Below are 115,343 nucleotides of genomic sequence, written 5' to 3'. Positions count from 1 at the left end.
AGATCGCTTCCAGTTCCGCCGGATCAATACCGGTACCACGGTCCATGACGCTCAGCACTACATACGGCGCGCTGGTGTCCCCGGATACATACGCCGCCACCTCCACACCGCTGCCGGCATGATGCAGCGCGTTACCGATCAGGTTGTTCAGCAATCGTTTCATCGACACACGACGCAACGGAAACGGCTGAATCGGCTCCAGGCGCAGCCGCACTTTTTCTTCATTCTGGTTGTAGGGCGCAGCGACTTCGCGGACCAGGTCGCTCAGGTCAACTTCTTCCACCGACTCGTCGCGCCCGTCGCGAATGAACGCCAGGAACTGATCGAGAATCGCATCCATGTCTTCGATGTCACGCACCATGTCGTCGGTCAGATCGGTGCGATCACCCATCAATTCCAGGGACAGGCGCAAGCGGGTCAACGGCGTGCGCAAATCATGGGAAACACCGGCCAGCATCAGCTCACGCTCGCGACCGGCCTGTTCGACGTCTTCGGCCATCTGGTTGAAGGCGCGGTAAACCTCAGTCATCTCACTCGGCGTATCGCTGATTGGCAGGCGCACGCTACGGCCCTGGCCGAGTTGCCGTGCGGCATACACCAGACGCTTCAAAGGTTGATTGAGCTGGCTGACGAAGATCCAGGCCGAAGCGGTGGAAAGCAGACCGATAGCGAGGAACCAGCCCAGCACGTTCCAGATTTTCTGGCCGCGCAACGGATGGGGATATAGCGGTACTTTCAGCCAGCCATCACCCAGGCTTGGCGCCCGAACCCACAGCGCCGGTGGCGAATGCATGCGCAGCCGGACTTCGGTGTCGCCCCCCAGCTCCGCCTGCATCTGCCGCTGGTAGATCTCGCTGTAAGGCCAGTGTTGTTCGCCTTCCGGCACGCCGGCACCCACCACCCGGATCAGGGTCGCGGCCTCGGCGATCTTGCCGCGGTTTTCTTCATCGGCAGCCCAATAGGCGCGCAGCGTCAGGGCGACACCGTGGCTGTACTGGCGGTCCACCAGCACATCTTCGTTCATCAGCAGATAAACCAGGGTCAGTGCCTTGGAGAAGAGTACGACGATCAGCACCAGCCAAAGGGTGCGGGAGAAGAAGCTCTGGGGGAACCAAACGGGGGTTTTCATGGATAACCGTTAAACACTTGCAGGAGCGAGCGATGCTCGCATATTGCGGATCGCGAGTCTGCGGACGGGATCGATTGATCCGTTGTCCGCATGACCCGCTCCTACAAATCGCCCATCACTTGGTGGCGGTTCCATCCGGAACAAACACGTAACCCACGCCCCAGACAGTCTGGATGTAACGCGGTTTGGAAGGATCAGGTTCGATCATCCGGCGCAGACGGGAAATCTGCACATCGATGGAACGCTCCAGGGCATCCCACTCGCGGCCACGGGCCAGGTTCATCAACTTGTCGCGGGTCAGCGGTTGACGCGCGTTCATCACCAGGGCCTTGAGCACAGCGAATTCACCGGTGGTGAGCATGTGCACTTCTTCGCCGCGCTTGAGCTCGCGAGTGGCCAGGGACAACTCGTAGTCACCAAAGGTCACGCTTTCGTCTTCGCTGCCCGGGGCGCCCGGCACCGGCGCCGACTGGCGACGCAATACCGCCTTGACGCGAGCCATCAGCTCATCCGGGTTGAACGGCTTGGCCAGGTAATCGTCGGCGCCCAGTTCCAGGCCCTTGATGCGGCTCAGCTCGTCACCCTTGGCAGTGAGCATGATGATCGGAATCTGGTTGTTCGCGTTGCGCAGGCGGCGGCAAGCGGTCAGGCCATCTTCGCCGGGCAACATCAGATCGAGGACAACCAGGTTGAACACTTCGCGCGCCAACAGGCGATCCATTTGCTCAGTGTTCGGTACGGCGCGGGCGCGATAGCCCTTGCTGACGAAAAAACGTTCCAGCAGGCTGCTCAGCCCCGGATCGTCGTCAACGATAAGAATTTTTTCGCCTTCAGCAGTTTGTGCAGTGCTGCTCATTGGATGCTCCTTTGATCTCGGCGCGCATTATGGCGTAGCTGCCGTTATACGCACCGTGTGCATTGTTAGCAGATTTTTCCTCAAGCGCCAGAAAACCGGCCATTGCACCAGCAACCTGCGATGCCCCGAATGCCGTAACGCTGGTTATAATGCGCGGCCTTTTGTGTCAGGCAACATCAGACAGGTACTACAGACGGACGCGATTTATTTTCATGGCGTCAGCAGTAATTGTTCGATTTCACGGGTCAACGCAATGCCTGTTGACCCAGGCAGCGGCGCTGGCCAGGCCGCTCAACCAGACTCGCGAAGGCCCTGTTTCAACGCCTGCGAGCCTGCTTTCACAATTTGTCAGGTGGTTTTATGGACAGCATCAACAGCCGCATCGCCGAGGAACTCGGTGTACGCCCACAACAGGTCGAAGCGGCCGTCGCGCTACTCGATGAAGGCTCTACCGTTCCCTTCATCGCCCGTTACCGGAAAGAAGTGACCGGCAGCCTCGACGATACGCAATTGCGTCATCTGGAAGAGCGCCTGCGCTACCTGCGAGAACTCGACGAACGGCGCATCAGCATCCTTGCCAGCATCGAAGAGCAAGGCAAGCTGACTGCGCAACTGGAGCGCGACATCAAGCTCGCCGACACCAAGACCCGTCTCGAAGACTTGTACCTGCCGTACAAGCAGAAACGCCGCACCAAGGGTCAGATCGCCCTGGAAGCCGGCCTCGGCGAACTGGCCGACGGTCTGTTCAACGACCCGTCCCTGAGCCCGGAAACCGAAGCCGCACGTTTCATCGACGCGGAAAAAGGCGTGGCCGATGTGAAGGCGGCCCTCGAAGGCGCCAAGTACATCCTCATGGAGCGCTTCGCCGAAGACGCAGGCCTCTTGGACAAGCTGCGCAACTACCTCAAGCAGGAAGCCACCCTCAGTGCCCGCGTGATTGCCGGCAAGGAAGAGGAAGGCGCCAAGTTCCGCGACTACTTCGAACACGACGAACCGCTCAAGAGCATGCCGTCGCACCGCGCACTGGCGATTTTCCGTGGTCGCAACGAAGGCATTCTCAGCTCCTCGCTGAAAGTCGGCGACGAGTTGCCGGGCACCATGCACCCGTGCGAAGGCATGATCGGCCAGCATGTCGGCATCCAGAACCAGAACCGCGCCGCCGACAAATGGCTGGGCGAGGTGGTGCGCTGGACCTGGAAGGTCAAGCTCTACACCCATCTGGAAACCGACCTGTTGGGCGAGTTGCGCGATGGCGCGGAAACCGAAGCGATCAACGTCTTCGCCCACAACCTGCACGACCTGTTGCTGTCGGCCCCGGCCGGCCCGCGCGCCACCCTGGGCCTCGACCCGGGCCTGCGTACCGGTTGCAAGGTCGCCGTGGTCGATTCCACCGGCAAATTGCTGGATCACGCCACGGTTTACCCGCACGTGCCACACAACAAGTGGGACCAGACCCTCGCCGTGCTCGCCGCGCTGTGCGCCAAGCACTCGGTGGACCTGATCGCCATTGGCAACGGCACCGCCAGCCGTGAAACCGACAAGCTCGCTGCCGACCTGATCAAAAAATACCCAGCGATGAAGATGACCAAGGTCATGGTCTCCGAGGCCGGCGCATCGGTTTACTCGGCATCGGAACTGGCTTCCAAGGAATTCCCGGACCTCGACGTGTCGATCCGTGGCGCGGTGTCGATTGCCCGTCGCCTGCAAGACCCGCTGGCTGAGCTGGTGAAGATCGATCCGAAATCCATCGGTGTCGGCCAGTACCAGCACGACGTGTCGCAGCTGAAACTGGCCCGTGGCCTGGATGCGGTGGTCGAGGACTGCGTGAACGCCGTTGGCGTGGACGTGAACACCGCTTCCGTAGCGCTGCTGGCACGGATCTCCGGCCTCAACGCGACCCTGGCGCAGAACATCGTCAGCCACCGCGACGAGCACGGTGCGTTCAAAACCCGTGCCGCGCTGAAGAAAGTCGCGCGCCTGGGTGAAAAAACCTTCGAACAGGCCGCCGGATTCCTGCGCGTCATGAACGGCGAAAACCCGCTGGACTCGTCGGCCGTTCACCCGGAAGCCTATCCGCTGGTTCAGCGCATAGCCGCCGAAACCGACCGTGACATCCGCTCGCTGATCGGCGACGCCGCATTCCTCAAGCGCCTCGATCCGAAAAAATTCACCGACGAAACCTTCGGCCTGCCGACTGTTACCGACATTCTGCAAGAGCTGGAAAAACCCGGCCGCGACCCGCGTCCAGAGTTCAAGACCGCCGAGTTCCAGGAAGGCGTCGAAGATCTCAAGGACCTTGAACTGGGCATGATCCTCGAAGGCGTGGTAACCAACGTGACCAACTTCGGAGCTTTCGTCGACATCGGCGTGCATCAGGACGGTTTGGTACACATCTCTGCACTTTCGGAGAAGTTCATCAAGGATCCTCGCGAAGCAGTGAAGGCCGGCGACGTGGTGAAGGTGAAGGTCATGGAAGTCGACATCCCGCGCAAACGCGTAGGCCTGTCGATGCGCATGAGCGACACCCCGGGCGAGAAAATCGACGGTGCTCGCGGCGCGCGTCCGGGGTCGGCTCCACGCCAGTCCCAGAACACTGCCCCGCGCAAGGAAACCACGGCAGCAGCGCCGGGCAACAATGCCATGGCTTCACTGTTCGCCAATGCCAAGCAGTTGAAAAAACGCTGATGGACATTCCCGCCGAACTGACCGAAAGCGCGTTTTTCAAGCTGCTGGGCTGCCGCCTGCACAGCCTGGAAACCGGGGTGGCGCAAGTCGCCCTGGCGCTGGAACCCGAGCTGCGCAATCGCGGCGGCAAGCTGCACGGCGGGGCCTTGTTCAGCCTGGTGGACATTGCCATGGGGCTGGCCTGTTCCAGCACCCACGGCTTTGACCAGCAGAGCGCGACCATCGAATGCAAGATCAACTACATCCGCGCCGTTTCCGATGGCGAGGTGATGTGCACGGCGCGGGTGATCCACCCGGGTCGTCGCACATTGGTGGTCGAAGCCGATGTGATGCAAGACGACAAACTGGTCGCAAAAGCACAAGGCACGTTCGCTGTCCTGTAGCTAGTCGTCATCGATTTGAGTTAATTTCGACGCAGTGATCGCAGCGTCGAGCTTTTCTACGGGATTGCGTTTCCTTCGCGTGCATCTGCCAGATTCAAGGATTGAAGTCGGCGGTTCAAAAGGGGCTTTGAGAGCCCGAAAAACCAGGCGAAAACGCCAGTTTTAACTTCACCCTTGTAGACCGTCTTGCCCACCCCCATATTGGGGCGACTGACGCGTGAAGGAATCCAACTTGAGCGAACTTCTCAACCGCCGCCTGGCCCTGCTCGGCGAGCGCGCTAACCTCTCTCTGCTCGAACAGTGCCTTCACGGCATCGAACGTGAATGCTTGCGCGTGACCGGCGAAGGTCGCCTGGCGCAAACGCCGCACCCGGAAGAATTGGGTTCCGCGCTGACCAACGAACAGATCACCACCGACTATTCCGAGTCGCTGCTGGAGTTCATCACTCCGGCCCTGCCCGACCCGGCGGACACGCTGGCGAGCCTGGACAGCATTCACCGTTTTGCCTATAGCAAGCTCGGCAACGAGTATCTATGGAGCCCGTCGATGCCGTGCCCGTTGCCGGCCGAAGAAGACATCCCGATCGCCTATTACGGCACGTCCAATATCGGGCAGCTCAAGTACGTGTACCGCAAGGGTCTGGCCCTGCGCTACGGCAAGACCATGCAATGCATTGCCGGTATCCACTACAACTTTTCCCTGCCGGAAAAACTCTGGCCGCTGCTCAGGCAGGCCGAAGGCTTTGTCGGCACCGACCGCGATTTTCAGTCGTCGTCCTACATCGCGCTGATCCGTAACTTCCGCCGCTACAGCTGGCTGCTGATGTACCTGTTCGGTGCTTCACCGGCACTGGACACCGGTTTCCTGCGCGGTCGCTCGCATCAGTTGGAGCAACTGGATCCGGACACCCTGTACTTGCCGTACGCCACCAGCCTGCGCATGAGCGACCTGGGTTACCAGAGCAACGCCCAGGCCGGCCTGACGCCGTGCTACAACGATCTGGCCAGTTACACCGACAGCCTGCGCAAAGCGGTGGCCACGCCGTACGCCCCCTACGTCGAAGTCGGCACCCACCAGGATGGCGAGTGGGTACAACTCAACACCAACATCCTGCAGATCGAAAACGAGTACTACTCCAACATCCGCCCGAAACGCGTGACCTACACCGGCGAGCGCCCTATCCAGGCGCTGATGGCCCGGGGCATCCAGTACGTTGAAGTGCGTTGCCTGGACATCAACCCGTTCCTGCCGATGGGCATCGACCTTACCGAATCACGCTTCCTCGATGCGTTCCTGTTGTACTGCGCGCTCAACGACAGCCCGCTGCTGACCAGCACCAGTTGCGGCAACGCGACTTCGAACTTCCTCAGCGTGGTCAAGGAGGGTCGTCGTCCGGGCCTGCAACTGCAACGGGATGGCCATCCGGTTGGCCTGAAGGAATGGGCCGGCGAGTTGCTGGAGAAAATTGCTCCACTGGCCGCGATGCTCGACCAGAGCCATGGTGGCGATGCCCACAGCAAGGCGCTGGACGCCCAGATGGCCAAGGTCCAGGACTCGTCCCTGACGCCGTCGGCACAGGTATTGGCGGCCATGGCCGAGCACAAGGAGAGCTTTGCCCAGTTCTCCCTGCGCCAGAGCCAGGCCCATGCCGAGTTCTTCCGCAGCGAGCCATTGGCGCCTGAGGAGCAAGCCCGGTTCGAAGAACTGGCGCGTTCATCGCTGGCTCAACAGGTTGAGCTGGAGCAGAACGAAGTCGGTGATTTCGACGTGTTTGTCGGGGCATATCAGGCGAGCATTCTGGCGATCAGCAACTAAGCAGCCAAAGCAGGCCCCCTGTGGCGAGGGGGCTTTCTCCCTCGCCACAAGTCCACAGCCCCCCTCAAGTCAGCGCTCGTCTCTGAATTCTTCCCCTCATAAGCTAATTCGAAAAAGTTATTTATTTTTGAATTCTTAGATCATTTAGTCTCTTTCTCACACCGACACTCGGTCGCCTGACAAGGAGCTTTCTGATGAAACTGACTTTCCCTCTACGCTTGCTGGCGGCCGCTTCTTTGGCGACAGCGAGTTTCCTGGCCCAAGCGGCCGACGTCACCGTCGCCTACCAGACCACCGTTGACCCGGCGAAAGTCGCCCAGGCTAATGGCGCCTACGAAAAAGCCACCAAGGCCGATATCAACTGGCGCAAATTCGACAACGGTGCCGATATCATCGCTGCCATCGCCTCCGGCGACGTGCAGATCGGCTACCTCGGTTCCAGCCCCCTGACCGCCGCCATCACTCGCAAAGTACCGGTTGAAACCTTCCTCATCGCCACCCAGATCGGCGCCGCCGAAGCCCTGGTCGCCCGCGACGGTTCCGGGATCAAGACCCCGCAAGATCTGATCGGCAAGAAGATCGCCGTTCCGTTCGTATCCACTGGCCACTACAGCCTGCTCGCCGCGCTGAAGCACTGGAATATCGATCCCTCGAAAGTCACCGTACTCAACCTGGCTCCGCCAGCGATCATTGCCGCCTGGAAACGCGGTGACATCGACGCCACTTACGTCTGGGATCCGGCCCTTGGCGTGGCCAAGGAAAACGGCAAGGTACTGATCACCTCTGGCGAGCTGGCCAAATCCGGCGCACCGACCTTCGATGCCTGGATCGTGCGCAAGGACTTCGCCGAGAAGCACCCGGAAATCGTCACCGCGTTCGCCAAAGTGACCCTGGACGCCTACGCCGATTACCGCAAGGACCCGCAAGCCTGGCTCGCCAACCAGGGCAACGTCGACAAGCTGGTAAAACTGTCTGGAGCCAAGGCCAGCGACATTCCGCTGCTGCTGCAAGGCAACGTCTACCCGCTGGCGGCTGACCAGGTGATCACCCTCGGCGCGCCGACCACCAAAGCCATCACCGACACCGCCGCGTTCCTCAAGGAACAAGGCAAGGTCGAGGCCGTGCTACCGGACTACGCGCCGTACGTCAGCGCCAAGTTCATCACCAACTGATCGGGAGTTCATTGCGATGGCCTTGCTACAGCTGGAGCGCATCAGCGCACAGTACCCCGGCAGCCCTACACCTGTGCTGGCGGATATCTCCCTGAGCCTGGGGCCCCAGCAGTTGCTGGTCGCCCTCGGCCCGTCCGGCAGTGGCAAGACTTCGCTGTTGAACCTGATTGCCGGTTTCGTCGAGCCCAGCGCCGGGCGCATCACCCTCGACGGCGTACCCGTCAAAGGCCCGAGTGCAGAGCGCGGCGTGGTGTTCCAGGACGACGCGCTGCTGCCGTGGCAAGACGTGCTGGCCAACGTTGGGTTCGGTCTTGAGCTGGCCGGCATCGCACGGGACAAGCGCGAGGCCCGCGCCCGGGAAATGCTCGCCCTGGTCGATCTTTCCGGTTTTGAACAACGCCGCATCTGGCAGCTTTCCGGCGGCCAGAAGCAGCGCGTCGGCCTGGCCCGTGCCCTCGCCGCCGACCCGCGCGTGTTGCTCATGGACGAACCTTTCGGCGCCCTCGACGCGTTCACCCGTGAACAGATGCAGGAGCTTTTGTTGCAAGTCTGGCGACGCACCGCCAAACCGGTGTTCCTGATTACCCACGACATCGAAGAAGCCGTGTTCCTCGCCACCGACCTGATTCTGTTGGCGCCAAACCCGGGACAAATTGTCGAGCGCCTGAGTCTCGACTTCGGCCAGCGTTATGCCGCCGGTGAGTCGGCACGGACGATCAAGTCCGATCCGCGTTTTATCGAAACCCGCGAACACGTACTCGCCAAAGTGTTCTCCCAACGCATCGCCGCCCAGCGGCAGGAGCGCGCATGAGCAGTTACGAAATTCCCGTCGCAGCGATAAAGCCAGGCACTCCCGTGACTGCGGCACGTCGCAGCTTGAGCACTCGCTGGATCAGTGTGCTGACACTGGTCGCTCTGATTGTTTTTTGGTGGGCCGTAACGGCAACCGGTTTGATCGAGCCGCTGTTCCTGCCACCACCTTGCGCCGTATTGCAAAAAGGCTGGCTGCTGGCGACCTCGGGTTATATGGATTCGACCCTGTGGCAGCACCTGGGCGCAAGCCTGGGGCGCATCGGCCTGGGTCTCGGTTTTGCGATTCTCACCGCCGTGCCGGTGGGGATCGCCATCGGCGCCAACCGTATCGCTCGCGGTGTACTCGACCCGCTGATCGAGTTCTACCGGCCAATTCCGCCGCTGGCCTACCTGCCGCTGATCGTGATCTGGTGCGGCATCGGTGAATTGTCGAAAGTGCTGCTGATCTACCTGGCGATCTTCGCCCCGATCGCCATCGCCACCGCGACCGGCGTGCGTACTGTCGACCCGGCGAAATTGCGCGCCGCGCAGTCCTTGGGCGCGACGCGGGCGCAGTTGATTCGCCACGTCATTTTGCCGAGTGCCTTGCCGGACATTCTTACCGGCGTGCGCATTGGCCTCGGTGTGGGTTGGTCGACGCTGGTTGCCGCCGAACTGATCGCCGCCACCAGCGGCTTGGGCTTCATGGTGCAGTCGGCCGCACAGTTCCTGGTCACCGATGTGGTGGTACTGGGGATTCTGGTGATCGCACTGATCGCCTTCGCCATGGAGATGGGACTGCGCGCCCTGCAACGCAAACTGGTGCCGTGGCATGGTCAGGCTCACTGATAACTGAACTCCTACAAGAAAGCTCGCCCCAGAATTTAAGAGAACCACCATGAGCCAACTGACCATCGTCCCTTTGAGTTCTGCCCTCGGTGCGCAAATCAGCGGCATCGACATCAGTCAGCCGCTAAACGTTGAACAGCGCGATACCATCGAGCAGGCACTGCTCAAGCATCAGGTGCTGTTCTTCCGCGCCCAGCCGATCACGCCACAGCAACAGGCGCGATTCGCCGCGAATTTTGGCGACCTGCACATTCACCCGATCTACCCTAATGTGCCGGAACAACCGGAAGTATTGATCCTCGACACAGCCGTCACTGATGTTCGCGATAACGCGATCTGGCACACCGACGTGACCTTCCTGCCGACCCCGGCCCTGGGCGCGGTGCTCAGCGCCAAACTGTTGCCGGAGTTTGGCGGCGACACGTTGTGGGCCAGCGGGATTGCGGCGTATGAAGCCCTGTCGGCGCCGATGAAAACCTTGCTCGAAGGTCTGACCGCCACCCACGACTTCACCCGCTCATTCCCGCTGGAGCGCTATGGCAACACGCCCGAGGCACTGGCCCAATGGGAAGAAGCACGGCGCAAGAATCCACCGCTGTCACACCCGGTGATCCGCACGCACCCGGTCAGCGGACGCCGCTCGCTGTTCGTCAATGAAGGCTTCACCTCGAAGATCAACGAACTGTCGGAAACCGAAAGCGAGGCGATTCTGAAGTTTCTGTTTGCCCACGCCACGCGGCCTGAATTCACCATTCGCTGGCGCTGGCAGCAGGATGACATTGCGTTCTGGGATAACCGCGTGACCCAGCATTACGCGGTGGATGATTACCGGCCGGCGCGGCGGGTGATGCAGCGGGCGACGGTGTTGGGGGATGTGCCGTTTTTTCGCTGAACCCCTGATTTCTTACTGAATTTCATGCCCCCTTCGCGAGCAGGCTCGCTCCCACATTGGAATGCGTTTCCCTGTGGGAGCGAGCCTGCTCGCGAAAGCAATTTCACAGGCGCCAAAGTACTTGGCGCCTGATGCTTATTCCGCAGTAGAAGGCTTCTCCCAAAGATTGATCCCGCCCTCCTGGGCAAACCGGTCAATCTCCGCCAGTTCCTGCGCACTGAAGCTCAGGTTCTTCAACGCCCCGACGTTCTCGATGATCTGCTCCGGCCGGCTCGCGCCAATCAATGCCGAAGTGACCCGTGGATCACGCAGGGTCCAGGCCAGCGCCAGCTGCGCCAGGCTCTGGCCACGACGCCGGGCAATTTCGTTGAGTGCCCGCACCTGGGCGATGTTGGCCTCGGACAAGTGCGACGCCTGCAACGAACCACCACCCGGACGATTGACCCGCGCATCCGTCGGCACGCCGTTGAGGTACTTGTCGGTCAGCAATCCCTGCGCCAGCGGCGTGAAGGCGATCACGCCCGTGCCGAGTTCGTCAGTGGTATCCAGCAAGTCTTTTTCAACCCAGCGATTGAGCAGGTTGTAGGCCGGTTGGTGGATCAGCAACGGCACTTTCCACTCCTTGAGCAACGCGGCCATTTCACGGGTTTTCACCCCGGAATAGGACGAGATGCCGATGTACAGCGCCTTGCCCTGTTGTACCGCTGTCGCGAGTGCGCTGGCGGTTTCTTCCAGCGGCGTGTCCGGGTCGAAACGGTGGGAGTAAAAGATATCGACGTAGTCCACGCCCAGGCGTTGCAGGCTCTGGTCGAGGCTGGCCAGTACGTACTTGCGCGAACCGCCGCCCTGTCCGTAAGGCCCCGGCCACATGTCCCAACCGGCCTTGCTGGAGATGATCAGTTCGTCCCGGTACTGCTTGAAGTCTTCGCGCAGTAAACGGCCGAAGTTGATCTCGGCGCTGCCATACGGCGGGCCGTAGTTGTTGGCCAGGTCGAAATGGTTGATGCCCAGGTCGAACGCCTTGCGCAGTAACGCACGCTGGGTATCGATCGGCGTGCTGTCGCCGAAGTTGTGCCACAGGCCCAGGGACAGCGCCGGCAACACCAGCCCACTACGGCCCACGCGGCGATAAGGGATGGAGTCGTAGCGGTTTTCGGCAGCGGTGTAAGTCATCGAATCCTCTCTTGTCTGTCTTGAATCTGGTATCGACTGCTTCACGAGTCGCCCAGCATACACTCGCACGAACGCCAGAAACCCGGGATAGGCTTGCGTGATCAGGGTCGACAGGAACAAAGTCGCCAAAGCAACGAAGAAGCGATAGCTATCGCAAGGAGGGAAGCCGCCATGCACACCACGATCATCATCACCTTTGGCCTGGCCTTGCTCGCCCTGATGCTGTTCATCGGTGAGAAAATCGGCTTCAGCCGCCAGACCCTGACCTACGCTTTTGTGGTGCTGTGGCTGGCACTGACAGTGATCAATGGTGCAATCGGTGTGGTGAACGCCGGCCAGTCGTTGAGTACGGAACTGGGGATCGGCACGGTGGTGTTCAGCATTCCGGTGGCGGCGCTGGTGTTGTTCATGGTGCTGAGCGCCGAGAACTGAAAAGCCCCGGCGCCCTGCCCACCATCAACGCACCAGATGCAGGAACTGCATGTGCCGCTCGTACTGGTCGAGGATGTCGTTAATGATCTGTTCCTTGGTGTAACCCACCAGATCATAGTCCTGGCTGCCCTCGCTCAAATGCACTTCGGCCCGGTAGTAACGGCGATTGTTGAGTTGCTTGGAGCCCATGCCGCCACGGGCGAACGACGGCGTGAAGTAGCCACGCATCTGCACTTGATAAACGAACGGATGCTGATCGCCATGGCCGATTTCCAGGCTGACGCTGTCATTGGTCGGGCCCGGGTGTGTCGCTACGTGCAAACCCTTTTCGATGAACACGGCAGACACTTCTTCAATCGCCGGGCGCACCGTCGTATCGAGAAAGCGATAAACCTCATCCCGCGAAGAGAAATGCACCGCCTGGCTCAAACGCTGGCGCCAGCTGCCCTTGCCACGCCGGGATCCCGAGACCGGTGCCAGTGAATGCATCTGGGCAATCCGCTTCTGCGATTCCAGATAAAACGCCTTGTGCAACCCCCACATCATCAACAGCAAGATCAACGAGAACGGCAGCGAGGTCAGGACCACCGCCGACTTCAATGCATCGATACTGCCCGAGAACAGCAATGCACTTGTCACCAACGCAGTCATTGCGCCCCAGAACACTCGCAGCCATTTCGGCCCGTCTTCATCAGAATTGCCGCCCTTGGCGGACAGCGTCGATAGCACCACGGTACCGGAGTCGGCGGAGGTGACGAAGAACACGAAGCTGATGAACACCGTCACCGCGATGACGGTTTTGCTCCACGGGTAGGTTTCCAGCAGCAGGTAGAGCGCCATCGACGGGTTGTCGATGGCCGACATGCCGAGCGCGCTCATGCCGTGGTTGAGCACTTGATCGATGGCGCTGTTACCGAAAATCGACATCCACGCCAGGGTGAAGCCGAGTGGAATCAGCAGCACGCCGAAGACGAATTCGCGGATGGTCCGGCCACGGGAAATGCGCGCGATGAACAACCCCACGAACGGCGACCAGGCAATCCACCAGGCCCAGTAGAACACGGTCCAGCCGCCCAGCCAGTCGCTGGGTTTGTCGTAGGCGTACAGGTCGAAACTCTTCATCGGCAATGCGCCGAGGTAATCGCCGAGGTTCTGGATCAGGGTGTTGAGCAAGTGCTGCGTGGGGCCGGCGAACAACACGAACAGCAACAGCGCACAGGCCAGCAGCATGTTGATGTCGGACATGACCCGCATGCCCTTGTCGACGCCGGATACGGCAACGATGATCGCCGCCCCCATCATCAAGGTGATCAGGCCGACCTGAATCCATTGGGTATGGGCGATGCCGAACAGGTAGTCCAGGCCCGAGTTGAGGTGCAACACGCCGAAGCCCATGTCGGCACCGAGGCCGAACACCGTGGCAATGATGCCGAAGCCATCCACGGCATAGCCGACAGGACCGTTGATACGCTTGCCGATCAGCGGATACAGCGCCGAACGCAGGGCCAGAGGGAGGTTATGCCGGTAGGCAAAGTAGGCCAGTGCCATGCCGACAAAGGCGAACACGCCCCAGCCATGCAGGCCCCAGTGCAGAAACAGAATCTGCATCGCCTGGCGCGCCGCATCCGCCGTACCAGCCTCGCCTTGCGGCGGTTGCAGCATGTGGGTCAGGGGCTCGGACACACAGAAGAAAAACAGGGTGATGCTGATCCCCGCGGCGAACAGCATGCCGGCCCAGGACAGGTAACTGAATTCGGGTTCGTCGTGGTCGGCACCGAGCTTGATCTTGCCGTAGCCGGACAAGGCGGTGACCACCACGAAGACCAGATACAGGGTCATCGCCAGCAGGTAATACCAGCCAACCGTGTTGGCCGCCCAATTTTGCGCCGCCAGCAACCAGGCACCGGCCTGCTCGGGCATGGCGATGACAACGACACCAAACAACAGAATGAAACTCGCCGAGAACCAGAACACCGGCGGATTCATGCGGATCAGACCGCCTGGAGGGATGGACGATGCACTCATGTACGGTGCACCTCGATGGGTAAAAACGTGGCTGTGGAAATCGGACTCAGCAAAGGCAAGCCTCCTGTTGTGAGCGGGCAGCGAACCGCCGGTTTAACTTGAATGAACGTTCAAGTTAAACATGGATAGGGGGCTAAGGACTAATCGCAGGGCTGGGCGGTACTGGATGTACGCTAGCTCCAGGAGGAAATATGGGGGATCTAAAAGCTTCGCGAGCAGGCTCGCTCCCACATTGGATTTGTGACCGACGCACATACCCTGTGGGAGCGAGCCTGCTCGCGAAAAGGCCGGATCATTCAGCGAAGATCCCGCCCCTTACTTCTGCGCCCCATCATCATGCTGCAGATTCGCCTGGGTCAGGTTGCTGCCCGCTGGCACGCTGCGGGTCAGCCAGACATTGCCGCCGATGGTCGAGCCCTGACCGATGGTGATCCGCCCCAGAATCGTCGCCCCGGCATAAATCACCACGTCATCCTCGACAATCGGATGCCGCGGCTGGCCCTTCTGCAGCTGACCGTCTTCGTCGGCCGGGAAGCGCTTGGCACCCAAGGTCACCGCCTGATAAATCCGTACGCGCTCGCCGATGATCGCGGTTTCGCCGATCACCACGCCAGTACCGTGGTCGATGAAGAAACTGCGGCCGATCTGCGCGCCGGGGTGAATGTCGATGCCGGTGGCCGAGTGGGCGATTTCCGCACTGATCCGCGCCAGCAACGGCAGCCCGGCACGGTACAAATGGTGGGCCAGGCGATGATGAATCACCGCCAGGATCCCCGGGTAGCACAACAGCACTTCATCGACACTGCGCGCCGCCGGGTCGCCGTGATAGGCCGCCAGTACGTCGGTGTCCAACAGGCTTCGCAACCCCGGCAGGGCAAGGGCGAAGTCCTGAATGATCTGGATGGTTTTGGCTTCGACTTCGGTATCGGCCTGGGCACTGTGGCGCGCGGCGTAGCGCAATTCGAGCCGCGCCTGGGCCAACAGCGCATTCAACGCCACATCCAGCGTGTGACCGACGTAGAAATCTTCGCTCTCTTCGCGCAGGTCAACCGGCCCCAGGCGCATCGGGAACAGCGCACCGCACAAGGCTTCGAGAATCTCTGCCATGGCCGCCCGGGAAGGCAGTTCACGACCGCCCTGCTCGCCGCTGGCCCGGCCGTTTTGTGCACGCCACTGTTCACGTGCCGTGCGCAGCTGGCTGACGATGGTCTGCAATTGCCAATGGCTGGAACGCTCACTCACGGTAAAAACTCCTCACGGGCGACCGGACTGTCTGGCCGCACTGACGGCAATTACTTTACGGCAAGGGTCGCAAGGCAAATTAAGAACCAATAGTGCTGTACTCAGTTCGATTGGCTATAAGCGATTGGCGGTTGCCCAGGCTTTGGGGCGTGCCTATAGTCCTGAGATCTTCAACGGCCAGTACGGACCCATGATCAAACAACAGCTCGCCCGCTTTAACCGCCTCGACCTGCTCGGTCAACCCACCGCCCTGGAAAAGCTCGAACGCCTGTCGACCTGGCTGGGTCGCGACGTGTACGTCAAGCGCGATGACCTGACGCCGCTGGCGATGGGCGGCAACAAGCTGCGCAAACTCGAGTACCTGGCCGCCGATGCGCTGGCCCAGGGTGCCGACACCTTGATCACCGCCGGCGCGCTGCAATCTAACCACGTGCGCCAGACAGCCGCCATTGCCGCCAAGCTGGGCCTGGGCTGCGTTGCCCTTCTGGAAAACCCCCTCGGCACCGATGACAGCAATTACACCGGCAATGGCAACCGACTGCTGCTCGATTTGTTCGATGCCAAGGTCGAACTGGTGGAAAACCTCGACAATGCCGACGAACAATTGCAAGCCCTGGCCGGTCGGCTGCGCAGCAACGGCAAGAAGCCGTACCTGGTGCCGATCGGTGGTTCCAATGCGCTGGGTGCTCTGGGTTACGTGCGTGCGGGGCTGGAACTGGCCGAGCAAATCAAGGACACCGGCCTGACCTTCGCCGCCGTGGTCCTGGCCTCGGGCAGCGCCGGTACCCATAGCGGCCTGGCACTGGCCTTGAGTGAAGTGCTGCCGGATCTGCCCGTGATCGGCGTGACGGTCTCGCGCAGCGATGAAGATCAACGGCCCAAGGTTCAAGGCCTGGCCGAACGTACCGCCGAACTGCTGGGCGTGAACCTGCCAGAGGCTTTCAAGGTCGAGCTATGGGATGAGTATTTCGCCCCGCGTTATGGCGAGCCGAATGCCGGAACACTGGCGGCGGTGAAGCTGCTGGCGGGTCAGGAAGGCTTGCTGCTGGACCCGGTCTACACTGGCAAGGCCATGGCGGGCTTGCTGGACGGGATCGGGCGTCAGCGTTTCGATGAGGGCCCGATTATCTTCCTGCACACCGGTGGAGCGCCGGCGCTGTTTGCCTACAAAGACTATCTGGCAGGCTGAACCATTTATTTTGGATTGGGATTGTCTGTGGCGATGGAGCTTGCGCCCTCGCCGCAGGCCTCCATTAATATTCCATTATGCAATAACAAATTTAATATTAATTATTTTCCAATCTAACGACACCATCATATAGTCATGCTGCAGGCGAATTTCGCGAGAGACGCATACGCTGCTTTAAGGCAGGATATCGCAGTCGTCAAAATCCCGAATTTGCCAACTTTCCTTAAGCGTCTTCCATAAGAAAACACAGGGGCTTGTCATGAATTTTTCCGCACTACGTCGCAATCTGCTGGTGGGCTCGCTGGGCCTGGCACTGAGCGCCGGCCTGATTGGCCATGCCGTTGCCGGTGAGCAACTGCAAAAAATCAAAGACGCCGGCGTGATCAACGTTGGCCTGGAAGGCACTTATCCACCGTTCAGTTTCGTCGACGCCGACGGCAAACTCACCGGTTTCGAAGTCGAGTTCTCCGAAGCCCTGGCCAAAGAGCTGGGCGTGAAGGTCAAGCTGCAGCCGACCAAATGGGATGGCATCCTCGCCGCCCTGGAGTCCAAGCGCCTGGACGCGGTAATCAACCAGGTAACCATCTCCGAAGAGCGCAAGAAGAAGTATGACTTCTCCGAGCCGTACACCGTTTCCGGGATTCAGGCGCTGGTGCTGACGAAGAAGGCTGCCGAGCTGAACATCAAGTCCGCCGCTGACCTGTCTGGCAAGAAAGTCGGCGTAGGCCTGGGCACCAACTACGAGCAGTGGGTGAAAGAAAATGTGCCCAAGGCTGACATCCGCACCTACGAAGATGATCCGACCAAGTTCCAGGACCTGCGTGTCGGCCGCATCGACGCCATTCTGATCGACCGCCTGGCCGCGCTGGAATACGCCAAGAAAGCCAAGGACACCACCGCCGCCGGTGATGCGTTCTCCCGTCAGGAAGCCGGCATTGCCCTGCGTAAAGGCGAGCCTGAGCTGTTGGCAGCAGTGAACAAAGCCATCGACAAGCTGCGCGCCGACGGTACGCTGAAAAAGCTTTCGGAAAAATACTTCAGCGCTGACGTCACTCAATAATGGAAGAAGCTTTTCAACTCGCACTGGACTCCGTGCCCTTTCTGCTCAAGGGCGCGTACTACACAGTGATCTTGAGCCTGGGCGGGATGTTCTTCGGCCTGGTGATGGGGTTCGGCCTGGCGTTGATGCGCCTGTCGCGCTTCAAACTGGTGAGCTGGATCGCCCGCATCTATGTGTCGTTCTTTCGCGGCACGCCGTTGCTGGTGCAACTGTTCGTGATCTATTACGGCTTGCCGCAATTGGGTCTGGAACTGGATCCACTGCCGGCGGCGCTGATCGGCTTCTCGCTGAACATGGCCGCCTACGCCTGTGAAATCCTGCGTGCCGCGATCAGCTCCATCGAGCGCGGCCAGTGGGAAGCTGCTGCCAGCATCGGCATGACCCGCGCGCAAACCCTGCGCCGGGCCATCCTGCCGCAGGCAATGCGCACCGCATTGCCGCCGCTGGGCAACAGCTTCATTTCGCTGGTCAAGGACACGGCGCTGGCCGCGACCATCCAGGTGCCGGAGCTGTTCCGCCAGGCGCAACTGATCACTGCCCGTACCTTCGAAATCTTCACCATGTATCTTGCCGCCGCACTGATCTACTGGGTCCTGGCCACGGTGCTGTCGCACCTGCAGAACCAGCTGGAAGCGCGGGTCAATCGGCACGACCAGGAGTCCTGACCCGATGATTGTCGTGGAAAAACTGACAAAGCAGTTCAAGGGTCAAGTCGTGCTCAATGGCATCGATCTTGAGGTCAAGGAAGGCGAGGTGGTGGCAATCATCGGCCCAAGCGGTTCGGGCAAGACCACCCTCCTGCGTTGCCTGAATTTTCTGGAAGAACCCACCAGCGGCCGGATCAAGGTCGGTGATATCGAGATCGATACCAGCCGTCCCCTGAACCAGCAGCAGAGCCTGGTGCGGCGCTTGCGCCAGCACGTAGGTTTCGTGTTCCAGAACTTCAACCTGTTCCCCCATCGCACCGCCCTGGAAAACGTTATCGAAGGCCCGATCGTGGTGAAAAAGACCCCGCGCGCCGACGCCGTTACCCTAGGTAAAAAGCTCTTGGCCAAGGTCGGCCTGGCGGGCAAGGAGGACGCTTACCCGCGTCGCCTTTCCGGTGGCCAGCAACAGCGCGTGGCGATTGCCCGGGCGCTGGCGATGGAGCCCGAAGTGATCCTGTTCGATGAGCCGACCTCGGCCCTCGACCCGGAGTTGGTGGGCGAGGTGTTGGCGACCATCCGCGGCCTGGCCGAAGAGAAACGCACCATGGTGATCGTCACCCACGAAATGGGTTTTGCCCGGGACGTTGCCAACCGGGTGGTGTTTTTCGACAAGGGCGTGATCGTCGAGCAAGGCGAAGCGAAGGCGTTGTTTGCCAACCCGAAAGAAGAGCGGACCAAACAGTTCCTGAGCAAGTTCCTGAATAACGCTCACAACTAACATCCCTTCGTAACAACGGTAAACTTCCATGGATGGAAGTACCCCTCGAAATACACCTCATAAATACCAAACTAAACTCATCTATTCGAAACGCACATCCTGTACGCGCACGCGATACATATATAGGTGCATCACAACAATTAAACAGTACTAATCCAGTCAGGTTTTCCGTGGCAGGGCTGTGCCAATGACTTGTACAAAACCGCCCGCATCTCGCCGCTTTCAGCAGATAAATTCGACACACCGACATGGTTTACTTACTTGGAAGCGTAGGAACTTTCTGAATAGCAGCACCCACCACTCACAACTAACAAATCTTATTGACACCTGATCTTCCCGGCTCTTATCTAGTCTCTTGCCAGCAACACTCATCGCGCTTGATTCATTATTTCAACTCGAAGTAATGAATAGCTTTTTTGCTTCGAGTTTTTGTTTTTTGATATTCCAGAAACGGACTTCGTTGCAAAATTTCAAGGAGACTTCATGAAAAGCACCTCGAACAAATCCACGCTTGCGGCCCCTACCCTGGCGCAATCCAACAAGACCGGCATCAACGTCACTTGCGCGGCGCACCTGCTGATCGATGTGGCGCCCTACCCCGCCATGGACGCAGGTGACCTGATCGAACTGTTCTGGGACAACTGCTACGTGGCATCCCGCGTGCTGACGGCCAGTGATGTCGGCCAGCCGGTGCAGCTGAGGGTGCCTGAAAGTTTTGTCGCCAACGGTACTTCGTGCATTCACTACAGGGTCATGCAAGTTGGCCATGGCCCGGCGATATCGGCCAGCCAAAACGTGCAGATCAAACTCGACTGCCCGGGCGGCCAACCCTCCGTGTTGTGCGGCGATGAAAACCAGTGCCTGGCACCGGTGATCATTCCCGAAGCAATTCGCCGTCAGGGGGTCAATACGAGTCAGGTCAAACGCGGTGTTCCCTTGACCATCGAGCCGTACCTGAACATGGCCGTCGACGACGAAATCACCCTGCGCTGGGGCGATGTGCGCATGGACCTGCCACGACTCGAGCCCGCCGATGTGGGCCAGCCGATCCAGGTCTGGATACCGCCGGCCATCATCCTCGAAGCCGGCGAAGATCTACGACTGGAAGTGACCTACTGCATTCTCGACAGGGTGGGCAACAACTCCCGCTGGGCACCGCCCCGCACGCTGAAGATCGGTTGCGCCAACCCTTATCTGAAAGCCCCCCCGAAAAAAGTGCTCAAGGCAGCCGAATCCCGCAAGCAATGAATACAGGGGTCGCTCACGGCAGCGGGATCATCCTTCTATCCATATTCCTAAAAGTTAGTTCATAAAATATTTATACACGTTTAGGGTATATAAACCGGACCACCGGACATTCTTGTTTTCATGCGCCGCCACAAGCGGCGCTTCCATGAGATGTGAGGTAGGTATGGTCCGGAACACAATCACCCCAGTGCAGATCGCCAGGGCATTGCGTGCAGCCAAGGAGCGGCACTGATGTCCAGTCTGGCAGATGCAATCGTCCAGAGTGACCTGGACGTCGCCCCCCTGTTGTTGCCCGCACAAATCTTGCGCAACGATGCCCAAGCCATCAAAGCAGCCCACGAGCTGGCGCAAGTCGCCCGCCTGCAAGCAGCCAAACGTGACCAGCAGCGCAAGCTCCCATGGTCTGAAATCGAACAGTTCACCCGCAGCGGCCTGGGCAGCATTTCCATCCCCCGCGAGTACGGTGGTCCTCAGGTTTCGTTCGTCACCCTGGCCGAGGTCTTCGCGATCATTTCCGCCGCCGACCCGGCGCTTGGGCAGATCCCGCAAAACCAGTTCGGCATTCTTAACCTGATCCTCGGCAGTGCCACCGAAACGCAGAAAAGACAACTGTTCAAAAGCGTCCTTGATGGCTGGCGCATCGGCAATGCCGGGCCGGAACGCGACACCAAAAACACCCTGGAACTGAAGGCACGTCTCACCGCTGACGGCGTCCTCAACGGCCAGAAGTTTTATTCCACCGGTGCACTGTTCGCCCATTGGATTGCGGTCAAGGCTTTGAATGACGACGGCAAGCAGGTGCTGGCGTTCATCCGTCGTGGCACACCTGGATTGCGCATCGTCGACGACTGGTCCGGCTTTGGCCAGCGTACCACCGCCAGCGGCACGATTTTGCTCAACAACGTGCGAGTCGACTCCGAACTGGTTGTTGATAACTGGAAGATCAACGACACGCCGAACATTCAGGGCGCTGTCTCCCAACTGATTCAAGCGGCCATCGACGCCGGTATCGCCCGGGGCGCCATCGACGACGCCATCGACTTCGTGAAAACCCGCGCCCGGCCATGGATCGACGCCAAGGTCGAGCGGGCCAGCGATGACCTGTACGTGATCGCCGAAATCGGCAAGTTGAAAATCGAATTGCACGCCGCCGAAGCGCTGCTGCGCAAGGCCGGACAGGTACTTGATCAGGTCAGCGCCGCGCCGCTCACCGCCGAGTCCGCCGCCCGCGCCTCGATTGCCGTGGCCGAAGCCAAAGTGCTGACCACCGAGATTTCGTTGCTGGCCAGTGAAAAGCTGTTCGAACTGGCCGGCAGCCGTGCGACCCTCGCCGAATTCAACCTCGACCGCCACTGGCGCAATGCCCGGGTGCACACCCTGCACGATCCGGTGCGCTGGAAGTATCACGCCATCGGCGCCTATCGCCTCAACGGCACGCTGCCTAATCGGCATTCCTGGATCTGACGACCAGACATCTGGAGAACAACATGACAAATTCTCAGCACGTCGCGGTCATCACCAGCGATGAACAAGCCCTGATCATTGCCAGCGACCTGGCCGAAGACTTCAAACGCGACAGCGCCCTGCGCGACCGCGAGCGCCGCTTGCCACACCCGGAGCTGGAAGTATTTTCCCGCTCGGGCCTGTGGGGCATCAGCGTGCCGAAAGAGTATGGCGGCGCCGGCGTTTCCAACGTCACCCTGGCCAAGGTAATCGCATTGATTGCCCAGGCCGACGGCTCGCTTGGGCAAATCCCGCAAAACCATTTCTATGCCCTTGAAGTGCTGCGGGTGAACGGCAACCACGCGCAGAAAAAACGTCTTTATGCCGAGGTATTGGCCGGCCAGCGCTTCGGCAATGCATTGGCCGAACTCGGCACCAAAACCGCACACGATCGCGTCACAAGCCTGACCCGCGACGGCAGCGGTTATCGCATCAATGGTCGCAAGTTCTACGCCACCGGCGCGATTTACGCCCAGCGCATTCCCACCTCGGTGGTGGATGAAAACGGCGTGCAGCAACTGGCGTTCGTCCCGCGAAACAGCAAGGGCCTGAGCGTGATCGACGACTGGAGCGGTTTTGGCCAGCGCACCACCGGCAGTGGCTCAGTGGTATTTGAAGATGTCTTTGTTGCCGCAGAAGATGTGATTCCCTTTCAAAGCGCCTTCGAGCGCCCGACCCCGGTCGGTCCGCTGGCGCAGATTCTCCATGCCGCCATCGACACCGGCATCGCTCGTGCTGCGTATGAAGATGCGCTGCACTTCGTGCGCACGAAAACCCGGCCATGGATCGACGCTACCCACGAAAAAGCCACGGACGATCCGCTGACCCTCAAGAGCTTCGGCCACCTGAGCATTCGCCTGCACGCCGCCGAGGCACTGCTGGTGCGTGCGGGTGAATACCTCGACAAGGCCCAGGCCGACACGCATGCCGAGACCGTCGCGGCCGCGTCGATCGCCGTCGCCGAAGCCCGCGCCCTGAGCACCGAAATCTCCCTGGCCGCCGGCAGCACGCTGTTCGAACTGGCCGGCAGCCAGGCGACCTTGATCGAACACAGCCTCGACCGCCACTGGCGCAACGCCCGGGTGCACACCCTGCACGATCCGGTGCGCTGGAAGTACCACGCCGTGGGTAATTACTACCTCAACGATGAAAACCCGCCACTGCGGGGGACCATCTAAATGACTAAAAAGAAGATCCTGCTCAACGCATTCAACATGAACTGCATTGGGCACATCAACCACGGCCTGTGGACCCATCCACGGGATAACTCGACGCAGTACAACACGATCGAATACTGGACCGAACTGGCGCAGTTGCTGGAGCGCGGGCTGTTCGACGGCCTGTTCATCGCCGACATCGTCGGGGTCTACGACGTCTATCAGAACTCGGTGGACGTGCCGTTGAAAGAGTCGATCCAGTTGCCGGTCAACGACCCGCTGCTGCTGGTGTCGGCCATGGCCGCAGTGACGAAAAACCTCGGTTTCGGCCTGACCGCCAACCTCACCTACGAAGCGCCCTATCTGTTCGCCCGACGCCTGTCGACCCTGGATCACCTGAGCCGTGGCCGGGTCGGCTGGAACATCGTCACCGGCTACCTCGACAGTGCGGCCAAAGCCATGGGCCTGAGCGAACAAGTCGAGCATGACCGTCGCTACGACCAGGCCGACGAGTACCTGGAGGTGCTCTACAAACTCTGGGAAGGCAGTTGGGAAAACGGCGCGGTGCTGAACGATCGGCAGCAGCGGATCTACGCGCAGCCCGAGAAAGTGCACAAGGTCGAGCACAAGGGCGAGTTCTATCAGGTCGAGGGTTATCACCTCTGTGAACCCTCTCCACAGCGCACGCCGGTGCTGTTCCAGGCTGGCAGCTCGGATCGCGGCTTGCTGTTCGCCGGGCGCCATGCCGAGTGCGTGTTCATCAGCGGCCAGACCAAGGCGTCGACCAAGGTGCAGGTGGACAAGGTGCGCGCCAGCGCCGTCGGCGCCGGACGCAACCCCGAGGACATCAAGGTGTTCATGGGCCTGAATGTGATCGTCGGCGCCACCGAAGATCTGGCCTGGGCCAAGCACGCCGAATACCTGAGTTACGCCAGTGCCGAAGCCGGCGTGGCGCATTTTTCGGCGTCCACCGGGATTGATTTTTCTCAGTATGAAATCGACGAACCGATCCAGTACGTGAAGAGCAACGCGATCCAGTCCGCCACCAAACACCTGCAAAACAACGACTGGACCCGGCGCAAACTGCTCGAACAACACGCCCTCGGCGGTCGTTACATCACCGTAGTGGGTTCCCCGGAGCAGGTGGCCGATGAGCTGGAATCGTGGATCGCCGAAACCGGGCTGGATGGCTTCAACCTGACCCGCATCGTCACGCCGGAAAGCTATGAGGATTTCATTGAGCTGGTGATCCCCGAGTTGCAACGACGGGGGTCGTACAAGACTGCTTATGACAATGGCAGCCTGCGGGAAAAGCTGTTTCAGCGGGAAGCGCATTTGCCTGAGCAACATAACGGCGCGGCGTTTCGCCGCTAGAAGCCTGCTCGCGAAGAGGCCCGACCAAACAATTCAAACCTTATGCACTGACTGGATAACTCATCATGAAAAAGCACTACCTCTCTCACCCAGTCAAAGCACTGGCCCTGGCCTTCGGCTTGTTCAGCTCAGTGACTTTCGCCGCCGACGCGCCGCTGAAAATCGGCACCACCGCCGCCTTCGCCATTCCCCTGGAAGCGGCCGTCGAAGAGGCCTCCAGACAAGGCCTGAAAGTCGAACTGGTGGAGTTCACCGACTGGATCGCGCCGAACGTCAGCCTCGCCGCCGGCGATATCGACGTGAACTACTTCCAGCACATCCCGTTCCTGGAAAACGCCAAGGCCGCTTCGGGCTTCGATCTGGTGCCTTTCGCGCCGGGGATCATCAACAACGTCGGCCTCTATTCGAAGAAATACAAAAGCTTCGACGAGCTGCCGCAAGGCGCCAGCGTGGCCATCGCCAACGACCCGATCAACAGTGGTCGTGGCTTGCAGTTGCTGGCCAAGGCCGGGCTGATCACCCTCAAGCCCGGCGTCGGCTACAAGGCCACCGAAGAAGACATCATCGCCAACCCGAAGCACATCAAGATCCTCCAGGTAGAGGCCGTGCAACTGGTACGTGCCTATGACGATGCCGATCTGGTGCAGGGCTACCCGGCCTACATTCGCTTGTCGAAAACCTTCGATGCGGGCTCCGCGCTGCTGTTCGACGGCCTCGATCACAAGGAGTACGTGATTCAGTTCGTGATCCAGCCGAAGAGCAAAACCGACCCGCGCCTGATCAAGTTCGTCGACATCTACCAGCACTCACCCGCTGTGCGCGCCGCGCTGGATAAAGCTCACGGCAAGCTCTATCAAGCCGGTTGGGAAAGCTGAGCATGACGGCCGCCATCCAACGGCGACTGGAGATTCCAGAGCCGCAACGTGCCGAACGCACTGAGCTGCATCCCGAACTGAACCATGCCCACGTCCGCTTCATCGGCCTGGGCAAAACCTACAACGGACAGCAAGGGCCGGTGGCTGCCCTGCACGGCATCGATCTGGCGATCCAGCGTGGCGAAGTGTTCGGCATCATCGGCCGTAGTGGCGCCGGCAAGTCGTCGCTGATCCGCACCATCAACCGCCTGGAACAACCGAGCAGCGGTCGGGTGCTGATCGATCAGGTGGACATCGGCGAGTTCGACGAAGATCGCCTGGTGGCGCTGCGTCGGCGCATCGGCATGATCTTCCAGCACTTCAACCTGATGTCGGCCAAGACCGTTTGGCAGAACGTCGAGCTGCCGCTGAAAGTCGCTGGCGTGCCCAAGGAACAACGCGAGCAGAAAGTCCGTGAACTGCTGGAACTGGTCGGTTTGCAGGCCAAACACAAGGCTTACCCGGCGCAGTTGTCCGGCGGGCAGAAACAGCGCGTGGGCATTGCCCGGGCGCTGGTGCATGACCCACAAATCCTGTTGTGTGACGAAGCCACCTCGGCACTCGACCCGGAGACCACGCAATCGATCCTCGGCCTGCTGCGCGAGATCAACCGGCGCCTGGGCCTGACCATCGTTTTGATCACCCACGAGATGGCGGTGATCCGCGAGATCTGTGATCGGGTGGTCGTGCTCGAACACGGCCACATCGTCGAGCAAGGCCCGGTGTGGGAAGTCTTCGGCAATCCACAGCATGAGGTCAGCAAGACGCTGCTGGCTCCGTTGCAACACGCATTGCCGCAAGAGCTGCAAAGCCGTCTGTTGGCGCAAGCGACATCCCCCGATGCCGCTGTGGTCCTGCGCTTGCAGTTCACCGGCAGCCAGCGCGACGAACCGGATCTGGCAGCACTGTTCAGCGCGCTCGGCGGCCGAGTGCGCTTGTTGCAAGGTGGTGTGGAACGGATTCAGGGCCATGCGCTTGGGCAACTGCTGCTGGCGGTGACGGGCTCACCCCTCGCTGCCGAAGAATTGCGTCAGCGCGCCAGCCATTGGGCGCAACAGGTGGAGGTGCTGGGTTATGTGGTTTGATCGCTTGCTGCAGGGCTTTATCGACACATTCCTGATGGTCGGCGTGTCGTCGTTGATCGCACTGTTGGCGGGTATTCCGCTGGCAGTGATACTGGTCACCAGTTCCAAAGGTGGCATCTACGAAGCCCCGGCGCTGAATCGCGCTTTGGGTGCATTCGTGAACTTGTTCCGCTCGGTTCCTTTCCTGATCTTGATGGTCGCTTTGATTCCGTTCACCCGGCTCGTCGTCGGCACCACTTACGGCGTGTGGGCCGCCGTGGTGCCGTTGACCATTGCCGCCACGCCTTTCTTTGCGCGTATTGCCGAGGTCAGTCTGCGGGAGGTTGACCACGGTTTGATCGAAGCGGCGCAAGCCATGGGCTGCCGACGCTGGCACATCGTCTGGCATGTGCTGTTGCCTGAAGCGCTGCCCGGGATTATCGGCGGGTTCACCATTACCCTGGTGACCATGATCAACTCGTCGGCCATGGCCGGGGCGATTGGCGCGGGTGGGTTAGGGGACATTGCGTATCGGTATGGGTATCAACGGTTTGATAGCCAGATCATGCTGACGGTGATTGTGCTGCTGGTGGCGTTGGTGGCGGTGATTCAGTTGGGTGGGGATCGGTTGGCGCGGGGCCTCAACAAGCGCTAACTCTGTAAGAGCGGGCTTGCTCGCGAATGGCTGCGAAGCAGCCCTCAACCTGATGGCGTATATTCGGCAAATCCCAATTGCCTGCGCAGCCGACATGAAACAGACGCCCATTGACCTCGAACAGATCACCTCCACGACTCTCGGACATTACAACGCGGTCGCCGAAGACTTCCGTGAAGGCACCCGCGATCACGATGTCAGCCAGAACATCGATGCGCTGTTGCGGCACATTCAGGGCGAGGCGCCGTTCGACATTCTCGATTTTGGCTGTGGGCCGGGCCGGGATTTGCAGACGTTCACCCGTATGGGCCACAAGGCAGTCGGCCTCGACGGTTCGGAAAAACTCGCGCAGATGGCCCGGGTGGACAGCGGTTGCGAGGTCTGGCAGCAGGACTTCCTGAAGCTCGATCTGCCGGCTGAGCGCTTCGACGGGATCTTTGCCAATGCAGCGCTGTTTCATGTTCCGCTTCAGGAATTACCACGGGTGTTGAAGCAGCTGTGGGGAGCGTTGAAACCGGGTGGGGTGTTGTTCAGTTCCAATCCTCGTGGCGAGAATCAGGAAGGCTGGAACGGGCCGCGTTATGGGTCGTACCACGACCTTCGGGCGTGGCAGCAATTGTTGATCGAGGCAGGGTTTGTGGAGCTTGAGCATTACTACCGACCGGCAGGGCTGCCGCGGGAGCAGCAGCCCTGGTTGGCGAGTGTCTGGCGTAAATCTGCGTAGTCAGTTCGGCCGCCTTCGCGAGCAGGCTCGCTCCCACAGTTAATCGCGTTCAACCTGTGGGAGCGAGCCTGCTCGTGAATAGAGCACATAGCGCTCGCCTTTACCGCACCTCTTTCTTCGGCTCGCGAATCTTGTACCAGGCCACGTACAGCGCCGGCAAAAACAGCAGCGTCAGCAAGGTGGCGATGACGATCCCGCCGATCATTGCATAGGCCATCGGCCCCCAGAACACTTCCCGGGCAATCGGGATCATCCCCATGCTCGCCGCCGCCGCAGTCAGCAGAATCGGTCGACGTCGATGCTCGGTGGCCTGCACCACTGCATCCCACGGCGTATAGCCCTTCTGCTCGTACTCGTCGATCTGGGTCACCAGGATCACCGAGTTACGGATGATGATACCGATCAGCGCCAGAATCCCGAGGATCGCCACGAAGCCCATGGGCGTACCTGTAGGCACCAGCGCAAGTACCACGCCGATCAGCCCCAGCGGCGCGACGCTGGCCACCAGGAACAGCTTCTGCACGCTGTGCAGCTGGATCATCAGGAAGGTCGCCATCAAAAACAGCATCAGCGGCACAACCTTGGCAATCGGCCCCTGGGCCTTGCCACTTTCCTCCACCGTACCACCGGTGGCGACCTTGTAGCCCGCCGGCAATCTGGCAGCGAAATCGTCGATGGACGGTTTGAGGATTCTCACCAGGTCGGTCGGCTGGATCTCGTCGCGTATCGCCGCCTTGATGGTGATGGTCGGCAGGCGATCGCGACGCCACACCAGCGGCTGCTCCAGTTCGTAGCGCACCGTGGCGAACGCCAGCAACGGAATCGACGTGCCACCAGGCGTAACGATTTGCAGGTTCTGCAGGGTTTCCGGCGTTCCGCGCTCGGAATCCACCGCACGCCCGACCACGTTGATCAGATAGATGTCGTCATCGACCTGGGTCACCGACTGGCCGCTGACGATGCTGTTCATCAGGTTGGCCACATCTTCGGAAGACAGCCCCAACTGCCGCGCCTTGTCCTGGGCGATGTCGATGCGCAGGACTTTGCCCGGTTCGTTCCAGTCGTAGATGATCTCGCCAATGTGCGGGTTCTTGTCCAGCTCGGTGGCCAGGTCGATGGCATGTCGGCGCACCTGATCGATGTCTTTGCCGCTGACCCGGTACTGGATCGGACGCCCTACCGGCGGGCCCATTTCCAGTGCCTGGACATAACTGCCGATGCCGACGAAGTCGTTGCGCAAACGCTCGCGAAGCTTCTGCATCATGGCTTCGCGGGTGTGGCCTTTGCTGACGATCACCAACTGCGCGTAGAACGGGTTTTGCAGTTGCTGGTCCAGTGGCAGGTAGAAGCGGATGGCGCCCTGACCGACGTAAGTGCTCCAACGCACGATGTCCGGATCGTCCTTGAGCGTGGCCTCGAGTCGGTCGACGGCCCGGCGGGTTTCGTCGATCGAGGCGTTTTGCGGCAGGTTCAGATCCACGAGGATTTCCGGTCGATCCGAAGACGGGAAGAACTGGTTCTGCACATAGCGCATGCCAAACACCGCCAGTACAAAGCACAGTACGGTGATGCCGATGGCCCACCAGCGATTGCGCATGCACCACAGCAGCCCGCTGTTGAACGCCTTGCCAATACGCCCGGGTTCGCCTTCATGGGGTTTCACGTTGGTGCTGAGGATGTGCACGCCGATCACCGGCGCAAACAGCACCGCCACCACCCATGAGACCAGCATGGCACAGGCAATCACCGCAAACAGGGTGTAGGTGTACTCGCCGGCGGAGCTGGCGTTCAAGCCGATCGGCACGAAGCCCGCCACCGTGACCAGCGTACCGGTGAGCATCGGGAACGCCGTGGAGGTGTAGGCGAAGGTCGCCGCCTGCTCCTTGGTCTCGCCCATTTCCAGGCGCGTCACCATCATCTCAACGGTGATCATCGCATCGTCCACCAGCAGGCCGAGGGCGATGATCAGTGCACCAAGGGAAATCCGCTGCATGGTGATGCCGCTGTACTCCATGAACACGAACACCATCGCCAGCACCAGCGGGATCGAGCACGCCACCACCAGCCCGGCGCGCACGCCAAGGCTGACGAAGCTGACCAGCAGCACGATCACCACGGCCTCGAACAACGCGCTGGTAAAGCCACCGACGGCCTCCTCCACGACCACGGCCTGGTCAGAGACGTTGTAAATGCCGACACCGACCGGCAGGTCGGCGGTCAACTGCTCGATACGAGTGTGCAAGGCCTTGCCGAACGCCTGGACGTTGCCACCCTTCTGCATGGCGATCGCCAGGCCGATGGCCGGCTTGCCGTTGAAGCGGAATTCCGGCGAGGCCGGATCGACATAGCCGCGGCTGATTTCGGCGATGTCGGCCAGACGATAGAAGCGGTCGTTGAGCTTGAGGTTGACCTCGGCCAGGTCTTTCTCCGAAGCGAACTGCCCCGAAGTACGCACCGAAATCCGCTCCGGCCCGGCCTCGATGACACCTGCCGGGGTCACGGCGTTCTGGGTTTGCAGGCTCTGCACCACCTGACGCTGATCAATGCCCAGCGCGGCGAGTTTGCGCGTGGAGAAGTTCAGGTACAGCACTTCGTCCTGCTGGCCGACCATCTCGATCTTGCCCAGCCCCGGCACACCGCGAATTTCCATGCGGGCCTGTTCCACGTAGTCGCGCAACTGACGCATGGTCAGGCCGTCGGCGGTAAAGGCGTAGATCGACCCGAAGACGTCACCGAACTCGTCGTTGAACGACGGCCCCTGTATGCCTTGTGGGAACTGGTATTTGATGTCGTTGATCTTCTTGCGCACCTGATACCAGATTTCCGGAATGTCCTTGGCACTGGTGGTGTCGCGCAGGTACACGTACACCGTGGATTCGCCGGGGCGCGTGTAACTTTTCACGTAGTCGAGGGAGTCGAGTTCTTCGAGCTTTTTCTCGATCCGGTCAGTGATCTGCTCGAGGGTTTCCTCCTGGGTCGCCCCCGGCCATTTGCTCTGGATCACCATGGTCTTGATGGTGAACGAAGGGTCTTCTTCACGCCCAAGGTTGAAGTACGAGAACACACCCATCAGCAACCCGACGAACATCAGATACCAGATGAACGATTGGTGCTTGAGGGCCCATTCCGAGAGGTTGAAAGGCCCTTTCATTGACTGTCCTCGTCGATTTTCACTGGTTGCCCCGGCTTGAGGCTGTTGACACCGGCACTGACCACTCGCTCGCCGTTCTTCACGCCGCCAGCCAGCACCACAGTGTTGTCGGTGCGGCTGATCACGGTGATGTCACGGGGGGAGACGGTTTTGCTCTGCGCATCGATCACCCAGATGCGCGGCTTGCCATCCACCTCCTGCAGCGCGGTGACAGGCAACTCGATGCGCGGCTTGATCGCCGAACTCAGGGTGACGCTGATTGCCGTGCCCAGGCGAAAGCCGGCTGGCGTTTCGGCCAGGGTCAGGCGGGCGCGACGGGTGCGTGTCGCGCTTTGAGCCTGTGGTTCGATTTCGCGGATGACGGCCGTGGTGTTGATGCTCGGTTCAAGTTGCGCCGCGACCAGGAACACCACATCTTTGGGCAGTTGATCGACCAGAGTATCGGGCAGGTCGATCACCGCTTCCTTGATGTCCGGTTGCGCCAGGGTCACCACTTGCTGACCGGCCGAGACCACTTGCCCGGCCTCGGCGCTCCACGCAGTGACCACGGCTTTATGATCGACGCGCAACTCGGTGTAGCCCAGTTGGTCCTTGCTCTGGTTGACGGCGGCCCGGGCCTGATCGAGGGAGGCCTGGGTGGTTTTCAGGTCGGTGTTGGCCGCGTCGAGTTGCGCTTGCGCGCCAACCCCGCGGTCAAACAAGGCTTGCTGACGCTGGGCAGTGGCCTTGGCGTTGATCAGTTGCGCCTGGATTTTCGACAGATCGCCTTGAGCCGAACGCAATTGGTTCTGCTGATCTGAAGGATCGAGGGTGGCCAGCAACGTGCCCTTCTCGACCTCGGTACCGACATCGACGTTACGGCTGGCGATTCGCCCTCCCACGCGGAACCCGGTATTGCTTTCATAACGTGCCTGGATACTGCCGGCGAAGCGGCCCAGGTCCTCTTCGTTCAAGGTCTGAACCTTGATCGACAGCACCGGCCGTACCGGTGCCGGCGGTGGTTCGCTTTTGGAACAGGCGCTCAGCACCAGCCCGATGGACAACGCCCATAAAGGCTTCATGGCTTGGCTCCCCAGGTCAGATCCTTGTAAGTGTTTTCAGCAATCTCGACGTCCATGTCCGGGTGCAACAGCTGCCCGCCCGCGACGATGACTTTGTCCCCTTCCTTCAACCCGTCGCTGATGATGACCTTGCCGGTCAGGTAGCGGCTGACTGTCACCGAATGCAACTGGGCCTTGCCCTTGTCGTCGACAATCCAGACCGCAGGTTTACTGATGTTTTTGGTCAGCGCCGACCACGGCAGCTCGATGGCCGCCTTGCCCGACCCCCTGGCCGTGGCACTCACCACCGAGCCCAATTGCATGCCGTCCGGCAGGCTGTCGAGGCCGACCTTGACCTGTACGGTGCCGGATTGCGCCGACACCGACGGGGTGACTTCACGTACGGTGCCAGTGGTTTTGATGGCGGGGTTGTCGACCAGACTCAGGACAATGGTCTGATCCTTAGGCTTATGTGCCAGCAGCGATTCATAGACGTTGAACACGGCATCCCGGTCGCCGTCCCGGGCCAGGCTGAAGACCGGCATCGTCGCCTGCACCACCTGGCCGACCTCCGCCTGGCGTGCGGTAATGATCCCCGGCGCATCGGCGATCAGCGCTGTATAGCTCAACTGATCCCTGGCATTGGCCAACTGTGCCTGGGCAGCGCTCAAGGCACTCTGGCTACTGTTCAAGGCAGCCTGGGCCGAGTCATATTCGCTCTGGCTGGTGTAACCCTTGGGCAGGAGTTTTTGCTGGCGCACGAACGCCGCCGCACTCTGCTTCACCCGCGCCTGCTCGGCGAGCACTTGCGCCTGGGCAGAGTCGACATTGGTCTGCAGATCCTTGGGGTCGAGCCGGGCGAGCACTTGCTTGGCGGTCACGCGATCACCGACGTCAACCGAACGCTGGATGATCTTGCCACCCACACGGAAAGACAGCTCCGTCTGTACCCGCGCCTGGATATCGCCGGTGAGGGTGACCGAGGCTGCGTAATCCGTTGGCTTGACGACTTGTACGAACACCCGTGGCAGGTATTCCTGCACGGGTTTTTTCTCCTCGCACGCCGTTAGCAGGGTGACGACACTCAAGGCCATTACTACTTTCAGTCCGGGAACCGCCATGCAAACTCCTTGGCCTTTTTTATGGACAACTCGACAGAGAGCTTAGAACAGGATTTCAACCTTGCACGTTCGTCTTATGAAGAAAAAATTCGCACTGCCTTGCCCCTGAAACACTTGCCATAGACGCCTGCGCATGACTGACAATGAGCCCCGGTCAACCCCCTCAACTCTCGTGGTGGCCAATTACCGCTCGATCAACAAACTGGCGATCCCGAGGCGTTGCGAGCTGCCATCAGCGACGCGTTTCCCGGCGCACGGCTGCACATCGAACCGCTGCCAGGTGGGCGCTTCGCCATCGAATTCTTTCAGGAAGGTTTGTTGCGGCCGCTGTCGGCCGCCGAGTTGTCGGACGGAACCTTGCGTTACCTGCTGTTGGTCACGGCGCTGATGGTGCTGAACGAGCCGGAAACCAGCCTGCATCCGGACCTGCTGCCGGCGCTGGCGAGCCTGATCATCCGCGCCTCCGCGCAGTGCCAGGTGTGGGTGGTGCCCCATGCCCGGCGCTTGATTCCGGCCTTGCAGCGGGACCCCGACTGCAACTGCATCGTGCTGGAGAAAAATCTTGGTCAGACCGTCATTGTCGGCCAACGCATGCTGGATGAACCCGCATGGTATTGGCCGGATTGAACGGCGCGTAATTTGACGGGAGATGGAAGAAGTCTATTTTCCCTTGCGTGCCGACTGGTACTCCCTCTTCGCGAGCAGGCTCGCTCCCACATGCAATATGCACACGAAAAAAAACGCCGACGCTATTGCTAGCCGTCGGCGTTTGAAACCTTGAAGGGGTTTACTTCGCGAATCAGAACGCCGGCAGTACCGCGCCGCTGTACTTCTTCTCGATGAAGGCTTTCACTTCCGGGCTGGTCAGGGCCTTGGCCAGTTTCTGGATGGCAACGCTGTCCTTGTTGTCCGGACGGGCCACCAGGAAGTTCACGTAAGGCGAATCGGCACCTTCGATCACCAGAGCGTCCTTAGCCGGGTTCAGACCCGCTTCCAGCGCGTAGTTGGTGTTGATCATGTCCAGGTCGACCTGATCCAGCACGCGCGGCAGCATGGCCGATTCAAGCTCCTTGAACTTGAAGTTGTGCGGGTTCCTGGCGATGTCTTTCGGCGTGGCCAAGGCGTTTTTCGGGTCTTTGAGCTCGATCAGGCCAGCCTTCTGCAGCAGGATCAGGGCACGGCCGCTGTTGCTGCCTTCGTTCGGGATGGCGATGGTCGCGCCGTCTTTGAGCTCAGCCAGGGTTTTGACTTTCTTCGAGTAGCCGCCGAAAGGTTCGACGTGCACACCGATCACGGTTTCCAGATGAGTGCCTTTGCCTTCGTTGAAGCTCTTGAGGTACGGCAGGGTCTGGAAGTAGTTGGCGTCCAGGCGCTTCTGGTCGACCTGCACGTTCGGCTGAACGTAGTCGGTGAAGACTTTGATTTCCAGGTCCACGCCTTCTTTGGCGAGGGTTGGCTTGATCAGCTCAAGAATCTCGGCGTGTGGAATCGGGGTTGCCGCAACCACCAGTTTCTCGCCAGCCTGGGCCAGGCCCGCGGTCAGGGCAGCCGCCAGTGCGGTGAACAACAGAACCTTTTTCATGCAGTGTCCTTATCGAAAATCGCAGTCGCTTGTGGCGACGGCTTGAAAATGAGAGTGCCAGTGAAGTGCTATCGCTGGCGTGAAGCGGACAATACCGGGATTTTTTATTCCCGAACAATAACGTTTATTCAGCTTCATATTCCATTTTGTTCATACAGCTCTAGCCCGCACCTTACCCTGTAGGAGCGAGCCTGATCGCGATGATCGCCAGGGCAACGCGGGCATTCAGGAAACCCGCGTCATCGTTGATGACCATCGCGAGCAGGCTCGCTCCTACAGGAGACCGGTGCCTTTAAGTATTTGTTTCAAGGCGTCTTTTTCAGCATCGGAACCGTTGCCAAGAATCTGCTTGAGCTGCCGTTCGATCTGTCCCAGACCTTCATCAGGCAAATTCAAATGCTCCGGCAAGATCTCGTCGCCGGTACTCACCAACAGCGCAAAGTGGATGACGTTTTCCAGTTCCCGGGTATTGCCCGGCCATCTGTGGCGTTCCAGCACGCGTTGCGCGGCCTCGCTGATCAGCGGTACCGGTAGCTCCAGGCGTTGGCTGTAGATGCCGAGGAAGTACTCCGCCAGCGAAAGGATATCCCCCACCCTCTCGCGCAGTGCCGGCAGTTCGAGCGGGCCTTCGCTGAGGTAGTGATAGAGCCGCTCATGGAATTTTCCGGCGGCAACCGCCTGGGCCAGATCGATGCTGGTGGCCGCCACCAGACGCACATCCACCGGGCTCGGCTGATGAGCGCCGACGCGGGTGACTTCGTGGTTCTCCAAGGCAGCGAGCAATTTGATCTGGATCGGCAGCGGCAGGTCACCGATTTCGTCCAGGTACAGCGTGCCGCCGTTGGCCGAGCCGAACCACCCGGCACGACTGCTCGCTGACCCGCTGTAGCTGCCCGCGGCGTAGCCAAACAGCTCGGCGTCGGCGTAGGTCGGGCTGATGGCACCGCAGTTTACCGACACGAATAACCCGCCGCGATCGCTGGCGCGATGGATATGACGGGCCAGCAATTCCTTGCCGGTGCCGGTTTCACCACGGATCAGCACTGACACTGAACGCGTGGCCAGTTGCTCAAGGTCTTCGCGCAACTGCCGTGAACGCGGGTCGACAAACACCAGCGCCTTGGCGCGGATGCTCAGGGGACTTTTTTCGGCATCGGGAAAGGTCAGCAGCGGCTGACCGAAGGTTTCAAAGCTCATGGCAGACTCCCGCCCAAACCGTCGGGAGACGGGGGCGTTAAATAAAGAAAGTGTTCAAGCGCGGCGCAGGGCGTGGTGTTCCATACGGTTTTGCAGGCGGTAGAGATAGGCAAAACCCTGCTCCCAACGCTGGTGACCGGACTTCACGTTGATATGCCCCGCCCCCGCCAGAATCCCTGCCTCGGCGCCCCAGTTGCGCGCCAGTTGCAGGGCTCGCGACGCACTGACGGCGCTGTCGTTGTCAGAGCTGACGACCTGGCTCGGGAATGGCAGCAGGTCCGTCGGGATCGGCGCGAAGTTGCGCAAGGCCGGCGCGCAGGCCGGGCGTTCGACGTCCGCTGGTGCAACCAGCAAGGCACCGCGCACCTGACGCAAAAACTGCACAGGCGCGGTGGCCGCCCAATGAGCGACAGTGATGCAACCCAGGCTGTGGGCGATCAGGATGACCGGCGTGCTGTCGACGGCAATCGCCTCGGCCAGCGCCGCGACCCAGTCTTCACGGCGTGGCGTCAGCCAGTCGGCCTGCTCCACCCGCGCGCTGTTCGGCAGGCTGTTCTGCCAGTGGCTTTGCCAATGATCTTCTGGCGATCCTTGCCAGCCCGGCACAATCAGGTAGCGAATTGATTCGTTGCGCATGGGGAAGCTCTCCTGCGTGTCTGTTCCCGGTCGAGTATAGGGAGGCGAGATATATCCGTTAAGGAATAAGAAGCTATTTATTAATACTTTTATCGAATATCAAACAAATCCCCTGTGGGAGCGAGCCTGCTCGCGATGGCGGTAGACCGACCACCGTTGATGTTGAATTTGAAGACGCCTTCGCGAGCAGGCTCTCTCCCACAAGAGGTCTTTTTTTCAGGCAAAAAAAAGGGGCCGCACCCTGCCAAGGAGACGGCCCCGGAAAACGAAATTCTGTTAACGCGCCGTGATCACCGACAGCTTGGTAATCCCGGCCCGCTCGATCGACGCCATGGCCCGCGCCACTTCGCCGTAATTCACACCGTCGTCCGCCTGCAACTGCACGCGCACCTCGGGGTCCCTGGCCTTCGCCGACTTGAGGTTGAATTCCAGCAGATCCGGCTGTATCTCGTCCTTGTTGATAAACAGTTTGCCGGCACCGTCGATGCTCACCACCAACGGGTCTTTCTGCTCCACCGGTGCCACCGCCTCGGTCTTGGGCAGGTTGATCGGAATCGCGTTGGTCAGCAGCGGTGCGGTGACAATGAACACCACCAGCAACACCAGCATCACATCCACCAGCGGCGTCACGTTGATCTCACTGAGCACCTCATCAGTGTCTTGCGTGGAGAAGGCCATATCAGGACGCCTCCTTCACTTTCTGCACGCTGCCCTGGGCTGCCACCTTGTGCGCCGTCGGGTGGATCAGCACGCGGAACGAACTCTTCTGCGCCAGGCTGTAGAAGTCATGGGCGAAGTCATCCAGGTCCGCCGCCGTCAGTTTCAAGCGGCGCAAAAAATAGTTGTAAACCAGCACCGCCGGCACCGCGACGGCGATCCCCACGCCAGTGGCGACCAGCGCCGCGCCAATCGGCCCGGCGACCGTTTCCAGGCTGGCCGAGCCTGCCGCGCTGATCCCTTTCAACGCTTCCATGATTCCCCACACCGTGCCGAACAAACCAATGAACGGCGAGGTGCTGCCAATGCTCGCGAGCACCGCCAACCCGGTTTCCAGCGAGCGGCGCTCACGCACGATCTGCTGACGCAAGGCACGCTCCAGACGATCCTGATGATTGATCGCCTGGCTCAGGTCCGCCGCCTGCGGCGCCTCGCCCACCTGGATTGCCGCATAACCGGCCTGCGCAACCCGAGCTGCCGCTCCGGGCCGGGTTTCGCTCAGCTCGGCCGCCGAATCGAGACTCGAAGCGGCCCAGAACTGTTGATGAAACTTTCGATCCTGTGCCTTGAGGCGACCGAACTGTACGCCCTTGAGCAATGCCAAACCCCAGGTTGCGACGGAAAAAACCACCAGCAGCCAGATCACCGCGCTTTCGATGGATTCAAGTGGAGATGCCAGTAACGTCATGGTGTATTCCTCGTGTAAACGTTTCGCGCGAATTTGGTTTCGGTTTAATGAATCTTGAAATCGATGGGCACGCTGACCCAGCCGTCCTGAGCGACATCGCCTCGTTTGGCTGGCACGAAACTCCAGCGTTTCACCGCGTTCAGCGCTGCTTCGTCCAGCGCATCGCGACCGCTGCTTTTCTGGATCTGGATCTCGCCGGGCTTGCCGCTGGCCATCACATGCACACGCAACAACACCGTGCCTTCCCAACCGCGACGCTGGGCCAGCGACGGGTATTCCGGCGCCGGGTTTTTCAAGTAGCCGGCCGTGGCGGAGGCCGGTGTTACGGGCGCGGGCACCGGCGGTGCAGGTGACGCCGGGGCCGCGATGGGTGCTGCCGGTTGCGGTGGTGCGAGGGGTTGCTCGACAGCCTTTGGCGCCGGTTTCGGTAGCGGTTTGGCAACTGGCCTGGGCTTGGGAAGCGGCTTCGGTGGAGGTGGCTTCACGGCCAGTTCGTCTTCCACCGGTGGTGGCGGCTCAACCACTGGCTGCACGGGTTGCGATGGCGCAGGCTCAACCACCGGTGGCGCCGGACGCGAGAACTCGATGGTCATCGGCGGAATCTCCGGGGGCACCACAGGCAACACGATGGTCGGCTGCTGATTGACCCAGTAAATCACCGCGCCATGCACCAGCAACGCCAACACACCGAGCAGGATCGTCTCCCGTCGACTCAAGATGCCTTTGGGTGCGCGCTGCAAACGCAACTGGCCCAAGGGCACCCGGTGCGGTCGACCGAGGTCGACCAATTCACCACCGGGTGCCTGGCGCCACAGCACTTCATGTGCACTGACGGCGGTCTGGACATTGCCCATTGCTTCACTCCCTGCGGTCTCTTTGCGGATAACCCGAAACGTCGTGTGAACATCCCCCGACGACATCCCGGTGGAGAAATCATTGGCTGGAACGTTTAGTTCTTAAAGTAATTTTTGATGAGTTATTTAGACGAATATTGCATATGTAAAACCCGTCGCTAAGCGCCAGAGCCCGCTATCCAAGGGCTCTGGCCCGATGACGAAAAACCGATGCCTTGTCTGCATTGAAAATATTCATTCAAGGCATGCTTTTTCGTCGTCAGAAGTCGTATCGACCGGTTACGCCCAACGTTCGTGGTGTGCCGAGCAGGCCTTCATAACCGCCGTTCGCGGCCGCCCACAGCGTCGTGTAGTAGGTTTTGTCGAAGGCGTTTTTCAGCCACAACGAAACGTCCCACTGCCCCTGGTTGAAGTCGCCGCGCAGGCCGGTGGACAGGTTGACCAGCGCATAACTCGGGATCTGGCCGAAGTCGGAATCTTCCACCGTGCCCACCGCTTTGGAGCGGAACGCATAGCTGGCGGTGACGTACTCTTCGAAGCCGTTACTCAGGTTCCACTTGTATTCGCCGTTGGCGTTGCCAATCCATTTCGAAGCACCCACCACTTGGTGTCCGGTGAGGTCGCAGGACGCCGGAGCGCCTGGCGCCAGGCTGACTTCCGGCGGGCACGGCGCATCCTTGTACGAGAGGTAGCTGACGTCGTTGTACGAGCCGTTGATGTTCAGCGTCAGGCCGCGCAACGGGATCAGGGTGCTTTCCAGTTCCACACCACGGGAGCGCACCGAGCCGGCGTTGGTCAGGAACTGCACACGATTGACCTCGTCGAAGGCGTTGGTCTGATAGCCGTTGACCTGGGTCCAGAACACGTTGGCATTCAGTTGCAGGCGACGGTCCCACAGAGTGCTCTTGAAACCGAGTTCGGCATTGTTGGCGCGCTCGGTGCCAATCAGCAGTGAATCGGGGCCGGCCACAAGCGCCGTACCGACAGCCAGATTGACCCCACCGGATTTTTCGCCATGGGACAACGTGGCATAGGTGAGCAGGTCGTCGGTGAGACGGTAGCTGAGGTTCAACAGGCCCGAGGGGCTGGCGCTGTACTGGTTCAGATCGCCGGAATCGAAGACCCCCGCCCGAGCGCGTCGTGCAGCGGCCGCCGCACCGGTGACCGCAACACCACCGGCCGGTGCATTACGGGTCACCCGGGCGTTTTTCTCTTCATAGGTGCCGCGCAGACCGGCGGTGAAATCCAGGCGCTCGGTCAGGTGCCAGGTGCCTTGGGCGAAAAGCGCGAAGCTGTTGGTTTCGATATGACCGTTGCCGACGCTGTCGACGTTGTTCAGTGCACCGTTGGGCGTGCCGTTCCAGATGTCCGCTTGCGGGCCGTTAAAGGTGAAGGACTTGTTGTCCAGGTCGGAACCGAAGTAATAGGCGCCGAGCACGTAATCGAAGAATCCGCCGGTGGGCGACGCCAGGCGAAACTCCTGGGAATACTGTTTGTCCTCAACCGAAACACCGGCGTTGAAGAAGACGGACACGTTCAGGCCATCATCATTGCGCGGGGTAAAATTCCACCAGCGATAGGAGCTGATGGAGGTCAGGGTGAAGTCGCTCGGCAGCGTCCAGTTCGCCTCGACCGAGGTGCCGCCCTGGTGCACGGTGACGTGCTGGTCGTTGTTCAGGTTGACCTTGCGGTGCGTGCCGTCAACCAGTGTCGCGCCCGCCGCATTGGCCCGGCGCTGGTAAAGGTTGATGCCATTGATGGTTGGTCCGGTGTTGAACAACACACGGGTGCCGGCGCTGGAGTCTTCTTCGTTGTAGTCGCCGATCCAGCGCAGGTTGAACGCTTCGTTCGGCTTGAAAAGCAATTGGGCGCGAAAGCCGTCACGGGAGCCACCGTTGAGGTCATGGCCGTCGAATTCGTTCTTGATGTCACCGTCGCTGCGGGTGCGATACGCAGAGAAACGTCCGGCCAGTTCGTCATTCAGCGGCCCGGAGATCGTGCCCTTGGTCTGGAAATAACCATCCTCGCCCACCGACGATTCGATGCTGCGCTCAGGGGTAAAGGTCGGCGCGCGGGTGCTGATGTTGATCACGCCGGCGGTGGTGTTTTTGCCGAACAAGGTGCCTTGCGGACCGCGCAGCACTTCGAGCTGCTCGATGTCTATCAGGTCGAACACCGCCATGCCTGGCCGGCCGAGGTAAACGTTGTCGAGATACAACCCGACACTGCCTTCCAGACCATCGCTGGCCGGGTTGTTGCCCAGGCCTCGAATCGACACGCTGGACTGGCGCGCATGCATGTAGGCGACATTGACGCTGGGAACCAGTTGCTGCAAATCCTGGATGCGATAGACCCGCTGGGTTTCCAGCGTCTGGCCGCTGACCACGCTCATGGGCGCCGGCACATCCTGCGAACTTTCTTCGCGGCGGCGGGTGGTTACGGTCACGGTTTCCAGTTGCGTATTGTCGGCCGTGGCGGTTTTTGCGGAGGGGGGTTCAGGGGTGGTGCTGTCGGCCGCATAGCCTTGGGTCCAACCGGCGCTTCCTGCCAGTATCAGGGCCAAAGGCAGGCGTTTGAGCCGTTGGGGGGACGAAGTTGGGGCGAGGTGCAACGGACTCATAAGGCGGGGTTCCCGATCAAAAGAAATGCTTTATTGCTTGCCAGGCCGCCATCGCGGGCAAGCCCGCTCCCACACTGGTTGTGTGAACACTGGAGATCCCCTGTGGGAGCGAGCCTGCTCGCGAAGGCGTTCGGTCAGACGCCGTCGATATCCGGCCCTTTCACCGTCTGACTGCGCTGTCCATTCACACCCACCGGCACTTCACCCTTGAGCGTCACCCGGCGCACCACGCGATCCTGAGTCCCGTAGTCATCCACCGCGTAATGCTGGGTGGAGCGGTTGTCCCAGATCGCTACATCGCCAGCCTTCCAGCGCCAGCGCACGATGTTTTCCTGGCGGATCACATGGCTTTGCAGCAACCCGAACAGGTGCGCCGAATCGGCCTGGGAATAGCCCTTGATGCGTTTGACGAAATGCCCCAGCAACAGGCTCTTCTCGCCGCTGATCGGGTGCACGCGGACCACCGGGTGTTCGGTCTCGTAGACGGCCGAGGTGAAGATCTTGCGATAACGCTCCAGCTTCTCGGCCGAGACGTCCGGCCTGGTGCCGGCGTAGTCGTATTCGTTGCTGTGCACGGCGACCAGTTTGTCGGCCAGCTCACGCAGCTCCGCCGGCAACCCGTTGTAGGCGGTAGCGGTGTTGGCCCACAGGGTGTCGCCGCCGAAAACCGGGGCCACCACCGAGCGCAGGATCGAGGCTTTGGGGTAGGCCTCGACGAATGTCACGTCGGTGTGCCAGGAGCTGGCTCGCTGGCCTTCGGCGCCGTCCAGTTCCAGCAGAAAACGCGTGCCTTCGCGCACTGGTACGGTCGGGTGTGCCACCGGTTCGCCGAGCAGGTGGGCGAACGCTTCCTGGCGCTGATCGTCGAGTTGGGTCTGCTCGCGGAAGAAGATCACTTTGTATTGCAGCAGCGCCTGTTGAATGGCCTCAACAGTGGCGGCATCCAGCTCGCCTGAAAGCTGTACGCCACGGATTTCGGCACCGATGCGACCGGCCACCGGGTGGATTTCAAGCGCGTGGACAGCTGGTTGTACTGCGAAAGCGGCATTGCTCATGGGTAGACCCTCATCAGACTGCTTGCGGTTGAACCGGCCGCGAAACACTGCTCTATCTATATTCAATTTAGATCTAATAGATATCTACATGCTTCGTTGACGGAATAAGAGGTTGCATTTAAAACCTCAGTCAACCCTCGTCGCAAATGCCTTCGAGCTATTTTTAGGATGCCGGAAAAGCATATGGATCTTCGCCAGTTGCGTTACTTCATCGCCCTCGACGAACACCGCAGTTTCGTGCGCGCAGCCGAGGCCATGGGCATTACCCAGCCAGCCTTCAGCCGCAGCATTCAGGGGCTGGAGCAGGAGTTCGGCTGTGTCCTGGTGGACCGTGGCAACAAGGATCTGCGCCCCACCCCCGAAGGCCTGGTGGTGCTGCAACATGCCCGCAGCCTGGTGCAGGGCGCGGCGTTGCTCAGTTGCGAAGTGACGCAGATGACCAAGCTCGATGCCGGTGAGCTGCGCTTTGGATGCGGCCCGGCGCCGGCGGTGAAACTGGTACCGGATGCGGTGGCGCAATTCATCAATGCGCACCCGAAAGTGCGCACCTGTTTCGAGGTGGATAACTGGGAAAAACTCAGCCGCGCCCTGAGCCGTGAAGAGATCGAATTCTTCATCGCCGACATCCGCCATTTCGAGTCCGACCCGAACTTCCAGACCCAGCCATTGACGCCCAAGCGTGGCGTGTTTTTCTGCCGCCCCGGGCATCCGCTGCTGGCCAAGGAGAGCCTGTCGACCAACGACATGTTCGATTACCCGCTGGCGACCACGAAGATCCCGCCAGGCATTCGCAAACTGCTGGCAAACCTCAGTGGCCGGGTGGATTTTTCGCCCAGCATCGAGACCGAACATTTCCCGGCGCTGGTGAAAGTGGTGCTGCAATCCAACGCCATCGGCGTGGGAACGCAGGAAGCGTTTATCGAGGACATTGCCCAGGGGTCGCTGGTGCTGCTGCACTGGCGCAATCTGCCGCAGAACATTGAGAGCATGAATGCGCGGTGCGGGATCGTCAGCCGCACGGGGTTCCGCTTGTCACCGGCGGCGCGGGCGATGATCGAGACGTTGGTGGCGGTGGACAGGCAGCAGATCAGCGTCGCGGTTTAGGGCCCCTTCCCGAGCAGGCTCGCTCCCACACTGGAGGTATCCTGTGGGAGCGAGCCTGCTCGGGAAGGGGCCAGTCAGTTCACCAAAGATTCAGAGCCTGGCAGCAGCCAACTCCGGCGCCACCCAATCACTCACCTTGAACGGCTTGCGAATCAGCTTCTGCTGCGAAGCCAGATCCACCGCATCCTGCAACTTGCCAAGGAACACCGGGTCAAGCGTCGAGGGGAATACCTCGCTCAGTTTCTGATCCTTCAGATCCTGCGTAAGGATCACCGCCGGATAACTCGCCAGCCCCGACACCAGCTGAATGTAGGCGTCCTTGTTGCCTTCCTGAGTCAGCCACGCCACCGCTTGCTGTTGAGCCTTGAGCAGTGTGGCGACCGCCTCGGGGTGCTCGTCGACAAACTTCCCGGTGCCCACCAACACCGCCTGCACACTGCCAGCGCCATCCAGATCCTTGGTATTGAGTGGCAACTCGGCCAACCCCTTGGCCTGCAACGCCGTGAGCCCGGAACCGCCCCACGATGCATCGATCTGCTTCGCCGCCAGCGCCGCGACCGCTGCGTTGAAGTCGAGGTTGATGACTTTCACGTCCTTCTCGCTCAACCCCTGGCTGGCCAGTGCCGCATCGAAGGACAACTGGCTGGCGGTGCCACGGAAGATAGCCACGCGCTTGCCCTTGAGGTCTTGCAGGGTCTTGATCCCCGAACCCGGCACCACGCCGAGGTAATGCTTGACCCCGCGCGCCGAGGCGCTGAGCAACCGCGTATCCAGACCATTGGACTTGCCGATGATAGCTGCCAGATCGCCGAGGTAGGCCAGGTCCACCTGATCGTTGGCGAACGCCTCGTTGATCACCGGGCCTGCGCCCTTGAAGAAGCTCCACTGGATCTTGATGCCCTGTTCGGCGAAGGCCTTTTCGAAGATCTGTTGATCACGCAGCACATCCACGACACCGCCACCGCTGTGCTGGGTACCGGCACTCAAGTCCGGCACGGCGATGCGGATCTCCTTGAGCTCACTGGCGTTGGCCGTGAAGGCCAGCAGGCCCACCAGGGCCGGTGCGGCGAACAGACTGATGACACGTTTGAAGGGAAGGTTCATGGGTGCGGCTCCTTGGGCAACGGGCGTTGAGGAGCCGAAAGTAGGCCGAAGTAGAACCAACACTTAAATACTATAAATTCACATTTTTAGACCATTTAGATCTATATCAATCCCTGCGGACCTCTCCGTGGCGTATGCCTTGGCAGCATCAAAAATATTCTTCGAATGCATTGGATGCAGCTGAGCTGGAGGCCTTAAATGGCTTTTCTTATCTCTCAATAGCATTGATTTAAATTTTTATAGAACAATTCTGCATACACCTCGCTCCCACAAAAGGCAGCCAGTTTTGTAACCCGACAACGGAGGTCGTTCATGGCCCGTGTTTCTCTGCTCAGCCTGCCATTGCCCGCGCCGTCGCTTGAAAGCAAGCAGCGCTGGCCGAGCCTGAACCATCGGCTGCTGCCATGGTTGTTGCCGACTCTCCTGTTCAGCCTCTGGTGGCTTGCCAGCCGCAATCACTGGATGAGCGAGCAGATCCTGCCGACGCCGACCCTGGTCTGGAGCAGCGCCGTTGAATTGTCCCGGGGCGAGTTGTGGAGCCACTTGTGGATCAGCCTGCAACGCTTGTTCCTGGGCTTGCTCGCGGGAGTCAGCGCAGGCGCTGTCTTGGGGGCGGCACTGGGTTTCAGTCGTCGCCTGGAGCGCCTTGTGTTGCCAACCTTCGCCGGGTTGGCGCAAGTTCCGACCCTGGCCTGGATTCCATTGTTCATGGTGCTTTTCGGCATCGGCGAAGTGTTGAAACTGGTGGTGCTGATCAAGGCCATCGTGGTGCCGGTGACCCTGCATACGCTGGTCGGCGTGCGCGATGCGCAACCAAAGCTGCGCGAAGCCGCCGCCGTGTTGCGCCTGCCCAGGCACCTGTTGATTCGACGCCTGGTGCTGCCTGCCGCACTGCCGGCATTCATGGCCGGTGTGCGCCTCGCACTGGCCGCCGGCTGGACTTCGCTGCTCGCTGTCGAACTGCTCGCATCCAGCGAAGGCATCGGTTACCTGATGGTCTGGGCACGACAGTTGTTCATGCTCGACATCGTATTCGTGTGCATTGTGGTGATCGGCTTGATCGGCGTGGCGATGGATCGCGGCATCGGTCTGCTGGACAGGAAACTGGTGCACTGGCCGCACCCCGCCACCGCCGAAATCCGTCGCGGGCCGCGTTATCAAGGCTGGCAACGCCTGCAACCATGGCTGCTGCCGCTGACGCTTCTGGCGTTGTGGCAACTGGCCTCGGATCAGCAGTGGATCGACGCAAACATTCTGGTCAGCCCGCTGGACGTCCTGCAGACCGCTCGGGGTGGCTTGCTCGACGGCACACTGCTTGGCGGCATGGCCCTGAGCCTGAGCCGAACCCTTGGCGGATTGCTGCTCGGTGGCGGGTCAGGGTTTGCCTTGGGCCTGCTGCTGGGGTTGTCGCGCACCAGTGAACGGGTGCTAGGCCCAACCCTCGCCGCCATTCGCCAGATCGCCATTTTCGCCTGGGTGCCGCTGCTCACTGCGTGGTTCGGTCTGGGGGAGTTGGCCAAATGGGTGTTCGTTGCCCTCGCCGCATTTTTCCCGCTGTTTATCGCCACCCAACGCAGCGTTGCCCACCTGTCGCCGCAACTGAACGAGGCCGCACAGGTGTTGCGCCTGAATCTGCGCCAGCGTCTCGGTCGACTGGTGTTGCCGGGCGCCGCGCCGGGGATTTTCGCCGGGCTCAGGCTGAGCCTGATCTACGCCTGGCTCGGCACCATCGGCGCCGAATATTTCATGCCGTCCAACGGCGGCATCGGCAGCCAGATGATCGGCGCCCAGCAACTGCTGCGCATGGACCTGATCATGGCCGGCATGCTGCTGGTGGGCCTCACTGGCGCCCTGCTCAACCTCGTAGGCCAACGCCTGGAAATACGCGCCACTCGCTGGAGACACGCATGAACGCACCAATTGTCAGCTTCAATCACGTGGGTAAAACCTTCGACGTCGACGGCTTCGAACTGGAGGCCATTCGCGAATTCAACCTGGACATCGCCGAGGGCGAGTTCGTCGCCATCGTCGGCTCCAGCGGTTGCGGCAAATCCACGTTGCTACGGCTGCTGGTGGGCCTCGACAGGCAATTTCGCGGGCAGATCAGCGTGGACGGAAAAGCCGTCACGGGTATCGGCGGCGAGCGCGGCATCGTCTTCCAGGAACACCGCCTGTTCCCGTGGCTGAGCGTGGCCGACAACATCGGCCTGGGCCTGGTCAACGAGCCATTGAGCGCGGCGCAAAAGCAAAAGCGCATCCATGATTTCATCGAACTGGTGGGCCTCGGCGACTTCGCCCGCGCCTATCCGCATCAGCTCTCCGGCGGCATGGCCCAGCGCGTGGCCATTGCTCGCGGCCTGGTGGCCAGCCCACGGATTCTGCTGCTGGACGAGCCCTTCGGCGCCCTCGATGCACTGACCCGCCAGCAGATGCAGGACGAACTGCTGGCGATCCGCGCGCGGGCAAAAATCACCACCGTGCTGGTCACCCACGATGTCGAGGAAGCGATCTTCCTCGCCGACCGCGTGGTGGTGATGGAGCCGCGTCCGGGGCGGATCAAGCAAGTGGTCGACATCGCCCTGCCCCATCCACGCCAGCGCAGCAGTTTCGACTTCCACCAATTGCGCGAAGAACTGCTTCACGAGCTCACCAGCGACGATCACTACCAGCCCCCGGTGCCGGTGCAGGTCCGCGATCTGCCGCTGTCCTTCATTGCCTACTGAGAAAGGAAATTCTTGATGCCGCAACGCCCCAACTTTCTAGTGATCCTGGCCGATGACCTCGGCTTCTCCGACCTCGGCGCCTTCGGTGGCGAAATCAACACGCCGAACCTCGACGCACTGGCCAACAATGGCCTGCGCCTGACCGACTTTCACACAGCACCGACCTGCTCGCCGACCCGTTCGATGCTGCTGACCGGCACCGATCACCACATCGCCGGCATCGGTACCATGGCCGAAGCACTGACCCCGGACCTGATCGGCAAACCGGGCTACGAAGGACACCTGAACGACCGCGTGGTCGCCTTGCCCGAGCTGCTGCGCGAGGCGGGCTACCAGACGTTGATGAGCGGCAAATGGCACCTGGGCCTGACCGCAGAACTGGCACCCCACGTCCGGGGTTTCGAGCGCTCGTTTTCGTTGTTGCCCGGCGCGGCCAACCATTACGGCTTCGAGCCGACCTACGATGAAACAACGCCACGGTTGCTGAAATCCACACCGGCGCTGTACATCGAAGACGACCAGTTCATCGACGAACTGCCGAAGGATTTTTATTCTTCCGATGCCTTTGGCGACAAGCTGCTGCAATACCTCAAGGAGCGCGACCAGACCCGGCCGTTCTTCGCTTACCTGCCGTTTTCCGCACCCCACTGGCCGTTGCAAGCACCGGCCGACGTGGTGGAAAAATACCGTGGCCGTTATGACGCCGGCCCTGAAGTACTGCGACTCGAGCGCCTGGAAAAACTCAAGTCCCTGGGGTTGATCGAGGCCGATGTCGAACCCCATCCGCTGATCGAGCTGAGCGCGCGATGGAATGCCTTGAGCGACGAACAACGGCAGATCTCCGCTCGCGCCATGGAGGTTTATGCGGCGATGGTCGAGCGCATGGACTGGAACATCGGCCGCGTCGTCGACTACCTGCGCCAGCAAGGGCAACTGGACAACACGTTCATCCTGTTCATGTCCGATAATGGCGCCGAAGGGGCATTGCTGGAGGCTTTCCCGAAATTCGGCCCACAGCTGCTGACCTACCTCAACCAGCATTACGACAACAGCCTGGATAACATTGGCCGCGCCAACTCCTACGTCTGGTACGGGCCGAACTGGGCTCAAGTAGCGACCGCGCCGTCACGGTTGTTCAAGGCCTTCACCACCGAAGGCGGAATCCGCGTGCCGGCGCTGGTGCATTACCCGCAGTTGCCGCTCAAGGGACAGATCAGCCACGGTTTCAGCACCGTGATGGACATCACCCCGACCATTCTCGACCTGGCCGGTGTGCGTCATCCGGGCAAGCAATGGCGCGGCAAACCCGTGGCAGAAGTTCGCGGGAAGTCGTGGCTTGGGTTTCTGTCGGGCGAGACCGCGCAAGTGCATGATGAGCACACCGTTACCGGGTGGGAATTGTTCGGTCGGCGGGCGATTCGACAGGGGCAATGGAAGGCGGTGTACATCCCGGGGCCGGTGGGGCCGGCGACCTGGCAGCTGTATGACTTGGGCAATGATCCGGGGGAGATTCATGACCTGGGGTCGAGCCAGCCGCAGAAGCTCAGCGCCTTGATCGAACATTGGCAGCGGTATGTGGATGAGACCGGGGTGATCTTGAGTGAGTCGCCGTTTCAGCCGGATTGATGTTGCCTGATGCACCGCATTCGCGAGCAGGCTCGCTCCCACATTGAAATGCGATCTCCTGTGGGAGCGAGCCTGCTCGCGAAGAGGCCCTTGCAGACAACCCTCAAGCCTGCGCCGTACGCACCTTGTCTGCGACCACTTCATCCTTGCGCTCAAACCGGTTGGCCCGTGCAAACGTGCCGAAATCATTGAACCGCACGCCCATCTCGCGCATCACCTTGTGCCCCACCGGCACGGTGAGCTGCCGGATGTAGAACGGTTCCTTCACCACAAAGTGATGGATCCCGTGGCTGCTGCCGAAGTTGAAGCAGAACGCCTGCAACGGCCACAGCCACCAGGCATTCAATACCTGGGTCTGTTGCATCACGTTGCCCGGCTCCACGTCACCGTAGTAGTGCATGTTCGAGCTGATGAAATGCAGGCAGAAGGTGCGCAACACGTTCGGGCCGATGATCACGACTGCCGCGATGTCGATCACCTGCATCACCGACAACGTCGTCGCCGACCACTCGATCGGTGCGCCCATCAGATGCGCAACGCCATTCGCTGCGTGGAAACCGAGAAACACGTACCACGCGCCCCAATGCATCAACGCCAGCGGCGCGTAGACCTTCAACGTGCGCTGGATGATGCTGAACTTCATGGCCCAACTCTTGGCCCGTAGAATGCGGATGAAAGACGACATGATGTTGTCGCCAATCATCAGGAACCGTGCGACCCCCCAAGGCTCGCCGTTGGTGATGGCGCGTTCCTCCATGTCGGCTTCGGAGCCGGAGACCTTGTGGTGGTTGAGGTGCAGGTGGCGGCGAATCCACGGGTTGATGGTGCTCGGCCGCGCCAGCCACACCAGGCCCATCATCAGGTTGTGCGGCACCTTCTGCTTGCGGAAGTACATGCTGTGGATCAGGTCGTGTTCCAGCTCGTGGGTCAGCGAGGCGAAAAAACCGTTGAGCAGCAGGCACACCCACCAGGCCATGTGCCCGGTCAGGTAGAGCGCGGCCGAACCGATCATACCGGCCAGGGCGAAAGCCAGAATGCCTGCGCCGAGGGCGTCCTGATGCTTGAGAATCGGGTACTGCTCGCGCAATTCGATGCCTCTGGCCAGCACCACTTCACGGATATGGGCTGATCGTTGGGCTACATTCAGTCGTTGGGGGCTTGCAGAAGTACGGTCCATGCTTCCATCCTCTGGTTATTGATGGTTGCATCCTGCCTTGCGTACCCTCGCAACGCGGTAGCCGAGAACGCCAACCTGTTGACCGGAAGCGCCAATCAGCATGACCGAACCGACCTCACTCGCCAGCTGGACCCGCGCCCTGCGCAAGCAACTCGAGGCCCTGGGCATCGACAGCACCGCGCTGTGCCATCAAGCGGGGCTCGATCCACAGTTGATGGACGACCCGAACGCCCGATACCCGCTGTCAGGCACCACACAGCTGTGGGCGTTGGCGGTACAGGTCAGCGGCGACCCGGCGATCGGCTTGCGGGTTTCGCGCTTCGTCAGCCCGACCACCTTCCATGCGCTGGGTTATGCGCTGGTGGCCAGCGGTAGTTTGCGGGAGGTGTTCGAGCGCATTGTGCGTTATCACCAAGTGGTCAGCGATGCCCTGGAACTGGAACTGACCCGCGCTGAGGATCGCTACCGTTTCCGTCTGAAAATCCCTTCCGGCAACCCGGCCCCGGCCTTCGAAGCCATCGATGCGTTCATGGCGATCTACGTGCGCACCTGCCGCAATCGCCTGGGCCGCGAATACGCGCCGCTGGCGACCTACCTGCGCCGTCCGGAACCGACAGACTCGCACCAATGGCATAAAGTCTTTCGCTCGCCCGTGCACTTCGGCGCCGAAGAGGATCGACTGGAATTCGCCCTCGTCGACTTCGACAGCCACCTGGATGACGCCAACCCGGAACTGGCCGAACACAATGAAACCGTGCTCAAGCGAACCCTGGCGCAACTCAAGCCGCTGACGTGGGAGCGCAAGGTCCGCGACGCCATCGAAGAACAACTGCCCGAAGGCGAACCCAGCGCCGAGCACATCGCCAAGGCCCTGCACCTGAGCCTGCGCAGCCTGCAACGGCATCTGGCGGATGAAGGCTGCCGGTTCGATACGCTGCTCAACGAAAGCCGCGAAAACCTCGCACTGCTGCACCTGCGTGACCCTCAAGTCTCGCTGAGCGAAATCAGTTATCTGCTCGGGTTTGCCGACACCAGCAGCTTCAGTCGCGCGTTCAAGCGCTGGACGGGGATGACACCGGGGCAATTTCGGGATGGGTTGCGGTGACAGATCCTGGAGGTGGGTTGTCTATCCGGCCTCTTCGCGGGCAAGCCCACAAACCTGTGATTCCCACAGTGGGGCTGCTTGAGCTGTTAAATCGTGGCCAACGCCCGCAACCGGGCAGCGTCGAGAATTTCAATTTCGCCATAACTCAGCCCGATAATCCCCTGCCCCTGCAACTCCTTGAGAATCTGGTTGGTGGTCTGGCGCGACAGCGACAACATTGAAGCAAGTTGCTCCTGGGGCAGTTGCAGGACACGGCGCGCAGGGATGGTCTCGCCATAACCTTCGGCGATCATCAACAAGCGGTGCGCCAGTCGTGCCGGGGCCGGCAACAGGCTCAATTGTTCGAGGTTGATGAAGGTCATGCGCAACTTCTGGCTCATCAGCAACGCCAGTTGCCGCCAGTGCTGCGGATGCTCGTCGAGCAGCGCCAGCAAGGTGTTCTGGGGAATGTGCAGCAGCGTGCAATGGCCCACGCCGTACGCATCGTGGGTGCGCGGCTGGCCATCGAACAGGCAGATTTCACCGAACCAGTGCGGCGGCTCCACCAGGCTCAGCAACGCTTCCTTGCCCTGCTCGCTCACGGCACCGACGCGCACCGCGCCTTCAAGCACCGCGTACAGGCCACAGGGTGGATCGCCACGCTTGAACAGCCGTTGGCCCGCAGACAAGCGCCGCACCCTGGCCACCGACAGCAGACTATCCTGTAGGGAAACAGGCAAATGGCTGAACCACTGACCGCTCATCAGGCGTGGACGCCAAACCTGCATATCCATGAAAACTCCTAGAGATTGTCGCCTGGCTGACAGAGCGAGAAGTGGCCCCGGGGCATGATCAGTCACCCCCACAGGAGAACAACAATGAAAAGCCTCGTCGACCATCTCAGTCAATACGCCGCCTACCACCGTGACCCGCGCAACATTGCATCGCACTTTATCGGCATTCCGCTGATCGTGGTCGCCGTCGCGGTGTTGCTGTCCCGGCCGGGATGGTCGCTGGGCGGTGTGTGGCTGTCACCGGCGGTGCTCGTCTCGCTGGCATCGGCGTGGTTTTACCTGCGCCTGGAGTTGCGCCTGGGCGTGTTGATGACCGTGTTGCTCGGGCTGAGTGTCTGGGCCGGTCATGCGTTGGCACAGCAAAGCACGCTGGTGTGGCTGGGCAGCGGCGTGGCGATGTTCGTGATCGGTTGGGCGATCCAGTTTGTCGGCCATCACTACGAAGGGCGCAAGCCGGCATTTGTCGATGACGTAACCGGGCTGATTGTCGGGCCGTTGTTCGTGGTGGCGGAGTTGGCGTTCATGCTGGGAATGCGGCATGAGCTCAAAGAGCGGATCGAGGCGCGGGCGGGTGGGGTGCGGGTCAATCCGAAGCGTGCTGCTGTCTAGATCGCCATCGCGAGCAGGCTCGCTCCCACACTGATTTGCGTCGATCACAAATCCACTGTGGGAGCGAGCCTGCTCCGGGCGGCGTTCCGACGAAGCTTTTGCTTTTAGATGTTGGCGACTTTCTGCCAGACCTTCGGCTTGAAGAACAATGTCTCTCCCTTCGCCAATCCGATCAGGCTGTCGTGATCCTTCACCACTTCGGCCTCGATCAGATCGCTCTGCCCTTCAACCTTCAGCGTCACCCGCGTCGTCGCGCCCAACGGACGGATATCCCGCACCTCGGCAGCGTGGTGATCTTCCAGCTCATGGCGCGACAGCGACACCTCGTGCGGGCGGAACAGCACGTGCTTGTCTTCGCCCAGGTGCAGCCGGTTCGAATCACCAAGGAAGTGATAGACGAAATCGCTGGCCGGGTTTTCGTAGACATCGCCCGGTGAACCGATCTGCTCGATCACACCCTTGTTCATCACCACGATACGGTCGGCGACTTCCATCGCTTCTTCCTGGTCGTGGGTCACGAACACCGAGGTCAGGTTGATGTCTTCGTGCAACCGCGCCAGCCAGCGACGCAGTTCCTTGCGAACCTTGGCATCGAGTGCGCCGAAAGGCTCGTCGAGCAGCAGCACTTTCGGCTCCACCGCCAGGGCGCGGGCCAGTGCAATGCGCTGACGCTGACCGCCGGAGAGTTGTTCCGGGTAGCGATCCGACAGCCAGTCCAGCTGCACCATGTTCAGCAGTTCGTGGACTTTGGTGGCGATCTGGCTTTCGCTCGGGCGCTGGTTTTTCGGTTTCATGCGCAGGCCGAACGCGACGTTGTCGAACACCGTCATGTGGCGGAACAAGGCGTAGTGCTGGAACACGAAACCGACGTTGCGATCCCGCACGTCATGGCCGGAAACGTCTTCACCGTGGAACACGATGTTGCCCTGGTCCGGGGTTTCCAGGCCGGCGATGATCCGTAGCAGCGTGGTCTTGCCGCAGCCCGACGGACCGAGCAACGCGACGAGCTCGCCGCTCTGGATGTCCAGGCTGATGTTGTCCAGCGCCTTGAACGCGTGGAAGTTCTTGCTGACGTTACGCACTTCGATCGACATGAAATCATTCCTCCGCGGCGCTGGCGCGCAGGCGGTTAATACGGTTTTCGCTCCACTGCTTGGCCAGCAGGATGAAGAGCGCCAGGATCAGCAACAGGCTCGCCACGGCGAACGCGGCCACGTGGTTGTATTCGTTGTAGAGGATCTCCACGTGCAGCGGCAGGGTGTTGGTCACCCCGCGAATGTGCCCGGAAACCACCGACACCGCACCGAACTCCCCCATGGCCCGCGCGGTACACAACACCACGCCGTAGATCAGGCCCCATTTGATGTTGGGCACGGTGACGTGCCAGAACATCTGCCAGCCGTTGGCGCCGAGCAGGCGTGCAGCCTCCTCTTCCTGAGTGCCTTGTTCCTGCATCAGCGGGATCAGTTCACGGGCCACGAACGGCACGGTAACGAAAATCGTCGCCAACACGATGCCCGGCAGGGCGAAGACGATCTGGATATCGTGATCCTGCAACCACGGGCCGAACAGACCCTGGGCGCCGAACATCAGCACGTAGACCAGACCGGCGATCACCGGGGATACCGAGAACGGCAGGTCGATCAGCGTCACCAGCATGCTCTTGCCGCGGAACGAGTACTTGCTCACGCACCAGGCGGCGCTGACGCCGAACACCAGGTTCAGCGGCACCGAAATCAGTACGGCGATGACCGTGAGTTTCAGTGCCGACAGCGCGTCCGGCTCAAAGATCGCGGTGAAGAACGCTCCGAGGCCGAGTTTCAGGCCCTGGGACACCACGATGAACAGCGGCAGCAGCAGGAACAGCGCAAAAATCAGCCAGCCAAGGCCGATCAGGACTCGCCGCGAGGTCGCACTGCCACGGCGGGCAGCGTTCGAGGAAGCGGCAGCAATAGACGATTGGGACATGGGTGCGCCTCCTTATGGGGTTTCGATGCGCCGCTGCAACAAGTTGATCAGCAGCAACAGGACGAAGGAAACCACCAGCATCAGTACACCAATGGACGTAGCGCCGGTGTAATCGTATTGGTCGAGCTTGACCATGATCAGCAGCGGCAAGATCTCGGTTTTCATCGGCATGTTGCCGGCGATGAAAATCACCGAACCATACTCGCCAACCCCGCGGGCAAAGGCCAACGCGAAGCCGGTCAACCAGGCGGGCAGCAGCGCGGGCAGCAGGATATGGCGAAAAACCTGCAATGGTTTCGCTCCCAGGCACGCTGCCGCTTCCTCCACTTCACGGGGAATATCGGCCAATACTGGCTGTACGGTACGTACTACGAATGGAAGTGTCACGAAAGTGAGGGCAAGGGTGATGCCCAAGGGGGTGTAGGCGATCTTGAAACCCAGATCCGTTGCAAACTGACCGACCAGGCCGGTAGGGGTGTACAACGCTGTCAGCGCAATACCGGCCACCGCCGTGGGTAATGCGAACGGCAGGTCGATCATGGCGTCGATGACTTTGCGTCCGGGGAAGGTATAGCGCACCAATACCCAGGCCAGCAGCGTGCCGATGATGCCGTTGATGATCGCGGCACACAGGGCGGTGCCGAAACTGAGCTTCAATGCGGCCAACACCCGTGGCGCCGAGATGATTGCCCAGAACTGATCCCAGGTGAGTTGAGCGGCATGCACGAACATCGCCGCCAGTGGTATGAGCACAATCAGGCTGAGGTACACCAAGGTGTAGCCCAGCGTCAGCCCGAAGCCGGGTATGACGGGGGAAATACGACGCGACATATAAGTCCTTGGTTGAGAACGCACAAAGCCTCGAATCGAAATTCGAGGCTCATTGATGGCTATTTAAGACTACTGCGCCTGGTAGATCTGGTCGAACACGCCGCCGTCATTGAAGAATTTCGGCTGCGCGGCTTTCCAGCCACCGAAGTCCTTGTCGATGCTCACCAGTTCCAGTTTCGGGAACTGTTGGGCGTATTTGGCGGCAACATCCTTGTCCCGTGGACGGTAGAAGTTTTTCGCCGCGATTTCCTGGCCGGCCGGGCTGTACAGGTGCTTGAGGTAGGCTTCGGCGATCTGCTCGTTGCCCTTTTTCTCGGCGTTCTTGTCGACCACCGCCACCGGTGGCTCGGCGAGGATCGACAGCGAAGGCACGACGATGTCGAACTTGTCAGCGCCACCTTCTTCTTTCAACGCCAGGAAGGCTTCGTTTTCCCAGGCCAGCAATACGTCGCCCTGACCGTTGTTGACGAAGGTAATGGTCGAACCGCGAGCGCCGGTATCCAGCACTGGCACGTGCTTGAACAGGGTTTGTACGTATTCCTTGGCCTTGGCTTCGTCGCCGCCGTTGGCTTTGAGGCCATAGGCCCAGGCCGCGAGGAAGTTCCAGCGCGCACCGCCGGAGGTTTTCGGGTTCGGCGTGATCACCGAGACGTCATTCTTGACCAGATCACCCCAGTCCTTGATGCCTTTAGGGTTGCCTTTGCGCACCAGGAACACGATGGTCGAGGTGTAAGGCGTGCTTGCGTCCGGCAGGCGCTTTTGCCAGTCGGCCGGCAAGGTTTTGCCCAGCTTGGCGATTTCGTCGATGTCACCGGCCAGGGCCAGGGTCACGACGTCGGCACGCAGGCCGTCGATCACCGCCCGGCCTTGCTTGCCCGAGCCGCCGTGGGATTGCTGGATTTTCACGGTGTCGCCGGCATGCTCCTTTTGCCAGAACTTGACGAACTCGGCGTTGTAGTCCTGGTACAGCTCGCGGGTCGGGTCGTACGACACGTTGAGCAGCTCGTAGTCCTTGGCTACCGCGGAACCGGCAAAAAGGGCGCTGGCCAGGGCGGCCAAAGCGAAGTGGCGAATCGACGACATGGTGAAAGCTCCTGGAATTCTTGGTTTGTTGGCTTTTTTATGGGATATCGGAAATCGCGGTGCCTGGTTCGCCTCAGCCCGGCTTGTTGCCCGGCTGCTGCAAACGGAATTTTTCCTTGCGCTCGATCTGCACCACCTGGGCGTTGTGCACGGTGATTTCCACGGCACCAAAGCGCAGGTCGCGCAGGGCACTCTGGATTTCACGCAGGATGGTGGCTTCGTCTTGACCGTCGACGCTACGCAGGGATGCGCTCATATTGCTGCTCCTTCAACTGAGAGGTTGCCTCGCAGTGTCGGCACTGCTTGCGGCTTGAGAGCAATACTAGAGAGGTATAGATATTCTTAAAAAGACTATTTAAGAATTTTTATATAACCAGAAGAGATTAACTGGAAGGACAAGGGCTTGGGGTGAATCACCCTCTTTCAGGCACACAAAAAACCCTGTGGGAGCGAACTTGCTCGCTCCCACAGGGTTTGCGCCTATCCAACCACCGGGGCATGAGCCCAATCGAGCTGCAACGCAGGTACCGGCCGCCCGTACCAATAGCCCTGCCCCAGATCACATCCCTGTTCAAGGAGGAAAGCAGCCTGCTCGACCTGCTCGATCCCCTCGGCATGTACCTGCATGCCCATGCTTTGGGCCAGCGCAATGATCACCCGCGAGATCGCCGCATCATCCTCATCCCACGGCAATCCGGCGACGAAGCCCTGGTCGATTTTCAACTTTTGCACCGGCAGACGCTTGAGCCGCAGCAGCGATGAATAACCCGTGCCGAAGTCGTCGATGGCCAGGCGCACACCCAACTCGCGCAGGCGATGCATCTGCTCCAGCGCGACTTCCGGATCCTCCATCACCGCGCTTTCAGTCACTTCAAGCTCCAGAAACGCCGGTTCCAGACCGGTTTCGCGCAGGACCTGCGCCACCTGCCGATACAGCTCACGACGGGCGAACAGGCGCGAAGATACGTTGACCGCAACGAACGACAACGCCACGCCGCCCTGCTGCCATTGGCACATCTGCCGGCACGCCTGCTGCATGACCCAGGCATCGATTTCAGCAATCAGACCGGTTCGTTCGGCGACCGGAATGAATTCCGCCGGCGACACCAATCCCCGCTGCGGGTGCTGCCAACGCACAAGTGCCTCGACGCCAACCAGGTGACCGGTCCTGAGGTCGTGAACCGGCTGGTAATAAACCCGCAGCTCTTGCTGGTCCAGGGCGCGGCGCAATTCGAAGGCGATCTCGACCCGTTGCTGGGCGTGGGCCGTCAGCTCTTCGGTGTATAAAGCATAATCATTGCGCCCCGTGCTCTTGGCCTTGAATAGCGCAGAGTCGGCATTGCGCAGCAGTTGCTCGACGCTCAGGGCATCGCTGGGGAACAGGCTGATGCCGATGCTGGTGTTGATGAACAGCTGGTGCCCGTCAATGAGGAACGGCTCCTTGAGGCCATCGATAATCCGCTGGGCCAACGCAGCAGCCTGAACCAGTTGCGGACAGCTTTCGGCGAGTACGGCGAACTCATCCCCACCCAACCGCGCCAGGGTGATGCCCGGGCCGAACATGGCGCCCAGGCGCTCGGCCACCGCCTTGAGCAACTGATCGCCGATGGTGTGTCCGAGGCTGTCGTTGATCATCTTGAAGTGATCGAGATCGATCATCAGCAGCGCACAGCCGCGCTTGTGGACCTGCGCCGAGGCCAGGGCCTGTTCGGCGCGATCGGTGAACAGCAGGCGGTTCGGCAGGTCGGTCAGAGGATCGTGGTGCGCAAGGTGCATCAACTCGTGTTCGGAGTTCTTGATTGCACTGATATCGGAAAACACCGCCACATACTGGCTCGGCTGGCCATAGTCGTCGTGGATCAGGCGGATCGTTTGCCATTGCGGGTAAATCTCGCCGCTTTTGCGCCGGTTCCAGATTTCCCCACTCCACTCCCCGACACCGGCGAGGGCGGCAAACATCGCCTGATAAAACGCAGGGGAATGTCGCCCGGACTTGAACAGATTGGGCCGCTGCCCCAGCACGTCCTCACAGCCGTATCCGGTGATTTCCATAAAGGCACGGTTCACATGGACGATCACGCCTTCCCGATTGGTGACCAGCACCCCTTCGCGGGTACAGTCGAACACCGCAGTCGCCTGGCGCAAACGCTCACGGTTGGTATTGCGCTCGTGCAAGGTGGCGCCGATTCCCAGGCATCGCAGCAGCCGCGCCCGGGCAATGAAGATCACCCCGGCGCTGAACAGCACCCAAACGTAACCGTTGATCAGTTGCCATCGCAGTCGCTCGGCAGAGCTATCGAATAAACTGTTCAATAAATAACCACTGATCTGCAGCCAAACCACAGAAAGCAACAGATAGAGCAGCGCTGCACGCAAGGCATCGCGATAGGTGGCAGACATCCGGCGATCCATGTCCTTACAAAAAGGTTGGAATTATAGTTTGAAGACACATCCAGCCACTCTTATCTGAAAGGGCGACTGGTTTTCTGTGTGGGCTTAGTGATAATGCAACGGCTGTTTTTTCTTTCATCGAGGGCCCTATAGCCTATGTGGTACGAAGGTTTTCTTGGCTTGTCGCCCTGGGCACTGGTAGCAGTCACCCTGCTGATGACCCACATCACGATCATCGCCGTCACGGTCTATCTGCATCGTTACTCGGCCCATCGCTCCCTGGAGCTGAATGGGGGCCTTAAGCATTTCTTCCGTTTCTGGCTGTGGCTGACCACGGCGCAGAACACCCGCGAGTGGACCGCCATCCACCGCAAGCATCACGCCAAATGCGAAACCGTCGATGACCCGCACAGTCCGGTCATCAAGGGTTTGTCCACGGTGCTGCGCAAAGGCGCCGAGCTGTACCGCGCCGAAGCGGAAAACCCCGAGACGTTGCGCATCTACGGCAAGAACTGCCCCGAAGACTGGATCGAGCGCAACCTCTACAGCCGCTTCCCGCTGCTGGGCGTGGCGATCATGGGCGCTATCGACCTGCTGCTGTTCGGCACCATCGGCATCACCATCTGGGCCATCCAGATGATGTGGATCCCGGTATGGGCCGCCGGCGTGGTCAATGGCCTGGGCCATGCCATCGGCTACCGCAACTTCGAATGCCGCGATGCGGCGACCAACCTGGTGCCGTGGGGCATCCTGATTGGCGGCGAAGAACTGCATAACAACCATCACACCTACCCTAATTCGGCAAAACTGTCGGTGAAGAAGTGGGAATTCGACCTGGGCTGGGCGTGGATTCAAGTCTTCAGCTTCCTGCGCCTGGCCAAGGTTCAACGGGTTGCGCCGATTGCTCACCGCGTCGAAGGCAAGGGCAACCTGGACATGGACACCGCCATGGCGATCCTCAACAACCGCTTCCAGATCATGGCCCAGTACCGCAAATTGGTGATCGGCCCGCTGGTCAAGCAAGAGCTGGAAAAGGTCGATCACTCGGTACGTCACCAGTTCCATCGGGCCAAACGCCTGCTTTCGCGCGAAACCAGCCTGCTGGATGACAAACACCATGTACGCATCCAGAACATGCTCGAGCACAGCCAGGCGCTGAAGGTAATTTACGAGAAACGCCTGGCCCTGCAGCAGATCTGGGTCAAGACCAGCTCAAATGGCCACGACATGCTGGCAGCCATCAAGGATTGGGTACACGAAGCCGAAGCCAGCGGGATTCAATCCCTGCGCGACTTCGCCGATCAGTTGAAGACCTACTCCCTGCGCCCTGCCGCCGTCTGAAAAAACCTGTGGGAGCGGCGCACCGTCGCTCCCACATTGGTATGTGGCGTGATCGCAAAATCGCGCCATCAGTACCGCCCGGCGGGAGCAAGCCTCCTCGCCACACAAGGCGGGAACTTCATCTGAAAAGCCCTATCTCAAAGACACTTCGCCATTCCCGGCGGGCTTGGTGTTGGCCGCTATCGAACTCGCGGCATGCCCTTTGAGATTTGTGTCGATGGCCCCAGAAAACCTGCAAGACTTATCTCCGTCCCATTGGCCCGAGGCCGCGCAGCCCCTGATAGCGCTGATGCATGCCCAACGCGAAGTCGCACGCCTGAGCGAACGCGAACAGTTGTTCAGCACCTTGCTGATGAGCGTCAATGCAGTGCTGTGGGCATTCGATTGGGAAACCCGCAAGGTGCTTTACGTCAGCCCCGCCTATGAACGGATCTTCGGCCATTCGGCCGATGGACTGCTGGCCGACAGCAATCAATGGTGCGACAGCATTCACCCTGACGACCTGGACTATGCCGAACGCAGCCTGGCTGAAGTGCTGGACAAAGGCGCCATCGAAGACCGCGAGTACCGAATCATCGCTGCTGACGGCCAGGTACGCTGGCTAAGCGACAAGTGCTACATCAACCGCCAGGCCGAGCCGGGGCAACCGGTGATCATCGTCGGCATCGCCGAAGACATCACCGACAAGAAACAGATGGAAACCGAGCTGCATCGCCTGGCCACCACCGACGCGCTGACCCAGAGCAGCAACCGCCGTCATTTCTTCGAGTGCGCTCACCGCGCGTTCGCACACGCCCGGCAACAGGGCGAGCCGCTGTCGTTTCTGATGCTGGATATTGATAACTTCAAGACGATCAACGACACCTACGGTCATCAGGAAGGCGACAACGTGTTGCAACGCATTGCCGAAAGCGGCCGCGCAGCGTTGCGCCGCCGCGACCTGTTCGGGCGCATTGGCGGTGAGGAGTTCGCCGCGGTGTTTCCCGGGTGCACGCCGCAAATGGCACTGCAAGTTGCTGAACGCCTGCAACGGCAGATTCAGCAATTGAGTTTCAACCATGAGGGCCGAACGTTCGGCATCACCGTCAGCCAGGGCCTGACCAGCCTGACCGCCGCGGACGAAAACGTGGAAAACCTGTTTTCCAGGGCGGATGCGGCGATGTATCAGGCCAAGCGCGAGGGCAAAAACCGGATTGTCACTGCCTGACCAGCCACCACAAAACCCATGTGTGAGCGAGCCTGCTCGCGAAAGGCCTGCATATCCAACATCTCTGTTGACTGACACACCGCTTTCGCGAGCAGGCTCGCTCCCACAGGGACTTTTGTCAGATTTACTTTTTGCGCAGCCGCATCAGCTCCGGCAAGCCGATCTTGAGCAACCTCGCCGTCCGGCTCTTTGCCAGCGCCTCGATGCCCTCATGCTCGCTCAGGCGCGCCATTTGTGCCGCCATGTTCATCACCAGCGCTTCGCGGGAATAAACCCCGCCACCAAGCTGGTAGGCCGCCGCAATCAGCTCCCGCAACTCCAGCGGCAGGCGCCAGCGTGTGCGCAGTGCCGAACCATAGGCCGCGCCATATTCAGCCAGCGCTTCACCCACCTCCTCCCACTCGTCCAGCTCGCCTCCGGCCTGTTTCCATTCCTGCAGACAGCGCAGCAACGCCAGATCGCCGAGACGGTGCAGCATGCCGGCGCAATAGCAGCGCTCCTGATCCAGATCGAGCAAGCGCGCCAGGGTCCGGGCGTATTCAGCGGTGTGCAGGGACAGATCCCAGTAACGCTCGGCATAGTCGGCCAATTGCGGATCGCTGAGCCGGGCACTTCGCTTGAGCGCCAGCCCGAGAATCAGATTCATGCTCTGCCCGGTGCCCAGGCGATGCAGCGCCTGGGACAGGGTCTGCACCGCGACGCCGTGGTGCTGGGCCGCACTGTTGGCAGCGGCGATCAACACGGCCGTGACCTGCGGATCGGTACGAACTTCGTCTTCCAGCACCGTCAGATCGAGCCCATTGGGATTGAGGCTGCGTTTGACCGCTACTTGCACGTCGGTCATCAGCGGCGCACCGTCGGCCAATTCACGTCGACGCTCCAGATACACCGACAACGTCATGCCCGGCGCCAGCGATGGCACCTCACACAAGACTTCTTCGCCAGCGTTCAGCAGCACCCCCTGCAATCGATGGGTCAGGCTTTGCATATTCAGGGGCTTGGTCAGGTACGCAGCTGGCGCCAGCGGCAAGGCCTCTCGCACGCTGGCGCTGTCGTTGCGACTGCTCATCAGAATGAACGGCATCGGCGGATTGCGTTTGCGCTGGCGTACGCTGCGCAGGACATTCAGGCCATCGACGCCCGGCAACTCCCAGTCGGCGATCACCAGGTCATAGGGGTTGGCGGCCAACAGCTCCAGCGCTTGCTGGCCATCGGCGCACAAATCCAGCCGCGCATCGCAGCGTACGTTCAACAACACTTCCTTGAGCAGATCCCGGGACCAGGGGTCGGCCTCGGCGATCAGGACTCTCGGAACCGCGGGTAAAATGACAGTTGTCATACAGCTCTCCCTGGCAATGCAGGAACCTTAGCCAATGCTGGCCATTCGATACAGCGCTAATGCGCGGGATGTGTTTCCAGAGGCATGAAAAAACCCGCCGAAGCGGGTTTTTTGTGGATCAGGTCACACTGGGTGATCAGAGCTCGGAGAAGCACTCTTCGATGATCGCCAGGCCTTTGTCCAGTTGCTCGTCCGGCGAGGTCAGCGGTACCAGGACACGCAGAACGTTGCCGTAGGTGCCGCAGGACAGCAGGATCAGACCCTTCTCGCGAGCCTTGGCCACAACGGCTGCCACGGCGGTCGGGTTCGGCTTGTGGCTGTCGCCGCCTTCGAACAGCTCGACAGCGATCATCGCGCCCAGGGCACGAACTTCGCCGATCACCGGGTACTTGGCCTGGATGGCCTTCAGGCCGGTTACCAGGCGCTCGCCAACAGCCTTGCAGCGATCCAGCAGGTGCTCTTCTTCGAACACTTCCATCACGGCCAGGGCCGCGGCGCAAGCGATCGGGCTACCGGCGTAGGTGCCGCCCAGGCCGCCTGGAGCGATGGCGTCCATGTATTCGGCCTTGCCGCACACACCGGCCAGCGGGAAGCCGCCAGCGATGGATTTGGCGAAAGTGGTCAGGTCGGCAGCAACGCCCATCTGCTCCATGGCGAAGAAAGTACCGGTACGGCCAGCGCCAGTCTGTACTTCGTCAGCGATCAGCAGGATGCCGTGCTGGTCGCACAGGGCACGCAGACGCTTCATGAACTCTTTCGGCGCGACGTAGAAACCACCTTCGCCCTGTACCGGCTCGATGATGATCGCGGCGATGTCTTTCGGCTCAGCGTCGTTCTTGAAGATGCGTTCGATGCTGGCGATCGAATCGTCGATGCTCACGCCGTGCAGTTCGTTCGGGTACAGCGCGCGGAAGATGCCGCCTGGCATCAGGCCCATGCCGGCCGAGTAAGGCACGACTTTACCGGTCAGGCCCAGGGTCATCATGGTGCGACCGTGGTAAGCGCCGGTGAAGGCGATCACGCCGGCACGGCCAGTGGCGGCACGGGCGATCTTGATGGAGTTTTCAACGGCTTCGGAACCGGTGGTTACCAGCAGGGTTTTCTTGGCGAAATCACCTGGCACCTTGGCGTTGATTTTTTCGCACACTTCTACGTACGGCTCGTAGGCCAGTACCTGGAAGCAGGTGTGGGTCAGCTTGTTCAGCTGCTCGGTCACGGCGGCGATGACTTTCGGGTGCACGTGGCCGGTGTTCAGCACGGCGATACCGCCGGCGAAATCGATGAACTCACGACCTTCAACGTCGGTCACGGTAGCGTTCTTCGCGGAATCGGCGAAGATCGGGTGAATCTGGCCAACACCACGTGGAACAGCAGCGGTACGGCGGGCCATCAAATCAGCGTTAGTCTTGCTCATACTTTCCTCATTCACCGCTCATCGGGCGGCGTGGTTCAAGGATTAAGCGGCGGGGAACAACAGCGACAGCATGCGATGATCGACTGCCACAGCGTTCCCGGCCACCGAGAAAATTTCGTTTGAAGCACGCAAAGGGACAGCGCTCTCGTGCCCTTTGCGTTTGAAGCGATGCCTTTTTCCGGACTTAGATGCCCAGGCAGAGGTATTTGATTTCCAGGTAGTCTTCGATGCCGTATTTGGAGCCTTCACGACCCAGGCCCGAGGCCTTGATGCCGCCGAACGGCGCGACTTCGTTGGAGATCAACCCGGTGTTGACGCCGACCATGCCGTATTCCAGGGCTTCAGCCACACGGAACACACGACCCAGGTCGCGGGCATAGAAGTACGAGGCCAGGCCGAACTCGGTGTCGTTGGACATCGCGATCACGTCGGCTTCGTCTTTGAAGCGGAACAGTGGAGCCAGTGGGCCGAAGGTTTCTTCCTTGGCCACGGCCGCGTTGTTCGGCACGTTGGTCAGGATGGTCGGTTCGAAGAAGTTGCCTTCCATCGGCTTGCCACCGGCCAGTACGGTCGCGCCTTTGCTCAAGGCATCGGCGATGTGCTCCTGCACCTTGGCCACGGCTTTTTCGTCGATCAGCGGGCCAGTGGTGGTGCCGGCTTCCAGACCGTTGCCGATCTTCAGCTTGGCCACAGCCGCTTTCAGTTTCTCAGCGAAGGCGTCGTAGACACCGTCCTGAATGTACAGGCGGTTGGCGCAGACGCAGGTCTGACCGTTGTTGCGGTATTTGGAAATGATCGCGCCTTCGACGGCCTTATCCAGGTCCGCGTCGTCGAACACGATGAACGGCGCGTTGCCGCCCAGTTCCAGGGACACTTTCTTGATGTCCTTGGCACATTCGGCCATCAGCTGACGACCGATTTCGGTCGAACCGGTGAAGGACAGCTTGCGCACGATCGGGTTGCTGGTCAGTTCGGTACCGATGTCGCCGGCGCTGCCGGAAACAACGCTGAACACACCGGCAGGAATGCCGGCACGCTGGGCCAGTTCGGCCAGGGCGAAAGCGGAGTACGGGGTTTGCGAAGCAGGCTTGAGCACCATGGTGCAACCGGCGGCCAGGGCCGGGCCGGCTTTACGGGTGATCATCGCGGCCGGGAAGTTCCATGGAGTGATGGCTGCGGTCACGCCGATTGGCTGCTTGATCACGATCAGGCGCTTGTCTGGCTGGTGGCCCGGAATCACGTCACCGTAGATGCGCTTGGCTTCTTCGGCGAACCACTCGATGAAGGAAGCGGCGTAAACGATTTCGCCCTTGGCTTCGGCCAATGGCTTGCCTTGTTCCATGGTCATCAGGCGAGCCAGGTCGTCCTGGTTCTCGATCATCAGTTCGAACCAGCGACGCAGTTTGCCCGCACGTTCTTTGGCGGTCAGTGCACGCCAGGCCGGCAGCGCTTTGTCAGCAGCTTCGATCGCACGGCGGGTTTCGGCAGCGCCCATTTTCGGCACGGTACCCAGAATTTCGCCCGTTGCCGGGTTGTTGACCTTGATCGTCTGACCATTGTCCGCATCAACCCACGCGCCATCGATGAAGGCTTGCTGGCGGAACAACTGGGTGTCTTTAAGCTGCATGTCGGCTTTCCTTAACAGCACCGCGCACGCGCGGAGCAAATTATGATTGTAGAAAGGCGCCTCGATAGGCTGCCGTCAGGGAAATCATTCACCGGGCTGAAGCACAAAATAGCGCACTGATTGAACTCGTGCGGTTCAGCACCCAGACAAGAGCGTTTGAAATCTCAAACGAATCCTAGGATCAAAGGGGGTAAAGGACAATAGCCTGTTCGAAAAAAAGAACGAAAACGACGCTTTTGCCTGTTTTTTCTGATCAACGTAGCAGGCGCGCGTTACGCTTGTAATAAACGTAAGCGACTCAGCAGCATGGACGCCTTCAATGCATATGAGTATTATGGCGCCCGCTGCACCAGTAGCTCAGCTGGATAGAGTACTGCCCTCCGAAGGCAGGGGTCGTGGGTTCGAATCCCGCCTGGTGCGCCATACGTTGAAGCGAGAAAGCCTCAGGCCTTATGGGTCTGGGGCTTTTTTGTGGCCCACAAAAAAACCGCCGAAGCGGACTTTTTCATTCTGTTGTCCAGTCGAACTCGTCGTACTCATCATCGTCTTCGTCGTCCTCGAAGAACTCCTCTTCAAGATCGTCGTCTTCAACAATGTCCTCTTCCGGCTGATTCAGCAGAAAATCCTTGCGACTCTCGGTAATCGCTCGCCGCAGTTCTTCACCCTTTTGCGGGCAGTTGAGCATTTGGGCGATGCGGTCGATCTTTTTTGCCACGGCATCCTCCAACGCATCGGCTATGGCCTGATAGTGCGCGCTTTCGGGGGTGGATGCCAAATTCCCGGAATGCTGCGCACTTCAGTTTTCTGCAAATCCGCTGAGGCGATCAGCCTTTAGCGGTGATAGCGCCGCACCACGCTGCTGTTTCTCAGGACGTGGCCTTTGATTTTTTCCAGCAGCTGCGCACGGGTCAGGCCGGCGGGCAGGGCGTCCGGGGCCAGGTCCAGGGCGTAGATCTGGATGATGTAGTGATGCGCGCTGTCGCCAACGGGTGGGCAAGGGCCGATGTAGCCGGTGGTGTTTTTGCTGTTGGTACCGCCAAAGCCCTCGAGGCCGGGTTTACTCCCGGCGCCGGCCGGGATCTGGTGAGTGCCGGCCTTGATGCCGTAATGCACCCACTGATCGATGCCCTGGCCCTTCTGGCCGTCAGGGTCGTGCATGACGATGGCATAGCTTTGGGTGGCTGCCGGGCCGGCGTTCCAGTTCAATGCCGGGGAAATGTTGTGTCCGCCACAGCCGGCGGAATCGCTGGCGGCGGCCGACGTGAACAGACGGTCATCGGAGACGCCGGGAATGTTCAGGGTGAAGCGTTCCTGAGCCTGCGCCGGGAACTGCACGCAAAGGGCGACTGCTACGGCCGCGAGCCAAGGGTTCATTGAGGTCAATCGGGACATACCGGAGCACCTTGTGCGTGTTGGGCCGTCGTCGGCGTGCAAACTATAGCCGGACCGTTCGCGCCTTGGCAGAGGGAATTGGCTGAACCTCGCGATAAGTACCAGACTCATAGGTGATACGTCTGTCTGGAGAGCGATCATGACTCTGCATCGCGTTGCGCGTGTCGCCAATGTGCCCGAAGACCGGGGTCTGGAAGTGCAGGTCCAGGGCAGCAAGATTCTGCTGCTGCGGGCCGGTGAACAACTGCGTGCCTATCAGGCCGAATGCCCTCATGCCGGAGCCCCGCTGGCGGACGGGGCGATATGCCATGGGCGCCTGACCTGTCCGTGGCACAAGGCGCAGTTTCGGATCGAGGATGGCGGTCTCAGTGAACCGCCAGCCCTGGACAGCCTCAAGCGCTATCCCCTGGAAGTCCGTGACGGCGACATCTGGGTCGGCGACCAGCCGTTTCCGGACGCCCACACGCCACCGGCCGACGATTCGCGGACCTTCATCATTGTCGGCGCTGGCGCGGCAGGCACGGCGGCAGCGGCGGCGTTGCGCGAGAAAGGTTTCGGCGGCCGGTTGCTGTTGATCGACCGCGAAGCCGACGCCGGATACGACCGCACCGCGCTGAGCAAATATGTGATCGCCGGGGAGATGCCGCTGCACGAAGTCCCGCCGCTGCGCGACGAGGACTTTTACCGCGAGCAGCGAATAGAGCGCCTGCGAGGCGAAGTGGCAAGCCTGGATGCGCCAAACCGGATGCTGTGGCTGACTGACGGCCAATCACTGACATACGACTCCGCGCTGCTGGCCACCGGCGGCGTACCAAACTCGTTGACGCTGCCTGGCGCCGACCTGCCGCAAGTGTTCGTTTTACGCTCCAAAGTCCATGCGCAGCAGATTCTGGACAGCGCCAGCGCCGGCCAGCGGGTCGTGATCATTGGCGACAGTTTCATTGCCATGGAGTCCGCCTCGTCCCTGCGCCAGCTTGGCTTGAATGTGACCGTGCTGGCCCGCCACGACGTGCCGTTTGCCAGGCAGTTCGGTGACACGGTCGGCAAGGCCATTCGTGCGCGGCATGAAGCCAATGGCGTCGTGTTTCATACCCAGGGCAATGCGGCACGGATCGAAGGGACGGAGAAGGTCGAAGCCGTGCAACTGGACAACGGCCAGCGCTTGCCGGCCGATCTGGTGCTGGTCGGCATTGGCGTCACGCCGGCCACTGTTGCCTTCACCGGGCTGCCGAAAGAGCAGGATCACTCGCTGATTGTCGACGACGCAATGCGCGTGACCGAAGGCCTCTGGGCAGCTGGCGATATCGCCACGTTCCCGCTGAACAACCAACGCTTGCGCATCGAACACTGGCGGCTGGCCCAACAGCAGGCGAGGATCGCCGCGGCCAATATGCTGGGCGGTGACGAACATTACCTCGACGTGCCGTTTTTCTGGACCTGGCATTTCGGTAAAACCTACGACTACCTCGGATACGCCGAGGCCTGGGACGAAGTCGAGTTCAAGGGCGATCCTTACGATCCGCCCTTCATAGGCCTTTTCGGAAAAAATGGCATGGTATTGGCGGCGGTAGCCTGCGAGATGGACCGGACCATGGCGATGCTCGCCGAGCGGATGAAGCAACCGTTGCCATGGGAAGAGGCATGGCGGTTGATCCGTGACGTGCCCTCGTGATGCCAGACAGCAAAACGCCCGGCGCCTGCGCAGTGCAGAGGCCGGGCGTTGCCGGGTAAACGACCGCCGTTATTCGGTAGCGCCAGCACCCTCGAACTTGCTCATCACAAAACCGGCAAACTCTTCGACGGTCATTTTCTGGCCGTTGAAGTCCACCTGATTGTTGGCGTAATGCAAATTGGTGACGATGTTATTGCCATCCAGTTTTGCCAGTTGGCTGCCGATCGCCATGCTGCTGAACATATCCGCGGTGGCGGTGGCCTGGTCGGCAATCAGCTTGGCATCGGTCTGACCGTCGATTTGCGATTGCACGGTCAGTACATCGACCAGCATGGGTTTGGACACTTGCAGCTTGAAGTCCAGCAGCGCAATCAACTGCCTGACCAACTGATCAGTCGGCAGGTCGATGGCTTGTGGCTTGGTCAGGTCGAGCACCATGTTGGCGCGGCTCTCACCATTGGCGGTGTTGAACGACAGGTTTTCCAGGGCCACCCGCGGACCGGCTGCCAGCAGTTTTTCCAGGCTGGATTTGAGCAGTGCCTCTTCAGCTTCGGTCAGTTTCAGCTCCGGTGCCGGCAGACCGGCCGCCGTCGCTTCGGCCGCCGCCCGTTCATACGGCTGCAGTTTGCTCTGGTAAACCTGCATCAACGACAGAGTGGCCGGGATGTCGAGGTTCTTCAGGCTCATGGCCAGCGCACCGGAACCGATGCTCTTGCCGTTCAGAGACACTTCGCCGACCTTGTAATCGGCGCGCCCGGAGGCGCTGCTGCCCGATTCTTCAGTCAGGTTTTTCATCTCGAATTTCTTGAAGTCCAGCACCGACTGCTTGACGCCAAAAGTCGATTTGCCGCTGGCCAGTTCAAGGACGTTCTCGCCGGTGTAGAAACCGTAGGTACTTTTTGTCAGGTTGCTGGCCAGGGTCAGGCCGTTCAATTCAACCTGCACCGGTGCCTGGTCTTCGGAAACGGTGGTTAACTTCAAGCTGTCCATGTAGCCGTTGGCCTTGACCTTCTGCGCCTTGGCACTGGCGTCGACGTCGATGCTCAGGCCGGAGAACTTCATGCTCGACTTGTCATCCAGCGCCATCTCCAGCGGCTGCAACTCGAGGGTGCCCTTGGTGGCGTTGTCATAACCGATGTTGATCACGCCGGTCAACGGGGATTTGTCCTTGGCGGCGGCAAACCACTTCTCGGTGAGCGGGGTCTTTTCCAGTTCGTAGTGACTGGTCGCCAGGACCGGCAGCCACTTCAGCGACATCAGCCGCGAGAACGGCAACGGGCCGTGTTCGATGTGATCGACAAACAGCAACTCGACCGGCGCTTCGCCGAACATTTCACCTTCGCCCTTGAGGCGATAGTGCGCGGTGCTGCTGAATACATGACGCTCCAGCGACACCAGCTCCAGCGACGCGGTGCCGTTGGAACCGACCATGGCCGCTTGCAGTTCCTTGTTGGCATCGGCAATCGAGGTGTTCAACACACCTTCGAGTCTGGTGCCGGTGAACCAGGCTCCGCCTGCGCTGATGGCACCGATTGCGACAACGATTCCCAGTAGCACGCCTGCTGATTTATTCATGTATGACCCGTTCAATGTCCGTTGTTGAAAGTGAGGTCGTCTTCCCTGAACCCATGAAGGGTTGCGGCTCGACTGCGCTGAAAGTGGAATGGAGATTAGCATCAGGCGCGACGAACGGCCCAATGATTAAAGGCGAAAGAGCGTCTTGGGGTTGTTTAATGGGCGGAGAGTTTCGGCGGATGTTCGATCGCCTTCGCGAGCCTGCTCGCGAAGGCGATAAAACAGTCAACATCAACTCAAGAGTATTGGACCTCAATCTCATCCAGTTGATGATCGAAGCTTTTGAGCCGCGCAGTCCAGGTGTACACCAGCACTTCGAAGTCGCGGTTGATCACCGCCCCGCCTGTCACTTCCGCGCGCGGGTCGCAGACATCCAGCTGATAGCGTTCGCGGGCCATGGCCGTGGCGACATCAGCCAGTTCCCGGGCATTGTTGAGCCAGTGTCGACCGTCGTCAGCCACTTGCCGGTCCAGCGCCACGCATTGTTTTTTCAGGGAGTCGAGGCTTTTTTCCAACGGCGTTCCGGTCAATTCGCCCATGACTTCCTGAAACGTGCGCCCCGGTTGCCAGTAACTGCCCCAGAAATAACGGTCGAACACCGTTTCGACACGGCGCAACGCCACCTTGGTATCCCAGATCAGGACCAGGGTCTTGCCTTGTTCGAGTTGTCTTTTCTTGATGCGTTGATTCTGGACCGAGGCCCAGGCCACCACCGCAATAGACATCACGGCAATCAGTGCGACGGCACTGTCGAGGAACACCAGTGCCTTGTCGATCTGGTGGGCCAGCATAATGCCGTAGAAATAAGTGGCCGACAGCAGCACCAACGCCACGATGGCACACCAGAAACCGAGAGCGTAAGGGTTTTTCATTATTGGTTTCCCCCTGACCTGCGCGAGCCTTGTGCGAAGAAAGGGCGCTTTGCACGGGGCGCCCCCCAACACTTCAAAGCATAGCAACGGCCTCAGGGTTTGCCGGAGTTAGACGCTTGCGTTCGTCCGCTTTCCCAACCGCCGCCCAACGCGAGGAACAAATCGATCTGGCTGGCGGCAACCTGGGTGTTCGCGGCCGCCAGTTGCGCCGTGACATCGATGTAGGTGCGCGTGGCTTGCAGGTCGGCCAGGAACGAGGCGCGGCCGGCCTGAAAGAACCGGTGGGTCTGGTTGGCCGCCAGTTTTGCCGATTGCTCGGCGTCCGCCAGGGCATCGCGACGTTGCAATAACGCGGTGTACTGGGCGAGGCCGGTCTGGGTCTCGCGAATGGCGTTGAGCACCACCCCGTCGAAATGCGCCAGCGTCGCCTGGGTCACCGCTTCAGCTTCGCGGATACGCGCCCGGGCGCCGTTGGTCGGCACCTTCCAGGTCAGCGACGGACCGAAGCCCCAGCGGTTGGTAGACGGGTCGCCGAGATCGTCGAGGATACCGACGGTACCGATGGTCGCACCAATGCTGATGTTCGGGTACAACTCGCCCGTGGCGACGCCAATACCGGCCGTCGCGGCCGCCAGTCGCCGCTCGGCCTGCCGCACATCGGGACGACGCTTGAGCAACGCGGCGCCATCGCCTACCGGAATCAGTTGCGCGATTTTTGGCAGCTCGTCACAAGTGGCGGTGCCCGCCGGCAGTTGGTCCACCGGCTTGGCCAGCAACATCGACAAGCGGTACAGCCCGGCCTGACGCGACGCTTCATAGCGCGGCATGTCGGCGCGCAGGGATTTGAATTGGGTTTGCGAGCGGGTGACCTGGGTTTCGTCGCCACGCCCGGCATCGCGCAGGCGCTGGATCAGCGTGGTGCTCTGGGCTTGCAGGTCGAGGGAGTGCTGGGCAATTTCCCGCTCTTCGTTGGCCGCACACACTTGGGTGTAGGCCCGGACCACGTCGGCCACGACGGTGATGCGTGCAGTATCGGCGGCGGCCTGCGTCGCATCGGCATTGGCCTTGGCCGCTTCGATACCGCGTTGCAAGGTACCGAACAGGTCGAACTGGTACGACGCGCTGATGCCGATATCGCCGATGTTGGCCACCGGCACTTTTTCCGGCAGCAGGAACGCCTGGCCAGACTCCTGCAGGCGCTGGGCACCCATCTGCACGCCACCGCTCCAGCCGCCCGCCGCTTCGGCCTCATCAACCTGAGCGCGAGACCGCGACAGACTGGCCGCCGCCACGCGCAAATCGGTGTTGGAGGCCATGGCCTGCTGCACCAACTGGTCGAGTCGCGGGTCCTGATACAAACGCCACCAATCGGCCGGCACCGGTGCGGAAACCACCGTTTTGCCATCGACCGCCAGATCACCCTGGAAGTCTGGACGATGGACAGCCGCCTCTTCAGGCAAATGATAATCCGGCCCGACCATCTGACACGCCGACAGCAGCAAACTCAATCCGGCGACCGCCAAACCCGAGGCCTTGCTCATTGCGCCGGCTCCCGTTTCTGATCGTCGATGATCGATACCGTGGCGGTGCGCCCGGCGATCATGCGGAAGTCTTCCGGCACGTCGTCGAAGGCGATGCGCACCGGAATCCGCTGGGCCAGCCGCACCCAGCTGAATGCCGGGTTGACGTTGGGCAGCAGGTTGTTGCCGCTGGTGCGGTCACGGTCTTCGATACCGGCGACGATGCTCTCCACATGCCCACGCAGGCGCGCATTGTCGCCGATCACCCGAATGTCGACGCTCTGCCCGATATGAATGCCGTTCAGTTTGGTTTCTTCGAAATAGCCGTCGATGTGGAACGAATTGCTGTCGACCACCGACAACACCGGCCGCCCGGCGCTGACGAACTCCTGGGTCCGTGGCGCACGGTCGTTGACGTAGCCGTCCACCGGGCTGCGGATCACCGAGCGGTCGAGGTTGAGTTGTGCGCTGTCCACCGCCACCTGGGCTTCCATCAACGCCACTTGGGCGCGGGCCACTTTCGATTGGCTTTCTTCCAGTTGTTCACCCGGCACCAGGTTACCAAGGCCTTTGTTTCGCTTGGCCTCACGCTGGGCCTGGGCCTGGGTTTCCTCGCGGTCGGCGACGGCCGCCTTCGCTTGGCGCAGGGCCAGCTTGAAGCGGTCCGGATCGATGCTGAACAGCACCTGGCCGCGCTTGACCAACTGGTTGTCGCGCACCTCCACTTGCTGGATCAGCCCGGAGACATCCGGGGCGATTTGCACGATGTCGGCACGGATGTGCCCGTCACGGGTCCAGGGCGCGAACATGTAATACATCACCATGCGCCAGACCACGACAACGGCGAAGCTCACGATCAGCAGGGTCAGCACCACGCGGCCCAGGGTTAGAAACGGTTTTTTCATGTCATCAGGTATCGACTGAGTGAGTCCACGGCGCCAAGCAACAGGGCGTAGAGGGCCACGTTGAACAATGCCCGGTGCCAGACCAGACGGTAAAAGTGCAGGCGCGTCAGCACCCCGTGCACCAACAGATACAACACATACGTAATGCCCATCAGCACCAGCAGCGTGGGCAGGAACACCCCGCTGAGATCCAGGTCACCGATCATAAGGGCGCTCCATCAATGCCATGGGGAAGCGGTTCCTCGGGCTCGACGAAACCGACGAACTCGACGCCGGGCAACAAGGCCAGGCGCAGGCCGCTCAGGGCGTGCAGCAAATGCCGGCGGGTTTCATCATCGCCGGCACCGCTGAGGGCACGACGCGTGCGGTCGAGGGTCATCAGCAACGGGCTCGGTGCCTGCAAGCGTTCACCGGCCTTGAGACAGGCCTTGAAGTACTCGCCAACCTCGGCCACCACCTGACGCAGCAGCACCTGCGGCACACCGAGGATCCGCGGCGTATAAGCGAGAAGGTCCAACAGATTCAGCGCCACTCGCACTTCCCGCAGCGCCACCCCGGAGTCCTGGCCGGTCATGGCCAGACGCGGCAGATGCTGCATCAGCCGATCGAGCATCCGTATGCCCAGAAGTCGATGTTCAGACAACGTGGCTGGTTCGGCGAGGCCGACAATGTCTCGCCAACTGAAACGGGTCAGGCGCTTGGCTGCCAGTTCGGCACCGAACGGCCGGGTGATCAGGGTCCAGATGAACGCGAACAGCAGGCCCATGGGACCGGCCAGGTTGGAGTTGGCGAAACTGAGGAAGTCCGCGTCGTAGGCACCCTGAATGCTGATGAAGGACGAGGTGTTGACCAGGGTCAGCAGCATGCCCAGGTAAAACTGCGGCTTGACCGTCAGGGTACCGACGCAGATGAACGGCACGGCAAACGCCAGCACCAGCATCGGAAAGTCATGCAGGTTGGGCAGCACCAGAAACAGATAAAGGCTGGCGAACACCACCGACATCGCCGTCCAGAAAAAGAACCGGTAAATCTGCGGCGCCGGGTCGTCCATCGAAGCGAAGAAGCTACAGGCCACCGCCGCCAGGATCACTGCGCTGCCGCCATCGGTCCAGCCGAGCAGAATCCACAGCACCGAGGCCACGATAATCGCGGTCACGGTGGAAGCCGCGGAATAAAACATCAGGCCGCGATCCAGAAACGGGCTCAGCCGTCCCAGCCGCCAATGCCGATACACCGCGCGCCAATTGTCCTGGCTTTCGCACTGGATGGCGCATTGCAGGCTGCGGCAGTCCTGCCACAAATCGATCCACTCGCCGAGGCGGTAAATCGCGTTGGAGAACAGCAGTTGCTTGCGGTCATCCAGTGCCTGGGGAGCAGGCTGCAGGGCCTCAAGTTGATCCTTCAGTGCTTGCCAGCGGTCGAGATCGGCATCCTTGTGCCCGAGCCATTCGGTGGTGGCCGTCAGCAATGGCGCGAACTTGTCCACAAGCTCGGGGGTGCGCCGTTCCAATGCGTAAAGCGCGTCGTCGAGGGCATCGATCACTGGCAGCAGGTGAATCATCCGACCGCGCAACTCCTTGGTGTTGCGCACCGTCTGTGGACGCGAACCTTCGTGGGGCAACTGACCGATCATCAACTCCAGGGAGTTAAACGTGGCAACCATCGATGCCCGCAACGCACTGACTTCTTCAGGCTGCACATTGCGGCTGAGGAAGCGCAGGCTGTAGGTCGATGCATCGGTAAACCATTTGCTGACCGAATCATTGAACACCGGCGCCAGACGCCTGGGCCAGAACATGGCACCCACCACCGCCGCCACGGCGATGCCGAGGAAGATTTCTTCGGTCCGTGCCTCGGCCACATCCCACACCCCCAACGGGTTACTCACCACCGGCAGGGCGATCAACGGCAAGGTATAACCGGCGAGCATCAAGGCGTAGTTGTTGGCTGTGCGCAAATGCAGGGACAGAAACAGCAGCGTACCGGTCCACAGTCCAATCACCACCACCAGCACGTAAGGGCTCTGTACGAACATCGGCACGAACAGAACCGCCGCCGCAGCACCGACAAACGTGCCGATTGCCCGGTACAGCGCCTTGGAGGTGGTCGGCCCGAGAAATGGATTGGAGACGATGTACACCGTGGCCATCGCCCAGTACGGACGGGGCATCTGCATGAGCAAGGCGATGTACAGCGCGATCATCGATGCGGCGAAGGTGCGGACTCCGTAGAACCAGTCCCGCGCCGGAGGCATGCCAGAGAAAAATCCGTTCAAGAGTTGGCCACCGATGGCGGCGTGGCCGCTTCAAATGCTCTCAGTACCCGCAGCGTAGCTTCCAGGTCACGCTGGTCAATGCCTTCAAGCACCTCGTTGCGCAAGCGCACCAGCTCCACTTCGACCGCCTGCACCAGGTCCCGACCGGTTTCGGTGAGGCTCAGGCATTTGGCGCGGCGGTCCTGTGTGTCTTCGGTCCGGCAGACGTAACCGGCATGGCACAGTTGATCGAGCAGGCGCACCAGCGACGGACTCTCCATCCCCGCGGCTTGCGCCACCGTCACCTGGCGCACGCCCTCGCCCAGACGCCCGATCATCAACAGCGGAACGGCGCACGCTTCGGAGATTCCATAGTTGACCAGCGTGGTCTGGCAGATTTTGCGCCAATGCCTGGCGGCCACCACCATGGCACTGCTGATGTTCATCTGGAGGACGTCGAGGCTATTCGGCACGAGGGAAAACACACACTGTTAGTTTGCTAACTATCAATATCGCATTGGAGGGGATTTTCCGTCAAGTTTTGAAACAATTGCGTAACAGCGACCTTCCGGGAACCATCAACATTTCCTGGCGCGCTCATACACTTCACTCCGCTCCCGCTTTCCTACTGCAACGACAGAAACGACAACGCGCTCATCTATCACCTCGTAGACGAGTCGGTAGCCAGATGACTTCAATTTGATTTTGTAGCAGTCGGGCATGCCATGGAGTGAGTCAGACGGGATTCGGGGCATTTCGAGCCGTTCGGCCAACTTCTTTTTGAATTGCTCACGCAGCGTATGCCCCAGCTTGTCCCACTCTTTGCGTGCAGATGGCAGAAATTCGAGCTTATAGGTCATCCAGCGTTACCGGAATTGGCGTTTCATGACGACGAGAACGCACGATTTCCGCCAACTCCAGATCGTCGAGACGCTCCACCATGGCCTCGAAAATATCTGCCGGGACCATGTAGCCCATGACCCGATTGTGATTGAGCACTGCGACAGGCCCTCCATGAGCGCCACTCAAAACGGCAGAGGGGTTTTTCTTTAGTTCAGACACGCTGACAGCCATATCAGCCAAAACACTTTGCATAATTAAGACCTCAAATAAGGTCTTAATTTTGGTCAATTACTTTGATCAGAGCAACCTCTGCGGACCGCCGCCTATCAGTTTTTTATACCCCTCGCCCTTTCCTCAACATCACATCCAGCTGATCCACCACTTCCGCCCAATCCGCGTCGTCGAGAATCTCGTCCCGCAGAAGTTCCGCCTGACTCGGGCTCCAGAAAAACGCATCCGCAAGGTGCAGTTCCGGTTTGAGCGGTGAATGGGTGGCGATGAATTTATCGATGCTTTCGGCATCGTCCGGCAGACCGAGTTGCTTGAACAGCGAAGGAAGATTGTGGGTCGGGTTTTCCATGTCGAACTCCTGGGGATCAATTCAAGGACCGCTGCGCGGTCATCGCGAGCAAGCTCGCTCCCACAAGGATCTGTGTCGATCACAAAACCTGTGGGAGCGAGCTTGCTCCGGGTGGCGTTCCGACGATGACGTCAGCATTGACGAAACAAAACTCAATGACTCAACTCCCGCACCTCGGCATGCGGCACCATTTTCAGGAATTCGGGCACGTCCATGCGCACCAGATTGACGTGGTTGCCGGCCTCCAGATAGATGTCTTTCTGCCGGGTCAACAGGGGATCGATAACCACATCCAACCCATAGGCCTCACCCAGCGCCGGTACGGCGCCGCGTTCGCAATCGTCGAACAGGTGCGCCAGGTTGCTTTCGCGGGAAACCTGCCATTCACCGCTGCTGCGGACTTTGCTCAGGTCAAGGTGACGGCTGGCGGGCAGTACGGCCATCAGGTAATGCCCATGGTGATCGTCGAGGATCACCGATTTGGCTACCCGTTCGGCAGGAATACCGGCGACCCGTGCCGTTTCGAGGCTGCTGGCCGAGTGTGGGTGGCTGACGATGTCATATTGGCATTGAGCCTTTTCCAGGCTTCGCTGCACGGTTCTTGCCATACGCATGATGCACCTCGGTGTCCGCAACAACCGCTGACGGACGCTGGTTAACACTTCTTTCGGTACTGAAAGTCTAGGCCCGATGGCGCGTTCCGGCGGGAAATCCGCCCATCGGACGTCGTCGACAATTGAGCAAAATTCATACAACTGGCGGGTCAACTAAACTGTCTACAGAGCCACCCCCAAGACTCTCCCGGAGGGTCACGTGAACACGCGTTGTTGTGCCGTTGCGTTGCTGTTGGCGTTGTGCGGATCAGCCTGCGCCGCCGACACGGTTGTGTTGCTGGTGCCCAACCCCATCGGGATCTGGCTGATCACCTTCGGCCTCGCGTTCCTGATCGCTGAGGCGGCCCTGCCCAATTACGGTGTGATCGGCCTGGGCGGCATCGTGATGTTCGTGATCGGCGCAGTGATCCTGACCAATACCGATGTGCCCGAGCCGCTGATGATCGGCTTGGGACTGATCAGCGCGCTGTTGCTGATCTACCTGGTGATTCACGCCCTGAAGACCCGACCGCGGCACACCGTCAGCGGTGATGCCGGGCTGCTCGGCAGCGTGACGGCGGTAACGTCCTTGCAGGCCGGCAACGCCTATGGCGGCTGGGTACATCTGCAAGGAGAACGATGGCAAGTGCTTAGCGCGACGCCGCTGCAATCCGGGCAACGGGTGCGGGTAGTGGGGCGCAAGGGTTTGCTGCTGCAAGTGGCCGCGGCTGACGCGGCGCCGGGCGGAGAATAGTCATGGGTTTGCAATTGGGTCTTGTCGCGCTGCTATTGTTGATCATCGCACTGGCGGGGGGAACGTTCCGCATCCTGCGCGAGTACGAGCGCGGCGTGGTGTTCCAGCTCGGGCGCTTCTGGCAGGTCAAGGGGCCCGGCCTGATCCTGCTGATCCCGGTGGTCCAGCAAATGGTCAGGGTCGATTTGCGGACCGTGGTGCTGGACGTTCCGCCGCAAGACGTGATCACCCGCGACAACGTGTCGGTCAAGGTCAATGCGGTGCTGTATTTCCGTGTGCTCGATCCGCAGAAGGCAATCATCCAGGTCGAAGACTTCCTCGCCGCCACCAGCCAACTGGCGCAAACCATGCTGCGGGCGGTACTGGGTAAGCACGAACTGGACGAACTGCTGGCCGAACGCGAACGGTTGAACCTGGACATCCAGCAAGTGCTCGACGCTCAGACCGACGCCTGGGGCATCAAGGTTGCCAACGTCGAGATCAAACACGTGGACCTCAACGAATCGATGATCCGCGCCATTGCCAAGCAGGCCGAAGCCGAACGGGAACGGCGAGCCAAGGTGATCCACGCCGAAGGTGAATTGCAGGCCTCGGAAAAACTCATGCAGGCCGCCGAAATGCTTGGCCGCCAACCGGGGGCCATGCAGCTGCGCTACATGCAGACCCTGAGTTCGATTGCTGGCGACAAGAGCTCGACCATCGTCTTTCCGCTGCCTATCGAGTTGCTCAAGGGCATGGCGGACTTGTCGTCGAAACCCTGAACACCGATCGGTTCAGGGCTTGGGCAGCACTGCGGACTCACCGAGCCAGGTCAACAGTCGATCAAGGCAGGCCTCGACTGTTTGTGCCCCGGTGTCGAGCACCAGCGCCGCGTCAACCGGTGCCTGATACGGCGCAGACACCCCGGTAAACCCGGGCAACTCACCGCGCCGGGCGCGGGCATAGTGACCTTTCGGATCACGTTGCTCGCACACGGCCAGGGTCGCGCTGCACCAGACTTCCCGGTAATCGTCACCGAGCCGCCGGGCGAACACATCGCGCAACTCCACCAGGGGCGCGATCATCGCCAGGATCACGATTTGTCCGTTTTCCACGAGCAACGACGCCAGTTCGCTGGCGCGGCGAATGTTCTCCTGACGATCGCTGTCGCTGAAGCCCAGGTCTCGGTTGAGCCCCACCCGCAACCCGTCACCATCGAGCACCACGCTCTGCAGTCCGCGGGCAAACAACTCCGCGTGCAGCGCTTGCGCGAGGGTCGACTTGCCTGCCGCCGGCAGGCCGGTCAGCAGTATCGCCGCGCCGCGATGACCGTTGCGCCGCTCGCGCTGGGCTCGGCTGATGCTGGCGCTCGGCGCCTTCACGTCAGCGCGCGGGGGCATGCGTCACCGGAACTGAAATATCACCTGCCGCCCAAGCCGCTTCGCGGTTGGCCAGGGCCGTGGCGATGGACTGGACTTGCGTCGATTGCACTTGATCCGGCAGCGGGTCAAGGCCGGCGCTGGCGAAAATCTGCCCATAGGCGTTACGCAGGTCGGCGTAAGACAGGTCTCGACGAAGATCGGCCTGCAAGGTGTTCAACTCACCCTGGATCAGATCCAGTTCGCCAATACCTTCCGCCTGGTGACGGTTGCGCAACTGACCGACGATTTGCCCGTCGATGTCCGACAGTTGCTGATTGGTCTTGAACTGGCGCAGGGCCTCGCGGTAGTTGGCATTGGCCACATACAACTGCGCCAGCACCGCAATCGACATCGCCTGACGGCGCGCGGTGGCGACTTCTTCACCGGCCTTGGCCACGTCGATCGCCGCAGGCGCCGAGATCACGTTGAACAGGTTCCAGGTGACTTTGACGCCATAGTCGGCCCAGCCTTGTTCCACCAGGAATGAGTTGCTGTCGTAATGTCCGCCAGCGGAGAACTCCAGGCCCGGCAGCAGGCGCAGCATGGCTTTGCGGGTCTCGGCCGCGCTGATGCGGCTCTGATAGTCCTGTTCACGCAGTTCCGGACGACTGGTCAGGGCTTCCTGTTCGAGGCTGGCCAGATCGACCTTGAGCTCGGGAATCTCATAACCGTTATCGGTCGCCAGGGTCAGCTCCGTGCCCATTGGCAGGTTGATCAGGGTCGCCAATTCAGTCTTCGCCAGCGACAATGCACGACGCTGCTCTTCCAGTTGGCGTGTCGCTTCGATCAGCGAGCGCTGATAGCCGAGGGCCTGCACCGGATCGCCAATGCGTTGCTGGCTCATGCTCTGGCTGTTATTGCGGGCGGTTTCGACCCGCGCCATGAGGCTGTCGATCTGCGTGAGCAGACGCTCGGCAGCCATCGCCCGCCAGTACGCCGAGCGCACGTCCTGGACGATGGTGTTGATCACCTTGCGCCGACGCTCCTGGACGATCAGGCGCTGGTCGCCTTGCTGCTTGGCGCTGATGTAACTGACACCGAAATCGAGCACGTTCCAGACCATGGTCAGGTCCGCCACGTCACGGTCGCGGTCCTGGGAGGTCGAAGGTTCCAGGGACTGCGTGCCGGTGCGCACACTCTGGCTGCTGGAGGCGTTGACGTTATTGCGGCCCACGTATCCGGCGTCCAGCGCCATACGCGGCAGCATGTCGAAACTGGCGAGGTCGAGCTGACGCTTGGCCAGGGCCTCTTCCATGATTTTCAACCGGCCTTCGAGGTTGTACTTCACCGCACGGGCCATGGCCTGGTGCAGGGTCAATGGGCCGCCAAGCGGCTCCTGTCCCTTGTACATGCTTTGCAGGTCACTTTTGGCCCGCTGCTCACTGACACTGCGCTCGATCGGCTCACTGGTCACAGCACATCCGCTGATAGCCAGTGCCAGCAGGCTGGCTCCGAACAACTTATGACTTCTCTTCATCCTTGCATCGCCCCTGGGTGCCGCATCACAAGTGGAGGTTTTCATCAGGCCTGCATTTCGCTGATGCCGGCCAGTTTCAAAGCGGCGGCCAGGTTGTCGACCTGCTGCTGCTCGTTGTCTTTGAGCTGTTGCAATTGCTGGCCCAGGGTCGGTGCGCCAAACACCCCGCGCAGGCCCTGGGAAACATCGCCGGACTTGATCGACTGACTGCCAAAGGCGCTCAACGAATCACGCTCGGTACTGCTGTCCTGATTGAACAGGCTCGACAGCGTGCTGGTGCTGAACACACCACCATCGCCGCCGCCGAAACCGAGGAAACCATGCCCCGAACCCTCGCCACCGCCGTCATTGCCGCTGAAAACCTGGGCGATGAAACTCGGGGTCAATGCGCCGTGATTCATGAAAATATCGCCCAACGGCCGAATGCCATTGCCGATCACCCGCTGTTCGAACAACGGCGGGAAGGTCAACGGTGAACTCAGGTTGCCCGTCGGAGGCGTGAAAATGACCGGTTGCAGCGGCACGTTGGGCACATCGGGCAGCGTCACCGGCGGGTTGCTGCGCAAATCCGGGTCTGCCGACACGAAAACGAGCGAGGAAGTTGGCACCGTGTTGATGGCAAAGTTATCGGATTGGCTCACGCCGCTACCACTGTTGCCAGCCATGTCGCTGATACCGGCACGGTCGATGCTGATCGTGTTGCTGGCGATATTGACGTTGGCGGTCGGCGTCAGGGTCGCGGTCCAGGTCTTGCCGCCATCGCTGCTGCTCAGGTCGGACAAGGTGCCGTTGGCAATACTGATGTCGGACAAATCAAACCCGCTGACCGCTTCGTTGAAGGTGATGGTCACCTGCGAAGTCTGGCCCACCCCCAGGTTCGGATTGGCGACTACGATGGTGGCGGTCGGAATTTGGGTGTCAATGGCGTAGGTATTGGAGTTAACCGTACCGCTGCCGGCGTTGCCGGCCAGATCCTGCACACCTGCCGTGTTCAGCGCGATGGTGTTGCTGGTGTCGGTGATGTCGACCGTCGGGGTGAAGGTGGCGGTCCAGGTGATCCCGCCGTCGCTGGAACTGACATTGCTCAGGGTGCCGTTGGCGATGGTCAAGTCACTGTTGTCGAAACCGCTCACCGCTTCGCTGAAGGTAATGGTCACCAATGAGGTTTCGCCGGTACTCAGCGCTGTGTCGGCAACCTCGATGGTCGCAGTCGGCAGCGCGGTGTCGATGGCAAGATTATTCGAGTCGGTGGTGCCGGCCCCCGTGTTGCCCGACGCATTGGCCACGCCGCTATTGTCGAGGGTGATCAGGTTGCTGGCGTCAGTAATGCCCGAGGTTGGCGTAAAGGTCGCCGTCCAGGTGATCCCGCCGTCGCTGCTGCTGACGCTGCTCAATGTACCGTTGGCGATGGTCAGGTCAGCGTTGCTGAATCCTCTGACCGCCTCACTGAAGGTAATGGTCACCAGGGTCGTTTGGTCGGCCTTGAGTGCCGTGTCAGCGATCACGATGCTGGCGGTCGGCACGCTGGTTTGTACCAGGTAATTCGCCGAGTTGGTCACCCCGCTCCCGGCGTTGCCTGCCGAGTCGGTGACACCGCTGTTGTCCAGAGTGATGAGGTTACTGGTATCGGTGATCGCGGCCGTCGGGGTGAAAGTCGCCGTCCATGTAAGGCCACCGTCGCTGCTGCTCAACCCGCTCAAGGTGCCGTTGTCGACGCTCAGATCAGAACTGTCCAGACCACTGACCGCCTCACTGAAGGTGATGGTCACCAGGGTCGTTTCACCCGGATGCAGGTCGGTGTCGGCCATGACAATGGTGGCGGTCGGGCGCTGGTTGTCGATCGCGTAATTGTTCGAATCGGTGGTGCCGCTGCCGGTGTTGCCGGCCGCATCCTGAACACCGCTGTTATCGAGCTGGATGAGGTTGCTGGTGTCGGTGATAGCCGCCAACGGTGTCAGGGTGGCCGTCCAGGTGATGCCGCCGTCGCTGCTGCTCACCGCACTCAAGGTGCCATTGGCGATGGTCAGGTCGGCGTTGCTGAAACCGGTCACTGCTTCGCTGAAGGTGATGGTCACCAGCGAAGTTTCACCGATGTTCAGGGCATTGTCGGCGACCACGATGGTGGCGGTCGGGCGCAGGGTGTCGATGGCGTAGTTGTTGGAGTCGGTGGTGCCGCTGCCGGCGTTGCCCGAGGCGTTTTGCACACCGCTGTTATCCAGGGTGATGACGTTGCTGGTGTCGGTGACGGCGCTGGTCGGGGTGAAGGTTGCGGTCCAGGTGACACCGCCGTCGCTGCTGCTGACGGAGGTCAAGGTGCCGTTGGCAATGGTCAGGTCACTGTTATCAAAACCCGTTACCGCTTCATTGAAGGTAATGGTCACCAGCGACGTCTCACCGCTTTGCAACGCATTGTCGGCGATCACGATGGTCGCCGTCGGCAGCACCGTATCGATGGTGTAGTTGGCGGAGTTGGTAGTGCCGCTGCCGGTGTTGCCGGCCACATCGCTGACATCGGTATTGTTCAGGGTGATGATGTTGCTCGTGTCATTCACGCCGGCGGTCGGGGTGAAGGTCGCCGTCCAGGTGATGCCGCCGTCACTGCTGCTCACCGTAGTGAGCGTACCGTTGGCGATGGTCAGGTCGGCGTTGGTGAAACCGCTCACCGCTTCGCTGAACGTAATGGTCACCAGCGAGGTTTCGCCCGCACTCAAGGTGGCGTCTGCCAGGATGATGGTCGCGGTGGGGCGGAGCGTGTCGATGGCGTAGTTATTGGAATCGGTGGTGCCACTACCTGCGTTGCCTGCCAGATCGCTGACCCCGGTGTTGTCCAGGGTGATCAGGTTGGTGGTGTCGTTGATGCTCGCCGAAGGCGTGAAGGTCGCGGTCCAGGTGATGCCGCCATCGCTGCTGCTCACCGCGGTGAGCGTACCGTTGGCGATGGTCAGGTCGGCATTGGTGAAACCGCTCACCGCCTCGCTGAAAGTGATGGTCACCAGCGAGGTTTCGCCGACTCTCAGCGCCGTGTCCGCGACCACGATGGTGGCCGTCGGGCGCACGGTATCGATGGCATAGTTGTTGGAATCGGTGGTGCCGCTGCCGGCGTTGCCCGAGGCATTTTGCACACCGCTGTTATCCAGGCTGATCAGGTTGGTCGTGTCGGTAATGCTGGCGGTCGGGGTGAAGGTCGCGGTCCAGGTGATGCCGCCATCGCTGCTGCTGACGGAGGTCAAAGTGCCGTTGGCAATGGTCAGGTCGGCATTGGTGAAACCGCTTACCGCTTCGCTGAAGGTAATGGTCACCAGCGACGTTTCACCGATTTTCAACGCATTGTCGGCTACCACGATGGTCGCCGTCGGCAGCACCGTATCGATGGTGTAGTTGGCGGAGTTGGTGGTGCCGCTGCCGGTGTTGCCCGCCACGTCGGTGATACCGGTATTGTTCAGGGTGATGACGTTGCTCGAGTCATTCACGCCAACGGTCGGGGTGAAGGTCGCGGTCCAGGTGATGCCGCCGTCGCTGCTGCTCACCGCCGTGAGCGTACCGTTGGCGATGGTCAGGTCGGCGTTGGTGAAGCCGGTCACCGCTTCGCTGAAGGTAATGGTCACCAGCGAGGTTTCGCCCGCACTCAGGGTCGCGTCCGCCAGGACGATGGTTGCCGTCGGACGTTGACTGTCGACGGAGAAGTTATTGGAGTCGGTGGTGCCGCTGCCGGTGTTGCCGGCCGCATCAGTCACCCCGGTATTGTCCAGGTTGATCAGGTTGGTCGGATCGGTGATGCCCACTGCTGGCGTCAGGGTGGTGGTCCAGGTGATGTTATCGCTGGTGCTCAGACTGCTCAGGGTACCGTTGTCCACCGTCAGGTCGGCCGTGGTAAAGCCAGTCACCGCCTCGGAGAAGGTGATGGTCACCACCGATGTCTGCCCCACCGCCAGCGCCGAATCCGCGACCACGATGGTGGCCGTCGGGCGCTGGGTATCGATGGCGTAGTTGTTGGAATCGGTGGTGCCGCTACCAGCGTTGCCCGAGGCGTTTTGCACGCCGCTGTTATCCAGGGTGATGATGTTGCTGGCGTCGGTGATGGCGCTGGTCGGGGTGAAGGTCGCGGTCCAGGTGATGCCGCCATCGCTGCTACTCACCGCACTCAAGGTGCCGTTTGCGATGGTCAGGTCGGCGTTGGTGAACCCACTGACGGCTTCGCTGAAGGTAATGGTCACCAGCGAGGTTTCACCGATTTTCAACGCATTGTCGGCCACCACGATGGTCGCCGTCGGCAGCACCGTATCGATGGTGTAGTTGCCGGAGTTGGTGGTGCCGCTGCCGGTGTTGCCGGCCACGTCGGTGACCCCGGTGTTGTTCAAGGTAATCAGGTTGCTCGAGTCATTCACGCCGACGGTCGGGGTGAAGGTCGCGGTCCAGGTGATGCCGCCGTCGCTGCTGCTCACTGCGGTGAGCGTACCGTTGGCGATGGTCAGGTCGGCGTTGGTGAAACCGCTCACCGCTTCGCTGAACGTAATGGTCACCAGCGAAGTTTCGCCAGCACTCAAGGTGGCGTCTGCCAGGACGATGGTCGCGGTGGGTCGGAGCGTGTCGATGGCGAAGTTATTGGAGTCGGTGGTGCCGCTACCGGCGTTACCCGACAGGTCATTGACCCCGGTGTTGTCCAGGGTGATCAGGTTGGTCGTGTCGTTGATGCTGGCGGAAGGTGTGAAGGTCGCCGTCCAGGTGATGCCGCCGTCACTGCTGCTCACCGCCGTGAGTGTACCGTTGGCGATGGTCAGGTCGGCGTTGGTGAAACTGCTCACTGCCTCGCTGAAAGTGATCGTGACCAGTGAGGTTTCGCCGATTTTCAGCGCCGAGTCCGCGACCACGATGGTGGCTGTCGGGCGGACGGTGTCGATCGCATAGTTATTGGAATCGGTGGTGCCACTACCTGCGTTGCCGACACCATCAATGACCCCGGTGTTGTCCAGGGTGATCAGGTTGGTCGTGTCGGTGATGCTGGCGGTCGGGGTGAAGGTCGCGGTCCAGGTGATGCCGCCGTCACTGCTGCTCACCGCCGTGAGCGTACCGTTGGCGATGGTCAGGTCCGCATTGGTGAACCCGGTCACCGCCTCGCTGAAGGTGATCGTTACCAGCGAGGTTTCGCCGATCCTCAGCGCTGTGTCCGCCACTACGATGGTCGCGGTCGGACGGAGCGTATCTATCGCATAGTTGTTCGAATCAGTGGTGCCGCTACCGGCGTTGCCCGCCAGGTCGCTGACCCCGGTGTTGTTCAGGGTGATCAGGTTGGTCGTGTCGGTGATGCTGGCCGTCGGGGTAAAGGTCGCCGTCCAGGTGATGCCGCCATCGCTGCTGCTTACCGCGCTCAGCGTACCGTTGGCAATGGTCAGGTCGGCGTTGGTAAACCCGCTGACCGCTTCGCTGAAGGTAATGGTCACCAGCGACGTTTCACCAATGCTCAGGCTGGTATCGGCCACCACAAGGGTCGCGGTCGGGCGCACGGTATCGATGGCGTAGTTGTTGGAATCGGTGGTGCCGCTCCCGGCATTGCCCGCCAGGTCGCTGACCCCGGTGTTGTCCAGGGTGATCAGGTTGGTCGTATCGGTGATGCTCACAGTCGGGGTAAAGGTCCCCGTCCAGGTGATGCCGCCATCGCTGCTGCTCACCGCCGTGAGCGTACCGTTGGCAATGGTCAGGTCCGCGTTGGTGAAACCGGTGACCGCTTCGTTGAAGGTGATGGTCACCAGCGAGGTTTCGCCGACTTTCAGCGCATTGTCCGCCACCACGATGGACGCGGTCGGGCGTACGGTGTCGACCGTGTAGTTATTGGAGTTGGTGGTGCCGACGCCGGCGGTGCCCAGACCGTTTATCACCCCGGTGTTGTCCAGGGTGATGACGTTGGTCGTGTCGGTGATGCTGGCGGTCGGCGTGAACGTTGCTGTCCAGGTGATGCCGCCATTGCTGCTGCTCACCGCACTTAACGTACCGTTGGCGATGGTCAGGTCGGCGTTGGTGAAACCGGTCACGGCCTCGGAAAAGGTGATCGTGACCAAGGATGTTTCGCCGATGCTCAGTGTGGTGTCAGCGACCACAATGGTCGCGGTCGGTGGTGGAGCGTACGCGGTGTTGAGTACACCGCCGTCGTTGTAGATGTTTGCGGAGGAGGTTGGCGAGGTGCCGGTTGTACCTCCACCTAATGCGGTACCACCCGCACCACTGGCCGCGGCATTACCGGCCAGGGCCGCGAAGTTGGCGGCCGTCATCAGCAGCGTGCCTTTGTTCCAGATCGCACCGACGCCCCGGCCACCCGCGCCGCCGTTGCTGGCATTGCTACCTTGGCCACCACCACCGCCACCGCCGCCACCGGCGCCGATGTTATTGCTGATGGTCGACGTGCCGATGACGGTTATGGTGCCGCTACTGGCGTTGTAGATCCCGCCTACCGCGTTGCCGCCAGCACCACCTACCTTGTCCCAACCGGCCCCGCCGCCGCCACCGCCAATGGAAATCGTGCCATTGGTGGCCGTCGCACCGTTACCGCCGTTGCTGTAATAGGAAACGCCCACACCGCCGGCCCCGCCAGTGGTGGTACCGCCGCGACCGCCCATATGGGTGGCGTCATAACCACCGCCGTAACCACCGACGCCAGCGCTGCCCGCCTGGCCGCCCAACGTGCCGGTGCCCGGCCCGGCCGTACCGCCATGCCCGCCGCCCTGGCCGCCCAAACCGCCACCGCCACCGCCACCACCGCCGTAAAAAGCGCCGGTGACACCGCCACCGCCACCGCCACCGGAAGCGGCGTTGGAGGTCACGGTAACGTTTTTCAGGGTCAGATTCCCGGCGTTGAAAATCCCCCCGGCCATCGCGCCCGCCGCACCGTAGCCACCGTTGCCGCCATTGCCCGACACCAGGCCACGGGTGATTACCAGGCCATCGAGCGTGACGGTACTGCCAGAGCTCACTTCAATCACTCGGGTCTTGTACTGACCATCGAGGGTCACGTCAGCCGCGCCATCGTTGTTCAAGTCGCCATCAATGGTGATGTTCTTGTTGATCAGCAGTTCGGCGGTCAGCTGCACCGTCATGCCGCTGCTGAAGGTGACGATATCGCCGTTCTGCGCCGAGGCGAGGGCGGCACGCAACGAGCCGACGCCCGTGTTGGCGTTGTTGGTGGCGGTCCAGGTGGCCAGGCCCCACTGATAGTCGCTCATGGCCGTGGCCGAGAGGACGTTGGCGCTCTCGATGTTGCCGGTGACGATTTCCAGATCCCAGTCACCGCCCACACCGGTACGGTTGCTCGAAGCCGCTACATCGCGGCCGGTCATTTGCGCCAGCGAGTCGACAAAGCTCAGGCCACGCTCGCCTTCGGCGGTGTAGCAGCCGTAGATCAGAATGTCACCGCCAGCGTTCATGTCCTTGCCGATTTCCGCCAGCACCGCGCTGCGGGCGGCGACGTTGTCAGCCGACAGATAGCTGTCGCCCAGCCACAGGTCGCCAGCGTTGCCGTGGGCAATGATCTGCACAGAGCTGATGCCTTGATGCTGATCGAGGTAGTCGGCTATCTGCTGCAGTCCATCCTTGCCCGCGGCCAGTTTCACGACCTGGGTCCCGGGCGCGACGCCTTGGAGCAGGCTGTCGGCATCTTTCACCCGGGAGTCGACGAACACCACGCTCTGCCCGGGCACCGCAACGGGGCTGGCCGCTGGTGTGGCATCGGCCTGGCCGTGGGTGTCCTTGCTCGCCGCCGGGTGATCGGCAGCCGGCGTCTTGGCGGCATCGGCTGTGGAATGACTGTCGGCCTGGGCGGCGGTATCGGCCACTGTGGCGGCGACGGCGCCGTCGAACAGCATGCGCGGTTCAAGGGACATGATCATGGGCGCCGCTGGTGTCCGTTGGCCTTCGGCCACCCGTGACTTTGCCTTTGCCCCGCCAAAAATGGTCCACCACATGCTGCTCACCCGAATTCGAACGAATTTACGTAATGCATCAATGAAAAACGCCGCGATCAAATGTTCGCGGCGTCGGACTTCATACGAATGACATTGGCGGCGCTGGCAGAGCCATCGAGCCAAAAGGACAAGTCTGAGTATTGCTTGAACAGGTCCGGCGGCAGGATGGTGCGCCGGGCCTGTACGGCAACCTTGGGTCTGACCTTGTGCAGGCCGGTCACCCCGAGGGCCTGGTCGAATTCCGGGGCGTCGTAGGCCAGGTGCTCGAAGTCGTGCTCGAACCAGGGCTCATCGATAAAGTCGTAGACCAGCCGCAGCACTCGCTCTGGTGCCTGGGTCAGCAAGTCATAGTCGATGATCAGCAAGGAGTCGGCATATTCGCCGTAATAGGCTTCCTTGAGTGCCGCCCAGGCAAAACCCACCAGGCGATTGCGCTGGGCCAGGGTTTCGCAACGGCTATAGACGGTGTTGCGCTCGACGGCATCGCCGAAGAGCTTGGTGTTTTCATAGGGGTTGGCGCGGTAAAGACGCTCGATGCTGTCCATGATCCAGGCAACGTTGCGCACACAGGCGATCACCTTGGCCTTGGGAAACAGATCGTTGATGGCCGGCAGCCGGGCGCTCCAAAGGCGATTGGTGTCGAACACCACCGGTTTGTCGGCCTTGTCGGCGTAGAAGGAATCGAACAGGCCACGCAACAGGCGGCGGCGCATGTCGGTGTCGATCACCGCGCCGAACTCGCTACCCGCGCTGCACTGGTCCAGGACACCGGAAAACAGGGAACCGACGGGGCTGGTCATTCCGGCATGGAAACGCGGATTCTGCAAAAGAATGGCAGAAAGCAGCGTCGAACCTGAGCGCGGCAAGCCGGAAATAAAGTGAAATTGGTGCAATCCCTTCACCTTGACATTGCGTCCTTTTGTAGGACAAAGCGTAACCGAAGGGAAAGTGTTCGCCTAGTGGTGTTTTGATATCAATTCGAAGTCAATACCGCTGGAAAGCGGTTTTTTTAACATCCGATTAACAGATGAACCGTTTTAGCTTCGAGGCAGCTTATTTCCCGGCCATTGCGGACAGGTACAGCCTGGCGAGAACGCCACCGGCCTTTACCTGACGACCCAACTGCCATTGAGCGGGCACAGGGGCAAACTCATCCGGCACGTCGGCGGTACTGATCAACCAGATACGCCGGGTGCCCTTGGGCAAATCACCGAGGCTGTCGAGGTACTCGTCCGGTGCCGTCAGGGTGCCGAAACCATACTCATTCGGACGACTCGAGGTTCCGTCGGCATGCGGCGGGGTGTACAGCAGCGGCTTGGCATCGGTACGGTTGTAGTAGACGTAGCACAGGTACCAGAGCATGTCGCTGGTGACGATTTGATCGCCGGGCTGGAAGTGCTGGTTGACGTCATCGACCATGACGTTGACCTGGTCATGGATATCTACCGTGGCGTTGTTGTTCAGGCCCACCAGTTCCACACTGACAAACACCACCAGCACCATCAGCGCCACCACGCGGGAGCCGTTGTACAAGCGATCGATCGCCAATGCCGCCAGCATGGGCAGGCCCAGGGCATAGGCAGTGAGATAGCGCTCGATGAACATCGGCGAAATGAACGACACCGCGAACACCAGCAACATCGGAACGAAGGTGTAGACCGCCAGCAACGCGCTGCCCCGGAACACACTTCGGTCCCGCACCAGCGCCACCCCGGCCAATATCGGAATGGCCAGCGGCAGGGTGGCAAACAGCAGCGGCGACAGGTTTTCGCCATCATCCTGGATCAACAGCGACCACACCATGGACGGCAGGGACTCGAAGGTGACCGGCGTTTCCCAGCCGACATCCCCATTGGCTTTGAGCTGATCGATGTGCTGCAACAGATCGACCAGCCCCGGCAACCACGGCAGGTACAGCACGACAATGACCAGGTTCGCCAGCCACCAGTCGCCGCGCTGGATGTGCCGCAGACGATACCCCGGTTGCACGCGGATGATGCCCAGGTACAACCAATGGCAAAGCACGCATAGCGCAGTGAAATAATGGGTGTAGAACGCCGCGCTCATAAGCAAGGCGTAGATCAGCAGGTAGTGTCGACGTTGCGGTTTGCGGACCCAGTACACCAGGGCAATCGTCGCCCCGAGCAACCACAACCCCAACAGCGAATACATGCGCACTTCCTGGCTGTAACGAACCGCCGTGGGCAACAGCGCCAGCAGGAAGCCGGCAAGTATCGCGGCGCGACGGGTAGCCAGTCGATCCACCAGCCACACGCCGAGCCCGACCGAGACGATGCCCGGAAGGGCGCTGAGGCAGCGGATCGAAAAAATGCCGTCGCCGAAGACCGCCATCCAACTGTGCAGGAGCATGAAATACAGCGGCGGATGCACGTCGTAGGCCGCATGAAGCCAGATGTCCGGCAATGAATAGCGCGCCAGCAACAGGCTGGAACCCTCGTCGCCCCAGATCGCAGCTGCGGTCAGATCGTAGAAGCGCACCAGCGCCGCCAGTACCAGGATCGGCACCAGCCAATGCTCCCGCGCCCAACGAATCATCGGTTGCGCGCCCCTGACGAAACCAGGGTTTGCGTGCGGCCCCTGGGTGTCGCCCATCGGCGTTTCTCTGCGCGCCTCCATTGCTTCCCCTTGCAACGCTCAGTGACAGTTTACTTGCGGTTCACTTTAGACCTTCAGCCGGAGCATCGTCGATGCTGGCCCGTTGACGAAACGACCTGCGGCGACGAGGGTCGGTCGATCTAAAAACCGCTTTCCCTGACACCCAGCGCCGCCACGCGTCGCCAGGCAGCACCCAGCACCGACTCGCCATGGCCTTGCAACACCGCCACACCGCGTAAAGGCTGCACGGGCGCCGGGGACTGATCAAGCGTGGTCAACCGCGCGCCGTACTGTGCCTGTACCGGCTCGGCCCGTTGATGTTGATCGCGACGCACGGCAATCGGTCCGTGGTGATCGGAGGTCAGTGCCTCCTGATCGACAAACGCCGCACCATTGGTATCGATTTCGCTCAGTTGTACCGCAATCGCCGGATGCATCGGATCATCGGCGATAAACCGTCCGGTGGCCCCCGGCGCCACGCGCCAGAGTTCGGCCTCGGCCAGATAACCGCGCAAGCGTACGCCCTCCTCGACCACCCGGGCCAGCGGCTCCCGAGTGGACAGCCAGCGCCCCACCGTCCATTGCGCCAGCAGATCACGCACCGTGCCGGCATGGGGCGCACGCAATAGCAGTCGCTCGCGCTGAGCCGCCAGCCCACGGTACTCGGCGACCGCTTCGGCCAGGCGCTGCTCGACGATTGCGGCATCGGAAGCCGTTTCGCTGCGGCTGGCCTGACGGCGCATCTGCAATTGCTGAATCTCGATTTCCCGGCGCGCAATGGCCTGGCGCGAATCGAGATCCGGCGATTCCAGCTCGATCAGGACATCACCCTGCGCCACCGACTGCCCGTCATGCACATTCACGGCCTTGATTCGTGCCGCTACCGGCGCATGCAAGGTGCTGACCCGGCCCGCTTCCAGCATGGCCGGCACCTCGACGGCACTGCGCCACGGCAGGATGAGCACCAGCAACAGCCCGAGCAACACCAGGCTGCTGAGCAGCACACGCGGCCCATGTGCCTGCTCGCGGCGGCCCCACCACTGGCGCCATTCATTCATGATGGGCAGAAAGATGAACCAGACCAGTTCCACCAGCATCAGGAAGATCCCCAACACCTTGAAGAACAGGTGATAGACCGCCAGCGCGATCCCGAAAAACAGTGCCGCGCGCCACAACCATGAGCCATACCCCCAGATCAGCAAACGCCGTTGCATTGTCGGCGACCAAGGCTCCGGCGCCGCTGCGCCATAGCCAAACAAAAATTCGCGCATACGCCAGCGGCACAAGGCAAACGCTCGCCCTTGCAGGTTATCGACCTGCCAGAAGTCGCTGAGTAAAAAATAACCGTCAAAGCGCATGAACGGGTTGAGGTTGACCACCAATGTCGTGATCCACGTAGCACTGGCGAGCATGAACGCTGCGGTGCGGGCGGGACCGTCGGGCAGAAACGACCACGCCAGCAAGGCCATGCTCGCCAACAGCAACTCGGCCAGTACGCCGCCAGCGCCAATCAGCAGCCGGTCCTTGCGATCATTGACCCGCCAGGCATCGCTGACATCGGTATAGAACATCGGCAGCAGCACCATGAACGCCACGCCCATGCTCTGTACCCGGCACCCGGCGCGCTTGGCCATGAACGCGTGACCGAACTCGTGGCAGAGCTTGGCGAAAAACAGGGACACGCCAAACGCCAAAGCGCCGCCAAGGCTGAACAGATGCGGAAACGTCGCGATAAATCGCTGCCAGTCCCGCGACACCAGAAACACCCCCAACCCCAGCACAGCGGGCAATCCGTAGCGCAGCGCTCGCGGGCCAAAGCGCTCCAGCCATGGCCAGGCACGATTGAGAAAACGCTCGGGACGCCATAGCGGAATTCGAAAAAACAGGTACTGATGCAGCAACATTTGCCACAGGCTCTGGCGCTGGGCAGCCGCTTTAAAGCTGTAGCTGGCACGCTGCTGTGGATCGAGGGCAGTAATCAGGTCGTGACTGCGCAAAAACGCCAGCAACTGCTCCAGATCCGCACCGTCCAGCGTCAGTCCCGGCTCACGATTGGCCGCTTGCAGGACCTGCTCGGGCTCGCCCAGTGACCAGTGACGCAACAATCGCATCGCCGTCGTACCGAGCTTGAAGTAACGCCCCCGCACCGGATCGGCCAGTGTCCAGCAGGGCGCTCCGTCCAGCGCCGGCGCTGCCGGGGACAGCTGCAGGTCGGCACGCAGGCCGGGCAGGCTCATTTACAGGCCCACGCTCTGACGCAAGCCGGCCAGTGGTCGACGCAGCAGGTACAACGCCAGCGGCGCCCGGTCACCGAAGATCTTCGCCGTGCCGCGCAAACCGATGCGCGGGGGGGCCGCGTCGAAATTCGCATCCAGGCGATAGGCCAATTGCCCGCCCACCGTGGGCTGCGCTTCGTAAGCCGAACGCTCGAGCCTGGCCAGATGCCGTTGCAGCGGGTCACTGTCGAGGAACAATGCGACTTCAGCGCCGGGTTCCAGGGAGATCGCGTCCCCCACGGCCAGCTCGATACGCAACTGCGCCTGAGCCGGATCGGCGATTTCCATCAGTCGCTCGCCGGTCTGCACCGGCTTGCCGGTCCAGCGTTCGGCATCGGCAAATACCGCGATGCCATCGCGCTCGGCACGCACTTCGCTGCGCTTGAGCAGTTCACGGGCGTAGTCACGCTCGGCGCGTTTCTGTTCGACCCGGGCGGCCAGCAAATCCAGTTTCGAGCTGGACTCGGCATCGGCGAACGAGCGCTGGGAGTTGGCCTTGAGTTCCGCCTCGGCAACCCCGAGGGCACGTTCAGCGACATCGGCCTGAGCCTTGAGCGTGGTGCTTTCGAAACGCAGCAGCAATTCGCCGGTCTTCACCGTCTGATTGGGCTTGACCAGGAACTCGGCAATGACACCGTCCAGCGGTGCCGCCACCACCCGACCGCCCAGCGGCACCACTTCGGCCGGTGCCAATACGGACTGGCGCACCGGGATCAACAGCCCGAGCAATAGCACTGCAACCAGCAAGCCCTGGCGTTTGCGCGTCCAGCGCAGACGCCAGGGCTTGCGCGGTTGCAACGCCTGCCAGGCATGGCTGTAGGTATCGCCCAGTTGCGCCAGCAGCACTTGATCGGCAGGGCTCCACGCAACGTCCCGGGCCAGCCACAACCCACCGAACACCTCGCCCTGACGATCGACCAGCGGCAGCCAGAACACCTGCGCCGCCGACAGGCTTTGCCATTGCGCCTGCAGCGACTCGTCGAGGACATCGGCGGCAATGGCCAGCGCCTGCTGCAACTGCCCGCGCTTGAACAACTGCGCCACCGCCTGCTCGACGAAGGCTACAAAGGGTGAATTCGGCTCCACCGCGCTGACACCGGTCACGGCCTGCACCTTCCCGGCGATCAACAGTGCCGCATGGCGAAAGCCAAACAGTGCCTGGCCATCATTGACCAGGCTGTAGGCCAACTGGGCGGGCGTTTGGGCGGCGCGGGTCTGGCGCTCAAGATCAAGGAAACGCGCGAACACCTGTTCGGCACCGCCGCTCACCGGCGCGTTCACTTGAACTCCGCGAAATGCGCAGTGCCACTCATCCCCGCCAGCAACCCGCTGGCGTTGGGTACGCTGGCCACCAGCAGCAGGGTCTGACTGCCTTCATCGATTCGTGCGCCCAGGCGCTTGACGGTCGCATCCAACGGCTTGCCGGTTTCATCGGGAACAAAACTGAAGGTCTGGCCGGGCTTGAGTCGGGCCATCCAGCGCGAGGGCACCAGCAGATGGATTTCCAGGGTGCGATTATCGACCACGTCCAGCAAGGGTGCGCCGGCAGGTACGCTTTCATAGCGCTGTACCTTGCGCTCGACGACCTGGCCATCGAACGGCGCCAGCACGCTGCAACGCTTGACCTGCACTTGATACACCTGGGACTGCGCCTGGGTTTCGCTGACCTTGGCCTCGGCACGTGCCACTTCGAAACGCCCGACCGAATTCAGTGCCGCCAGTTGCCGGTTGTGCGCCAGTTCTTCACCCGCGCCACGGCTGGCCGCTTGAGCGGCATTGAGTTGCGCCTGATAGGCCGAGCAATCGAACCGCGCCAGGGTATCGCCCTTCTTGAACGATTCCCCCTCGCTGAACGGCAATTCGACAATCCGCCCCGGCACCTCACTGGCCAGTACCGCCTGATCCCGGGCGCGCAATACACCGCGGGCCTCGGTGGTGGTTGCGGCGCTGGCGCCCGCATCCAGTTGCGCAAGCGGGTCGTCTGCCCCGGGCGTTTGCGCCTGGGCAACGCTTGCGGCGAAGAGCAATCCCAACCCCAACACACAGAAAATCCGCATGACCGTACTCCCTTTCGGATTACCGGAGTCTACGGCAGCGGCGATTAGCGTCAAGCAGATGGCCATCATCGCCTGCGTTTTAACGCTGCGCCGTCTCGGTCAATGGATACACCGACTCCCAACCTCCACCCAACGCCTTGTACAACCCGACGGCCGCCAGCGACACACCGGTCGAACTCTCGACCCACTGCTCCTGCGTGGCCAGCAACGCCCCTTGCACGGTGAGTACGGTGACGAAATCCACCACGCCCTCAACGTATTGCTGTTGTGCGGTGTCCAGCGCAATGCGGTTCTGGCGCACGGCTTCAGCCAGGTTGTCGCGGCGCAACTGACTGGCGTTGTAGGTGGTCAGCTGGTCATCGATTTCATGCCAGGCGCGCAGCACGGTTTGCTGATAGGCGATAGCCGCTTCCTGTTGTTGTGCTTCACGCAAATCGAGCACGCCACGCAAGCGGCCGCCGTCGAGCAACGGCAAGCTCAATTGCGGGCCGATCCCGAACGAACGCGAACCCCAGGAACCAAAATCACTCAGTTGCATGGCCTGGGAACCGATGTTCCCCGACAGGGTGATTCGCGGATAGAAATCGCCCTTGGCCACGCCAATGCTGGCCGTGGCGGCATGCAGCCGTGCTTCGGCCTGGCGAATGTCCGGACGACGTTCAGCCAGCTGCGAGGGCAAGCCAATGGCGACTTGTCGCGGGGTTTGTGGCACGGGGGCATCTGTGGATAACTGCGCCGCCAATGCCTGGGGCGGTTCGCCCATCAACAGGCTCAAGGCGTTGACCAGTTGCCACTGGCGCTGCTCCAGTGCGGGCAGGCGCGATTCGATGGCCGCCACCTGTGCGGCGGCTTCGGCAACATCCAGATCCGTCGCGACACCGTCGGCCAGGCGCAGTTGCGAAAGCTTCAGGCTATGGCGGGCGACGTCGAGATTCTGTTCGGTGACGAGCCGGGTGTTTTGCACGCCACGCAGTTGAATGTAGTCCTGGGCGGTTTCGGCCAGCACCGACAGCAACACACCGCGTCGGTCGTTCTCGGCGACTTCCAGGTTGGCGTCGGCGGCTTCGGTTTCCCGACGCACACGGCCCCACAAATCCAGCTCCCAGGCGGCGGAAAAGCCGGCATCCCACAGGTTGAAGGCGGATTGGCCGTTGTGCCCTGACGGGTCGCTCAGGCCCTCACCACTGTTACGCTTTCGGGCATAACTTCCCGTGGCGACGGTATTCGGATAGCGGTTGGCGGTGATCACCTGGCGAACGGCACGGCTTTGCTGCAAGCGGCGGCTGGCGAGCTTCAAGTCGAGGTTGTCGGTCAGGGCGCGTTGCGTGAGGGCCGAGAGTTCCGGGTCGTTGAACACGTCCCACCAGCGCTCGCTCATCGTTTCGGCGATTACTTGGCTGGCGGCTGGCTTTGATGGTTTCGACCATTCGGTGATTTGTGTGGGCTGAGGTTTGTGAAAGTCCGGGCCGACGGTGCAGGCTGACAGGCTCAGCACAAGCAAGGCAGAAAAAATCAGGCGATCCGACTTGCTCGCGAAGGCGTCGGCACGATCAACGAAAATCTTCATCGCTGAACAACCTCTTTCGCCCTGGCGGTGGCCGTATCAATACTCGCCTCCACCGACATCCCCACCCGCAAGCGCTCGGCCAGCGATTGTCCCGGCTCCAGCACGATTTTCACCGGTATGCGCTGTACCACCTTGGTGAAGTTGCCGGTGGCGTTGTCCGGTTTGACCGCGGCGAATGTCACCCCGGTGGCCGGCGCAATGCTTTCGACACGACCGTTCAGTGCCGCACCGCCCAGACTGTCAACGCGCACTTGTACAGCCTGCCCCGGCTGCACATCCGTCAGTTGGGTTTCCTGGAAATTGGCCATCACGTACGCCTGTGCCAGCGGCACCACGGCGAGGATTTTACTGCCCGGAGTGACATAGGCGCCGACCCGCACCGCGCGTTCGCCGACCATACCGTCCTGTGGTGCGACGATCCTCGTATAGGACAACTCGTAGCCGGCCATTTCCAGCTTCGCTTGCGCCCGTTTCAGACCACCTTCGGCTGCGTCGCGCTGAGCCGTGAGGATCTCCACTTGCTTGCGCTCCGCCGCCAGTACCGCCGTGGCATTGGCCAGCCGCGCAGAGGCCTGGTCGATACGCGTTTGCGCCTGCTGCGCATTTTGTACCGTGCCGGCGCCCACCCCGGCGAGGTGGTTGTAGCGGTTCAATTCATGCTCGGCAAACGCCATTTCCGCCTTGGCCGACACCACCGAGGATTGTGCCTGGGCGATCACCGACGCCTGACGCTCCAGGGTCGCCCTGGCGTTTTGCAGTTGCGCACCAGCCACCAGCATTTCGGCATCCGCAGCCTGGGCGGCCGCGCGCAAATCCCGGTCATCGATCAGTGCCAGCAACTGCCCGGCCTTGACCTGCTGGTTGTCCTCAACCAGCACTTGCTTGATAAACCCGGCGACCCGCGGCACTACCAAGGTGAAATCCGCCGAGACATAAGCATCGTTGGTGTTCTGCTGAGTACGCTTGCCGAACAGGCCAGGCATCGCCAGGTACAGCAATACCCCGACGGCCAATGCGGCGGTCATGGCAACCGCGACTTTCTGCTTTGCTTGAGTGTTCATAAAAAACCTTCTGTTTCAGTGGAGCATTCAGGTCGGTGCGCGCGGTGGATAGATCCGCGTCGGCAGCCAGAAAATCAGCAGGATCAAGGTCACGGCGATACCGGCCATGCACAGGTAAAGATCGGAGGAGGTGAGCACCACCGCTTGCTCATGCAGACGATGAGCGAGACTTGTGCTGTCGCGCTCGGCCAGCGGTGAGTTGCCGAGGCGATCGACCAGCATGGTCGAGTGAAAATGCAGGCGCGCCGTGGTCAACGCCTCGATCAACCCGGTGGCGATGACCGCCGACAGGCCTTTGACGGTGTTGAACCAGGCCGATGCGAATGGCCCTTGCATCGGGTGGATACTGCCGGTGGACAGCATCAGCAGCGGCAACACCGCCATGGGCTGACCGAAAATCTGCAGCCATTGCAGCACATAGAAATCGTCGCGAATCCACGCAGAGGTCAGTTGCGAGCCGCCGACGCACGACAGCGCCAGCATGCTCAGGCCAAGGCCCAATACCCAGCGGCAATCGACCCAGCGAAAGTTGCACAGCGCTGCCACCAACGGCAGCGCAATCAATTGCGGCAACGCCGCCAGCAGCATGATCGGCGCGGTCTGCACCGGGCGATAACCCTGGACCTGCGCCAGGTAGCCGGACGGAATAATGATCACCGCCTGCAACACCACCAGCACTCCCGCCAGGGTCAGCAGGGCGAAAGACAGGTTGCGGATGCCGAGCATCTGCATCTTGAAAAACGGCATCGGCTGCGACCACTCGCCGGTCAAGAACAGTGCCAGCAGCAACAGCCCGCCACCGAGCAATCCGCAGATCAGGTTCGACTCGAACCAGTCCAGGCGATTGCCCTGCAGAATGCCGATCACCAACATGCAGATGGCGGGAAAACCCAGCAGCACACCGCGCCAGTTGAAGGACTTGAAACGCTCCAGACGCAGCGGGTCCCGGGGTAAACCATACGCCACCGCGGCCATGGCAATCAGGCACGGGGCGATGATTTGCCAGAAGGTCCATTGCCAGCCGACATACTCGGTCCACAACCCGGCCAATGGCGTGCCCAGGCCAGGGCCGAACGTCGCCGTCAGGGCATAACCGGCCAGGCCGTACAACTTGACGTTGGCAGGCAGAAACCGCAGGGCCACGGTCATCAGCATGGGCGGCAATGCGCCGCCGGCCAGCCCTTGCAAGGTGCGCAGCAACAACAGGCTTTCGTAATTCGGGGCGAAGGGGCACAACACACCCAACAGGGCGAACAGGCTGATGGCGCACAGGGTGAAACGCCGCAACGAGAACGTCACCGCACACCACGGCGCAAAAGCCATGGCCGCCACCGAAGTCGCAGCGTAACAGGCCACCAGCCAGGTGCCTTCATCGTAGCCGATGGCCAACGCACCGCGGATGTCGGCCAGGGCGACTTTGGTCACCATCTCGTTCAGGCCCGACACCAGCACCGCCAGCAGCACACCCACCAGGCCGATGATGATCCGCGGGCCGAAGACGGGTGCAGCGATTGCCGTGCTGGCCGCGGCGACAGGTGCCGTCGCCGTAAGGGAGGTCATGAACTGCAAGCTCCGGAGTGGAAATACCGAAGCATTCTAGGAAGCGTGATGCCTGACGGAAATCAACTTATTGGCAGGTTATAAGTGCGCTAAACGCAATGATAGGAGGCCTCTGTGGGAGCGAGCCTGCTCGCTCCCACAGGGTCTTGCGTTCACCTCAGCCCGGCTGCGCAGCCAGCCACGTCTCATCGCAGCAGGTTTTCAGCGTTTCACGCAACCAACGGTGCGCCGGATCCTTGTCGAAGCGCGGGTGCCAGGCCTGGGTCAACATCAGCGTCGGCAAAGGAATCGGCAGGTCGAACGAGCGCAGTTTCAATCCCAGCCGCCGCACACTCAGCAAGGCCTCCTTGGGCACCGGCAGAATCAGGTCGGAATCGGGCAAGGCAAACATCGCCGCATGAAAGCTTGGCGCGATCACCGCCACCCGCCGCTCCAGCCCCAGGGCATTGAGTGCCGTATCGATCGGCCCCCGGGCAATGCCACGCCGGGACATGCTGATATGAGAATAACCGGCATAGCGTTCCGCCGTGATCTCTTCATCCAACAGCGGATGATCCTCACGCACCAGGCCAACGAAGTGGGTGGAAAACAGGTTCTGAATCTTCACTTCGGGGGTCAACGGCCGAGTGTTGCTGATGCTCAGATCGATCCGCCCTTCGCGCAACGCCTCATCATCGCCATCGCCTTCGGGGACAAAACGCAATTCGCAGTGCGGCGCCTGCCGATCAAGGGTGTCGAACAGCTTGCCGCCGTAGACGCCGACAAAAAAGTCGTTGGCCCGAATACTGAAACGCCGCCGCAGCGAACCCAGCTCCACCGAATCGGCCGAACGAAACAGCAACCCGGCCTGTTCCACCACGCTGCGCACCTGCTCGCGCAATTCCAGCGCCTTGGGGGTTGGCACCAGGCCACGGCCAGCACGCACCAGGATCGGATCGCCAATGGCTTCGCGGATGCGCGTCAGAGTCCGGCTCATGGCCGCCGGGCTCAGGTTCATCCGCCGCGCGGCGCCCACCACACTGCCCTCGTCAAGCAAGGCGTCGAGGGCGACCAACAGGTTCATGTCTGGAAGTTGCATTACAAGCACTCAAGCCTGATTTTTGTTGATTCAGACGCAATGCTAGCAAACTCCACTCAGACATTGTGCGAGCGGTCTTGCCCGCGAAGAGGCCAGCGCGGACTTCATACAATCAGACAGTCAACGAACCATCCCCCAACGCCTGACCGTCACCCGCTCCAACGCATCGAACACCAGATTCTCCACCAGCAATCCAATCAGAATCACCACCGCCAACCCGGCAAATACCTTGTCCGTGTACAACTCATTGCGATTCTGAAAAATGTACCAGCCCAATCCGCCCTTGCCGCTGGTTGCGCCAAACACCAACTCAGCGGCAATCAGCGTACGCCAGGCAAACGCCCAGCCGATCTTCAGGCCGGCGAGGATCGATGGCAGCGCTGCCGGAATCAGGATGAACAGCACGAAATGCATGCCCTTGAGGCCGTAGTTGCGCCCGGCCATGCGCAGGGTTTCCGAGACCCCGAGGAACCCGGCGTAGGTGTTCAGTGCCAAGGCCCAGAGCACCGAATGCACCAGCACGAAAATCAGGCTGTTCTGCCCTAATCCAAACCACAACAGCGCCAGCGGCAACAACGCGATGGCCGGCAACGGGTTGAACATTGAAGTCAGAGTACTCAACAGGTCGCGACCGAACTGGGTCGACACCGCCAGTGTAGTGAGGGCAAACGCCAGGACGATGCCGATCAGGTAGCCCTTGAGCAGCACCACCAGGGAAATCCATACCTTGCCCAGCAATTCTCCGCTGAGCAGGCCGTCATACAAGGCGTGAGCGGTTTGCACAAAGCTCGGCAGCAGCAGATCGTTGTTCTGATAACGGGCAACCGCTTCCCACAGCACGGCAAGCAAAATCAGGATCAGGCTTTTGCGCAGCCAGCCCTGTTGCCACAGGCGTTGGCCGAGGGGCAGTTCGCGCTCCAGCGGCACGCTGGTCAGTGGCGGCAATACGGTTTCGAATTCTTCACGCGGGGATGATAAATGGCTCATCGGGCCCTCCTCTCAACTGGCTCAATAAGCGATGCGGATGTCGGCGAAATCCAGTTCATGCTCAGCGTTCGCCGCATCACCTTCATCGAACAACAACCGATGGATGCGCCGTGCCGACTCCTGAAACGCCACGCCGCCAAGGCTGTGCAAATCGTACTGATGGCTGTGGACTTCGGCCCGCACCCGGCCCGGATGCGGTGACAACAACAGGATGCGGTTGCCCACCACCAGCGCCTCTTCGATGGAGTGCGTGACGAACAGCAGGGTGAAACGCACTTCCTCCCAGAGCAGCAGCAGTTCTTCCTGCATCTTGCGCCGGGTCAGGGCGTCGAGGGCGGCGAAGGGTTCGTCCATCAGGAGGATTTTCGGCTGCATCGCCAGCGCCCGAGCAATGGCGACCCGAGCCTTCATGCCACCGGACAAGGTGTGCGGATAGGCATCGGCAAACGCCGCCAGGCCGACTTTTTCCAGATAGTGCAGCGCTCGCTCTTCGGCTTCCCTGCCCTTGAGGGTTTTCGAGGCCAACAGTGGAAACATCACGTTCTGTTTGACGGTTTTCCACGGCGGCAGTTGATCGAACTCCTGGAACACCACGATACGGTCAGGCCCCGGTGCATCGACGCGCTGACCTTGCAGACGGATCTCGCCCTCGACGGGCTGGATGAAGCCGGCAGCAGCCTTGAGCAACGTCGACTTGCCGCAACCGGAAGGGCCGAGCAAGACAAAACGGTCCGCCGGATCGATTTCGAAACTGACTTGATGGGTCGCCCGCACCACGCGCTGTGGCGTGCGGTACTCCAGGCTGACGTTATCGACCGACAGCAGCGCCTGGGCTGACGCGATCGATTTGCTGACCGTGTAGTCTTGCAAAGGGGCGTTCATCTCGGTCAACTCCCTTGCAGCGGCTTGGCGTCCTGAAAGAAGTAGTCCTTCCACGAATCCGGTTTGTTTTTGATCGCGCCAACGCGGTACAGGAACTCGGCCAACGGGTATGTATTTTTTGGCGTAACGCTGAATTCGAACTGCGGGTTGTCGATGATTTTCAGCAAGGCTGCACGGTCGATTTTTGCCTTGGTGACACGGATGTAGGTGTCGGCTGCCGCGCCCTTGTCGTTCTGCGCGAATTGCGCCGCTTCGGTCAGCGCATCGATAAATGCCTTGTAGGTTTTCGGGTTCTCGTTGCGGAATTTCTCGGTGGCGAACAGGACGGTCGGTGAGTTCGGGCCGAGCAGGTCATAGGTGTTCAGCACCACGTGCACGTTCGGGTTTTCCAGCGCCTGATCCTGGAATGGCGGGTTGGAGAAGTGTCCGGTCAACTCGGTGCCACCGGCAATCAGCGCCGCCGTGGCATCGGGATGCGGAACCGCGATGGTGTACTTGTCGAGGCGATTGAACTCCTTGTCGCCCCACTGCCTGGCAGCCGCGTATTGCAGGAAGCGCGACTGCACCGACACGCCCACCGCCGGCACCGCGATGCGGTCCTTCTCGGTGAAGTCGGCGATGGTCTTGACCTTGGGATTATTGCTCACCAGGTAGTACGGAAAGTTGCCGAGGGAGGCCACGGCCTTGACGTTCTGTTTGCCGTGGGTGCGGTCCCAGATGGTCAGCAACGGACCGACACCGGCGCCGGCAATGTCGATCGAGCCTGCGAGCAACGCATCGTTGACCGCCGCGCCGCCCGAGAGCTGGGTCCAGTCGACCTTGATGTCGATGCCTTCCTGCTTGCCGTACTTCTCGATCAGGTTCTGATCGCGCACCACATTGAGCAGCAGGTAAACGATGCCGAACTGTTCGGCGATGCGGATTTCACCTTCGGCATGAGCCACGGTCGGCGCCACCAGGCTGCCGGCGATCAGGCTGAAACCCAGGCCGATGGCCGCAGCCAGCGGTGCAAATGGAAGACGTTTGGACATGATCAATCTCCGACAAATCAGAAAGGCGCGTCGCCCTGAATGGTGGTGCGAAACAGCTTGCGGCGCAGATGAGTGGGGCATCCGGCGGCAAGGTGGATCAGCGAACGGTTGTCCCAGAACACCAGGTCATGGGGCTGCCACTGATGGCGGTAGATGTTTTGTGGCAGCACGCTGTGGGCATAGAGCTCGGCCAGCAATTGCCGGCTCTCGTCCTCCGGCAGGCCAACGATGCGAGTGGTGAAGCCCTCACTGACGAACAAGGCCTTGCGACCGTTTTCCGGGTGGGTACGCACAACCGGGTGCACCACTTCGGCGACCTGGGCGAGTTGCTCTGGGGTCAGGGTCGGGCGCCAGTTGCCTTCGAATTTTGTTTCGCTGTAACGCGCCGTATAGGAGTGCGCGGCCGAGCGACCTTCAACGGCATTGCGCAATGCGCGCGGCAGGTTGTCCCAGGCTTTGTGCATGTCGGCGAACAGCGTGTCGCCGCCCTCCGACGGCAGCTCCTGAGCATGCAGCATCGAGCCCAGACTCGGCAGCTGTTTGTAGGAGAGATCGGAGTGCCAGAACTTGCCGGCGTCACCCAGCCCGATGTTCTGCCCGTTTTCGACGATGTTGGAAACGATGAGGATTTCCGGATGCCCTGCCAGCAGGAACTGCTTGAGCACATGGATCTGCAACACGCCAAAACGACGGCTGAAGTCGATGTGCTGTTTGGGGGTGATGCGCTGGTCGCGGAACACCACCACATGATGGTCCAGGTGCGCCCGGTGAATGCGGGCAAAATCGTCATCGTTGAGCGGGCGGGACAGGTCGAGACCAATGATCTCGGCACCCACCGCTCCGCTGAACGGACGGATTTCAAAGAATTGTGGCGCGATACCTGGCGAAGCTGAGGCTGCAGACATAAATCACTCCCACGCACGGCACGCTCAAAGGCGCGCGCGTCGATCAGAAACTCACGGAGATCCCGTGTTGGTTCGTGTCGTGCGGCGCGCCGATTGGTCGGCAGGTACGCAGGCGGTTGACTTTATAGATATAAGAATAGAAATTTAAATACCGTTAATGAATAACGATATGGCGATTGAAAAGGGGCTGACTGGAATGTGAAGTGACATTATTTGTCACTTACTGACAGGATTTTGGTGTTTCCGCTGACGCCATCGCGAGCAGGCTCGCTCCCACAGGGGTTCTCCGCTGGACACAACATTGTGCTCCAGCAAAAATCCATGTGGGAGCGAGCCTGCTCGCGAAGAGACCAGTAGCCTCGATGACGAATTACCGCTCGTGCAGCGCCTCGGCCCGCGCGCGGATGATCGGCTTGAGCAAGTAGCTGAGAACGGTCTTCTTGCCGGTGATGATGTCCACGGAAGCCACCATCCCCGGAATGATCAGCAAGGGTTTTTCGTCGGTGCCCAAGTGGCTGCGGTCGGTACGCAGCTTGATCACGTAGTAGGTGGTTTTCTTGTCTTCGTCGGTAATGGTGTCGGCACCGATCTGCTCCAGCCTGGCCTTCAGCCCGCCGTAGATGGTGTAGTCATAGGCGGTAAATTTTACCGTCGCTTCCTGCCCCGGATGCAGGAAGGCGATGTCCTGCGGACGGATCTTCGCCTCGACCAGCAAGGTGTCGTCCAGCGGCACGATTTCCACCAGGTCGCTGCCTGGCTGGATAACCCCGCCGATGGTATTGACCAGCAACTTGTTGACGATACCCCGCACCGGCGAAGTGACCAGCGTCCGGCTGACCCGGTCTTCCAGGGCCTTGCCGGTGGCCTCGGCCTTGTTCAGGTCGGTGCGTGCTTCATTGAGCTGGGTCAGGGCGTCACTGCGGAACTTGCCGCGTGTTTCGTCGATCTTGCGCTGTACTTCCTTGATTGCCGATTCGGCTCGCGGAATAGCCAGGGTGGTGGCGTCGAGCTGGCCACGGGTCTCCGCTTCGGCACGCCTGAGGCGCAGGACTTCCACTGGCGATACCGCACCCTGGGCCACCAACGGCTCGGACATGTTGATTTCCTGACGCTGAAAGCCCAATTGCTGGCGGTACTGCGCCTGCTTGGAAGTGAATTCGCGCAGTTCTTGCTGGCGCTGGATCAGTTGTTCCTGCAAGCCGCCAATCTCGTCGTGCAACTGCTGGCGGCGGCTTATATAGAGCGATTCTTCGCTCTTGGCCTGACCCGGCACGGCCTTGAGTACATCCTCGGGGAAGTTCAGCGGGCGGTCGTCAACCTCCGCGCTCAGGCGCTCGACCCGTAGCAGCATCGACAACCGATCGGCCTCTGTTTCACCGACGTTCGAAGCGAATCGCGTGTCATCCAGACGAATCAGCGGTGCGCCGGCTTCGACGATCTGGCCTTCCTTGACGAACAGTTCGGAAACGATGCCGCCTTCAAGGTTCTGGATTTTCTGAATCTTCGACGATGGAATCGCCTTGCCGTCGCCCTTGGTCACTTCGTCGATGACCGCGAAGTTGGCCCAGAGCATCAGGAACACAAAGAAGGCGATGATCGCCCAGATCGTCAGCCGCACCACACGCGGTGCATCCTCGATCAGCGCCTTGTTGACCTCCGGCAGCGGCTGGCCCTGCAGCGAAGCAGAGCCTTTGAAGTAGCGACGGATCGAATCCTTACCCGACTTAAGCAACACTGATCTGCCCCTTCTTCAACGCTTCCATCACCGCAGCTTTCGGGCCGTCGGCGAGAATCTGCCCGCGGTCGATCACGATCAACCGATCCACCAGCGACAACAGCGATGCCCGGTGCGTCACCAGCACCATGGTCTTGTTCTCGATCACCGCTGCCAGGCGCTGCTTGAGGCGCTCTTCACCGGTGTTATCCATGGCACTGGTCGGCTCGTCGAGCAACAGGATCGGCGGGTTGAGCAATAACGCACGGGCCAGGGCGACGTTTTGCCGTTGACCGCCGGAGAGGTTCTGCCCGCGCTCGCCCACTTGCAGCTCATAACCCTGCGGATGCAGGCGCGCATATTCGTGGACACCGGCCAGTTCTGCCGCTTGCAGCACCAGTTCGTCCTCGACATACCGCGCACCGGAAACCAGGTTGTCGCGCAAGGTACCGGCGAGCAGCTGAATGTCCTGGGGCACGTAGCCGATGTTGTAGCGCAGTTCGCTGACATCGATCTGACGGATATCCACACCATCGACCAACAATGAGCCATCGTCCGGCTGATACAGCCCCACCAGCAGTTTCGCCAGCGAGCTCTTGCCCGAACCGCTCCGGCCAATGATGCCGACCTTCTCGCCGGGACTAATCGACAGGTTGATGTTCTTCAGCGCCAGGCTCTGCTGTTGCGGGTAGGTGAAGTTGAGCTGGCGGCACTCAATACCGCCCTGCAGCACCTTGCGGCTGAGCGGACGTTCTTCGAAATTGCGCTCCTGGGGCAGCTCCATCATCTGGTCGACCGAGGTCATGGTCACCCGCGCCTGCTGATAGCGGGTCAGCAGCCCGGACAGTGACGCCAGCGGGCTGAGCGCACGACCACTGAGCATGTAGCAGGCAATCAGGCCGCCCATGCTCAGGTGACCGTCGATGATCTGGTACACGCCGAAGACGATCATGATCACCCCGGCCAGTTGCTGGATCAGCAAGGTGATGTTCATTGCCAGGCCAGACAGCATTTTCACCCGCAACTCAAGGCGACTGAGGGTGCCAATGGTCTGTTCCCACTGATACTGGCGTTCACTTTCGGCGTTGTTGACCTTCACTGCATCCAGGCCAGCCAGGGTTTCGATCAGGCTCGACTGACGCTCGGCCCCCAGCGCCATGGTTCGTTCCATGGTCGCCACCAGGGGTTTCTGCAGGGCATAGCCGATGGCCAGGGCAATCGGGAACGCCAGCATCGGTATCCACACCAGATGCCCGCCAAGGATCGCGATGACGATAAAAATCAAAATGGTGAACGGCAGGTCGATCAGGCTGGTGAGGGTCAGCGAGGCGAGGAAATCGCGAAGGCTCTGGAACTCATGGATGTTCTGGGCAAAGCTGCCGACCCGTGCCGGCCGGTATTTCATGGCCATGCCGACGATGCGTTCAAACAGCGTGGCCGAGATAATCAGGTCGGTTTTCTTGCCGGCCAGATCCAGACACAGGCTGCGCAGGCTTTTCAGGATCAGGTCGAAGAGGTAGGCGCCTGTGATGCCGAGCGCCAGCACCCATAGCGTGGCTTCGGCCTGGTTAGGCACGACGCGGTCGTAGACGTTCATCACGAACAACGGCGCAGCCATGGCAATGATGTTGATCAGGAAACTGGCGGCGATGGCGTCGGTGTACAACCAGCGCGACCGCTTGAGGGTATCGCGGAACCACGAACGCGCACGCGGAATCAGCGTGCCGTGATTGACGTCGAATTTGTGCTGGGGCTGGGCGAAAAAGACCTTGCCAGTGTAGTCGTCGGCCAACAGCTCACGGCTGACCAGGGACTCACCGCCATCGCTTTCGCTGAGCAGTACCCGTACCTGATCTTCGCCTTGCCAGCCAAGCAGGACGGCACTGCGACCGTCCTTGAGCAGCAACAATGCCGGCATGGCAATCGCCGGAATGTCCTCCAGCTTGCGTTGCAGCACCCGACCTTGCAGCCCCGCGCGAGCTGCCGCGCGAGGCAGCAAGTCGACACTCAAGCGTTGCTCGGGTAGCGGCAGGCCGGTGGTCAGCATTGCCGCGCTGGCAGGCTTCTGGTGCAGCATGCAAAGAGCGAGCAGACCATCCAGCAACGGATCGTCATGCAACGCGCGCGGATCATGAATGAGTTGAACCCGACTGACTTCTGATTCCACGCTCGGCACTCTTGGCTGACAATTGAACGATGAAGGTCCTGCTCAATTCATACCGGGCAATTGGACCCTGGGCTTCACGTCGTTCTGCACAACGGATGCCAATGGTGCGACCACTCCCTGACTCTTGAGCAACTCGCCCATGGTCGCCTTGATTCGGTACTGAGTAAATAACTGAACGTTCTTGATCTCCGCCAGACGGCGAGAAGAGGTGAACAGTTCGTTTTCGCTGTCGAGCAAATCGAGCAGGGTGCGCTCGCCGAGGCTGAACTGACGCTGGTAAGCGGTACGCACAGCGGTGCTGTGGTCGACGTACTGCTGGGCGATCGGCACCTGCGCGTTGGCGTTGTTCAAGGCGTTCCAGGCCAGGCCCAGCTCTTCATTCAATTGGCGCAGGGCGTTGTTGCGGATATCCAGCGCCTGGTTCGACAGGTAGGCTTTGGACTCCAGATCAGCCTTGTTGCTGCCACCGGAATACAGGTTGAAGCGCATGCGCAGCATGGCCTGCCATTCGTTGTTGTGGCCGTTCTGACCATCAATGTCGTTGTCCGCGGTGCGACCCAACTCAGCATCGAAGCGTGGGTAGAAAGTCGACTTGGCCGTGTCGTACTGCTTCTCGGCAGCGGCGATGTCGGATTCGGCCGAGCGCAGGATCGGGCTGTTTTCCAGCATCTGCGCGCGGGCTTCATTCAGACTGGCCGGCATCAGCGCCAGGAAACTCGCCGGGCGCTCCAGTTGATCCGGCATCTGGCCAACAGCGGAGAGGTAGTTGGTTTCGGCGTCAGCCAGGTTGGTCTGCTCGGTGATCAGATTGTTGCGCGCCTGAGCCATCCGCGCCTCCGCCTGATCGAGGTCGGCGCCGCTGCCGACACCACGCTGGGTACGCAGCTGGATCTGGTCGTAAATGCGTTGGTGGCTCTTGAGGTTGTCCTCGGCCAGACGCACGAATTCGCGACGAGTCAGCACGTCAAGATAAACCTGGGCCACAGTCAGCCCGGTACGTTCGGAAGTACTCAACAGCGAATAGGCGCGGGAGTTGACGACGGCTTGTTGACGCCCCACCTCACTGGACGTCGCAAAACCGTCAAAAACCATTTGGGTCAGACGCAGACTCGACTCACTGCGATTCAGGGTTTCCCAGTGATTGTTGCTGCCGTCCGTTCGTGTGGTCACGCTATCGGTACCCTCACGACCATAACCGCCCAGCAGGTCGACCCGTGGCAGGTATCCACCTTTCGCAGCCTTCAACTGATAATCCGCAGCCAATCGACTGTTGGTGCCGGCCTGGACCTCCGGATGGACATCCAGCGCTTGTTGCATGGCGTCTGGCAAGGACTGCGCCTGGACGAAGGACGCGGAGAGGGCGAAAGGTATAGCCATGAACAAAGGCGAACGCATTGTAGGAATTTCCCAGGACTTCTTGTCTTGAATCACAGCAAAAGAACGACGCTGTGTCGGAAGATGGCAAGCGGAATGACCGTATGTCGGAAAGTTCAAAAGCGGAACTGGATCACATACCGAGGACGAGTCACAGCTTAAATATCAATGTGACATTACTGGGACGATTGTTTAGGATGGCTCCAAGAAGGTCAATAGTTTGGCATAAAGTTAATAACGAAAAAATATAGCCAATATATTGACGAATTGATGCGTCAAACTTGTGCATCTATTTTGCAATGTACGTCCAGACTGGTCGGCGCCGACAGACGCCATCAGGTCCATGGAAGTCAACTGAACGTGACACCCCGGAGAGTCTCCAATGAGCAGTGTTGTTGCCATCGTCAAAAGCATTGTCGGTCAAGTTTTCGTGGTGTCCCCCGAAGGCATCCGCCGCGTTCTCGTTGAAGGCGACAAACTGTTCGCCGGTGACCAGATCGACACTGGCCTTTCCGGTGCCGTGTCCCTGGAGCTGGCCGATGGCCGTACCCTCGATCTGGGCCGTGACACTCAGTGGAGCGCGGACGCCCCGGACTCCGGCAGTGATCTGGCAGCCGCCACCGCTCAAGCCGCACCGTCCGTTGAAGAGCTGCAACAAGCCATTGCCGCCGGTGCCGACCCGACCAAAGAGCTTGAAGCCACTGCTGCGGGTCCGACGGCGGCAGGCGCTGGTGGTGCCGCAGGTGGTAGTCACAGCTTCGTGGTGCTCGACGCCACCGCTGGCCGTGTCGACCCGACCATCGGCTTCCCGACCGCGGGCATCGACTCTGCCGCGCAAACGACCCTGGAAATCCCGGGTGGCCAGGCCACCAACGTCAACACCAACGTCAACACCAATACCCCGAGTGAGTCAGCCCTCAGCCTCAGTGCCACGCCGACCATCACCGAGGCCGGTGGCGTGCTGGTGTACACCGCGACACTGACCCAGGCACCACTGACCGACCTGACTGTCACATTGTCCAACGGCGCCGTGATCGTGATTCCCGCGGGCGCGACCACCGGCACCGTCAACGTGCCATTGGCTGCGAACGACACTGTCTATAACGACGCGACCCAGATCGAAGTGACCGTCACCGGCACCAGCGGCGGCAGCGGTATCACGGTTACGCCGCCGACTACCCCGGCCGTGACCCAGATCACCGATACCGTCGACACCACCACGGTCACCCTGACGGCCGGCAACGCCGTCACCGAAGGTGGCCAGATCACCTACACCGCGACCCTGACCAACCCGGCCGGCACACCGATGACCGTGACCTTGAGCAATGGCTCGGTCATCACCATCGAAGCGGGCAAGACCAGCGGCAGCGTCGTGGTCGACACCCCGGTCAATGACGTCTATGTCAACGGCAGCACTGTCAGTACCACCATCACCGCTACCACTGGCGGCAACTTCGAAAACCTGGTGCCAAACACCACGCCGGCCGTGACCACCATTACCGACTCCGTGGACACCACCGGTCTGACCCTGACCGCCACCGGCACCGTCGTCGAAGGCGGCCAGATCACCTACACCGCGACCCTGACCAACCCGGCCGGCACACCGATGACCGTGACCTTGAGCAACGGCTCGGTCATCACCATCGAAGCGGGCAAGACCAGCAGCAGCGTCGTGGTCGACACCCCGGCCAATGACGTCTATGTCAACGGCAGCACTGTCAGTACCACCATCACCGCTACCACTGGCGGCAACTTCGAAAACCTGGTGCCAAACACCACGCCGGCCGTGACCACCATTACCGACTCCGTGGACACCACCGGTCTGACCCTGACCGCCACCGGCACCGTCGTCGAAGGCGGCCAGATCACCTACACCGCGACCCTGACCAACCCGGCCGGCACACCGATGACCGTGACCTTGAGCAATGGCTCGGTCATCACCATCGAAGCGGGCAAGACCAGCGGCAGCGTCGTGCTCGACACCCCGGTCAATGACGTCTATGTCAACGGCAGCACTGTCAGTACCACCATCACCGCTACCACTGGCGGCAACTTCGAAAACCTGGTGCTGAGTAAAGAGCCAGCAGTGACGTCCATCACTGACTCGATCGACACCACCACCGTGACGCTGACCGCGTCCCCGAGCGTGGACGAAAACGGCACCATCACTTACACCGCGACCCTGACCGATGCCCAGGGCAAACCGGTCACCGCGCAAAACGGTCCGGTGACCGTGACGTTGGACAGCGGCAAGGTCATCACCATCGCCGAAGGTCAGAGTTCCGGCAGCCTGCCGGTGACGGTGGGCAACGATGTCTACCAAGGCCCGACCACCGTCAGCGAGTCCATCAAGGACGCGGCCGGCGGTAACCTGGAAGCGCTCACCCCAGTGAAAACCCCGGTGACCACCACGGTCAACGACGTCAACGACAGCACCACCGTGACCCTGAGCGCCACGCCGAGCGTGGACGAAAACGGCACCATCACCTACACCGCCACCCTGACCGACAAAAACGGCGTCCCGGTCACCGCGCAGAACGGCCCGGTGACCGTCACCCTCGACAGCGGCAAGGTGATCACCATCGCCGAAGGCCAGAGTTCCGGCAGCTTGCCGGTCACCGTGGGCAACGATGTCTACCAAGGCCCGACCACCGTCACCGAGTCGATTAAATCGGCCGACGGCGGCAACCTCGAAGCGATCAATCCGGTGACAACACCGGTGACCACCACGGTCAATGACGTCAACGACACCACCATCGTGACCTTGAGCGCCACCCCGAGCGTGGACGAAAACGGCACCATCACCTACACCGCCACCCTGACCGATGCCCAGGGCAAACCGGTCACCGCGCAGAGCGGTCCAGTCACCGTGACCCTCGACAGCGGCAAGGTCATTACCATCGCCGTCGGCCAAAGTTCCGGCAGCCTGCCGGTGACGGTGGGCAACGACGTGTACCAAGGCCCGACCACCGTCACCGAGTCAATTAAATCGGCCGACGGCGGCAACCTGGAACTGGTGTCGCCCAACACCACCCCAGTGACCACCACGGTCAACGACGTCAACGACACCACCACCGTGACCCTGAGCGCCACCCCGAGCGTGGACGAGAACGGCACCATCACCTACACCGCCACCCTGACCGATGCCCAGGGCAAACCGGTCACCGCGCAGAGCGGTCCAGTCACCGTGACCCTCGACAGCGGCAAGGTCATTACCATCGCCGTCGGCCAAAGTTCCGGCAGCCTGCCGGTGACGGTGGGCAACGACGTGTACCAAGGCCCGACCACCGTCACCGAGTCAATTAAATCGGCCGACGGCGGCAACCTGGAACTGGTGTCGCCCAACACCACCCCAGTGACCACCACGGTCAACGACGTCAACGACACCACCACCGTGACCCTGAGCGCCACCCCGAGCGTGGACGAGAACGGCACCATCACCTACACCGCCACCCTGACCGATGCCCAGGGCAAACCGGTCACCGCGCAGAGCGGTCCAGTCACCGTGACCCTCGACAGCGGCAAGGTCATTACCATCGCCGTCGGCCAAAGTTCCGGCAGCCTGCCGGTGACGGTGGGCAACGACGTGTACCAAGGCCCGACCACCGTCACCGAGTCAATTAAATCGGCCGACGGTGGCAACCTGGAGCAGGTGTCGCCCAACACCACGCCAGTGACCACCACGGTCAATGACGTCAACGACACCACCACCGTGACCCTGACCGCCACCCCGAGCGTGGACGAAAACGGCACCATCACCTACACCGCCACCCTGACCGATGCCCAGGGCAAACCGGTCACCGCGCAGAACGGTCCGGTCACCGTCACCCTCGACAGCGGCAAAGTCATCACCATCGCTGAAGGCCAGAGCTCCGGCAGCCTGCCGGTGACCGTCGGCAACGACGTCTACCAAGGTCCGACCACGGTCAGCGAGTCCATCAAGGACGCAGTGGGTGGCAACCTCGAAGCGATCAACCCGGTGAAGACCCCGGTGGAAACCACGGTCAATGACGTCAACGACACCACCACCGTGACCTTGAGCGCCACGCCGAGCGTGGACGAGAACGGCACCATCACTTACACCGCGACCCTGACCGACAAGAACGGCGCCCCGGTCACCGCGCAGAACGGCCCGGTGACCGTGACGTTGGACAGCGGCAAGGTCATCACCATCGCCGAAGGCCAGAGTTCCGGCAGCTTGCCGGTGACGGTGGGCAACGACGTGTACAAGGGCCCGACCACCGTCACCGAGTCCATCAAGGACGCAGTGGGCGGCAATCTGGAGCAGGTGTCGCCCAACACCACGCCAGTGACCACCACGGTCAGCGACGTCAACGACAGCACCACCGTGACCCTGACTGCCACGCCGAGCGTGGATGAAAACGGCACCATCACCTACACCGCGACCCTGACCGACAAGAACGGCGCCCCGGTCACCGC

The 115,343-nt window shown here is 60.9% G+C and carries 92 protein-coding genes, 1 tRNA gene and 1 pseudogene (1 of these 94 running past the window's edge); 34 read left to right on the top strand and 60 right to left on the bottom strand.

Features of this window, described 5'->3' with window-relative positions:
* A protein-coding gene (locus CAF65_RS19975; RefSeq protein WP_085717832.1) for an ATP-binding protein crosses the window boundary here: on the bottom strand, window positions 1–1,129 show its 5' portion. Its footprint begins 185 nt before the window's first position; 1,129 of the gene's 1,314 nt are visible here — the first part of the coding sequence; its start codon is at window positions 1,127–1,129; its stop codon lies beyond the left edge, outside the window.
* 115 nt (window positions 1,130–1,244) lie between these two features.
* Window positions 1,245–1,985, bottom strand: coding sequence for a two-component system response regulator OmpR (gene ompR, locus CAF65_RS19970; protein ID WP_007972873.1), 741 nt, complete (start codon window positions 1,983–1,985; stop codon window positions 1,245–1,247).
* A gap of 360 nt (window positions 1,986–2,345) precedes the next feature.
* On the opposite strand from ompR, the gene CAF65_RS19965 reads away from it, so the two are divergent.
* The 7 genes from CAF65_RS19965 to tauD all read left to right on the top strand — a co-directional run bounded on the left by CAF65_RS19965 (window position 2,346) and on the right by tauD (window position 10,574).
* Window positions 2,346–4,670, top strand: coding sequence for a Tex family protein (locus CAF65_RS19965; RefSeq protein ID WP_085717831.1), 2,325 nt, complete (start codon window positions 2,346–2,348; stop codon window positions 4,668–4,670).
* The gene (locus CAF65_RS19960; protein ID WP_085717830.1) at window positions 4,670–5,053 is read left to right on the top strand and encodes a PaaI family thioesterase; all 384 of its coding nucleotides are present in this window, start codon (window positions 4,670–4,672) and stop codon (window positions 5,051–5,053) included. The genes CAF65_RS19965 and CAF65_RS19960 overlap by 1 nt, the downstream gene beginning before the upstream one ends.
* Before the next feature lie 232 nt (window positions 5,054–5,285).
* Window positions 5,286–6,869 carry a glutamate--cysteine ligase gene (gshA, locus tag CAF65_RS19955; protein WP_085717829.1) on the top strand — a complete coding sequence of 528 codons (1,584 nt, stop codon included), beginning with the start codon at window positions 5,286–5,288 and terminating at the stop codon, window positions 6,867–6,869.
* A gap of 194 nt (window positions 6,870–7,063) precedes the next feature.
* Window positions 7,064–8,041 carry a taurine ABC transporter substrate-binding protein gene (gene tauA / locus CAF65_RS19950; protein ID WP_085717828.1) on the top strand — a complete coding sequence of 326 codons (978 nt, stop codon included), beginning with the start codon at window positions 7,064–7,066 and terminating at the stop codon, window positions 8,039–8,041.
* A 16-nt stretch (window positions 8,042–8,057) separates the two neighbouring features.
* A complete protein-coding gene (tauB, locus tag CAF65_RS19945) occupies window positions 8,058–8,852 on the top strand; it encodes a taurine ABC transporter ATP-binding subunit (protein ID WP_085717827.1) in 795 nt (264 codons plus the stop codon).
* Window positions 8,849–9,682, top strand: coding sequence for a taurine ABC transporter permease TauC (tauC, locus tag CAF65_RS19940; protein ID WP_085717826.1), 834 nt, complete (start codon window positions 8,849–8,851; stop codon window positions 9,680–9,682). The genes tauB and tauC overlap by 4 nt, the downstream gene beginning before the upstream one ends.
* Window positions 9,683–9,731: 49 nt before the next feature.
* Window positions 9,732–10,574, top strand: coding sequence for a taurine dioxygenase (gene tauD, locus CAF65_RS19935; RefSeq protein WP_085717825.1), 843 nt, complete (start codon window positions 9,732–9,734; stop codon window positions 10,572–10,574).
* A 135-nt stretch (window positions 10,575–10,709) separates the two neighbouring features.
* Here tauD and mgrA read toward each other — a convergent pair whose 3' ends face one another.
* Entirely contained in the window at window positions 10,710–11,747 is a 1,038-nt protein-coding gene (gene mgrA / locus CAF65_RS19930; protein ID WP_085717824.1) for an L-glyceraldehyde 3-phosphate reductase, read from the bottom strand.
* A 171-nt stretch (window positions 11,748–11,918) separates the two neighbouring features.
* Here mgrA and CAF65_RS19925 point away from each other — a divergent pair, with 171 nt between their 5' ends.
* The gene (locus tag CAF65_RS19925; protein WP_085717823.1) at window positions 11,919–12,179 is read left to right on the top strand and encodes a hypothetical protein; all 261 of its coding nucleotides are present in this window, start codon (window positions 11,919–11,921) and stop codon (window positions 12,177–12,179) included.
* A 24-nt stretch (window positions 12,180–12,203) separates the two neighbouring features.
* Here the strand turns inward: CAF65_RS19925 and betT are convergent, their stop codons facing one another.
* Window positions 12,204–14,165 (bottom strand): choline transporter BetT, encoded by a 1,962-nt coding sequence (gene betT / locus CAF65_RS19920; RefSeq protein ID WP_178076725.1) that lies wholly within the window; start codon window positions 14,163–14,165, stop codon window positions 12,204–12,206.
* Between the two features lie 354 nt (window positions 14,166–14,519).
* Window positions 14,520–15,446, bottom strand: a complete 927-nt coding sequence (gene epsC / locus CAF65_RS19915) for a serine O-acetyltransferase EpsC (RefSeq protein ID WP_057399186.1) — start codon at window positions 15,444–15,446, stop codon at window positions 14,520–14,522.
* A 190-nt stretch (window positions 15,447–15,636) separates the two neighbouring features.
* On the opposite strand from epsC, the gene CAF65_RS19910 reads away from it, so the two are divergent.
* From CAF65_RS19910 to CAF65_RS19855, 12 genes are all read left to right on the top strand, one after another.
* A complete protein-coding gene (locus CAF65_RS19910; protein WP_085717821.1) occupies window positions 15,637–16,635 on the top strand; it encodes a D-cysteine desulfhydrase in 999 nt (332 codons plus the stop codon).
* A 259-nt stretch (window positions 16,636–16,894) separates the two neighbouring features.
* Entirely contained in the window at window positions 16,895–17,695 is an 801-nt protein-coding gene (gene tcyJ, locus CAF65_RS19905) for a cystine ABC transporter substrate-binding protein (protein ID WP_085717820.1), read from the top strand.
* Entirely contained in the window at window positions 17,695–18,360 is a 666-nt protein-coding gene (gene tcyL, locus CAF65_RS19900; protein WP_007972897.1) for a cystine ABC transporter permease, read from the top strand. Before tcyJ ends, tcyL begins: the two co-directional genes overlap by 1 nt.
* Before the next feature lie 4 nt (window positions 18,361–18,364).
* Window positions 18,365–19,120: an L-cystine ABC transporter ATP-binding protein TcyN gene (gene tcyN, locus CAF65_RS19895; protein WP_085717819.1), complete on the top strand. Its 756-nt coding sequence runs from the start codon at window positions 18,365–18,367 to the stop codon at window positions 19,118–19,120.
* Between the two features lie 483 nt (window positions 19,121–19,603).
* Window positions 19,604–20,368, top strand: coding sequence for a hypothetical protein (locus CAF65_RS19890; protein ID WP_085717818.1), 765 nt, complete (start codon window positions 19,604–19,606; stop codon window positions 20,366–20,368).
* Between the two features lie 231 nt (window positions 20,369–20,599).
* The gene (locus CAF65_RS19885; protein WP_085717817.1) at window positions 20,600–21,832 is read left to right on the top strand and encodes an SfnB family sulfur acquisition oxidoreductase; all 1,233 of its coding nucleotides are present in this window, start codon (window positions 20,600–20,602) and stop codon (window positions 21,830–21,832) included.
* Between the two features lie 23 nt (window positions 21,833–21,855).
* A complete protein-coding gene (locus tag CAF65_RS19880; protein WP_085717816.1) occupies window positions 21,856–23,049 on the top strand; it encodes an SfnB family sulfur acquisition oxidoreductase in 1,194 nt (397 codons plus the stop codon).
* Window positions 23,050–24,402 (top strand): LLM class flavin-dependent oxidoreductase, encoded by a 1,353-nt coding sequence (locus CAF65_RS19875; protein WP_085717815.1) that lies wholly within the window; start codon window positions 23,050–23,052, stop codon window positions 24,400–24,402.
* Window positions 24,403–24,467: 65 nt separating this feature from the next.
* A complete protein-coding gene (locus CAF65_RS19870) occupies window positions 24,468–25,277 on the top strand; it encodes a MetQ/NlpA family ABC transporter substrate-binding protein (protein WP_085717814.1) in 810 nt (269 codons plus the stop codon).
* Window positions 25,278–25,279: 2 nt separating this feature from the next.
* Window positions 25,280–26,401, top strand: a complete 1,122-nt coding sequence (locus tag CAF65_RS19865) for a methionine ABC transporter ATP-binding protein (RefSeq protein WP_085717813.1) — start codon at window positions 25,280–25,282, stop codon at window positions 26,399–26,401.
* Window positions 26,391–27,035, top strand: coding sequence for a methionine ABC transporter permease (locus CAF65_RS19860; RefSeq protein WP_085717812.1), 645 nt, complete (start codon window positions 26,391–26,393; stop codon window positions 27,033–27,035). The genes CAF65_RS19865 and CAF65_RS19860 overlap by 11 nt, the downstream gene beginning before the upstream one ends.
* A 94-nt stretch (window positions 27,036–27,129) precedes the next feature.
* Window positions 27,130–27,759, top strand: coding sequence for a bifunctional 2-polyprenyl-6-hydroxyphenol methylase/3-demethylubiquinol 3-O-methyltransferase UbiG (locus tag CAF65_RS19855; RefSeq protein ID WP_085717914.1), 630 nt, complete (start codon window positions 27,130–27,132; stop codon window positions 27,757–27,759).
* Window positions 27,760–27,859: 100 nt separating this feature from the next.
* Here the strand turns inward: CAF65_RS19855 and CAF65_RS19850 are convergent, their stop codons facing one another.
* The 3 genes from CAF65_RS19850 to CAF65_RS19840 are packed head-to-tail and all read right to left on the bottom strand — an operon-like array spanning window position 27,860 to window position 33,071.
* A complete protein-coding gene (locus tag CAF65_RS19850; protein WP_085717811.1) occupies window positions 27,860–30,910 on the bottom strand; it encodes an efflux RND transporter permease subunit in 3,051 nt (1,016 codons plus the stop codon).
* Window positions 30,907–31,971, bottom strand: coding sequence for an efflux RND transporter periplasmic adaptor subunit (locus tag CAF65_RS19845; protein ID WP_085717810.1), 1,065 nt, complete (start codon window positions 31,969–31,971; stop codon window positions 30,907–30,909). The genes CAF65_RS19850 and CAF65_RS19845 overlap by 4 nt, the downstream gene beginning before the upstream one ends.
* A complete protein-coding gene (locus CAF65_RS19840) occupies window positions 31,968–33,071 on the bottom strand; it encodes an efflux RND transporter periplasmic adaptor subunit (protein ID WP_085717809.1) in 1,104 nt (367 codons plus the stop codon). The genes CAF65_RS19845 and CAF65_RS19840 overlap by 4 nt, the downstream gene beginning before the upstream one ends.
* Window positions 33,072–33,269: 198 nt before the next feature.
* Here CAF65_RS19840 and CAF65_RS19835 point away from each other — a divergent pair.
* Window positions 33,270–33,698: pseudogene (locus CAF65_RS19835) on the top strand (AAA family ATPase); the annotation flags it as partial.
* A 172-nt stretch (window positions 33,699–33,870) separates the two neighbouring features.
* Here CAF65_RS19835 and CAF65_RS19830 read toward each other — a convergent pair.
* The 8 genes from CAF65_RS19830 to CAF65_RS19795 all read right to left on the bottom strand — a co-directional run bounded on the left by CAF65_RS19830 (window position 33,871) and on the right by CAF65_RS19795 (window position 42,420).
* On the bottom strand, window positions 33,871–34,653 hold the full coding sequence (locus tag CAF65_RS19830) for a MetQ/NlpA family ABC transporter substrate-binding protein (RefSeq protein WP_085717808.1): 783 nt from the start codon (window positions 34,651–34,653) through the stop codon (window positions 33,871–33,873).
* Between the two features lie 273 nt (window positions 34,654–34,926).
* Window positions 34,927–35,850, bottom strand: coding sequence for a sigma 54-interacting transcriptional regulator (locus CAF65_RS19825; protein ID WP_085717807.1), 924 nt, complete (start codon window positions 35,848–35,850; stop codon window positions 34,927–34,929).
* A gap of 54 nt (window positions 35,851–35,904) precedes the next feature.
* Entirely contained in the window at window positions 35,905–36,486 is a 582-nt protein-coding gene (locus CAF65_RS19820; protein ID WP_085717806.1) for an alpha/beta hydrolase, read from the bottom strand.
* A 276-nt stretch (window positions 36,487–36,762) separates the two neighbouring features.
* Window positions 36,763–37,164, bottom strand: a complete 402-nt coding sequence (locus tag CAF65_RS19815; protein ID WP_057399168.1) for a biopolymer transporter ExbD — start codon at window positions 37,162–37,164, stop codon at window positions 36,763–36,765.
* A 1-nt stretch (window position 37,165) separates the two neighbouring features.
* The gene (locus tag CAF65_RS19810; protein WP_057712499.1) at window positions 37,166–37,891 is read right to left on the bottom strand and encodes a MotA/TolQ/ExbB proton channel family protein; all 726 of its coding nucleotides are present in this window, start codon (window positions 37,889–37,891) and stop codon (window positions 37,166–37,168) included.
* Between the two features lie 44 nt (window positions 37,892–37,935).
* Complete coding sequence (locus tag CAF65_RS19805; RefSeq protein WP_085717805.1) at window positions 37,936–38,745, bottom strand: energy transducer TonB; 810 nt, start codon at window positions 38,743–38,745, stop codon at window positions 37,936–37,938.
* A gap of 259 nt (window positions 38,746–39,004) precedes the next feature.
* Window positions 39,005–41,365, bottom strand: coding sequence for a TonB-dependent receptor (locus CAF65_RS19800; protein ID WP_085717804.1), 2,361 nt, complete (start codon window positions 41,363–41,365; stop codon window positions 39,005–39,007).
* Between the two features lie 134 nt (window positions 41,366–41,499).
* A complete protein-coding gene (locus CAF65_RS19795; RefSeq protein WP_085717803.1) occupies window positions 41,500–42,420 on the bottom strand; it encodes a TauD/TfdA family dioxygenase in 921 nt (306 codons plus the stop codon).
* A 183-nt stretch (window positions 42,421–42,603) separates the two neighbouring features.
* Between CAF65_RS19795 and CAF65_RS19790 the strand changes: the two genes are divergently transcribed.
* Window positions 42,604–43,524 carry a LysR family transcriptional regulator gene (locus CAF65_RS19790; protein ID WP_085717802.1) on the top strand — a complete coding sequence of 307 codons (921 nt, stop codon included), beginning with the start codon at window positions 42,604–42,606 and terminating at the stop codon, window positions 43,522–43,524.
* 90 nt (window positions 43,525–43,614) lie between these two features.
* On the opposite strand, the gene CAF65_RS19785 is transcribed toward CAF65_RS19790, so the two are convergent.
* Window positions 43,615–44,628 (bottom strand): ABC transporter substrate-binding protein, encoded by a 1,014-nt coding sequence (locus tag CAF65_RS19785; protein ID WP_085717801.1) that lies wholly within the window; start codon window positions 44,626–44,628, stop codon window positions 43,615–43,617.
* A 312-nt stretch (window positions 44,629–44,940) separates the two neighbouring features.
* Between CAF65_RS19785 and CAF65_RS19780 the strand changes: the two genes are divergently transcribed.
* Genes CAF65_RS19780 through CAF65_RS19770 form a run of 3 tightly spaced genes read left to right on the top strand, consistent with a single transcriptional unit; the run spans window position 44,941 to window position 48,977 of the window.
* Entirely contained in the window at window positions 44,941–46,539 is a 1,599-nt protein-coding gene (locus CAF65_RS19780; protein ID WP_085717800.1) for an ABC transporter permease, read from the top strand.
* A complete protein-coding gene (locus CAF65_RS19775; RefSeq protein ID WP_085717799.1) occupies window positions 46,536–47,351 on the top strand; it encodes an ABC transporter ATP-binding protein in 816 nt (271 codons plus the stop codon). The genes CAF65_RS19780 and CAF65_RS19775 overlap by 4 nt, the downstream gene beginning before the upstream one ends.
* 15 nt (window positions 47,352–47,366) lie before the next feature.
* Window positions 47,367–48,977, top strand: coding sequence for an arylsulfatase (locus CAF65_RS19770; RefSeq protein ID WP_085717798.1), 1,611 nt, complete (start codon window positions 47,367–47,369; stop codon window positions 48,975–48,977).
* Between the two features lie 103 nt (window positions 48,978–49,080).
* On the opposite strand, the gene CAF65_RS19765 is transcribed toward CAF65_RS19770, so the two are convergent.
* The gene (locus CAF65_RS19765; RefSeq protein WP_085717797.1) at window positions 49,081–50,154 is read right to left on the bottom strand and encodes a fatty acid desaturase; all 1,074 of its coding nucleotides are present in this window, start codon (window positions 50,152–50,154) and stop codon (window positions 49,081–49,083) included.
* Between the two features lie 100 nt (window positions 50,155–50,254).
* On the opposite strand from CAF65_RS19765, the gene CAF65_RS19760 reads away from it, so the two are divergent.
* Entirely contained in the window at window positions 50,255–51,259 is a 1,005-nt protein-coding gene (locus CAF65_RS19760; protein ID WP_085717796.1) for an AraC family transcriptional regulator, read from the top strand.
* Between the two features lie 86 nt (window positions 51,260–51,345).
* Here the strand turns inward: CAF65_RS19760 and CAF65_RS19755 are convergent, their stop codons facing one another.
* Window positions 51,346–52,032 (bottom strand): Crp/Fnr family transcriptional regulator, encoded by a 687-nt coding sequence (locus CAF65_RS19755; protein ID WP_085717795.1) that lies wholly within the window; start codon window positions 52,030–52,032, stop codon window positions 51,346–51,348.
* An 84-nt stretch (window positions 52,033–52,116) separates the two neighbouring features.
* Between CAF65_RS19755 and CAF65_RS19750 the strand changes: the two genes are divergently transcribed.
* Window positions 52,117–52,641, top strand: a complete 525-nt coding sequence (locus tag CAF65_RS19750; RefSeq protein WP_085717794.1) for a DUF962 domain-containing protein — start codon at window positions 52,117–52,119, stop codon at window positions 52,639–52,641.
* 104 nt (window positions 52,642–52,745) lie between these two features.
* On the opposite strand, the gene CAF65_RS19745 is transcribed toward CAF65_RS19750, so the two are convergent.
* The 6 genes from CAF65_RS19745 to dibA all read right to left on the bottom strand — a co-directional run bounded on the left by CAF65_RS19745 (window position 52,746) and on the right by dibA (window position 58,923).
* The gene (locus tag CAF65_RS19745; RefSeq protein ID WP_085717793.1) at window positions 52,746–53,735 is read right to left on the bottom strand and encodes a sulfate/molybdate ABC transporter ATP-binding protein; all 990 of its coding nucleotides are present in this window, start codon (window positions 53,733–53,735) and stop codon (window positions 52,746–52,748) included.
* A gap of 4 nt (window positions 53,736–53,739) precedes the next feature.
* Entirely contained in the window at window positions 53,740–54,609 is an 870-nt protein-coding gene (gene cysW, locus CAF65_RS19740) for a sulfate ABC transporter permease subunit CysW (protein ID WP_085717792.1), read from the bottom strand.
* Between the two features lie 12 nt (window positions 54,610–54,621).
* The gene (cysT, locus tag CAF65_RS19735) at window positions 54,622–55,440 is read right to left on the bottom strand and encodes a sulfate ABC transporter permease subunit CysT (RefSeq protein WP_008019110.1); all 819 of its coding nucleotides are present in this window, start codon (window positions 55,438–55,440) and stop codon (window positions 54,622–54,624) included.
* Between the two features lie 69 nt (window positions 55,441–55,509).
* Window positions 55,510–56,523, bottom strand: a complete 1,014-nt coding sequence (locus CAF65_RS19730) for a sulfate ABC transporter substrate-binding protein (protein ID WP_085717791.1) — start codon at window positions 56,521–56,523, stop codon at window positions 55,510–55,512.
* 73 nt (window positions 56,524–56,596) lie between these two features.
* Window positions 56,597–56,779: a sulfur starvation response protein OscA gene (oscA, locus tag CAF65_RS19725; protein ID WP_007975618.1), complete on the bottom strand. Its 183-nt coding sequence runs from the start codon at window positions 56,777–56,779 to the stop codon at window positions 56,597–56,599.
* Between the two features lie 224 nt (window positions 56,780–57,003).
* Entirely contained in the window at window positions 57,004–58,923 is a 1,920-nt protein-coding gene (gene dibA / locus CAF65_RS19720; protein ID WP_085717790.1) for a phosphodiesterase DibA, read from the bottom strand.
* Window positions 58,924–59,070: 147 nt separating this feature from the next.
* Here dibA and desA point away from each other — a divergent pair, with 147 nt between their 5' ends.
* Both desA and CAF65_RS19710 read left to right on the top strand, forming a co-directional pair.
* A complete protein-coding gene (gene desA / locus CAF65_RS19715) occupies window positions 59,071–60,255 on the top strand; it encodes a delta-9 fatty acid desaturase DesA (RefSeq protein WP_085717789.1) in 1,185 nt (394 codons plus the stop codon).
* 217 nt (window positions 60,256–60,472) lie between these two features.
* Window positions 60,473–61,462 carry a sensor domain-containing diguanylate cyclase gene (locus CAF65_RS19710; RefSeq protein ID WP_085717788.1) on the top strand — a complete coding sequence of 330 codons (990 nt, stop codon included), beginning with the start codon at window positions 60,473–60,475 and terminating at the stop codon, window positions 61,460–61,462.
* Between the two features lie 124 nt (window positions 61,463–61,586).
* On the opposite strand, the gene CAF65_RS19705 is transcribed toward CAF65_RS19710, so the two are convergent.
* The 3 genes from CAF65_RS19705 to gabD form a co-directional block, all read right to left on the bottom strand.
* A complete protein-coding gene (locus CAF65_RS19705) occupies window positions 61,587–62,801 on the bottom strand; it encodes a response regulator (RefSeq protein WP_085717787.1) in 1,215 nt (404 codons plus the stop codon).
* A 136-nt stretch (window positions 62,802–62,937) separates the two neighbouring features.
* The gene (gene gabT, locus CAF65_RS19700) at window positions 62,938–64,215 is read right to left on the bottom strand and encodes a 4-aminobutyrate--2-oxoglutarate transaminase (protein ID WP_085717786.1); all 1,278 of its coding nucleotides are present in this window, start codon (window positions 64,213–64,215) and stop codon (window positions 62,938–62,940) included.
* A gap of 184 nt (window positions 64,216–64,399) precedes the next feature.
* Complete coding sequence (gene gabD, locus CAF65_RS19695) at window positions 64,400–65,842, bottom strand: NADP-dependent succinate-semialdehyde dehydrogenase (RefSeq protein WP_085717785.1); 1,443 nt, start codon at window positions 65,840–65,842, stop codon at window positions 64,400–64,402.
* Between the two features lie 346 nt (window positions 65,843–66,188).
* On the opposite strand from gabD, the gene CAF65_RS19690 reads away from it, so the two are divergent.
* Window positions 66,189–66,265, top strand: a tRNA-Arg gene (locus tag CAF65_RS19690).
* A gap of 82 nt (window positions 66,266–66,347) precedes the next feature.
* On the opposite strand, the gene CAF65_RS19685 is transcribed toward CAF65_RS19690, so the two are convergent.
* Both CAF65_RS19685 and CAF65_RS19680 read right to left on the bottom strand, forming a co-directional pair.
* A complete protein-coding gene (locus CAF65_RS19685; protein WP_223457256.1) occupies window positions 66,348–66,617 on the bottom strand; it encodes a hypothetical protein in 270 nt (89 codons plus the stop codon).
* A 56-nt stretch (window positions 66,618–66,673) separates the two neighbouring features.
* Window positions 66,674–67,234, bottom strand: coding sequence for a YbhB/YbcL family Raf kinase inhibitor-like protein (locus CAF65_RS19680; protein WP_085717783.1), 561 nt, complete (start codon window positions 67,232–67,234; stop codon window positions 66,674–66,676).
* Window positions 67,235–67,373: 139 nt separating this feature from the next.
* On the opposite strand from CAF65_RS19680, the gene CAF65_RS19675 reads away from it, so the two are divergent.
* Window positions 67,374–68,906, top strand: coding sequence for an FAD-dependent oxidoreductase (locus CAF65_RS19675; protein ID WP_085717782.1), 1,533 nt, complete (start codon window positions 67,374–67,376; stop codon window positions 68,904–68,906).
* A gap of 69 nt (window positions 68,907–68,975) precedes the next feature.
* Here CAF65_RS19675 and CAF65_RS19670 read toward each other — a convergent pair whose 3' ends face one another.
* From CAF65_RS19670 to CAF65_RS19620, 11 genes are all read right to left on the bottom strand, one after another.
* Window positions 68,976–70,481 carry a YdgA family protein gene (locus tag CAF65_RS19670; protein WP_085717781.1) on the bottom strand — a complete coding sequence of 502 codons (1,506 nt, stop codon included), beginning with the start codon at window positions 70,479–70,481 and terminating at the stop codon, window positions 68,976–68,978.
* 236 nt (window positions 70,482–70,717) lie between these two features.
* A complete protein-coding gene (locus tag CAF65_RS19665) occupies window positions 70,718–71,353 on the bottom strand; it encodes an NADH:ubiquinone oxidoreductase subunit N (RefSeq protein ID WP_085717780.1) in 636 nt (211 codons plus the stop codon).
* Between the two features lie 92 nt (window positions 71,354–71,445).
* Window positions 71,446–72,894: an efflux transporter outer membrane subunit gene (locus CAF65_RS19660; RefSeq protein WP_085717779.1), complete on the bottom strand. Its 1,449-nt coding sequence runs from the start codon at window positions 72,892–72,894 to the stop codon at window positions 71,446–71,448.
* Window positions 72,891–73,778: an HlyD family secretion protein gene (locus CAF65_RS19655; protein ID WP_085717778.1), complete on the bottom strand. Its 888-nt coding sequence runs from the start codon at window positions 73,776–73,778 to the stop codon at window positions 72,891–72,893. The genes CAF65_RS19660 and CAF65_RS19655 overlap by 4 nt, the downstream gene beginning before the upstream one ends.
* A complete protein-coding gene (locus CAF65_RS19650; RefSeq protein WP_007987399.1) occupies window positions 73,775–73,984 on the bottom strand; it encodes a DUF1656 domain-containing protein in 210 nt (69 codons plus the stop codon). The genes CAF65_RS19655 and CAF65_RS19650 overlap by 4 nt, the downstream gene beginning before the upstream one ends.
* Window positions 73,981–76,053, bottom strand: coding sequence for an FUSC family protein (locus CAF65_RS19645; protein ID WP_085717777.1), 2,073 nt, complete (start codon window positions 76,051–76,053; stop codon window positions 73,981–73,983). Before CAF65_RS19645 ends, CAF65_RS19650 begins: the two co-directional genes overlap by 4 nt.
* Window positions 76,050–76,478 carry a MarR family winged helix-turn-helix transcriptional regulator gene (locus tag CAF65_RS19640; protein WP_178076722.1) on the bottom strand — a complete coding sequence of 143 codons (429 nt, stop codon included), beginning with the start codon at window positions 76,476–76,478 and terminating at the stop codon, window positions 76,050–76,052. The genes CAF65_RS19645 and CAF65_RS19640 overlap by 4 nt, the downstream gene beginning before the upstream one ends.
* Window positions 76,479–76,610: 132 nt before the next feature.
* Window positions 76,611–76,892: a type II toxin-antitoxin system RelE/ParE family toxin gene (locus CAF65_RS19635; RefSeq protein WP_085717776.1), complete on the bottom strand. Its 282-nt coding sequence runs from the start codon at window positions 76,890–76,892 to the stop codon at window positions 76,611–76,613.
* Complete coding sequence (locus tag CAF65_RS19630; RefSeq protein WP_085717775.1) at window positions 76,882–77,127, bottom strand: type II toxin-antitoxin system Phd/YefM family antitoxin; 246 nt, start codon at window positions 77,125–77,127, stop codon at window positions 76,882–76,884. The genes CAF65_RS19635 and CAF65_RS19630 overlap by 11 nt, the downstream gene beginning before the upstream one ends.
* An 82-nt stretch (window positions 77,128–77,209) precedes the next feature.
* Window positions 77,210–77,455 carry a DUF2789 domain-containing protein gene (locus CAF65_RS19625; protein ID WP_057399133.1) on the bottom strand — a complete coding sequence of 82 codons (246 nt, stop codon included), beginning with the start codon at window positions 77,453–77,455 and terminating at the stop codon, window positions 77,210–77,212.
* A 152-nt stretch (window positions 77,456–77,607) separates the two neighbouring features.
* Window positions 77,608–78,069: an aminoacyl-tRNA deacylase gene (locus CAF65_RS19620; protein WP_085717774.1), complete on the bottom strand. Its 462-nt coding sequence runs from the start codon at window positions 78,067–78,069 to the stop codon at window positions 77,608–77,610.
* A gap of 199 nt (window positions 78,070–78,268) precedes the next feature.
* Here CAF65_RS19620 and CAF65_RS19615 point away from each other — a divergent pair, with 199 nt between their 5' ends.
* Window positions 78,269–78,802: an NfeD family protein gene (locus tag CAF65_RS19615; protein ID WP_085717773.1), complete on the top strand. Its 534-nt coding sequence runs from the start codon at window positions 78,269–78,271 to the stop codon at window positions 78,800–78,802.
* 2 nt (window positions 78,803–78,804) lie between these two features.
* The gene (locus tag CAF65_RS19610) at window positions 78,805–79,563 is read left to right on the top strand and encodes a slipin family protein (RefSeq protein ID WP_085717772.1); all 759 of its coding nucleotides are present in this window, start codon (window positions 78,805–78,807) and stop codon (window positions 79,561–79,563) included.
* A 12-nt stretch (window positions 79,564–79,575) separates the two neighbouring features.
* On the opposite strand, the gene cysC is transcribed toward CAF65_RS19610, so the two are convergent.
* The 19 genes from cysC to CAF65_RS19515 all read right to left on the bottom strand — a co-directional run bounded on the left by cysC (window position 79,576) and on the right by CAF65_RS19515 (window position 110,924).
* A complete protein-coding gene (cysC, locus tag CAF65_RS19605; RefSeq protein ID WP_085717771.1) occupies window positions 79,576–80,181 on the bottom strand; it encodes an adenylyl-sulfate kinase in 606 nt (201 codons plus the stop codon).
* Window positions 80,165–81,679 carry a TolC family protein gene (locus tag CAF65_RS19600; RefSeq protein WP_085717770.1) on the bottom strand — a complete coding sequence of 505 codons (1,515 nt, stop codon included), beginning with the start codon at window positions 81,677–81,679 and terminating at the stop codon, window positions 80,165–80,167. The genes cysC and CAF65_RS19600 overlap by 17 nt, the downstream gene beginning before the upstream one ends.
* 44 nt (window positions 81,680–81,723) lie before the next feature.
* Window positions 81,724–89,628, bottom strand: a complete 7,905-nt coding sequence (locus CAF65_RS19595) for an Ig-like domain-containing protein (RefSeq protein WP_371919019.1) — start codon at window positions 89,626–89,628, stop codon at window positions 81,724–81,726.
* A 56-nt stretch (window positions 89,629–89,684) separates the two neighbouring features.
* Window positions 89,685–90,530: a sulfotransferase gene (locus tag CAF65_RS19590; RefSeq protein ID WP_008020450.1), complete on the bottom strand. Its 846-nt coding sequence runs from the start codon at window positions 90,528–90,530 to the stop codon at window positions 89,685–89,687.
* Between the two features lie 151 nt (window positions 90,531–90,681).
* Window positions 90,682–92,265: a glycosyltransferase family 39 protein gene (locus CAF65_RS19585; RefSeq protein WP_085717768.1), complete on the bottom strand. Its 1,584-nt coding sequence runs from the start codon at window positions 92,263–92,265 to the stop codon at window positions 90,682–90,684.
* A gap of 119 nt (window positions 92,266–92,384) precedes the next feature.
* On the bottom strand, window positions 92,385–94,481 hold the full coding sequence (locus CAF65_RS19580; RefSeq protein ID WP_085717767.1) for an efflux RND transporter periplasmic adaptor subunit: 2,097 nt from the start codon (window positions 94,479–94,481) through the stop codon (window positions 92,385–92,387).
* A complete protein-coding gene (locus CAF65_RS19575) occupies window positions 94,482–95,801 on the bottom strand; it encodes an efflux RND transporter periplasmic adaptor subunit (protein ID WP_085717766.1) in 1,320 nt (439 codons plus the stop codon). It abuts the gene before it with no gap.
* The gene (locus tag CAF65_RS19570; protein WP_085717765.1) at window positions 95,798–96,577 is read right to left on the bottom strand and encodes an efflux RND transporter periplasmic adaptor subunit; all 780 of its coding nucleotides are present in this window, start codon (window positions 96,575–96,577) and stop codon (window positions 95,798–95,800) included. The genes CAF65_RS19575 and CAF65_RS19570 overlap by 4 nt, the downstream gene beginning before the upstream one ends.
* 79 nt (window positions 96,578–96,656) lie before the next feature.
* Window positions 96,657–98,144: an efflux transporter outer membrane subunit gene (locus CAF65_RS19565; protein WP_085717764.1), complete on the bottom strand. Its 1,488-nt coding sequence runs from the start codon at window positions 98,142–98,144 to the stop codon at window positions 96,657–96,659.
* Entirely contained in the window at window positions 98,141–99,205 is a 1,065-nt protein-coding gene (locus CAF65_RS19560) for an HlyD family secretion protein (protein WP_085717763.1), read from the bottom strand. The genes CAF65_RS19565 and CAF65_RS19560 overlap by 4 nt, the downstream gene beginning before the upstream one ends.
* 27 nt (window positions 99,206–99,232) lie before the next feature.
* Window positions 99,233–100,765: an MFS transporter gene (locus tag CAF65_RS19555; protein WP_085717762.1), complete on the bottom strand. Its 1,533-nt coding sequence runs from the start codon at window positions 100,763–100,765 to the stop codon at window positions 99,233–99,235.
* Window positions 100,766–100,922: 157 nt separating this feature from the next.
* A complete protein-coding gene (locus CAF65_RS19550; RefSeq protein ID WP_085717761.1) occupies window positions 100,923–101,843 on the bottom strand; it encodes a LysR family transcriptional regulator in 921 nt (306 codons plus the stop codon).
* 120 nt (window positions 101,844–101,963) lie between these two features.
* Window positions 101,964–102,830, bottom strand: a complete 867-nt coding sequence (locus CAF65_RS19545) for an ABC transporter permease (RefSeq protein WP_085717760.1) — start codon at window positions 102,828–102,830, stop codon at window positions 101,964–101,966.
* Between the two features lie 21 nt (window positions 102,831–102,851).
* Entirely contained in the window at window positions 102,852–103,712 is an 861-nt protein-coding gene (locus CAF65_RS19540; RefSeq protein ID WP_085717759.1) for an ABC transporter ATP-binding protein, read from the bottom strand.
* 5 nt (window positions 103,713–103,717) lie between these two features.
* Complete coding sequence (locus CAF65_RS19535; RefSeq protein ID WP_085717758.1) at window positions 103,718–104,743, bottom strand: ABC transporter substrate-binding protein; 1,026 nt, start codon at window positions 104,741–104,743, stop codon at window positions 103,718–103,720.
* 17 nt (window positions 104,744–104,760) lie between these two features.
* Window positions 104,761–105,648: a TauD/TfdA family dioxygenase gene (locus CAF65_RS19530; protein ID WP_085717757.1), complete on the bottom strand. Its 888-nt coding sequence runs from the start codon at window positions 105,646–105,648 to the stop codon at window positions 104,761–104,763.
* 370 nt (window positions 105,649–106,018) lie between these two features.
* Window positions 106,019–107,383 (bottom strand): HlyD family type I secretion periplasmic adaptor subunit, encoded by a 1,365-nt coding sequence (locus CAF65_RS19525; RefSeq protein WP_085717756.1) that lies wholly within the window; start codon window positions 107,381–107,383, stop codon window positions 106,019–106,021.
* Complete coding sequence (locus CAF65_RS19520) at window positions 107,373–109,529, bottom strand: type I secretion system permease/ATPase (RefSeq protein ID WP_085717755.1); 2,157 nt, start codon at window positions 109,527–109,529, stop codon at window positions 107,373–107,375. Before CAF65_RS19520 ends, CAF65_RS19525 begins: the two co-directional genes overlap by 11 nt.
* A 42-nt stretch (window positions 109,530–109,571) precedes the next feature.
* Window positions 109,572–110,924, bottom strand: a complete 1,353-nt coding sequence (locus CAF65_RS19515) for a TolC family outer membrane protein (RefSeq protein WP_085717754.1) — start codon at window positions 110,922–110,924, stop codon at window positions 109,572–109,574.
* A 361-nt stretch (window positions 110,925–111,285) separates the two neighbouring features.
* On the opposite strand from CAF65_RS19515, the gene CAF65_RS19510 reads away from it, so the two are divergent.
* On the top strand, window positions 111,286–115,343 hold a 4,058-nt coding region (locus tag CAF65_RS19510), incomplete at its 3' end, for a retention module-containing protein (RefSeq protein ID WP_143492138.1).

Source organism: Pseudomonas sp. B28(2017) (assembly GCF_002113025.1).
Classification (GTDB): domain Bacteria; phylum Pseudomonadota; class Gammaproteobacteria; order Pseudomonadales; family Pseudomonadaceae; genus Aquipseudomonas.
This window is presented reverse-complemented; position numbering and strand designations above follow the sequence as displayed.

Excerpts from the sequence above, each read along its gene's own strand:
- ompR (WP_007972873.1), bottom strand. The coding sequence starts at position 1,985 with ATGAGCAGCACTGCACAAACTGCTGAAGGCGAAAAAATTCTTATCGTT.
- CAF65_RS19965 (WP_085717831.1), top strand. The coding sequence starts at position 2,346 with ATGGACAGCATCAACAGCCGCATCGCCGAGGAACTCGGTGTACGCCCA.
- CAF65_RS19960 (WP_085717830.1), top strand. The coding sequence starts at position 4,670 with ATGGACATTCCCGCCGAACTGACCGAAAGCGCGTTTTTCAAGCTGCTG.
- tauA (WP_085717828.1), top strand. The coding sequence starts at position 7,064 with ATGAAACTGACTTTCCCTCTACGCTTGCTGGCGGCCGCTTCTTTGGCG.
- tauB (WP_085717827.1), top strand. The coding sequence starts at position 8,058 with ATGGCCTTGCTACAGCTGGAGCGCATCAGCGCACAGTACCCCGGCAGC.
- tauC (WP_085717826.1), top strand. The coding sequence starts at position 8,849 with ATGAGCAGTTACGAAATTCCCGTCGCAGCGATAAAGCCAGGCACTCCC.
- tauD (WP_085717825.1), top strand. The coding sequence starts at position 9,732 with ATGAGCCAACTGACCATCGTCCCTTTGAGTTCTGCCCTCGGTGCGCAA.
- mgrA (WP_085717824.1), bottom strand. The coding sequence starts at position 11,747 with ATGACTTACACCGCTGCCGAAAACCGCTACGACTCCATCCCTTATCGC.
- CAF65_RS19925 (WP_085717823.1), top strand. The coding sequence starts at position 11,919 with ATGCACACCACGATCATCATCACCTTTGGCCTGGCCTTGCTCGCCCTG.
- betT (WP_178076725.1), bottom strand. The coding sequence starts at position 14,165 with ATGAATCCGCCGGTGTTCTGGTTCTCGGCGAGTTTCATTCTGTTGTTT.
- CAF65_RS19910 (WP_085717821.1), top strand. The coding sequence starts at position 15,637 with ATGATCAAACAACAGCTCGCCCGCTTTAACCGCCTCGACCTGCTCGGT.
- tcyJ (WP_085717820.1), top strand. The coding sequence starts at position 16,895 with ATGAATTTTTCCGCACTACGTCGCAATCTGCTGGTGGGCTCGCTGGGC.
- tcyL (WP_007972897.1), top strand. The coding sequence starts at position 17,695 with ATGGAAGAAGCTTTTCAACTCGCACTGGACTCCGTGCCCTTTCTGCTC.
- tcyN (WP_085717819.1), top strand. The coding sequence starts at position 18,365 with ATGATTGTCGTGGAAAAACTGACAAAGCAGTTCAAGGGTCAAGTCGTG.
- CAF65_RS19890 (WP_085717818.1), top strand. The coding sequence starts at position 19,604 with ATGAAAAGCACCTCGAACAAATCCACGCTTGCGGCCCCTACCCTGGCG.
- CAF65_RS19885 (WP_085717817.1), top strand. The coding sequence starts at position 20,600 with ATGTCCAGTCTGGCAGATGCAATCGTCCAGAGTGACCTGGACGTCGCC.
- CAF65_RS19880 (WP_085717816.1), top strand. The coding sequence starts at position 21,856 with ATGACAAATTCTCAGCACGTCGCGGTCATCACCAGCGATGAACAAGCC.
- CAF65_RS19875 (WP_085717815.1), top strand. The coding sequence starts at position 23,050 with ATGACTAAAAAGAAGATCCTGCTCAACGCATTCAACATGAACTGCATT.
- CAF65_RS19870 (WP_085717814.1), top strand. The coding sequence starts at position 24,468 with ATGAAAAAGCACTACCTCTCTCACCCAGTCAAAGCACTGGCCCTGGCC.
- CAF65_RS19865 (WP_085717813.1), top strand. The coding sequence starts at position 25,280 with ATGACGGCCGCCATCCAACGGCGACTGGAGATTCCAGAGCCGCAACGT.
- CAF65_RS19860 (WP_085717812.1), top strand. The coding sequence starts at position 26,391 with ATGTGGTTTGATCGCTTGCTGCAGGGCTTTATCGACACATTCCTGATG.
- CAF65_RS19855 (WP_085717914.1), top strand. The coding sequence starts at position 27,130 with ATGAAACAGACGCCCATTGACCTCGAACAGATCACCTCCACGACTCTC.
- CAF65_RS19850 (WP_085717811.1), bottom strand. The coding sequence starts at position 30,910 with ATGAAAGGGCCTTTCAACCTCTCGGAATGGGCCCTCAAGCACCAATCG.
- CAF65_RS19845 (WP_085717810.1), bottom strand. The coding sequence starts at position 31,971 with ATGAAGCCTTTATGGGCGTTGTCCATCGGGCTGGTGCTGAGCGCCTGT.
- CAF65_RS19840 (WP_085717809.1), bottom strand. The coding sequence starts at position 33,071 with ATGGCGGTTCCCGGACTGAAAGTAGTAATGGCCTTGAGTGTCGTCACC.
- CAF65_RS19830 (WP_085717808.1), bottom strand. The coding sequence starts at position 34,653 with ATGAAAAAGGTTCTGTTGTTCACCGCACTGGCGGCTGCCCTGACCGCG.
- CAF65_RS19825 (WP_085717807.1), bottom strand. The coding sequence starts at position 35,850 with ATGAGCTTTGAAACCTTCGGTCAGCCGCTGCTGACCTTTCCCGATGCC.
- CAF65_RS19820 (WP_085717806.1), bottom strand. The coding sequence starts at position 36,486 with ATGCGCAACGAATCAATTCGCTACCTGATTGTGCCGGGCTGGCAAGGA.
- CAF65_RS19815 (WP_057399168.1), bottom strand. The coding sequence starts at position 37,164 with ATGGCCTTCTCCACGCAAGACACTGATGAGGTGCTCAGTGAGATCAAC.
- CAF65_RS19810 (WP_057712499.1), bottom strand. The coding sequence starts at position 37,891 with ATGACGTTACTGGCATCTCCACTTGAATCCATCGAAAGCGCGGTGATC.
- CAF65_RS19805 (WP_085717805.1), bottom strand. The coding sequence starts at position 38,745 with ATGGGCAATGTCCAGACCGCCGTCAGTGCACATGAAGTGCTGTGGCGC.
- CAF65_RS19800 (WP_085717804.1), bottom strand. The coding sequence starts at position 41,365 with ATGAGTCCGTTGCACCTCGCCCCAACTTCGTCCCCCCAACGGCTCAAA.
- CAF65_RS19795 (WP_085717803.1), bottom strand. The coding sequence starts at position 42,420 with ATGAGCAATGCCGCTTTCGCAGTACAACCAGCTGTCCACGCGCTTGAA.
- CAF65_RS19790 (WP_085717802.1), top strand. The coding sequence starts at position 42,604 with ATGGATCTTCGCCAGTTGCGTTACTTCATCGCCCTCGACGAACACCGC.
- CAF65_RS19785 (WP_085717801.1), bottom strand. The coding sequence starts at position 44,628 with ATGAACCTTCCCTTCAAACGTGTCATCAGTCTGTTCGCCGCACCGGCC.
- CAF65_RS19780 (WP_085717800.1), top strand. The coding sequence starts at position 44,941 with ATGGCCCGTGTTTCTCTGCTCAGCCTGCCATTGCCCGCGCCGTCGCTT.
- CAF65_RS19775 (WP_085717799.1), top strand. The coding sequence starts at position 46,536 with ATGAACGCACCAATTGTCAGCTTCAATCACGTGGGTAAAACCTTCGAC.
- CAF65_RS19770 (WP_085717798.1), top strand. The coding sequence starts at position 47,367 with ATGCCGCAACGCCCCAACTTTCTAGTGATCCTGGCCGATGACCTCGGC.
- CAF65_RS19765 (WP_085717797.1), bottom strand. The coding sequence starts at position 50,154 with ATGGACCGTACTTCTGCAAGCCCCCAACGACTGAATGTAGCCCAACGA.
- CAF65_RS19760 (WP_085717796.1), top strand. The coding sequence starts at position 50,255 with ATGACCGAACCGACCTCACTCGCCAGCTGGACCCGCGCCCTGCGCAAG.
- CAF65_RS19755 (WP_085717795.1), bottom strand. The coding sequence starts at position 52,032 with ATGGATATGCAGGTTTGGCGTCCACGCCTGATGAGCGGTCAGTGGTTC.
- CAF65_RS19750 (WP_085717794.1), top strand. The coding sequence starts at position 52,117 with ATGAAAAGCCTCGTCGACCATCTCAGTCAATACGCCGCCTACCACCGT.
- CAF65_RS19745 (WP_085717793.1), bottom strand. The coding sequence starts at position 53,735 with ATGTCGATCGAAGTGCGTAACGTCAGCAAGAACTTCCACGCGTTCAAG.
- cysW (WP_085717792.1), bottom strand. The coding sequence starts at position 54,609 with ATGTCCCAATCGTCTATTGCTGCCGCTTCCTCGAACGCTGCCCGCCGT.
- cysT (WP_008019110.1), bottom strand. The coding sequence starts at position 55,440 with ATGTCGCGTCGTATTTCCCCCGTCATACCCGGCTTCGGGCTGACGCTG.
- CAF65_RS19730 (WP_085717791.1), bottom strand. The coding sequence starts at position 56,523 with ATGTCGTCGATTCGCCACTTCGCTTTGGCCGCCCTGGCCAGCGCCCTT.
- oscA (WP_007975618.1), bottom strand. The coding sequence starts at position 56,779 with ATGAGCGCATCCCTGCGTAGCGTCGACGGTCAAGACGAAGCCACCATC.
- dibA (WP_085717790.1), bottom strand. The coding sequence starts at position 58,923 with ATGTCTGCCACCTATCGCGATGCCTTGCGTGCAGCGCTGCTCTATCTG.
- desA (WP_085717789.1), top strand. The coding sequence starts at position 59,071 with ATGTGGTACGAAGGTTTTCTTGGCTTGTCGCCCTGGGCACTGGTAGCA.
- CAF65_RS19710 (WP_085717788.1), top strand. The coding sequence starts at position 60,473 with ATGGCCCCAGAAAACCTGCAAGACTTATCTCCGTCCCATTGGCCCGAG.
- CAF65_RS19705 (WP_085717787.1), bottom strand. The coding sequence starts at position 62,801 with ATGACAACTGTCATTTTACCCGCGGTTCCGAGAGTCCTGATCGCCGAG.
- gabT (WP_085717786.1), bottom strand. The coding sequence starts at position 64,215 with ATGAGCAAGACTAACGCTGATTTGATGGCCCGCCGTACCGCTGCTGTT.
- gabD (WP_085717785.1), bottom strand. The coding sequence starts at position 65,842 with ATGCAGCTTAAAGACACCCAGTTGTTCCGCCAGCAAGCCTTCATCGAT.
- CAF65_RS19680 (WP_085717783.1), bottom strand. The coding sequence starts at position 67,234 with ATGTCCCGATTGACCTCAATGAACCCTTGGCTCGCGGCCGTAGCAGTC.
- CAF65_RS19675 (WP_085717782.1), top strand. The coding sequence starts at position 67,374 with ATGACTCTGCATCGCGTTGCGCGTGTCGCCAATGTGCCCGAAGACCGG.
- CAF65_RS19670 (WP_085717781.1), bottom strand. The coding sequence starts at position 70,481 with ATGAATAAATCAGCAGGCGTGCTACTGGGAATCGTTGTCGCAATCGGT.
- CAF65_RS19665 (WP_085717780.1), bottom strand. The coding sequence starts at position 71,353 with ATGAAAAACCCTTACGCTCTCGGTTTCTGGTGTGCCATCGTGGCGTTG.
- CAF65_RS19660 (WP_085717779.1), bottom strand. The coding sequence starts at position 72,894 with ATGAGCAAGGCCTCGGGTTTGGCGGTCGCCGGATTGAGTTTGCTGCTG.
- CAF65_RS19655 (WP_085717778.1), bottom strand. The coding sequence starts at position 73,778 with ATGAAAAAACCGTTTCTAACCCTGGGCCGCGTGGTGCTGACCCTGCTG.
- CAF65_RS19650 (WP_007987399.1), bottom strand. The coding sequence starts at position 73,984 with ATGATCGGTGACCTGGATCTCAGCGGGGTGTTCCTGCCCACGCTGCTG.
- CAF65_RS19640 (WP_178076722.1), bottom strand. The coding sequence starts at position 76,478 with ATGAACATCAGCAGTGCCATGGTGGTGGCCGCCAGGCATTGGCGCAAA.
- CAF65_RS19635 (WP_085717776.1), bottom strand. The coding sequence starts at position 76,892 with ATGACCTATAAGCTCGAATTTCTGCCATCTGCACGCAAAGAGTGGGAC.
- CAF65_RS19630 (WP_085717775.1), bottom strand. The coding sequence starts at position 77,127 with ATGCAAAGTGTTTTGGCTGATATGGCTGTCAGCGTGTCTGAACTAAAG.
- CAF65_RS19625 (WP_057399133.1), bottom strand. The coding sequence starts at position 77,455 with ATGGAAAACCCGACCCACAATCTTCCTTCGCTGTTCAAGCAACTCGGT.
- CAF65_RS19620 (WP_085717774.1), bottom strand. The coding sequence starts at position 78,069 with ATGCGTATGGCAAGAACCGTGCAGCGAAGCCTGGAAAAGGCTCAATGC.
- CAF65_RS19610 (WP_085717772.1), top strand. The coding sequence starts at position 78,805 with ATGGGTTTGCAATTGGGTCTTGTCGCGCTGCTATTGTTGATCATCGCA.
- cysC (WP_085717771.1), bottom strand. The coding sequence starts at position 80,181 with ATGCCCCCGCGCGCTGACGTGAAGGCGCCGAGCGCCAGCATCAGCCGA.
- CAF65_RS19600 (WP_085717770.1), bottom strand. The coding sequence starts at position 81,679 with ATGAAGAGAAGTCATAAGTTGTTCGGAGCCAGCCTGCTGGCACTGGCT.
- CAF65_RS19595 (WP_371919019.1), bottom strand. The coding sequence starts at position 89,628 with ATGTGGTGGACCATTTTTGGCGGGGCAAAGGCAAAGTCACGGGTGGCC.
- CAF65_RS19585 (WP_085717768.1), bottom strand. The coding sequence starts at position 92,265 with ATGGAGGCGCGCAGAGAAACGCCGATGGGCGACACCCAGGGGCCGCAC.
- CAF65_RS19580 (WP_085717767.1), bottom strand. The coding sequence starts at position 94,481 with ATGAGCCTGCCCGGCCTGCGTGCCGACCTGCAGCTGTCCCCGGCAGCG.
- CAF65_RS19570 (WP_085717765.1), bottom strand. The coding sequence starts at position 96,577 with ATGCGGATTTTCTGTGTGTTGGGGTTGGGATTGCTCTTCGCCGCAAGC.
- CAF65_RS19565 (WP_085717764.1), bottom strand. The coding sequence starts at position 98,144 with ATGAAGATTTTCGTTGATCGTGCCGACGCCTTCGCGAGCAAGTCGGAT.
- CAF65_RS19560 (WP_085717763.1), bottom strand. The coding sequence starts at position 99,205 with ATGAACACTCAAGCAAAGCAGAAAGTCGCGGTTGCCATGACCGCCGCA.
- CAF65_RS19555 (WP_085717762.1), bottom strand. The coding sequence starts at position 100,765 with ATGACCTCCCTTACGGCGACGGCACCTGTCGCCGCGGCCAGCACGGCA.
- CAF65_RS19550 (WP_085717761.1), bottom strand. The coding sequence starts at position 101,843 with ATGCAACTTCCAGACATGAACCTGTTGGTCGCCCTCGACGCCTTGCTT.
- CAF65_RS19545 (WP_085717760.1), bottom strand. The coding sequence starts at position 102,830 with ATGAGCCATTTATCATCCCCGCGTGAAGAATTCGAAACCGTATTGCCG.
- CAF65_RS19540 (WP_085717759.1), bottom strand. The coding sequence starts at position 103,712 with ATGAACGCCCCTTTGCAAGACTACACGGTCAGCAAATCGATCGCGTCA.
- CAF65_RS19535 (WP_085717758.1), bottom strand. The coding sequence starts at position 104,743 with ATGTCCAAACGTCTTCCATTTGCACCGCTGGCTGCGGCCATCGGCCTG.
- CAF65_RS19530 (WP_085717757.1), bottom strand. The coding sequence starts at position 105,648 with ATGTCTGCAGCCTCAGCTTCGCCAGGTATCGCGCCACAATTCTTTGAA.
- CAF65_RS19515 (WP_085717754.1), bottom strand. The coding sequence starts at position 110,924 with ATGCGTTCGCCTTTGTTCATGGCTATACCTTTCGCCCTCTCCGCGTCC.